This is a genomic window from Lachnoclostridium sp. An118 (genome assembly GCF_002160985.1).
GTDB lineage: Bacteria > Bacillota > Clostridia > Lachnospirales > Lachnospiraceae > Claveliimonas > Claveliimonas stercoravium.
The window spans coordinates 114,339-229,335 of record NZ_NFLQ01000002.1; the positions used below are offsets into that span (position 1 = coordinate 114,339).

Below are 114,997 nucleotides of genomic sequence, written 5' to 3' on the forward strand. Positions count from 1 at the left end.
AGAAGAGGGTCAGGGACAGGGAACAGACAAACAGGAGAAGGCAGTCGCTCAGTCGTTTCATCAGGGGCCTCCTTTCTTTTTGATGGATATAAAAAATGACAATTGTCATTCGGTCTACTGACAGGTGACACTATCATTATAGGACGGAAACTTTTATACTACAAGTGAAATCAAAAATAAGAGAGGGAGGTCAGTATGGAGGAGAAAACCATTGTCAGCATACACAATCTGGTGAAGAGATATGGGGATGTGCTGGCTCTTGACCATCTGGATCTGGAAATAAAGAGGGGGGAGATATACGGCCTTTTGGGGCCAAATGGGTCGGGAAAGACCACGGCCATCAACTGCCTTCTGGCTCTCCTTGGATATGACAAGGGGAGCATCCGGGTCTTCGGAGAAAATATGGAGCCGGACAGCTATGAGAGCAAGAGGAGGATCGGTGTGGTCATGCAGAATGTGGCCGTCTTCGAGGAGCTGACCGTGCGGGAGAACATCGACTATTTCTGCAGCCTGTATGTGAAGGACAAAAAGCGGCGCAGGCAGCTTGTGGAGGAGGCGGTCCGCTTTACCGGGCTGGAGGACCATCTGAAAAAATATCCCAAAAAGCTTTCCGGGGGACTTCTGCGCAGGCTGAACATCGCCTGTGGCATCGCGCACCGGCCGGAGCTGATCCTCATGGATGAGCCCACGGTGGCGGTAGACCCCCAGAGCCGCAATCACATCCTGGAGGGGATAAAAAAGCTCAATGAGCAGGGCTCCACCATCATCTACACATCCCATTACATGGAGGAGGTGGAGAAGATCTGCACCAGGATATCCATCATGGACCGGGGCCGCATTCTGGCCACAGGCACAAAGGAGGAGCTGAAGGCCATGATCGGCACCGGGGAGACCATCACGGTGGAGACAGGCGGAATGACAGGAGAGCAGGTGGAGGAGGTCAGGCTGCTCCCGGGCGTGGTGTCGGCAGACTGCCAGGAGGGAGTCCTGCGGGTGCAGTGCACCCAGGGGGCGGGCAACCTGACAGGGCTTCTGCACAGGCTGGAGGAGGCGGACATTCCCTTCGGGAGGGTCTGGTCCCAGCCCCCCACGCTGAACGACGTGTTCCTGGAGATCACGGGAAAGCGGCTCAGGGACAGAAAGGAAGAGGAGGAGGGATAAAATGGGAACCTATCTGAAATACAGATTTCTCACCCTTGTGCGGGAGAAGTCCTTTATGTTCTGGGCCCTTGCCTTTCCGCTGATCCTGGCGGTCCTCTTCTACGTGTCCTTCGGCAACCCGGCAGGGGATGGCATGGGAGAGAAGATGCAGTCTGTGCCGGCCGGCGTGGTGGTCACGGAGGAAAACCCTCCTTTCTCTGCCTTCCTCGAAGCCCTGGACGGGGACGTGATAGAAATAAAAGAGTATGAAGACAGCCAGGAGGCTTTCGCCGCGCTGCGGGAAGGAGATGTGACAGGCGTCTTCACCGTAAAGGAAGAGCCGGAGCTGACAGTGGACGGCTCCGGGCTTGCACAGAGCATCCTTGGGGAACTCATGGAGGGGTACGAGCAGCAGGCGTATCTCCTTGCCCGGGCAGCCAAAGACCACCCGGAGGGAGTGGAACGAGCTGCCGCGGCCGCGCTGGAAGCGTCCGAGGAGAGCGGGGTGCGGGAGGTGAGCCTTGGAGGAAGGACCACCAATACAGGGGTGCAGTATTTCTTTGCCCTCATCGCCTTCTCCTGCCTGTCCGGCGCCTATCTTGGCATCAAGACGTGCTGCGACGGGCAGGCCAACCTGTCTGCCCTGGGAGCCCGCCGGAGCGTCTCTCCCATGCACAAGCTGAAGGGGATCCTGGCGGATTTTGCCGTGCTGATCCTTCTCCACTATGCAAATGTGCTGGTGCTGACCGGATTTATATGGCTCGTGCTGGGAGTGGACCTTGGCAGCAGCCCGGGATGGGTCCTTCTTGTGGACCTTGCGGGGACCCTGATCGGGGTGGGCATTGGCATCCTGACAGGGAGCATCAGCCGTTTTTCCTTCTCCATCAAGATGGGGCTTTGCGTCTGTGCGACCCTGTTTCCCTCCTTCCTGGCAGGGCTTATGTTCGGGAACATGAAATATGTCATAGAGACCCGCTGCCCGGTCCTTAACCGGATCAACCCTGCGGCAGTGCTGAGCGACGCCTTCTACTGCCTGGCGGTGTACGAGGACTATGACAGACTGCTGGAGGATATGGCGATCCTGGGAGGCATGAGCATCCTCTGCATCCTCCTGGCCTTCGCCGCAGTGAGGAGGGAACAGTATGACAGTATTTAGAGGATTTATCAAGCTGGCGCTCCGTCAGCTCCACATGCTGCTCCTGTATGTGGCTGTCTTTGTGACTATAGCTGTTATTGTCCAGCTCTCCCTGAGAGAGGAGGGGACGGATACCTTTGAGATGACCTCTCTGCCTGTGGCCGTGGAGGACCGGGACGGGGGAGCGGCGGCAGAGGGGCTGAAGGAATACCTGGGACAGATCCACCGTGTGACGGAGTGGGAGGGGGACCTGACGGGTCTGCAGGAAAAAATGTTTTACAGGGACATCTACTATTTGGTGCGGATACCGGAGAACTTTGAGGCTGCCTGCCTTGCGGGGCAGGAGAAGCTGGAGGTGACCAAAATCCCGGGGACGACCAGCGCTTACTATGTGGACAGCCAGATCAGCGCCTGGCTTCGGGAGATGAAGGCCATGCTGGCAGCGGGATACGGGACCCAGGAGGCCTGCGCCCTTGTGTTGCAGGCCCAGAGCGGGGCCGGCTCTGTCCGGATGCTGGACGAGAGCGGGTACGGGGGAGAGCCGGCGCCCCACGCCTTTCTCTTTCAGTATCTGCCCTACATGGTCCTCTCGATCCTGTGCTACGGGGCGGCTTTTATCATGATCGCCTTCAGGAGGGAGGAGGTGAGGCGAAGGCTCCTTGTATCCCCTGTACCCAGGCTGCGTCAGAACCTGGGGCTGATGGCCGGATATCTGGTCCTGGGGGCGGTTGTGTGGGTGATCTCCCTGATCCTGCCGGTCACCCTCTACAGAGGTGACTTCCTGTCAGACGGAAATCTTCCCTATTATATGGCAAATGTGACCGCCCTGGTCCTGGTCAGTCTCTCCATCGCCTACGTGGTGAGTATGTGTGTGAAAAGAGCCGAGACAGTAAGCGGTGTAGTCAATGTGGTGACCCTGGGCATGTGCTTCCTCTGCGGTGTCTTTGTGTCTATGGACGTCATGGCTGCAGGGGTGAAGCGGGCGGCAGCATTCCTGCCCGTGTACTGGTATGAGGCGGTGAACGGCATCCTCTCAGAGCAGGCCTCCCTCACGGCCAGCCAGAGAACGGAGGTGCTGCAGGGGCTGGGACTGCAGCTTCTCTTTGCGGCGGCCATCTTCGGCGTGGGGATGGCGGTGAGCAGATACCGGGAGACCGATTGAATTTGAGGCCTCCTTATGTTACAATCTTTAGAGTACGATTGGAGCGTAAGGAGGTCTTGTTTTATGAAAAATTTTATGCAGTACGCACCCACGGAGATCGTGTTTGGGAAGGATGCGGAAAAGGAAGCCGGAAGGCTTGCCAAAAAGTGGGGCGGCGATAAAGTCCTCATTGTCTACGGGGGAGGAAGTGTGAAAAAGAGCGGTCTCCTGGACCGGGTAAAGGCGGAGCTTGCGGACGCAGGTGTGTCCTTCCAGGAGCTGGGCGGTGTGAAGCCAAACCCACGCCTGGGCCTTGTCCGGGAGGGCGTGAAGATGGCGGTGGATTTCGGGGCGGACCTGATCCTTGCTGTGGGCGGAGGCAGTGTTATTGACACGGCTAAGGCTGTGGCCATCGGTGCCGCGGATCCTTCTGTGGACGTGTGGAGTTACTGGGCCGGGGAGAGACAGGTGCAGGCGGCTCTGCCGGTGGGTGTCATCCTCACTATCTCCGCAGCGGGCAGCGAGACAAGTGACTCCGCTGTCATCACCAACGAGGAGACCGGCAAAAAGGCGGGAATCAACACGGATTTTAACAGACCGAAGTTTGCCATCATGAACCCGGAGCTTACATACACCCTGCCGAAATACCAGCTTACCTGCGGCATCGTGGATATCATGATGCATACGCTGGAGCGGTATTTCACGCCGGTGGACGGCAACATGCTGACCGATGAGATCGCAGAGGGACTCTTAAGGACCATGATCACCTGTGGGAAAAAGGCATATGAAGACCAGACGGACTACGATGCCATGAGCGAGATCATGTGGTGCGGCAGCATTTCCCACAACAATCTGACAGGTCTTGGACGGCCAAAGGATTTCCTCTGCCACAAGCTGGGACATGAGATCGGCGGTATGTTTGATGTGGCTCACGGTGCAACCTTGTCCGCTATCTGGGGAAGCTGGGCAAGGTACGTGTACAAGATCGATCCGGCAAGATTTGCCCGGTATGGAGAGAAAGTATGGGGCATTGTTGAAGATGATGAGGAGAAGGCGGCTGTGGCGGCTATTGAGGCGACAGAAGATTTCTTTCGGTCTCTCCATATGCCCGTCTGCATCGGGGAGCTGGAGATAGGCGTGCAGTCGGACGAGGTGCTGCGGAAGCTGGCGGACAGCGCCACAAAGGGGGATACCATCCTGCTGGGCTCATTCAAGAAGATAAATGCGGAGGACGCCTACCAGATTTACAGGGCGGCAAACCATGACTGAGAAAGATACGAGAGGTGAAACGATATGATTTTTTTAGGAAAAGAAGAAGTTGAGAAGCTGGTGGACCCAAATGAGATCATGGACCAGATCGAGGAGGCTTACCGGATCTTCGGGGCAGACGCCTACTATATGCCGCCTCGCCCGGTGATCGAGCACGAGAACAAGACGCTCATCTACATGCCATGCTTCACGGAAGACATCATCGGCACCAAGATGCTGACCATCTTCCCGGAGAACGCAAAGCTGGGGCTTCCCTCCCTGGACGGGCTTGTGATCCTGAACGACAGGACAACAGGCGCGCCGTTGGCCATCATGGATGGCCAGGCTGTGACGGCATGGAGGACAGGGGCTGTAGGCGGCGTGGGGATCCGCCATCTGTCCAGAAAGGATGCCCGCACAGTAGGTATTGTAGGCGCTGGAGCACAGGGCTTCCACCAGGCTGTGTACGCCTGCGCGGCCAGGAACATTGAGACCGTCTACATCTGGAACCACAGCGACCGTGATCTGACGGATTTCATGGCAAGACTGAAGAAGACTATTGCGGATCCGGCGGTGGAAGTAGTACAATGTAAGACAGTGGAAGAACTGGTGAAGGCCAGCGATATCATCTGCACCGCTACCCCTTCGGAGGAGCCGGTACTTCCCAATGACAGGGAGCTGCTGGAAGGAAAATGCATCATCGCCATTGGGTCCTATACTCCGCAGATGCGGGAGATACCGGATGTGATCTGGGATCTGGTGGACAACGTGTACATCGAGCTTCCCTATGCCTGTGAGGAGAGCGGCGATCTGAGTCAGCCGCTTGCCGAGGGAAGACTCACCATGGACAGAGTGGTTCTTATGGATAAGTTCCTGGCATCCGGGGCTGACGAAGATGAGATCGCAAAGAAAACCACATATTTTAAATCTGTGGGCATGGGTCTTTTTGACGTGTGTGTGGCACAGAAATTACTGGAGAAAGCAAAGGAGAGATAAGAAATGAAATTAGTAGCGACAGAGAAAGCACCAAAAGCACTTGGACCGTATTCACAGGGATACATTTACAACGGCGTGTTCTACGCGGCAGGACAGATCGCCATCAACCCGGCAACAGACGCAGTTGAGGCAGATACCATCGAGGGACAGACAGAGCAGGTGTGCAAGAACATCGGCGAGCTCCTGGCGGCAGCAGGCACAACCTACGACAAAGTCATCAAGACAACCTGCTTCCTGGCAGACATGGGAGACTTTGGTGCGTTTAACGAGGTGTATGCAAAATATTTCACATCCAAACCAGCCAGAAGCTGTGTGGCTGTAAAGACACTTCCAAAGAATGTGCTGTGTGAGATCGAAGTCATCGCGGCAGTGGAAGAGTAAGAACAAAAGCCCTGGAAGGCAGAAGAGTAAGAAAAGAGGTAGAGTGAAAAATGGCAGAGCAGCAAAACGGGTGCTCCCCCTCCGACTGTGCGGGGTGCGCCCATGCAGACTCCTGCGGCAGCAAGCCCCAGGATATGAGGGAACCGGCGAACCCGTTTTCCCATGTGAATAAAGTGATCGCCGTGGTCAGCGGAAAAGGCGGCGTGGGCAAGTCCATGGTGACGGCCTCCCTGGCAAGGATCATGCGGGAGCAGGGATTTTCCGTGGGGATCCTGGATGCGGATATTACAGGGCCGTCCATCCCGAAGATGTATGGTATACACGAGACGGCAAAGGGGAGCGACGAGGGAATCTTCCCCAGCGTGGCAAAGGACGGCACGAAGGTCATGTCCGTCAACCTGCTCCTGGAGCATGAGTCTGACCCGGTGATCTGGAGAGGTCCCATCATCGCGGGAGTGGTGAAGCAGTTCTGGACCGATGTTATGTGGGGGGAGCTGGATTATCTCTTTGTGGACATGCCTCCCGGAACCGGGGACGTGCCTCTCACGGTGTTCCAGTCCCTGCCGGTGGACGGTATCGTCATCGTCACCTCACCGCAGGACCTGGTGCAGATGATCGTGGACAAGGCCTGCAACATGGCCCGGCAGATGAACATCCCGGTGCTGGGCATTGTGGAAAATTACAGTTATCTCGTATGCCCGGACTGCGGAAAGAAGATTTCTGTGTTCGGCGAGAGCCACATCGAGGAGACAGCCCGGGAACTGGGCGTGCCGGTCCTCGGGAAAATGCCTATTGACCCGAAGCTGGCGGAGTCCGTGGAAGAAGAACGATTCTACGAGGCGGACAACCAGTACCTGGCGGACGTGGTGAATAAGTTATAACGTAAATGGGGACGTAACCCTTTTTAAAAGGGTTACGTCCCCATTTACGTTTGTTGGTGTGTAATTTTGTATCATCCCTTGCGGAAAAATGAACAAACTGGTGTGAAATTGTGTATCACATAAAATAAATAATGGCAGTAAGAGAGGACCGAAAGAAAAGGACAGTCATATTTATCGCCTCTTGACATGTAGAACGTACGTTTGTATACTGAAATAAGAACGTATGTTCTATATCGTTAAGAGGAGATGTATGATCGTGGAACTTCAGCAGTCTATATCCATAGCTGACAAACTGAAAATACTGACTGACGCGGCCAAATATGACGTGGCCTGCACGTCCAGCGGGACCCAGCGCACCAATGACGGCACTGGCATAGGGAGCTGCGCCCAGGCGGGGATATGCCACAGCTTCTCCGCGGACGGGAGATGCATTTCCCTGCTGAAGATCCTGTTTACAAATGAGTGCATCTATGACTGCAAATACTGCATCAACCGCAGGAGCAACGATGTGCCCAGGGCCTCCTTTACGCCGGACGAGATCTGTACGCTGACGATGGAGTTTTACCGGCGCAATTACATAGAAGGCCTGTTTCTGAGCTCTGGTGTGCTGAAAAGTCCGGATCATACAATGGAGCTTATCTATGCGGCACTCTATAAGCTGCGGACAACATACCGATTCCAGGGCTACATCCATGTGAAGGCTATTCCCGGCACCAGCCAGGAACTGCTGGAGAGGCTGGGATTTCTGGCGGACAGGATGAGCGTCAATCTGGAACTGCCTACAGCAGAGGGACTGCGCCTCCTTGCGCCCCACAAGACAAGAGAGAGGATCCTTGCGCCCATGCGGCTTGTGCAGAACAAAATGGAGGAAAACAGGCAGGAGATCCAGCTGTACCGGAATGTCCAGAGATTTGTGCCTGCCGGGCAGAGCACCCAGATGATCATAGGCGCCACGCCGGAGACGGATTTTCAGATCATCCATGTGGCAGAGGCTCTCTATAAGAAGTTCGGGTTAAAGCGGGTGTTCTATTCTGCTTTTGTACCCGTAAATGAGGACGCCTCCCTGCCGGCCAGAACAGGGGAGGGGCCGCCACTCCTTCGGGAACACCGGCTGTACCAGGCGGATTTCCTGCTCCGGTACTACCAGTTTCAGGCTGGGGAGCTCCTGACGGAGGAAGCCCCCAATTTTAATGTGTTCCTGGACCCGAAATGTAACTGGGCCCTGCGTCATCTGGAGGTTTTTCCAGTGGAGGTAAACACTGCGGGATATGAGCTCCTTCTCCGGGTGCCGGGCATCGGATACAGGTCGGCTGCCAGGATCGTGAAGGCCAGGCGTTACGGGAAGCTGGACTTTGGGGACCTGAAGAAAATGGGTGTGGTCCTCAAGCGGGCGCTGTACTTCCTGACCTGCGGCGGGAAGATGATGTATCCGGTAAAGCTCGAGGAGGATTATATTGCGCGCAATCTTTTGAATGTAAAGGAGAGACTGCCCGAGGGGGCGGATGGCATGACCTACAGACAACTCTCTCTTTTTGACGATGCGAGATTTGGCAGCATGTCGGAGAAAGGAGGCACCATATGAAAACCATTTACATCTGTACAGACAGCGTCACAGGGATTTTTTCTGCCGTGTACGAGGCGTGGAAGGAGCGCCGCCGGGAGGGTGCCAGTGGGATCGCCATCCGGGGCAGTGTGGATCCGCAGCTGTTCTGTGAGTACAGGGAGATTCCGGAAAATGAGAGCAGAGCGGAGGCTGTCGGGAAGATGATACTTACGAACCTGGGCAGGGATGTCTACCATCATATCTATTATGCGGCCCTCTCCCGGGATGGAGAAAAAGGGGAGGCGATCCTTGGGACGCTGCTGGCGGCCCGGAAGCTGAGACAGCCCCGGAAGATCATGGAGCATCTGGGGGATCCCGCTGTGGAAAAGGTGTTTGAGCTGAGCCGCAGCGTGGGAAATGAGGCCCATCTTCTGACAGGCTTTGTGCGCTTCCGGGAGCTGGAGAATGGGATACTCTTTGCAGATATCACACCGAAAAACCAGGTGCTTCCCTGTCTGGGGGCTCATTTTCAGGAGCGTTTTCCTCTGGAGAACTGGATGATCCGGGACAAAAACCGCAGTATGTTTGTGGTCCATGAGGCAGGAAAACGGTGGGTCCTTGTACAGGAGGAGGACCCGGAGGGGAGGATGGACGAGCAGCTGCTGCATCTCTCCGGCCAGGAGGAGAAAATGCAGGCGCTGTGGAGGGAGTTCTGTGACACTATTGCCATCAAGGAGAGGTTAAATCCCAAGCGCCAGAGGACTCACCTTCCGCTCCGTTACCGGCCTGATATGACAGAATTTGCAGGATAGTGCGAGGCAGACAATTTTGCAAAATAGTCAGATAATATTTCCGCGCCATACACAATACCCCGCCAGTTGGTTTTATTTCGGACGTAACATTATTGAAAAGTATTACGTCCCCACTTATAATATACCTATGGAAAAGCAACTGATTAAAATTTCGGTCCGGGCCCTGGTGGAGTTCATCCTCCAGAGCGGGGACCTTGACAATCGAACTGCCTCGGCGGACAAGGAGGCCATGCAGATGGGGGCCCGGCTCCACCGGAAGATCCAGCGGCAGACGGGGAGCATGTACACGCCGGAGGTGTCCATGAAATGCCAGGTGCCCTACGAGAAGTTCATCCTCCAGGTGGAGGGGCGGGCGGACGGCGTCATGGACACGGAGGAGGGGCTGGTCATCGACGAGATCAAGGGGATATTCCGGGATGTGAACGCCCTGGAGGAGCCGGTGCCGGTGCACCTGGCCCAGGCCAAATGCTACGCTTTTATCTACGGGGACCAGCATGAGCAGGAGAGGATGGGCGTGCAGATGACCTACTGTCATCTGGAGACAGAGGAGATACGCCGGTTCCGGCAGGAGTACACCACAGAGGAGCTGAGAGAGTGGTTTTACGGCATCACGGACGCCTACGAAAAGTGGGCTCTCTTCCAGGTGGAGTGGAAGGAGAAGCGGAACGCTTCCATAAAAAAGGTGGAATTTCCCTACCAGTACCGGGACGGGCAGAAGAAGCTGGCGGCCGCTGTCTACAGGACCATTGAGAGACAGAAAAAGCTGTTCATCCAGGCTCCCACAGGGGTGGGAAAAACTATGGCCACTGTCTTTCCGGCTGTGAAGGCAGTGGGGGAGGGACTGGTGGACAAGCTCTTCTACCTGACCGCCAAGACCATCACCAGGACTGTGGCCCAGCAGGCCTTTGACATACTGAAGCAGCCCGGCCCGGATGGGCCCGCCGCAGTGGGGCCCGCTGCAGTGGAGGAGGGGGATACGGCTCTCCGGTACAAGGTCATCACCCTGACGGCAAAGGAGAAGATATGCTTCTGCGAGAAGCCGGAGTGCAATCCGGACTACTGTCCTTACGCCAAGGGACATTTTGACCGTATCAACGATGCGGTCTATGACATGATCACCACCTCTGACGACATGAGCCGTCAGGCGGTGGAGGAGCAGGCGAAGAAATGGCAGGTGTGCCCCTTCGAGCTGGGTCTGGACCTGTCCCTGTGGGCGGACGCAGTCATCTGCGACTACAACTATGTCTTTGACCCCAACGCGAAGCTGAAGCGGTTTTTCGGCGAGGGGGTGAAGGGGGACTACATCTTCCTCATTGACGAGGCCCACAACCTGGTGGAGCGGGGACGGGAGATGTTCAGCGCCAGCCTCTGCAAGGAGGACGTGATGAAGGTCCGCCGCCTTGTGAAGACGAGGGACGTCCGGCTTGCCCGGCAGCTGGAGGACTGCAACCGCCAGATGCTGGCCCTGAAACGGGAGTGCGACGGCTGCCAGGTGCTGGAGAGCGCCGGGGGCATCTACCTGAAGCTTCTGTCTGTCATGGCTGAGATGGAGCGGTATCTGGAGGAGTGCAAGGAGGAGGACGTCCGGGAGGAGGTGCTGAGCCTCTACTTTGAAGTGCGGATGTTTGAGACCATCTATGAAAAGCTGGACGAGAACTACATGATCTATTCCGAAATTGACGGGGAGGGAAAATTCTTTGTCCGCCTGTTCTGCGTCAACCCGGCGGTCAATCTGAACGAAGCTCTGGAAAAAGGGGTGAGCACCATCTTTTTCTCCGCCACCCTCCTTCCCATCCGCTATTACAGACAGCTCCTCAGCACAAAGACGGACGACTACGCGGTCTACGCCCAGTCCACCTTTGCCAGGGAGAACCGGCTCCTTCTCCTTGGAAATGACGTGAGCACCCGGTACACTGCGAGAGGGGAGGCCACCTACCGGAAATACGCCTCCTATCTGCTGGAGATGGTGCAGGGGAAAAAGGGAAACTACATGGCCTTTTTTCCCTCCTACAAGTTCATGGAGGAGGTCTACGACCAGTTCCTCCTCCTGGCTGAAAAGGAGGATAGCAGCGCCCAGTGCATGATCCAGGCCCCCTACATGTCGGAGGAGGCAAGAGAGATCTTTCTGGAGGAATTCGAGGAGGAGCGGGAGGAGAGCCTCCTTGGCTTCTGCGTCATGGGGGGCATCTTCTCCGAGGGCATCGACCTGTCCAGAGACCGGCTCATCGGCGCCGCCGTGGTGGGCACCGGACTGCCCCAGGTGTGCCGGGAGAGAGAGCTCCTTAGGGAGTACTTTGACAAAAAGGGACTCCGGGGCTTTGACTACGCCTACGTCTACCCGGGCATGAACAAGGTCCTCCAGTCCGCGGGCCGGGTCATCCGCACGGAGGAGGACAGAGGCGTGATCCTCCTTCTGGACGACCGCTTCCGGGAGGGCAGATACAAAGAGACCTTCCCGCGGGAGTGGGAAGGTCTGGAAATCTGCAATGTGAAAAACGCCGGCGAAAAGATGCGGGCTTTCTGGGATCAGACCTCCTCGAAGTAGTCGAGGAAGGCGGCCGCAGCCCTGGAGAGGGGGATGCGGGTGCCCCGGACAGCCAGCAGCTCCCTCGGAGGCAGCTCTTCCTCTGTCTGTACGATGAAGAGATTGTCGTCCTCCCGGGGAATGCAGTAGTCCGGAAGAAAGGCGATGCCAAGGCCGATCCTGGCCAGGTCGATGAGCAGGTCGTTGCTGCTAAGCTCCACCTCCGGCACCAGGTCCAGGTGGTGCTGCTGGAACTGGCTGTGGAGAAACTCGCTTGTGGTGCTCTTCTTGTCCAGCATCAGGATGGGGTACTCCAAAAGCTCCGCAAAGGAGAGCCGGCGCCCCTTCAGGTCAGCGAAATCCCGGTTGGCCAGAAAGACGTCCTGGAACAGCTTGATCCGCTTTACAGTGGCGGCGCTTCCCAGGTAGGCGTTGGGGGAGTTGACCACGATAAAGTCCACCTGCCCTGATTTCAGGAGCTCCACGCTCTGGATGGAGGTGGCGTTGGTCACCTTGATGTGGGCCCCGGGAAATGCCTCGTGGAACCGCTTGATGTAGGGCACGAGAAAATACCGGCAGATGGTGTCGCTGGCGCCGATGCGTATCTGTCCCCCGGTAGAGGCGGACTCCATGAGCTGGGCCTCCCCCCGCTGTATCAGGTTCATGGCCGGCTCCACGTGGCGCAGCAGGATCTCTCCCTCCGGCGTCAGCTGGACCCTCTTTGTGCTCCGGATGAAGAGGACCTGGTCCAGCTTTCTCTCCAGCGTCTTGATGGACTGGCTCACCGCTGACTGGGAGATGAAGAGCTGCTTGGAGGCCTCGGAAAAGCTCAGGGTCGAGGCCACATAGTAAAACACCTTATATAATTCATAGTTAATATCCATGATAAGTCCTCCTAATAAAAATCATTTGTATTATAAGGGAAGATCAGGGAAATTACAATCACAAAAATGAGACAACAGAAAGAAGGATTGCTTTATGAAAAAACTGCATCATGTACTGGCCGTGGCAGCTATGCTCCTGCTTGTCCTGGCTCTTCTGCTCACCAGCTTCCAGCTGGCCATATACGGTGACCCGGACTACAGGTTTTACGAGAGGGAATATGCGAAGTACAATGTCACGGAAAGTCTCGATATGGAGATGGAGGACGTCATGGATGTGACGGAGAAAATGATGGATTACCTCATCGGGAGGAGGCCGGAGCTCTCTGTCATCACGGATGTGGACGGACAGACCCAGGATTTCTTTAACGAGCAGGACCGCCTCCACATGGCGGACGTAAAGAACCTGTTCCTGGGCGGGCTGACCCTGCGCTGGGTACTCCTTGCCGCCGCGGCTGTGCTCATCGCCCTGCTCGTACTCCTGAAGGGGGACTGGAGGCGCATCATCCCCAGGGCCTACTTTATCGCCCTTGGCATCTTCCTGGCGGTGACGGTCCTGCTTGGAGCTCTCTTTGCCTCGGATTTTACAAAATATTTCACCATCTTTCACGAAATCTTTTTCACCAACGACCTGTGGCTCTTTGACCCGGCTACAGACTACATGATCCGGATGCTGCCGGAGGGATTTTTCTACGACATGGTGATGCGCATCGGAGGATGTTTCCTCGGCTCCCTTGCGGTCCTTCTGGTCATCTTCCTTGTGTGGCGCCATTTTCTCGGCAAAGGACACAGGCAGACAAAAAATGAAAAATACAAATAAGAAATACTTATAAAAATATTTAATTTTATTAACTTTACTAATAAGAAACCCCATGTTATGATAAAACCAGCGTATCATAAAATCACATATAAAATGGAGGAAATTTTATGGGCAATGTAAAACGAGTGTATGTGGAGAAAAAACCGGAGTATGCGGTCCAGGCAAAGGACCTCTTCCACGAGATCAGGAGCTATCTGGGCATAAGCGCCCTCACAGGTGTGCGGGTGCTCATCCGCTACGATGTGGAGAACATCTCGGAGGAGACCTTTGAGAAGGCTTGCAGGGGCGTCTTCGCGGAGCCTCCGGTTGACGTTTTGTATAAAGAGACATTTCCGGCGGCAGAGGGGGCCAGGGTCTTTTCTGTGGAGTTCCTTCCCGGCCAGTTTGACCAGAGGGCGGACTCTGCCGTGCAGTGCGTGCAGTTTATAAAGGAGGACGAGAAGCCGGTCATCCGCACCGCCACCACCTACGTGATAGAGGGAGAGCTGACGGACGAGCAGTTTGAGGCTGTGAAGCACCACTGCATCAACCCTGTGGACTCAAGGGAGACAGGCATGGAGAAGCCGGAGACGCTGGTGACAAAGTTTGACGAGCCGGCGGACGTCATCATCTTCGACGGCTTTAAGGACCTGGAGGAGGAGAAGCTGCGGGAGCTCTACGACTCTCTCGGGCTTGCCATGACCTTCAAGGATTTCCAGCATATCCAGAATTATTTCAGGGGAGAGGAGGACAGGGACCCGTCCATGACGGAGATCCGGGTGCTGGACACCTACTGGTCCGACCACTGCCGCCACACCACCTTCTCCACAGAGCTGAAAGACATTACCTTTGGAGAGGGAGATTACAGAAAGCCCATCGAGGACACCTACTGCCAGTATGCGGCGGACCACAGGGAGATATTCAAGGGCAGGGACGACAAGTTCATCTGTCTGATGGACCTGGCTCTCATGGCCATGCGCAAGCTGAAGAAGGAAGGGAAGCTTGCGGACCAGGAGGAGTCCGACGAGATCAACGCCTGCAGCATCGTCGTGCCGGTGACCGTGGATGGCGTGGAGGAGGAGTGGCTCGTGAACTTCAAGAATGAGACTCACAACCACCCTACAGAGATCGAGCCCTTCGGAGGAGCTGCCACCTGTCTTGGCGGCGCTATCAGAGATCCCCTCTCAGGCCGTACCTACGTGTACCAGGCTATGCGCGTCACGGGAGCGGCGGACCCCACTGTCTCCGTGAAGGACACCATGAAAGGAAAGCTTCCCCAGAAGAAGCTTGTCCGTGAGGCGGCCCACGGCTACAGCTCCTACGGCAACCAGATCGGCCTTGCCACCGGTGCGGTAAAGGAGATCTACCACCCCGGCTACGTGGCCAAGAGAATGGAGATCGGGGCTGTCATGGGAGCGGCGCCCAGGCGCGCAGTGATCCGTGAGACCTCCGACCCGGGAGACATCATCATCCTCCTTGGCGGGCGCACCGGCCGTGACGGCTGCGGCGGCGCCACAGGCTCCTCCAAGGTGCACACAGAGGAGTCCATCGAGACCTGCGGCGCGGAGGTGCAGAAGGGAAATCCCCCCACAGAGAGGAAGATCCAGCGCCTCTTCCGCAGGGAGGAGGTGAGCCGTCTCATCAAGAAGTGCAACGACTTTGGCGCAGGCGGCGTGTCCGTGGCCATTGGAGAGCTGGCAGACGGACTCAGGGTGGACCTTGACAAGGTGCCCAAGAAATACGCGGGACTGGACGGGACAGAGATCGCCATCTCCGAGTCCCAGGAGCGCATGGCTGTGGTCCTTGACCCGGCCGATGTGGAGACCTTTATGGGCTACGCCAAAGAGGAGAACCTGGAGGCCGTGCAGGTGGCTGTGGTGACAGAGGAGCCGAGGCTTGTCCTTGTGTGGAGAGGTAAGGAGATCGTGAACATCTCCAGAGCTTTCCTTGACACAAACGGCGCCCACCAGGAGACAAGCGTGGCCGTGGACATCCCGGACCGCGCAGGCAAGGTGCTGACGGATAAAGTGGAAGTGACAGATGTGAAAGCGAAATGGCTGGAGACACTGGCAGACCTGAACGTATGCTCCCAGAAGGGGCTTGTGGAGATGTTTGACGGTTCCATCGGAGCAGGATCTGTGTTCATGCCTCACGGCGGAAAATATCAGATGACAGAGACCCAAGCCATGGTGGCGAAGCTCCCTGTGCTGAAAGGGAACTGCGACACAGTGACCATGATGAGCTACGGCTTTGATCCCTACCTGTCAAGCTGGAGCCCCTACCACGGAGCGGTCTACGCTGTGACAGAGTCTGTGGCCAAGATCGTGGCAGCAGGCGGCGACTACCGGAAGATCCGCTTTACTTTCCAGGAGTACTTCCGTCGCATGACGGAGGACCCCCACCGCTGGAGCCAGCCCTTTGCCGCTCTCCTTGGAGCCTATGCGGCCCAGCTTGGATTCGGTCTTCCTTCCATCGGAGGCAAAGACAGTATGTCCGGTACTTTCGAGGACATCGATGTGCCGCCTACTCTTGTTTCCTTTGCCGTGGATGTGGCAAAAGAAAAAGATATCATCACGCCGGAGCTGAAGAAAGCGGGAAGCAAGCTTGTGTGGCTGCGCATCCCGAAGGATGAGTACGATCTGCCGGTATATGAGAAAGTGATGGAGCAGTACGGAAAATTTGCGGAGGATATCAAGGCCGGAAGGATTATCTCCGCCTACGTGCCGGACCGCCACGGCGTCATCGCCGCTGTCAGCAAGATGGCCTTTGGAAACGGCATGGGCGTGAAGATCGAGCACAGCATGGATGAAAGAGAACTCTTTGCCCCCGCCTTCGGAGACCTGGTAGCTGAGGTGCCGGAGGGCAAAGTGGGAGAGCTGCAGATCACCTACACGGTCATCGGCGAGGTGACAGGCGACAAGGCTTTCTCCTACGGCGATGCAGTCATCGGACTTGACGAGGCGGAAGAGGCCTGGACAGGCACTCTGGAGAAAGTGTTCGCCACACGGTCCGGCGCCCAGGACGGCCCTACAAGCTGGTTCATCAGATCAGAGAAGAAAGAGGACGGAGAGCTTAAGGAAGATGGCTGCTTCCACGCATCAAAAGTCCACATCTGCAGCCACAAGATCGCCCAGCCCACGGTGTTCATTCCTGTGTTCCCGGGCACCAACTGCGAGTACGACAGTGCGAAGGCCTTTGAGAGAGCAGGGGCCAGGGTCATCACGAAGGTGTTCAGGAACATGGACGCGGCGGACATCGTGGACTCTGTGGACGTGTTTGAAAAAGCCATCAGCCAGTCCCAGATCATCATGTTCCCAGGCGGATTCAGCGCAGGCGATGAGCCCGACGGATCAGCCAAGTTCTTTGCCACTGCTTTCCAGAACGCGAAGCTGAAAGAGGCGGTGGAGAACCTCTTAAATGAGAGAGACGGCCTTGCACTTGGTATCTGCAACGGCTTCCAGGCCCTCATCAAGCTGGGTCTTGTGCCAAATGGAAAGATCACAGGGCAGACAGAGAATGCACCGACGCTGACCTACAACACCATCGGACGGCATATCTCCAAGATGGTGTACACAAAGGTGGTGACAGACAAGTCCCCATGGCTTGCAAAAGCCGATCTTGGCGGCGTCTATGTCACTCCTGCTTCACACGGAGAGGGACGTTTTGTGGCTCCTGCCGAGACCATTGCACAGCTCTTTGCAAACGGACAGGTGGCTACACGGTACTGTGACCCGGAAGGAAACATCTCAAATGACGAGGAGTGGAATGTGAACGGCTCCTACTTTGCCATCGAGGGCATCACGAGCCCGGATGGAAGGGTGCTGGGCAAGATGGCCCATGTGGAGCGCCGGGGGCGGAGCGTGGCCATGAACATCTACGGAGAGCAGGATCTGAAGATCTTTGAGTCCGGCGTGGAGTATTTTAAATAAAGCAGCTGGATAAAAATGCATTCTTGCATGTGCAATATTGCAAAGTTTCTGTAAAAATATACTAAACAGGGTGCGAAATGCAGGAATGAAAGTATAAAGTTGCAAAAAAATCATAAAAAATACAAAAAGTACTTGTGTTTTGCCCGGGAATATTTTATTCTGTTAAAGAGGCAAAGAGGTCTAGTTAAGAGCAGGCTTATGCCTGCTCTTTTTGCTGGCTTCCGCCTGATAAGAAGATCAAGGAGGAAGAAAACAATGTCATATGTAGATGAAGTGATTGAAAGAGTTGTGGCAAAGAACCCGGCAGAGCCGGAATTCCACCAGGCTGTAAAGGAAGTGCTGGAGTCCTTAAGACCTGTGATCGAGGCAAATGAGGAGAAGTACAGAAAAGAAGCTCTTCTTGAGAGACTGACAGAGCCTGAGAGACAGTTCAAGTTCCGCGTACCGTGGGTGGACGACAACGGACAGGTACAGGTAAATACAGGCTACCGCGTACAGTTTAACAGTGCGATCGGACCATACAAGGGCGGCCTTCGTCTTCATCCGTCTGTAAACCTTGGTATCATCAAATTCCTCGGATTTGAGCAGATTTTCAAGAACTCCCTTACAGGACTGCCCATCGGCGGCGGTAAAGGTGGTTCTGATTTCGATCCCAAGGGTAAATCAGACAGAGAAGTGATGGCATTCTGCCAGAGCTTCATGACAGAGTTATGCAAATATATCGGCGCTGACACAGACGTTCCGGCCGGTGACATCGGAACAGGCGCAAGAGAGATCGGATACATGTTCGGACAGTACAAGCGCATCCGCGGACTGTACGAAGGCGTCCTGACAGGAAAAGGCCTGACATACGGCGGATCCCTTGTAAGAACAGAGGCTACAGGATATGGTCTTCTGTACCTGACAGAGGAAATGCTGAAGATGAACGGTAAGGACATCGCAGGCAAGACCATCGCTGTGTCCGGTTCTGGAAATGTTGCCATCTATGCTACAGAGAAGGCACAGCAGATGGGTGCAAAAGTAGTGACCATGAGCGACTCCACAGGCTGGGTATATGACGCTGAGGGCATTGACCTTGCAGCTATTAAAGAGATCAAGGAAGTAAACAGAGCAAGACTTTCCGAGTACAAGAAATACCGTCCCAATGCTGAGTACCATGAAGGCAGAGGCGTATGGAGCGTGAAAGTGGACATCGCTCTTCCCTGTGCGACACAGAATGAGCTGCACCTTGAGGATGCAAAGGCTCTTGTTGCAAACGGATGCATCGCGGTGGCAGAGGGTGCCAACATGCCTACAACACTGGATGCTACCGAGTACCTGCAGGAGAACGGCGTGCTCTTCGCACCCGGAAAGGCTGCAAACGCCGGCGGTGTTGCTACATCTGCTCTTGAGATGTCCCAGAACAGTGAGCGCTTAAGCTGGTCCTTCGAGGAAGTGGACAGCAAGCTGAAAGGCATTATGGTCAATATCTGCCACAGCATGGCTGACGCTGCCGAGAGATACGGACACGCAGGAAACTATGTGATGGGTGCAAATATTGCCGGATTTGAGAAAGTCGTAAATGCCATGGAGGCACAGGGTATCGTCTAGGATTTTCCTGGAGATGCACAGCCCGGGCTTTGTCAGGGCATGTATATAAACAAAAAACGGCGCACTGCGCCGTTTTTTGCTGTACAGACAAAGCTTTCTCATTGCCCATGGAGAGTGAAGAAGGGAACGAAAGGAGACGGCTATGGGATTTTTCTTTCAGGGACTGTCCATAGGACTTGCCTACGTGGCGCCCATAGGGCTGCAAAATCTTTTTGTCATCAACGGGGCTCTGATCCACACGCGCCGCCGCGCCCTGGCGACAGCGCTTATTGTCATCTTCTTTGATGTGACGCTGGCGCTGGCCTGCTTTTTCGGCATCGGCGCGGTGATGCAGCGGTGGAGATGGCTGCAGATGGTCGTTCTGCTGGCGGGGAGCATTGTCGTCATTTTCATAGGGGCAGGCCTGCTGCGGGCAAAGACAGAGGATATAGACCGCTCCGGGGAGACTGTGTCCCTTAGGAAAACAGTCTATTCCGCCTGTGTTGTGACCTGGTTCAATCCCCAGGCCATCGTGGACGGGACCATGATGCTGGGAGCCTTCCGGGTGACGCTGCCTGCGTCCCAGTCCATCCCCTTTATCTGCGGTGTGGGGACGGCCTCCTGCCTGTGGTTTACAGGACTGACCCTTGTGATCTCCATGTTCAGCAGAAGGTTTAATGTCAGGGTGCTGCGGGTCATCAATGTCATCTGCGGCGTCATCATTCTCTTTTACGGGTGCAGGCTGCTCATCAGTTTCTTTCAGCTTATCTGACATATGGGTCGTCCTCGGTTGTTTTTTCTGCTATAATGGTCATATTATGAAAATTCGCGAGTGGAGGAACAGGATATGGACAGGGAAACAGCAGAGAAAATGCACGGGGGCGGGCTCTATCTGCCCACAGACGGGGACCTTCTGGAGGAGCAGGCGGTCTGCCTGGATCTTCTCTATGACTATAACCATCTGAAACCTTCCAGGGGAGAGGAGAAGAGGGCACTGCTGGAGAAAATGTTTGCAGAGATAGGGGAGGGGTGTTATATTGAAACACCGTTCTATGCCAACTGGGGCGGGAAGCACGTTCATTTTGGCAGCCACATCTATGCCAACTTCAATCTGACGATGGTGGACGACACACATATTTACGTGGGTGACCACACGATGATAGGGCCGAATGTCATCATTGCCACGGGAGGCCATCCTGTGCTCCCCTCCCTCAGGGAGCAGGAGTATCAGTTCAATATGCCGGTCCGTGTGGGAAGGAACTGCTGGATCGGCGCGGGGGCTATCCTCCTGCCCGGCGTGTCTGTTGGGGACAACACAGTGATAGGAGCCGGCAGCGTGGTGACAAAGGACATACCGGCGGACGTGGTGGCGGCCGGAAATCCCTGCCGGGTGATGCGGCCCATCGGAGAGAGAGACGGGGAATTTTATTTCCGGGACCGCCGGATCGACCCGGAGCTGCTCTGATGGAGGCCGGAAAATGCCGGGAAAACAGGCTTTGAGAGGCCTCTGAAAAAAATGAGAAAAAATGTAAAAAAAGTGTTGACATTTGCTCGAATTCAATAGTATAATAGCAAAGCGGGTTGCGGGAGAGCAGCCCGCAAGACCAGAAAATATGGGGTCTTAGCTCAGCTGGGAGAGCATCTGCCTTACAAGCAGAGGGTCATAGGTTCGAGCCCTATAGGCCCCATATCCTATGGCGGGATAGCTCAGTTGGCTAGAGCATACGGTTCATACCCGTAGTGTCGCTGGTTCGAATCCAGTTCCCGCTACTCCCGTAAGATACGGTATCGGAGATCATCCGGTGCCGTATTTTTTTGTCTGCCGGGGCCCCTCTCATTGACAACGCCCCGGTGAAAATTATATACTTGTACATATGAAAAAATGGAGGAGCGCATACTATGAATGGAAAGACAAGAGACTGGATCTGGATCATCGTGGGAGGATATCTCGCCTACACAGGCGTACAGCTCGTCATGGACGTCATGGACCAGAAGCCGGAGGGATATATAGGATTTGTGGTGGCAGGTGTGCTGTTTGCCGTGTTCGGCATCGGGCTGATCGTCTACGCCATCCGGAATATGACAAAGCCGGTGGAGGAAGAGCCGGAAGAGAATGAGCCGGAGGAGATTGAGACCTCTGCCGGGGAGGGTGAACAGCCGGAGACGAGCGCGCCCGACAATGCGGAGACCGAAGAGGACCAGGAGGAAAGCGGGGAATAGAAGATGAGGATCGGAACAGGCTACGACGTACACAGACTGACAGAGGACAGGAAGCTGATACTGGGAGGCGTGGAGATTCCCTACGAGAAGGGACTTCTGGGGCACTCTGACGCGGACGTGCTCCTCCACGCTATCATGGACGCCCTTCTGGGAGCCGCTGCCCTGGGAGATATCGGGCGGCATTTCCCCGACACGGACGAGGCCTATAAGGGCGCTTCCAGCATGAAGCTCCTTGAGCGGGTAGGAGAGCTGGTGGCCCGGGAGCTCTACGTCATCAGCAACATTGACGCCACTGTCATCGCCCAGCGCCCGAAGCTGGCTCCCTACATCGAAGAGATGCGGGACAATGTGGCAGGGGCCCTGGGCATCCGGAAGGACCAGGTCAATATCAAGGCCACCACAGAGGAGGGACTTGGCTTTACAGGCAGCGGCCAGGGGATCGCGGCCCAGGCGGCGGCCTGCCTGGAGACCATCGCCAACTACAGCTATGAGCCACGGCTTGAGCAGGAGAGAGAAAGCGGGGGGCCGGGCTGCGCCTCCTGCAGCGGCTGCCCCAGGCAGTCCGGACAGTAGGAGGACGGATACCAGATACAAATGCAGATACGGAAGGACATGTAGAGGACAGGTGAGGAAGGATGCAGATCAGAAAGCTGGAGGACGAAGAGAAGGGCAGGACCCGGAGACTGTATGAGGAGGTATTCTCTGAGGACAGCCCCTCCTTTGTGGATTATTACTATACAGAAAAGACAAAGGACAACACCATCTATGTAGTGGAGGAGGGCGGCCTGCGGGCCATGCTCCACCTCAACCCCTACACCCTGATGGTAAACGGAAAGGAGGAGCCCTCCCACTATATCGTGGCTGTGGCCACGGAGGAGGCCTGCCGGAAGAGGGGCTACATGGCGGCCCTCTTAAAGACGGCCCTCCGGGATATGTACCAGGCCGGGGAGCCCTTTGCCTTCCTCATGCCGGCGGCGGAGGCGATCTATCTGCCCCATGGCTTTTCCACAGTGTATGAGCAGGAGCAGAGATATTTCCGGGGAAAGGCGGACCTTCCTGACGGCTGGACCGCAAGAAAGGCCCGTCTGGAGGATGCGGCGGACATTGCGGATGCGGCTGAGAAGGCCCTGAAGGGACGCTGTAAGGTCTATGCAAGGCGGGATAAGGCCTACTATGAGCGGCTCATCCGGGAGTATGAAAGTGACGGGGGCTGTCTGATGGTCTGTGAGAGGGAGGGCCATATCGTGGACTGCCTGCCCGCGGTGGAGGAGATACCGGAGGAGAGGCCGAAGATCATGGTGCGCCCGGTGAATGTGAAAAGGCTGCTCCTCCTTCTGGAGCTGGACTATCTGACTGCCGTGTGCTTTCAGGTGACAGACCCCATCATCCCTGAGAACAACCAGGTGTTCATGCTGACAGGGACAGAGTTTTCCGGTGTCATGCTGATGGAGGGAAAGCCGGAGAACAGCGAGGGCACGCTGACTGTGGAGGCCCTCACAAAGCTTGTCTTTGGCAGGATCTCACCGGACGACATTGAGAAGGAAGAGGGAGTCACGGCGACGGAGAGGATGAAGGAGGAGCTGAAAAAGATCGTTCCTCTGTCTCCTGTTTATCTGAATGAGGTAGTGTGACCGGGAAAAGAGAAAAACTCTGCCCGGCGGAGGTTGACAAATCCCGGCTTTTCACATACTATAGTATCTATAGCGGAAAAAACGGAGAACGGAAAGAGTAATATGGAAGGGAGTCATCAGAGAGGAGCTGTCACCGGCTGAAAGCAGCTCCGGGCGAAATCCATGTGAAGTGCATCCGGGAGTTGATCCGGCGAAAGGAGGGCGGCCAGAGGAGGGCGCGCCGATTAGCCGGGTACGCGGTGGCGGGCGTTATCAGCCGGAAAGCGGGGAGCAGCTGCGTGTCTGAGGCAGGCAGGTGCTTTCAACAGGAGTGGAACCACGGATAAGAATTCGTCTCTTACATTTATTGTAAGAGACTTTTTATTTGACCTGGAAACTCCGTCCCTGTGAAATAAAAACGCTCCGCGGCATGACGGCCACCCTTGCGCGGGCAGACCAGGAAAGGAAGGAAAGCTATGGGACTTGTAAAATATATTCGGGAAGAGATACAGGTGATCCGGGAGAGAGACCCGGCCATCAAGTCCAACTGGGAAGTGTTTCTCTATCCCAGCTTTAAAGTGATATTGAGCTACCGGGTGGCCCACAGGCTGTACCGGAAGAAGCATTATTTTCTGGCCAGATGGGTGTCCCAGCGGGCAGCCAGGAAGACGGGCATTGAGATCCATCCCGGCGCCAGGATCGGCAGGGGACTCTTTATCGACCACGGGACCGGCGTTATCATCGGCGAGACCACCATCATAGGAAACAACGTGACCCTCTATCAGGGAGTGACCCTGGGAGGCACCGGCAAGGAGAAGGGGAAGAGACACCCCACCCTGAAGGACAATGTGATGGTCAGTGCCGGGGCCAAGATACTGGGATCCTTCACCATCGGGGAGAACTCCAAGATCGGCGCCGGGGCGGTGGTGCTCAAGGAGGTGCCGCCCAACTGTACGGTGGTGGGAGTTCCGGGCCGCATCGTGAAGATGGGAGACCAGAAGATCCCCAGGGAGGATATGGACCAGGTGCATCTGCCTGACCCGGTGAGCAACGACATCCGTGAGCTCCAGAAGGACAACATCCGCCTGAAGAAGGAGTTAAGAGAGCTGGAAAAGCACATGAAATGCATGAAAGACAATACCATAGAGATGGAAGATGACAAGGAGGAACAACATGAAGCTGTTTAACACAATGACAAGGAAGAAGGAAGAGTTCGTGCCCCTGGAGGAGGGCAAGGTCAGGATGTACGTCTGCGGCCCCACGGTGTACAATCTGATACACATCGGAAACGCCAGACCTATGATCGTGTTTGACACGGTCAGGAGATATTTTGAGTACAAGGGGTACGATGTGAATTTTGTGTCCAATTTCACGGACGTGGACGACAAGATCATCAAGAAGGCCATCGAGGAGGGCGTGTCCGCGGACGAGATTTCCAAGAGATACATCGCCGAGTGCAAAAAGGACATGGAGGGCATGAACATTGAGCCCGCCACAAAAAATCCTCTCGCCACAGAGGAAATCTGCGGCATGGTGGAGATGATCCAGCAGCTCATCGACAAGGGGTACGCCTATGAGAAGAACGGCACGGTCTATTTCCGCACAAGACAGTTCAAGGAATACGGCAAGCTGTCCCACAAAAACCTGGATGACCTGCGCTCCGGCAACAGGACCCTGCTGGTGAGCGGCGAGGACGAGAAGGAGGACCCGCTGGATTTCGTGCTCTGGAAGCCCAAGAAGGAGGGGGAGCCGGCCTGGGAGTCGCCCTGGAGCGACGGCCGCCCGGGATGGCACATTGAGTGCTCAGTCATGTCCAAGAAATACCTTGGAGAGCAGATTGACATCCACGCGGGAGGGGAGGACCTTGTGTTCCCCCACCACGAGAACGAGATCGCCCAGAGCGAGGCGGCAAACGGAAAGCCCTTCGCAAAATACTGGATGCACAATGCGTTCCTGAATATCGACAACCACAAGATGAGCAAGTCTCTTGGCAATTTCCGCACCGTCCGGGAGATCAGCGAGCAGTACGACCTGCAGGTGCTCCGGTTCTTCATGCTCAGCGCCCACTACAGGAGCCCGCTGAACTTCAGCGCGGACCTGATGGAGGCCTCCAGGAACGGCCTGGAGAGGATCGTGAACGCGGCAGAAAATCTGAAGTATCTGAGCGGGAACGCAAAGACTGCCGACATGTCCCGGGAGGAGACGGAGGCGCTGGCAAAGACAGAGGAGTATGTAAAGGCCTTTGAGGCTGCCATGGACGATGACTTCAACACGGCGGACGCCATCGCTTCGGTCTTTGACCTTGTAAAATACTGCAACACCACCGCCGGCGAGGACAGCTCCGCCGCCTACGCGAAAGGACTGCTGGAGGTGCTGGAGAGGCTCTGCAATGTGCTGGGGCTGATCGTGGTGAAGGAGACAGAGATGCTGGACGAGGACATCGAGGCCCTCATCGAGGAGAGACAGGCGGCGAGAAAGGCAAAGAATTTCGCCCGGGCGGACGAGATTCGGGATGAGCTGGCGGCCAGGGGCATTATCCTTGAGGACACACGTGAAGGAGTAAAATGGAAAAGAGCGTAGAACAGAAGATACAGTGGCAGTTTGAGGACTATATGCGGGAAATCTTCCAGATGGAGGAGGCGGATATCCGGGAGTATTCGCCGCTCACCCTGGCCTACATCGGCGACAGCATCTATGACCTTGTCATCAAGACGCTGGTGGTCAGCAGGGGGAACCGCCCCGTGAACCAGCTCCACAGGATGACCAGCTCCCTTGTGCAGGCCTCTGCCCAGTCCCGGATGATGCGTACCCTCCAGGGGCTCCTGACAGAGGAGGAGCACGGAGTCTATAAGAGGGGGAGGAACGCCAAGAGTGTGTCCCCCGCCAAGAACCAGTCTGTGACAGATTACAGGCGTGCCACCGGGTTTGAGGCCCTCATGGGGTATCTCTACCTGAAAAGGGACTGGGAGAGGATGCTCACCCTGATCCGCACCGGGCTTGACAGCCTGGAGGCCGGGGATACGGGGGAGGGAGCCGGCGAAGACGGGCCGGATGGAGGTAAAGCCTATGAAGAACGCAAAGAGGATAAAATATGAGTGAGAGAGAGACAGAAAAAAACAGTACGGTGATCGAGGGGCGCAACGCCGTCCTGGAGGCCTTCCGTTCCGGGAAGACCATTGACAAGCTGTTTGTCCAGGACGGCTGCAAGGACGGACCTGTGCAGACCATCCTGCGGGAGGCAAGAAAGCACGACACCATTGTCCAGTTCGTCTCAAAGGAGAGGCTGAGCCAGCTCTCCGGGACGGGACATCACCAGGGAGTGATCGCCCACGCCGCTGCCTGGGAGTACGCCAGTGTGGAGGATATGCTGGAGCTGGCCAGGAGCAGGGGGGAGGCGCCATTCCTCTTCCTCCTGGACAATGTGGAGGACCCTCACAACCTGGGGGCCATCATCCGGACAGCCAACCTGGCAGGAGCCCACGGGGTCATCATCCCGAAGCGCCGGGCGGTGGGTCTGACGGCCACGGTAGCCCGCACCTCCGCCGGTGCGCTGAGTTACACGCCGGTGGCCAGGGTCACCAACCTGGTCCGCACCATGGAGGAGCTGAAGGAGGAAGGACTCTGGTTCGTGTGCGCCGACATGGGTGGGGCGCTCATGTATGACCTGGACCTGAAGGGGCCCATCGGCCTTGTCATCGGAAACGAGGGGGAGGGCGTGGGACGCCTTGTGAAGGAGAAGTGCGATTTCACGGCAGCCATCCCCATGAAGGGGGATATCGACTCCCTGAACGCCTCGGTGGCGGCGGGAGTACTGGCCTACGAGATCGTGCGCCAGAGGATGAGCTAGGACCGGAGGCGCCCCGTGCTTTTGCGGGATTGGAAAGGAAGACAGTATGCCCCAGTATGAACAGATGACAGATGAGCAGCTGATATGCAGGCTCCGGGAGGGAGACCGGGCGATCACAGACTACCTGATGGAAAAATATAAGGGACTGGTCAAAAAGGAGGCCAAGGCCATGTATCTTCTGGGAGGAGAGAACGACGACCTCATCCAGGAGGGGATGATCGGCCTGTTCAAGGCGGTCCAGGATTATGACGCGGCCCAGGAGGCCTCCTTTTACAGCTTTGCCAGGCTCTGCGTCAGGAGGCAGCTCTACAGCGCCATAGAGGCGTCCAGGAGAAAGAAGCACAGTCCCCTGAATTCCTATATCTCCTTCTACGAGAAGGAGGACCCGGAGGAAGGGGAGGGAGCCAAGCTGATGGATACCATCCAGGCCGGCACGGAGAGCGACCCGGAGCAGGCCTTCCTCGGAAAGGACAACGCAAGGAGGATCGAGGAGGAGCTGGAGGGAGCCCTGAGCGATCTGGAGAGGAGGGTCCTCTATCTCCACCTTCTGGGGACAGACTACCGGACAATAGCAAGGCTGCTGGACAAAAGCCCCAAGACTGTGGACAATGCCATCCAGAGGATCAAGGCAAAGACGCAGAAGATCCTGCGCAGTGAGGAGGGGGAAGATTGACAGACGGCCGGAAGTGTGATATTTTATTTATCAATCCGGTATAAATCTGATAAATGCCGGGAGAATGCAGCAAAGAAAGGTGTGATTACATACATGGACGATGACAGTGACACTGAGAGCTGTACATGCTTTCAGATGACAGTGTGTGCGGCAGCATTGTGTGCACAGGTAGAGAATGATCCATGTGATATCATGAATAGATAAGGGTATGATCTGCAGGCGCGCGCCGGAACGGAGCGGGGCCTGCAGGTCATACCCTTTTGCGATATTACTGTATGATTTCAATGATCGATCGGGAGGATTAAGAAAGAAATGGTTGGACCATTAATATTGCAGGTTGTGCTGATAGCGCTCAACGCTATCTTCGCAAGCGCGGAGATCGCCGTGATCTCCATGAATGAGACAAAACTGAAAAAAATGGCGGAGGACGGGGACCGGCGGGCCCGCCATCTGTACACGCTGACAGAGCAGCCCGCCAAATTCCTGTCCACCATCCAGGTGGCCATCACCCTGGCCGGACAGCTGGGAAGCGCCTTCGCGGCGGACAGCTTTTCAGGCCCTCTCTCAGACTGGATCATCAGCATGGGAGTGGATGTGCCGGAGCGGGTGGTGAGGACGGTGGCCCTTGTTGTCATCACAGTCATACTGGCCTACTTCAGCCTTGTGTTCGGCGAGCTAGTGCCAAAGCGTATCGCCATGAAGAAGTCGGAGCAGCTCTCCCTCTTGCTGTCCGGTCTCCTGTACGGGGTGTCCAAGGCGTTCGCCCCCCTTGTGTTCCTGTTGACCAAATCCACCAACGGGGTGCTGCGTCTCCTGCACATCAACCCGGAGGAAGAGGAGGAGCAGGTGACGGAGGAGGAGATCCGCATGCTCCTTATGGAGGGCAACGCCCAGGGAAATATCGACAGCGAGGAGAGCGAGATGATCCGCAATGTATTCGAGTTTGATGATATTTCCGTGGAACAGATATGTACCCACAGGGTGGATATGGACTGCCTGTATCTGGACGAGGATATGAAGGAGTGGGAGACGCTCATCCACTCCACCAGACACACCCACTATCCGGTCTGCAACGAGAACCAGGAGGACATTGTGGGCGTGCTCGACACAAAGGACTATTTCCGCCTGGAGGACAAGGGCAGGGAGAAGGTCATGGCAAATGCAGTGGAGAAGGCCTGGTTTGTGCCGGAGACCATGAAGGCAAACAACCTGTTCCAGAATATGAAGAAGAAGCGCGTCTACTTCGCCGTGCTTGTGGATGAGTACGGCGGCGTCAGCGGCATCATCACCCTCCACGACCTGATGGAATCCCTTGTGGGAGACCTCTACGAGCCGGACGAGGAGGAGGAGCCGGAGGATATCGTGAAGATCGCCGACAGCCAGTGGCGCATCCAGGGCGGCGCAGACGTGGAGGACGTGTCGGAGGAGCTGAAGGTGGACCTTCCCGCCCAGGATTACGACACCTTTGGAGGCTATATCTGCGGCGTCATAGACCGGATCCCGGAGAACGGAGAGACCTTTGTGTGCAGCACGGACGACCTGGAGATACGGGTCCTGGCTGTGGAGAACCACCGGATCAAGGAAGCGGTCGTGTGGAAGAAGGAAAAAGCGGAGGAGGAGCCGGAGAAAAGATAAAAACAGGGGCAGGGGAGCAGATGCTGGACTGCGGATGCTCCCCCGGGCCTGAAGCAAAAGGAGCAGAAGGAGAGATTTTCAAAAAAGTCATTGACAAGTACGGCGTAATATTGTATATTGTTCATGTTGCTTACAGAATATATGCTGCCTTGGCTCAGTAGGTAGAGCGTCGCCTTGGTAAGGCGGAGGTCGGCGGTTCAAGTCCGCTAGGCAGCTTTTCCATCTATATGGAATTCATATTGTTGAATGGGGCATTAGCGCAGTTGGGAGCGCGCCACACTGGCAGTGTGGAGGTCACGGGTTCAAATCCCGTATGCTCCATTTTTTTTGTGCGAAAATTTAAGAATTTCTTTACATTTCTTAAGTATTCTTTGCTCCTCTTGTGGTTCCTGTCGGATCAGGCTATACTCTGTCGAAGATAAAGTAAAGTATGCTGGGGAGGATGAGCAGGGCCGATGAACAGAAAGAGGAGCAGCGTTGGGACAGGGGCGAAAAGGCGGATACATGGAAGCGAAAGAGAAAGAGGGCGGATACACAGGAGGAGACGGAGGAGTCTTGCGGTCAGGCTGCTGGTGGCCGCGGCCATCCTGTTCACCTGTGCCGGAGCCGCGGGTGCTGTCTTTGCCCTGTCCGGCTTCGGGCGGCGTGCCAGGATACAGATTTCGGCGTCGGACCGGGAGGTCTATGTGGGAGAGGGGCAGCCGCCCCTGCTCGCGGAGGTCACCTCGGACACGGAAAGGTACAATAAGAGGATACGCCTGGACAAAAAGAAGAAGCTCACGGCAGAGGAGCTGGTGCGCCGGCTGGAGAAAGGGGAGGGGATCTCCCTTGTGTGCGACGCGGACCTGTCCATGGAGGGGACCTATCCTGTGCGGATCGAGCTGGACAGAGAGCTGAAGGAAAAGCTGGGAAAGGACTGGAGAAAGAAAGTGCAGCTCCAGGTGCGGGAAGGCACGCTGACAGTCAAGAACCCGGTGGGCAGGTGGAAGGATGAAAGATTTCAGCGCTACGACGGTTCCTGGGTCACGGACGGATTTGTCACCTGGCAGAAAAAGAGCTACTATTTTGACTCCGCCGGGAAGAAAGCGGTTGGCTGGCGGGAAATTGCCGGGGCCAGGTACTTCTTTGACGACAGCGGCGCCATGGAGGCCGGCCAGTGGAAGGACGGGGAGGACGGCAGATATTACCTGGGAGCGGACGGCCGCGCGCTCACCGGCTGGCAGGAAATAGACGGGAACAGATATTACTTCGGACAGGATGGAAGGATGGCCGTGGGGGATGTCTCCATGGGCCTCTCCCTCTATTCCTTTGGCGGGGACGGGAAATTCCTCTCCGTGAAAGAGAGTCGGGTGGATCCCTCCCGGCCCATGGTGGCGCTCACCTTTGACGACGGTCCGGGAAAGCGGACGGGGGAGATACTGGATCAGCTGAAAAAGTACGGCGCCCACGCCACCTTTTTCATGCTTGGGGAGAAGGTCCCCTCCTATCCGGAGCTGGTAAAGCGGATGAAGGACACGGGGTGCGAGCTGGGGAACCACTCCTATGACCACGCGGACCTGACTAAGCTGGACGCGGGGGCCGTGTCCTCCCAGATCCAGAGGACGAACGACAGGATACGGGAGGCGGCCGGGACCTCCGCCACAGTCATGCGCCCGCCCTACGGGGCCATCAACAGCACCGTGTCCGGGAATGTGGGCATGCCCATGATCCTGTGGAACATCGACACGCTGGACTGGAAGACAAGGGATGCCAAAAAGACGGTGGACACGGTCATGAGCTCTGTGGACGACGGCGACATCATCCTCATGCACGATATACATACAGAGTCTGTGGATGCGGCCCTGGAGCTCATACCAAAGCTCCAGGAGGCGGGCTATCAGCTTGTGACGGTGTCAGAGCTGGCGGCGGCAAAGAGCGCTGCCCTCGTCAACGGAAAGAGCTATACGGACTTCTAGCGGGGGTGACGGCGGCCCGGCGCCTTTTCCCGGCAGACCTTCTGTCTTGTGCTTGTGGATTGACGGGAAGTATGGTAAGATATTCTTCATGACCAGAGCAATTATTGTTATCAGGAGGTTGACATGGGAGAAGAAGTGGTTTCTAAAAATTTTATTGAGCAGGAGATCGACAAAGATCTCAGAGAGGGAGTGTACGACAATGTGTGCACCCGATTCCCGCCGGAGCCGAACGGGTATCTCCACATCGGACATGCCAAGTCCATCCTTTTAAATTACGGGCTGGCGCAGAAGTACGGCGGAAAATTCCACCTGCGCTTTGACGACACAAACCCCATGAAAGAAGATATGGAGTTTGTGGAGTCCATCAAGGCAGATGTGCAGTGGCTGGGTGCAGAGTATGGGGAACATCTGTACTTTGCCTCTGATTATTTTGACATCATGTACGAGTGCGCGGTGAAGCTGATCAAAAAGGGGAAGGCCTATGTCTGTGACCTGAGCCCGGAGGAGATCAGGCAGTACAGAGGGACTCTCACAGAGCCCGGAAAGAACAGCCCCTACAGGGACCGCTCGGTGGAGGAGAACCTGGCCCTGTTTGAGGCTATGAAGAACGGGGAGTACAAAGATGGGGAGAAAGTGCTGCGCGCCAAGATCGACATGGCGTCGCCCAACATCAACATGCGCGACCCCATTATCTACCGAGTAGCCCATATGACCCACCACAATACGGGGGACAAGTGGTGCATCTACCCCATGTATGATTTCGCTCACCCGATCGAGGACGCAGTGGAGAAGATCACCCACTCTATCTGTACGCTGGAATTTGAGGATCACAGACCGCTCTACGACTGGGTGGTAAGAGAGTGTGAGTTTGACCCGGCGCCCCGCCAGATCGAGTTTGCCAAGCTCTACCTGACCAACGTGGTGACTGGCAAGCGCTACATCAAGAAGCTGGTGCAGGAGGGCATTGTGGACGGATGGGACGACCCCCGCCTTGTGTCGATCGCGGCGCTGCGAAGGAGAGGATTTACGCCGGAGTCCATCAAGATGTTCGTGGAGATGTGCGGTGTGTCCAAGAGCCAGAGTTCTGTGGACTATGCGATGCTGGAGTACTGCATCAGGGAGGACCTGAAGATGAAGCGGCCCCGCATGATGGCCGTGCTGGACCCCATCAGGCTGGTGATCGACAACTATCCGGAGGGAGAAAGAGAGTACCTGGATGTAGCCAATAACCTGGAGAACGAAGAACTGGGAATGCGCCAGCTTCCTTTTGAGCGGGAGCTGTACATCGAGCGGGAGGATTTCATGATCGAGCCTCCGAAAAAATATTTCCGCCTCTTCCCGGGCAATGAGGTGCGCCTGATGCACGCCTATTTCGTGAAGTGCGTGGGCTACGAGACCGACGAGGAGGGCAATGTGACTGTGGTCCATGCCACCTACGACCCGGAGACAAAGGCCGGATCCGGCTTTACGGGAAGAAAGGTCAAAGGCACCATTCACTGGGTACCGGCCTCCTGCGCGCAGAAGGCGGAAGTGCGTCTCTATGAAAACCTGATCGACGAGGAGAAGGGTGTGTACAACAAGGAGGATGGTTCCCTGAATCTGAATCCGCACTCCCTGGAAATCCGGAAAAACTGCTATGTGGAGCCCAGCTTCCAGGATGCGAAGGCCTACGACAGCTTCCAGTTTGTGAGAAACGGCTACTTCTGTATCGACGCCAGGGATTCAGAGCCGGATGCTCTCGTGTTCAACCGTATCGTATCCCTGAAGAGCTCCTTCAAGCTGCCTAAATAAGAATATGAACGAGCTTACGATCCATCTGCAGCCACACAGCGGCGTGCCGCTGTATGAGCAGATTTACAGCTATATAAAAGAAAATATACGGACAGGCAGGATCTCCTGCGGGGAGAAGCTGCCGTCCACCCGGGCCCTGTGCAGCCATCTGGAGGTCAGCAGGAGCACGGTGGAGATGGCCTACGAGCAGCTCCTGTCAGAGGGATATGTCGAGGCAGCCCCGTACAGGGGATATTTTGTGGCGGAGGTGGAGGACCTGTGGCATCTGGAGCAGGCTCCGGCCAGGGACGAGCAGGAGCGGGAGACTGAGAAAGTCTCCGGGTACCGCTTTGACTTTACGCCAAACGGAGTGGATCTGAACAGCTTTCCCTACAACGTCTGGCGGAAGCTGTCCAGGGAAGTGCTGATGGATGACCGGACAGAGCTCTTCCGGCTGGGAGAACCCCAGGGAGAGTACGAGTTCCGCAGAGCCATCTGCAGCTACCTTTACCAGGCCAGAGGGGTGAACTGCTCGCCGGGCCAGGTGATCGTGGGCGCCGGCAGCGACTATCTCCTCATGCTCCTGGCCTCGCTGCTCGGGCGGGACCATGTCATTGCCGTGGAGAATCCCACCTACATGCAGGCCTACCGGCTGTTTCGGAGCCAGTCCTACAGGGTCTGCCCTATCCGGATGGACAAGAGAGGGATGGACACCCGTCTTTTGGAGGAGTCGGGGGCGGACATCGCCTATGTGACTCCCTCACACCAGTATCCCACCGGGATCGTCATGCCCATCCGCCGGCGGATGGAGCTGCTGGCCTGGGCGGAGGCGGAGAGCGGCAGGTACATTGTGGAGGACGACTATGACAGTGAATTCCGGTACAAGGGTAAGCCCATCCCGGCACTGCAGGGATTTGACGCCAGGGAGAAGGTCATATACCTGGGAACCTTTTCCAAGTCCATCGCCCCGGCCATCCGTTTGAGCTACATGGTCCTTCCGGAGCCTCTGTGCAGGGAGTACGGGAGGAAGCTGGGGTTCATCAACTCCACTGTGTCCAAGGTGGACCAGCTCATCATGTGCCGTTTCCTGGAGGGCGGATACTATGAGCGCCATCTCAACAAGACCCGGGCCCTGTACCGGGGCAGGCACGACCAGCTCATAGCGGGGCTGAAGCCCCTGGCAGCGACCTGCCGGATATCCGGCGAGAACGCGGGGGTCCACCTCCTTCTCCACTTCGATGACGGGAGGACGGAAAAAGAGCTGATCGAGAAGGCTGCGGCCTGTGATATAAGGGTGTACGGCATGTCGGACTATATCGTGGGAGAGCCCGGCAGGGAGGCGGTCATCCTCCTTGGCTATGCGAACATGCCTGAGGGGCAGATCAGGGAGGCGTGCGGGATACTTTGCGGGATATGGAAAAAATAGCTGCGGGCAGAAATGAAGGGATAGAAAGGGAGCCCTCCCGGTGATCTGTGCAGATCATCCGGAAGGGCTCCCGGTCTGTGTGTCCTTTGCGCCTCTTATGCGTCCTCGTTATCCTCGCTGCCGGATTCCGCCCGGGGAGCCTCCTCCTTGCTGTCCTCCTCCGGCTCGCTGTCCATTTTTGCTTCTCCGCTCTCCTTTGCGGGAGTGTTGAGCGGAACGTACTCCCGGTCCCCGACGGGCTTCAGATCGTTGTCAAGGTCAAAATCCTCATCCTCAAACTCATCCATATCTTCCTCTTTGTTATCTGAAGAAGCTTTTTTCAGATAAAAATAAAGTCCGGCAGCGGCGCTTCCCACGGCGGCCAGACCAAGCACGCGTTTTATCCATTTAGACATACTCATGACTCCTTTCTGCAAACTGCGTGTATGTTATGATACATTGTAATACTTTTGAACAAAAAAAGAAAGGGGAAACATACAAATACTGGCGAAATTCCGGGCATGGGTCCGGTTGTGGCGGCCGGGAAAGTGTGTTACACTATATTCCGTCAGACAAGATAAGGAGGACTTTATGGGAAAGAACGAACCGGGAAAGGCAAAGTCAGGGCTTTCCAGGATCATATTCAGCCGTACAGGATTTATTCTTCTTCTGATCCTGATACAGCTTGGACTTTTTATAGTGACAACCAATCTGCTACAGTCATACGCACTGTTTATCAACGGTACGCTCAGGGTAGTAGGAGTCGTGGTGCTGATCTACATCATCAACGCAGAGGGCAACCCCGCGTTCAAGATGACGTGGATGCTCTGCGTCATGGCTTTTCCTGCAGTGGGCACATTGTTTTATATATATGTGAAGACTCAGGTGGGAGTCCGGTGGATGGGGAAGAGGCTGGCCACCCTGAAGATAGAGACAGATCCCTATATGATGCAGGACATGGACGTGGTGGACGCTCTGCGTGCCAGCAAGCCGGCCAATGCCAACCTGGCCTACTATCTGGCCCACCACATGGGATTTCCCACATACCGCAACACGGAGGTGACCTACTTTCCGCTGGGCGAGGACAAATTCGAGGCCCTTGTCCCGGAGCTGAAGAAGGCCAGGAAGTATATTTTTATGGAATACTTTATCGTGGAGAAGGGCTACATGTGGGACACTATCCTGAAGATCCTCGTGCAGAAGGCGAGGGAGGGGGTAGAGGTGCGCTTCATGTACGACGGTACCTGCGCCATCTCCAACCTGCCCTATGAATACCCGCAGGAGCTGGAGCGAAAGGGGATCCGCTGCAAGATGATGAACCCCATCAAGCCCTTCCTGTCCACGGTGCAGAACAACAGGGACCACCGCAAGATATGCGTCATTGACGGCCGGGTGGGCTTCACGGGAGGCATCAATCTGGGGGACGAGTACATCAACCGGAAGGAGAGGTTCGGCCACTGGAAGGACACGGCTGTCATGCTGAGGGGGGACGCGGTCCAGAGCCTGACCATGCTCTTCCTGCAGATGTGGAACGTGGACGAGAGGGAGGAGGAGCACTACGGGAGATACCTCACGCCCAGACGCCAGGGCCTCCGCAGGGAGCTGGGGTATGTGCTCCCCTACGGGGACAGCCCCTTTGACGATGAGAATGTGGGTGAGGAGGTGTACTTCCATATCCTGAACCATGCGAAGAAGTATGTGCACATCATGACCCCATACCTCATACTGGACAATGAGATGATCACCACCCTGACAAGGGCCGCCAAGAGCGGTATCGAGGTCATCATCATCATGCCCCACATTCCGGACAAATGGTATGCCTTTGTGGTGGCCAAGACCTACTACAGGGAGCTCATCCGGGCGGGAGTCCAGATCTACGAGTACAAGCCGGGATTTGTCCACGCCAAGGTGTTCGTGTCAGACGATGACACGGCCACGGTTGGGACCATCAACCTGGACTACAGGAGCCTCTACCTGCATTTTGAGTGCGGCGTGTTCATATACAACAATTCTGTGGTGGACCGGGTGGAGAGGGATTTCCAGGAGACTCTCATGAAATGCCACAAGGTGAGCCTTGTGGAGCTGCGGGGCCGGAGCCTGTTCTCCAAGATAGCGGGGCAGGTGCTCAGGCTGTTTGCTCCTCTCATGTAGAAGGCCCTTGCAGGAGGCTTCGGGAAATAAAGGTTGTACAACAGAGGGAAAATATAGTATAATGCTTATGGCTGTTTGTGAGCCACTAATGTAAATGATACACAGGAGGAATGGATAATGGTAAAAGCAGTAGTAGGTGCGAACTGGGGCGATGAAGGTAAGGGCAAGATTACCGACATGCTGGGGGAGAACGCGGATATAATCGTCCGTTTCCAGGGCGGCGCCAACGCAGGACACACCATCATAAATGATTACGGTAAATTTGCGCTCCACACACTGCCTTCCGGTGTGTTTTACAGTCACACCACAAGCATCATCGGCAACGGGGTCGCACTGGATATCCCCAGGCTTTTCGGAGAGATCCAGTCCATCATCGAGAAGGGAGTCCCCATGCCGAAGATCCTCGTGTCAGACAGAGCGCAGATCGTGATGTCCTACCACAAGGATTTTGACGCCTACGAGGAGGAGAGACTTGGAGGCAAGTCCTTCGGGTCCACGAAATCCGGTATCGCGCCCTTCTACTCAGACAAATACGCAAAGATCGGATTCCAGGTGAGCGAGCTCTTTGATGATGAGCTGCTCAAGGAGAAGACCGTCCGGGTGGCAGAGCAGAAGAACGTGCTGCTTGAGCATCTGTACCATAAACCATTGATCGATCCTGCTGACCTTTATAGAGAACTGAAAGAGTACAAAGAGATGGTCGAGCCCTATGTGTGCAATGTATCACTCTACCTTTACAACGCACTCAGGGAGGGAAAGGAAATCCTGCTGGAGGGACAGCTCGGCTCCCTGAAGGACCCGGACCACGGCATCTACCCCATGGTCACATCCTCCTCCACCCTGGCAGGCTACGGCGCCATCGGAGCCGGCATCCCGCCCTATGAGATCAAACAGATCATCACCGTGTGCAAGGCCTACTCCAGCGCTGTCGGCGCCGGCGCCTTCGTGAGTGAGATATTCGGCGAGGAGGCGGACGAGCTGAGACGCCGTGGAGGAGACGGCGGAGAGTTCGGAGCCACAACGGGACGCCCGAGGCGCATGGGCTGGTTCGACTGCGTGGCCTCCAAGTACGGCTGCAGGCTCCAGGGGACCACGGACGTGGCCTTCACGGTGCTGGACGTGCTGGGCTATCTGGATGAGATACCGGTCTGTGTTGGCTATGAGATCGACGGGGAAGTGACAACAGAGTTCCCCACCACTCATCTTTTGGAGAAGGCAAAGCCTGTCCTGAAAAAGCTTCCCGGATGGAAGTGCGATATCCGGGGCATCAAGAAGTATGAGGACCTGCCGGAGAACTGCAGGGGCTACATCGAGTTCATCGAGAAGGAGATCGGATACCCCATCACCATGATATCCAACGGACCGGGAAGAGGCGACATTATCTACAGAAACAGATAGCAGCACGGATCTGTTTATATGGTTGAAAAAATATTTTGCCCACACAGCTGACAGCCTGTGTGGGCTTTTTAAATGAGCGGCTTCATGCGTTTTGCTGTCAGACATTTTTGTGTTGACAGGACCGCCCGGGCTATGGTATTCTTTTAGAGAAATAATTTAGTGCTTTAAAGCGTTGCGGTTTAAAGTGCCGCAGACAAACAGAAGTGAAGCGAGGAGGAGACAAAATGATCATCAAGCTTGTGATCCTGCTGTTGTTTTTTATCGTCATGGTGGCAGTGGGGATCTGCGCCAGGAGACATGCGGGCAGTGTAGACGGATTTGTGCTGGGAGGGCGGTCGGTGGGGCCGTGGCTGACGGCATTCGCCTACGGGACCTCCTATTTCTCAGCGGTCGTGTTTGTGGGATACGCAGGCCAGTTCGGATGGAAATACGGTCTTGCCTCCACCTGGATCGGGATAGGGAACGCGGTCATCGGAAGCCTTCTCGCCTGGGTCATCCTGGGAAGGAGGACCCGCGTCATGAGCCAGCACCTGAGATCCAGGACCATGCCGGATTTCTTCGGAGAGAGGTACGGGAGCCGGCGGCTGAAGATAGCGGCCTCGGCCATCGTGTTCATCTTCCTCGTGCCCTACACGGCATCTATCTACAACGGCCTGTCCCGGCTCTTCGGGATGGCCTTCAGCATTCCCTACGAGTGGTGTGTTATCCTCATGGCGGTGATCACGGCCGTGTACGTGATCCTGGGGGGATACATGGCCACAGCCATCAATGACTTCATCCAGGGGATCATCATGCTGGCAGGCATCGTGGCGGTCATAGCGGCTGTGCTCTCCGGCCAGGGCGGCTTCATGGAGGCGGTGGGAAGGATGGCGCAGATCCCCAGCGATGTGGAGGCGACAATGGGCCAGCCTGGCGCCTTCACTTCCTTCTTTGGACCGGACCCCCTAAACCTGCTGGGAGTGATCGTGCTGACCTCCCTGGGGACCTGGGGACTTCCCCAGATGATCCACAAGTTTTACACCATCCGGGACGAGAAGTCGGTCCAGACAGGGACCATCATCTCCACGGTGTTTGCCATTGTGGTGTCCGGCGGATGCTACTTCCTGGGCGGCTTCGGACGTCTCTTTGACTCCCCGGATATCTACGGGGCGGACGGCTCTGTCGTGTACGACAGCATCATTCCCTTTATGCTGTCGGGACTGCCGGACATCCTGGTGGGCATTGTAGTGATCCTGGTGCTGTCGGCCTCCATGTCAACCCTGTCCTCCCTTGTCCTCACATCCAGCTCCACCCTGACCCTGGATTTCCTGAAGGATACGGTGATGAAAAAGATGGGAGAGAAAAAGCAGATCGTGGTCATGCAGCTTTTGATCGTGTTCTTTATCCTTCTGTCCGTTGTGCTGGCTCTGGACCCGCCGGCCTTCATCGCACAGCTCATGGGGATTTCCTGGGGCGCTCTGGCAGGTGCCTTCCTGGCTCCCTTCCTCTACGGCCTGTACTGGAAGAGGACCACAAAGGCAGCCGTGTGGGCCAGCTTTATCGCGGGCGTGGGGATCACCGTGTCCAATATGGTCATAGGATATATCGAGTCCCCCATCAACGCGGGAGCGCTGGCCATGGTGGCGGGCATGGTCATCGTGCCGGTCTTCAGCCTTCTGACGCCTGCGCCGGACAGGGAGCATGTTGAGAAGATATTTGCCTGTTACGATGAGACGGTGGTGATCAGGAAAAAGCATTCCCTGGAGGAAAAGTGACAATACTTTTTTAAGAAATTCCTTACTTTTATTTTAGGTTCTCTCCATACAGAAGACACATTTGTGAAGTATAGTACCAGCATAGAAAAAAAGTCATAAAAACACAATGCCGGCAATATAATAATAGAGCCGGGAAATCGGAGTATGGAGTATAGATAAGTAGAAGTGGAGGTATGCGTCATGAGAAACAGCGAGAGAAAAGACATCAGCCAGGAAGCGATTTCCATGGAAGAATACTTGAGCAAGAGACAGAAGATAAAGGAGGCACAGCAGAGAGGAAGAGGCCGCAAGAAAGAAACAAGCCCGGCCTGGATGTGGGCCGGACTTTACGTCTGATCCTGACCGGGGTCAGCTGCTTCTGCCTCTTTTCCCTCCTTTTTGGGGCGGTTCTCCTCATCGAGGGGAGGACGCCCGGACTGAAGGGTCCGGTACACCAGCGTGTAGGCGTACAGGAGAACGGGGATGACAAAGGTGCAGACGATGGAGGCCTTCAGAAGGCCCATGGTCTGTGAATGGTCGGTGACCGCGAAGAACAGGGTGCTGCCGTACATGACAACGAGGAGAACGGCCCCGCAGGCCGCCAGGATCCGTCTGATCTTTTCCATTGTGAAGGGCTCCTTTCTGAAACGATGCTGGGACAAAAACCGAGGCTGCGATGCCCGGGGATTGCTCCGTGCAGCGCACTCCCGCAATCCTGGCATCATTATATCGGGAAACCGTTAAAAAATCAAATCCATCCTCTTTGAAAATCGGGGAAAATAGTATATAATAGGGCTTGCACAGAAAAAAACCTGCTCGGGCAGGCGCACAAAGGAGTATAAAAATGAGTACATTACTGGAACAGTGGCGGGCTACCGCTTACAATGAGAAGGCAGACAGAGGCCAGCTTCAGAAGTTCTGGGCTTCCTATTTTCAGATCGAAAAGGAAATCTATGAGAAGCTGCTCTCCAACCCGGACGAGGAGGTACATGGCACAGTCAAGGAGCTGGCGGAGAGATTCGGCCACAGCGTCATGACCATGGTGGGCTTTCTGGATGGCATTGACGAGAGCCTGAAGGTGCCAAACCCCATTGAGACCATGGATGAAGACACGCAGGTGAACCTTGTGTATGACAAAGCCCTGTTATATAAGAACATGGTCGCCGCCAAGGCGGACTGGCTTTACGAGCTACCCCAGTGGGATGATATTTTCACGGAGGAGGAGAGAAGGGCACTCTACAAGGAGCAGAAGGAGTCGGGCACGGTCCGCAAGCCGAAGAAGATAGGGCGCAATGATCCCTGCCCCTGCGGAAGCGGAAAGAAATATAAGCACTGCTGCGGAAGATAAGATGATACTGACAGCGGCGGTTTTCTGTCTGGCATATTATCTGATCATCTGTAAGGCGATGGGAAAGTGGAATTCTACCTTTGCCGGGTTCTGGCCCGGGGCCGGGGCCGTGTGCCTTCTCGGGCACGGGGCCGTCCTTGCCGGCCCCCGCTGGCTGGCGCTGGCAGTGGAGAGTTCCTTTTCCATTGCCCTTTTTGTATTTGTGCTGGTGGAGCTGCGCATCCTTCTGGGGATGCGCCCGGACCGGGAGGCGGACTGCCCCTTCATCATCGTCCTGGGCGCCCAGATCCAGGGGACAAGGGTCACTCTCTCCCTGCGCCGGCGCCTGGACGCAGCTGTTTCCTACCTGGAGGAGCATCCGGATGCGGTGGCGGTCCTGTCCGGCGGACAGGGGAAGGGGGAGGCGGTCAGTGAGGCAGGAGCCATGGGAGAGTATATGCGGGCAAGAGGGATCAGCCCGGACAGGCTGCTCCTGGAAGAGAAGTCCACATCCACCAGGGAAAATTTCGCCTTTTCCCGTTCCCTCATACCGGACAGGTCAGCGCCGGTGGGAGTCGTGACAAACAATTTCCACATGTACAGGGCAAAGGAGTATGCCAGGAGGACAGGCTACGAAGATCCCCGGGCTATCCCGGCGCCCAGCAGTCCGGTGCTGTTTTTGAACTACGTGACAAGAGAATTTTTTGCGGTCTGGAAGATGTGGATCTGCAGATAAAGGAGAAGAATATGAAAAATATGTACGACTGCTACACTTTGAACAACGGAGTGGAGAATCCCTGTCTTGGCTACGGCACCTACAAGGCGGCGGACGGAAAGAGCGCGGATATCATAGAGATGGCTATTGAGGCCGGGTACCGGTATTTTGACACCGCCTCCTTCTACGGGACCGAGGAGTATCTGGCGGAGGCCATACGCAGGAGCGGCATCCCGAGGAAAGAGTTTTTTATCGCGTCCAAGGCCTGGAAGACCCAGATGGGGTACGAAAAGGTAAAGGAGGCCTTCCGGCAGTCACTGGAGGCTCTGGAGACCGATTACCTGGACCTCTACCTGATCCACTGGCCGCTGCCGGAGGAGGGATACAGGGACTGGAAACGGCTGGATAAAGAGACCTGGAGAGGGCTGGAGGAGCTGTACGAGGAGGGAAAAGTCAGGGCGATCGGCGTGAGCAACTTCCTCCCCCATCACATTGAGAACCTGCTGGAGGACTGCCGCGTCCGACCGGCGGTGGACCAGATCGAGTTCCACCCCGGCTACACCCAGGAGATGACGGTCCGGTACTGCCAGGAGAAGGGGATCCTGGTGCAGGCCTGGAGCCCCATTGGAAGGAGAGCCCTGCTGGACAATGAGATGCTGCAGGAGATGGCCGCACAGTACGGCGTCTCTGTGGCCCAGCTGTGTATCCGCTACGCCATCCAGAGAGGTGTTGTGCCCCTGCCCAAGTCCTCCGCCATGGAGCGGATGGAGCAGAACCAGGATGTGTTCGGGTTTGAGATCAAAGAGGAGGATATGTACAGACTGGGGACCATGCCCCAGACCGGCTGGTCGGGACAGCATCCGGACGCCGGTTCCATACGAGGGAGTGAGAGATAATGAGAGAGATACGGGAATACAGACATAAGGTGCAGTATTACGAGACGGACCAGATGAGAGTCGTCCATCATTCCAACTATATCCGCTGGTTCGAGGAGGCCAGGGTCGATCTTATGGAGCAGATGGGCATGGGCTACGACAGGATGGAGGAGCTGGGGATAGCCAGCCCGGTCCTGGGCGTGGAGGCGGATTATCTGCGGATGGTCCACTTTGGGGATACTGTGTCCATCCGGACCAGGATGAAGGAGTACAATGGCATCAAGCTGACCCTGGAGTACGAGGTGACAGATGAGGAGACCGGTATGGTCCACTGCCGGGGGCTGACAAAGCACTGCTTTTTAAATGAAAAGGGGCGCCCCGTGTCCCTGAAAAAGGATCACCCGGATATCCACGCTCTTTTTCTCGAGGTGGCAGGACAGGAAAAGTAAAAGACAGAATATTTTTCGAAAATAGTGCAGATACTAGCTCTGATAAACAGATAAAGGAGGTAGTATCAATGCCAGAATTAAAATGCACCGTGCAGACCTGCATGCACAATCAGGATTACTACTGCACCCTGGACAAGATCCAGGTGGGAGGAAATTCCGCCAAAAAGGCTGAGGAGACAAGCTGCGACAGCTTCCAGGAAAGAGGGGCATCCCGGATCGATTCCGCTGCCGGCTCCTACAGCAATTCCTACAGCGGCGCCGCCGGAACGGGGGCGGGAAAGAGTATGGGAAGCGCTTCAGCCTGCAGCTGTGTGGACTGTCAGGCAGTCCAGTGCAAGTACAATGACAGCTGCCAGTGCCATGCCGGAAAGATCAGCGTGGAGGGCGGAAACGCCAGTCAGAGCAGTCAGACAGCGTGCGCTACATTTGCCTGCTGAGACTAAAGCCTTCAGCAGGAGCGCGCTGGATAAACAGAGAAAGGGCAAGGGAAGGGCTTCGGCCCTTCCTTTCTTCGTTGCTTTTTCGGAGGCGGATCGCTATAATAATTTGTAAGTGCGGTATGAGAAAGAAGGGAATCCATGAGTAAGATGAAGAAGGAAACGGAAAAGAAAACTGCAGAGTCCAGAGTCCCGGGGACAGGGCCAGGTGGAGGCGGGACAGAGGAGAAGCGGGAAAGGGGCAGTGCCGGCGGACACTATGCGGACAGGCTGCGCATAGGGACCAGGGGCGCTTCCTGGCTCCGGCAGCAGTTCGGAAAGGGCATAACCTATTTCCTTGTCGTGGCGGCCAGCATCATATTCTACTTTGCCCTGCTCCGTGCCACCAACCTGACAGACGTCCTCTGGAGGATCGTGGATGTGCTCAAACCGGTCCTGTACGGACTGATCATCGCCTATCTTTTGGACCCCATCGTGGAGAAGGTGGACGAGCGCCTTGCCCCGGTGCTCAGAGCCAGGTTTGAGAGACCGGAAAAGGGAGAAAAGCTGTCGCGGTCCGTGGGCATCACTCTGGCAGTCATCTTTCTGGTCCTCATGGTGGCGGCCCTGTTTAATCTCCTTATACCGGAGCTGTATAAGAGCATCAGGGACCTGGTGATCGCCCTCCCCGGGCAGATGAATGACCTGGTATCCCACATGAACCGCCTGTACTCGCACGACTCCACTGTGGGCGAGGTGTTCAAGGCGGCGGTGCAGGAGGGGACATCCATGGTCCAGTCCTGGCTCCGCACGGACCTGCTGGGCCGTGTCAATGAGATCATGTATAGCCTGACGGAGGGTGTGATCAATGTAGTCAGTGAGCTGTTCAACATACTCGTGGGCGTGATCGTCTCTGTGTACATACTCTTCAGCAAGGAAAAATTCCTCCGGCAGGGTAAGAAGACCGTGTACGCCCTCCTGCCTGCCCACTATGCGAACAGCCTGCTCCATCTGGCGGGAAAGACGAATGAGATATTTGGAGCGTTCATCATAGGGAAGATCATCGATGCCGCGCTGGTGGGCGTGCTGTGCTTTGTCGGTATCTCCCTGCTGAACATTCCCTATGCGGTACTGGTGAGCGTGGTGGTGGGAGTGACGAACATCATTCCTTTCTTTGGCCCCTATATCGGCGGGGTCCCCAGCGCCGTGCTGATCCTGCTGGCCGACCCGGTGAAGGGGATCTCCTTCATTATATTCATTATCATACTGCAGCAGGTGGACGGCAATTTCATTGAGCCGAAGATCCTGGGGAACACTACGGGACTGTCGGCGTTCTGGGTGATCTTCGCTATCTTCCTTGGAGGCGGACTGTTTGGATTTGTGGGAATGCTGATCGGAGTGCCTCTCTTTGGAGTGGTCTACTACATCATACAGATGTTCATCAACAGCCGTCTGGAGAAGAAGCAGCTCCCCAGCCACTCGGATTACTATGACGAGATGAGCTATGTAGATGACAACGGAACCTATGTCCGCTCTCAGGAGCCCTCTCCGGGAAAGGAGAGCGGCAGGAGAGGGGAAGAAGGAAAGAAAACTGACAAAGGAGAGTAATATATGCCAATTCGAGTACAGAATGATCTTCCGGTAAAAGAGATACTGGAGCAGGAGAATATCTTTGTGATGGACGAGCACCGGGCTACCCACCAGGACATCCGGCCCATCCGCATCGGGCTTCTGAACCTGATGCCGCTGAAGGAGGACACGGAGCTCCAGATCCTGCGCTCTATGTCCAACACGCCCCTTCAGATAGATGTGGTGTTCATCAACGTGTCCAGCCACCAGTCCAAGAACACGTCCACCAGCCATCTGAACAAGTTCTATCTGCCTTTTCGGGATGTCAGGGACCAGAAGTTTGACGGTTTTATCATCACCGGGGCCCCGGTGGAGCAGATGCCCTTTGAGGAGGTGGACTACTGGGAGGAGCTGACGGAGATCATGGAGTGGACAAAGACCCATGTGACCTCCACCCTCCACCTGTGCTGGGGAGCCCAGGCGGCCCTCTACTACCACTACGGGATAGACAAGGTGCCCCTGGAGAAGAAGCTGTTCGGCGTCTTCAGACACAGGGTGCTGAACCGCAAGATCCCTCTCGTGAGGGGATTTGACGATGTGTTCCTCGCACCTCACTCCAGGCACACGGATGTGCCGGCGGACAGGATACGCGCGGACGGCAGGATCACCATCCTGGCTGAGTCGGAGAAGGCGGGAGCTTTCCTCTCCATGGCTCAGGACGGGCGCCAGATCTTTGTCATGGGCCACCCGGAGTACGACAGGGTCACCCTGGACGGGGAGTACAAGAGGGACCTGGCCAAGGGACTTCCCATTGAGATGCCGGAGAACTACTACCCGGATGACGATCCCCAGAACAAGCCCCTCCTGACCTGGCGAGCCCACGGCAACAACCTGTACACCAACTGGCTGAATTACTACGTGTACCAGGTGACGCCCTACAATATGATCGGGACGCCGTTTTAGAGCTCGTTCATGCAAGCAGCTCGGCCAGGCAAGCCATCAGCCGGTCGTTGTCCTCCGGCAGCATGACGCAGAAGCGGATGTACTCGCCCTCCAGGCTCTCAAAGGAGGAGCAGTCCCGTATCATCATGCCCCGCCGGATGGCTGCCTCGAAGACCTGGAAGGAGGAGAGCCCCTCCTTTAAGATACGCACCAGGATGAAGTTGGCGTAAGGGGTGTAGATCCGGGCGTGGCTAAAGCCGGAGAGGATGCCCGTGAGGCGCTCCCTCTCGGAGCCGATGAGCCGCCGGGTCTTCCCGATGTAGGGGGCGTCCCTCAGCATCAGCTCCCCCGCCAGGGCGGCGATGCTGCTGACGCTCCAGGGGTTCTGGTGGATCGCCAGGGACGCAAGGAAGGCCTTGTTCCCGGTGATCCCGTAGCCAAGGCGCAGGCCCGGGGCGGCGAAGAATTTGGACACGCCCCGTATCACCATCAGGTTGTCAAAGTCCCGGGTGAGAGGGACGGCGGTGATCAGGCCGGGATTGGGGGCGAACTCCACGTAGGTCTCATCCACCATGACGAAGATGCCCCGCGCCCGGCAGGCGCCCGCCAGGGCCCTGAGCCTCTCCTGGGTGACGGCGGAGGAGGTGGGATTGTTGGGGTTGCACAGGATGACCAGGTCCGCGTCCTCCGGGAGAAACGCAAGGAGGTCCGGGATGTCCAGCTCAAATCGGTCCTCCTCCTTCAGGTCATAGGCGGTGATCTGGCCACCGGTCAGCTCAAGCTCCCGCTGGTACTCCGAGTAGGTGGGGCCGATGACCACCGCGTGGCGGGCCCTGCGCTGGCTGATGAGGAGAGAGATGAGCTCCGTGGAGCCGTTTCCCACAGCAACAAACGAGGTGGGAATCTGGCAGTAGTCCGAGATAGCGGCCTTCAGGGAGGCGTAGCCCCGGTCGGGATAGCGGCTGATGACGTCCAGGTTTTCTGCCAGGGCTGCTTTTACAGAGGGGGACAGGCCCAGGGGATTGACATTTGCCCCGAAGCCGGTGATCTCCTCCTTTTTGATGTGGTAATATTTTTCAATCTGCTCCAGGTCGCTGCCGTGGAAGGCAGGGCGTTCTGTGTTTTTCATGTATATTCCTCCTGTTTTCTCCTGGATTTTTCTTTATTCCCTTATATTCTTCCAGATTTTCAGATTACAGCATTGCTATTATGAACACAGTAATGATATAATCTATTATAGTATGTCTAATAAAGGCGATGCAAGAAGAGGTGGAAGGCTTGAAGAATAAAATTAAGAAATTTTCAAAGGGTGACTTTCAGACAGCAGGCCCGGAGATCGTGTTCGATGAGACCTGTCTGATCCTTACCATCGGTGAGGGGGAAGTGTACCGTGGAAGTTTTACAATCAGAAGCCAGACAGACGGGTCGATCCGGGGGATCGTGTATCCGTCTTCTTTTCGTATGCGCTGTGTGGAACAGGGCTTTGAGGGGAATCCCGTCACGGTGAGGTTTGAGTACGATGGGAGGAATCTGCGCCCCGGACATGTGGAGCAGGGCAAATTCTCGGTTGTCTGCAACGGAGGGGAATACGAGGTGTCCTTCACCGCCATCATCGAGAAGCCCTACGTCATGACCGCCTACGGGAAGGTCCAGAGCACGGATGATTTCAAGAGGCTGGCTATCAAGGATTTCTCCGAGGCCCAGCGGCTGTTTCGGTCCCGGGAGTTCTACGAGGTGCTCAAGTACGAGAATCCCAGAATCTTCCATCTCTATGACAATATGCGCAAGTGGGCTCTGGACGAGCAGGCCATGGAGGAGTTCCTCGTGGGGATCAAGCAGAAGGAGTGTATCTTCCTCACCCTCCAGGGGGAGGGGATGCTCTTTGAGGACCTGAAGGAGGCCACCAAGGGCAGCTTTACCGTCATCAAGAACACCTGGGGCTTTATGCCTGTGCATATAAGGACAGAGGGGGGCTTTATCACCGTGCCCCGGCCGGAGATCACCACGGATGACTTCGTGGGAAATGTCTATGAGCTTGAGTTTGTGGTGAACACGGACCACCTCCACGCGGGCCGGAACTTCGGCAAGATCCACCTTGTCACCCCCTATGAGACCCTCACATACGATGTGGAGGTACTGCAGAACGGGGAGTACGACGAGAATCGCCGGGAGATCGAGTTCCTGGCAGCCCAGATACTGAAGGAGCACATTGCCTGCGAGGCGGGGCGGATCGACCTGAACACATGGACCAACAGCGCTGTGGAGAAGTCCAAGAGGATGCGCCAGTACGCGCCTCTGGATGACGGACTGCAGCTCTTCCAGGCGCATATATACATAAGAGGGGAGCGGATCGAGGAGGCCAAGTGGATACTGGAAAATTATAACTACAACCGGTTTGCCATCGGAAAGGACCCGGTCACCAACGCCTACTATCTGTACCTGACCGCCCTTATCAGAAAGAACGGGAACCATGCGGAGAGAGTGCTGGATGAGATCGGGAAGACCTACCTGCGGCACCAGGATTCCTGGGAGCTGCTCCTCATGCTGCTGACCCTGGACCCCCAGTACCGGGATCCCTACCGCAGGCTGCGGGTGCTGGAGCAGCAGTTCTACGGGTATGAGACCAACCAGGTGCTCTTCTACCAGATTGCCTACCAGTGCTTTATGGAGAGGACCAATCTCCTGAAGAAGCTGGGGAAATTTGAGCTCCATGTGCTGAATTTCGCGGTGAAATACCGGCTTTTGACAAAGGAGCTGGCCCTCTACGCGGCCAACCTGGCCAGTCAGCAGAAGAGCTATGACGACCTTCTGTTCCACATACTGGAGCAGATCTATGACATGTACAAGGAGCCTATGATCCTGAACACCATCTGCACACTCCTCATCAAGGGAAATAAGATGCAGCAGAGATATTTTGTCTGGTATCAGAGGGCGGTGGACGCTGAGCTGAAGATCGCCCAGCTCTACGAGTACTATATGGAGACCATCGAGGAGGACAAGGTGCGGGAGGCGCTGCCCAGGTCCATTTTCCTGTACTTTATGCACGGAAACAATCTGGACTACAAGAAGGCGGCCCTTCTCTACGCCAACCTGATCACCTACGAGCAGTACGCCAGCGACCTGTACATCAGCTACCGGGAGCAGATGGTGGAGTTTGCCTGGGACCAGCTCGTGAAGAGGCATATCAACGAGTCCCTGAAGATCATCTATAAGAGGTTCTGCACCGAGGAGGAGATGACCGGGGAGAGACTGGAGGCCATGCGGGATATCTGCTACGCCTACGAGGTGACCACAAAGGTCAGAGGCCTCAAGTGTGTGCTTGTCATCGAGAAGGACGGCTCCATCAAGCAGAGAGTGCCCTACCGGGAGGAGGGGGCTGTCGTTTACCTGTACGACAAGGAAGCCAGGATCATCTGGGAGGGGATGGACGGACGCCATTACACGGATTCCATTGCCTTCGAGACAAGGCGGATGTTCTACGAACCCAGATATCTGGAAATGTGCAAAAAGTACATGTCCCACATGAACAGCTGGGGCGGTGACGGCGCAAAAGAGGAAGTGACATTCGACAATCTTCATATAAAGGACATCGATGAATTCGATGAGAAGGAAGTGTTCCAGCTGTGCAGCAGGAGGATCCGGGAGGACAACTACGAGGAGGATGACTTCCTGCTCTACCTGTGTTTTGAGATGTTCAAGCGGCAGCAGTACGACAGGGTGACACTGACCTACCTGGCGGGCTTCTACTGCGGCGCCACAAAGGATATGAAGCAGCTGTGGAAGACGGCCAAAGAATATGGCGTCCAGACCGGGAAGCTGGGGGAGCGGATCATCACCCAGATGCTGTTCTCGGAGGATATGTTTGACGAAGAGGAGATCTTTATCGAGTACTATCTGGGAGGAAACGCTTACTTCCGGCTGAAGCAGGCTTATCTGGCCTACGTCTCCAGAGAGTACATGGTGAGAGGGCGCAGGACGGGCCATACCATTTTTGAGATCATCGTCAACGAGCGCCGCCAGGAGGAGGATCTGGCAGACATATGCAAGATTGCCCTGCTGCGGTACTACTCCGACAGGGAGTACGGCCGCGAGGTGGAGGGAGTGCTCCACAGTGTGCTTGGAGAGCTCTGCGAGAAGCAGATCATCTTCCCCTTCTACCTGAAGTATCCGGAGAGCTGGCTGCGGGAGGCCCAGCTCTACGACAGGACCATGGTGGAGTACCGTGCCTCCAGGGGAGGGAAGGTGCGCATTGTCTATAAGATGCGCCAGGGCGGTGTGGACGACCTGGGCTATCAGAGTGAGAGCCTGACTCCCATGTATGAAAATATCTATGTGAAGGATTTTATCCTCTACAAGGGAGACCTGGTACGCTACTATTTCCAGGAGTCCCAGGGGAAGAGGACCATCAGCCAGGAGGAGCACATCCTGGAGCAGACGAGGGATGTGCCTCCCATCGGCCGGTACGGGAGGCTGAACGCCATGTCATCCATGGGGCCGGAGGAGAGGAAGGCGGCCATGGAGGAGTATCAGCGGGAGATATATCTGGCTGAGCAGATCTTTGAGGAGTATTAAGGAGGAATTTTGCTGTGAGAGGCGGAAGCATATTAGGAATCGAACTGAATGACCAGTACTGCCAGATCAGCTTTTACGACGAGGAGAAGAATGAGCCGGAGACGCTGGAGACGGCAGTGGACAATTATCAGATCCCGCTGATCCTGGGCTACTACAGAGAACAGTGGGTGTACGGCAGAGAGGCGAAGCGGCTGGCCACGGTGAACGAGGGATGTACGGTGACGGACCTGTTTGAGCGGGCCAAGCGCCAGGAAAAGGTGCGGGTGGGAGCCAAGAACCACGATGCGGTGTGGCTGCTGGCCAAATTCTTCCAGCTGGCCCTGGCCCAGTTCCGGCATATCGAGTATCTGACCTTCTCCGTCCCCTACACGGATATAGACATCAGCAAGATGCTCAAGGGGGTGGGACAGTTCGTGGGCGTGCCCAAGGAGTCTGTCTACGTGCAGGACTACAAGGAGAGCTTCTGCCACTACATGTTCTACCAGCCCAAGGAGCTGTGGCAGTACGAGGCGGCCCTCTTTTACTGCGACAGGAATGAGATCCGGGCCTACATGCTGCGGCGCCTGCGGAAGCTGCGGGGCAGGGGAGACGAGCTCTTTGTGGCGGTGGACGAGGTGGCCAACGCCCATATGAAGGAGCTGGCGGCGGTCTACCCCGTGCTGAACGTGGACAAGGCGAAGGACGCGGACGAGAGGTTCAAGTCCTTTATCCAGAGCGTGTTTGACAAGAAGGTGGTCTCCTCTGTCTACCTGACAGGGGAAGGGTTTGAGAACAACTGGTACCCCGCCTCCCTGAAGGTGCTCTGCAATGGCCGCAGGGCTTTCCTTGGGAACAACCTGTACAGCCGGGGCGCCTGCTACACGGCCTACAGGAAATGCAGGGATTACGAGGACAGCCCCATCTATCTGGACAACACAAAGATGACAGACCAGATCTGCCTGCGCATGCGAGTGGGCGGGAAAGAAGGCTGGTATCCCATCGTCCAGTGGGGGTCCCACTGGTATGAGGCGGACGGACAGTGGGATGTGCTTCTGGAGGACACTTCTGATATCGAGATACATATCGAGTCCCTGGGGAGCGGCGAACTCCAGGCAGAGACGGTCTCTCTGGCCGGCCTTCCGGAGAGGAAGGACTATGCCCTGCGGCTCACCATAGAGGTCATGTTCCTGGACGAGTATACCTGCAGGATCAGCTTCAGGGACGCGGGCTTCGGGGAGTTTTTCCCGGCCACGGATTTCCACGTAGAAAAGACGATTCACTTAGGAGGAAGCAATGGGCAGTTTAATTCTCTGTCATAAGAAGAAGGCAAAGCATCCATACGAGATATCCAGGATCCATATGCGGATCTACACCATAGAGGAGCTGTGCTATTATTTCTGCAACAACCTTTATCTTGTGGATTACACCATCATCAACAGGCAGCTCTGTGATTGGCTGGAGGAGGAGCTGGAGCTCTACGACCTGGCGGACGAGCTGAGGGGCATCCTGGACCAGAACGGGCCGGTGGAGCAGTTCCTGCTGGCGGTGCTGAGCCACGCCTCCATCTACTCCTCCTCGGAGATCACCCGGATCCACAATGTGCTGGAGCACTTAAAGAACCAGAACGAGGTGGAGCGGGAGAAGTACAAGGCGGACAATCTTCTGAAGGCGGGGGAGGTAGCTTCGGCAATCCTTGTGTATCAGTCTATCGTGGGCAAGGAGTGGGATGACTCGGTGGGCAGGGAGTTCTACGGGCAGGTGTACGGATGCCTGGGGTCTGCCTACGGCAGGCTCCTCCTCTACGAGGAGGCGGCCGCCATGTACGAGAAGGGCTTTGGTGTGTGCCAGGACACAAAGATGCTGAAGGCCTACCTCTACTGCTGTTACAGGTATCTGCCCCAGGAGCAGTACGTGAAGATGCTCTCCAACGAGCCGGTCTACCTGAGCATCGGCTCCGTGCTGAAGGAGGAAATCCGCAAAGCAGCCGAGAATGTGAAGGTGGACGCCACAGATGAGCAGCTTGGCAGATGGAAAAAGGAATACCAGAGAGGAAATATCTGACAGACGGGACACTTATCCATGGTTGACAGGCTGTGGATAAGTGTGTTATTATAACTAGGCAATTTAGTGTGGTAGAGTAATCAATTGATAAATTGCTAATATAATAAAGCTGTATACGGGAGGAAATGAGAGATGAAGAAGAGATTGGCACTTATGATGGCACTGACGGTGACAGCGGCATCCCTGCTGGCTGGCTGCGGCGGCAGCTCTGACGGGTCCTCGGATGCGGGATCAGACAGCCAGGACACATCCACGGCAGAATTTACGGAAAAGGCAGAGGGAGATACGTTTACCGTCGGATTTGACCAGGATTTCCCGCCTATGGGATTTGTGGGCGAGGACGGAGAGTACACAGGGTTTGACCTGGAGCTTGCCCAGGCCGTCTGCGACAAGATGGGATGGGAGTTTGTCCCGGAACCGATCGCCTGGGACGCAAAGGACGCCATGCTTGAGTCCGGAGCCATCGACTGTATCTGGAATGGATTTACCATCAACGGCAGGGAGGATGACTACACATGGTCCGACCCCTATCTGGACAACAGCCAGGTGTTTGTCGTGAGAGCAGACTCCGGCATTGAGTCCGCGGAGGACCTGGCCGGGAAGACGGTGGACGTGCAGACAGACTCCTCCGCCCAGGCCGCGCTGGAGGACAACCAGGAGCTTTCCAGCACCTTCGGCAATCTCCAGGTGATCGCGGATTACAACACAGGATTCATGGAGCTTGAGTCCGGAGTCGTGGACGCTGTCGCCATGGATATCGTGGTGGCAAGCTACCAGATCGAGTCCAGGGATGCGGACTTTGTCATCCTGGACGATGTGATATCCACAGAGGAGTACGGTGTGGGCTTCGCAAAGGGCAACGAGGCGGTGAGAGACCAGGTGCAGACAGCCCTCGAGGAGCTGGCTGCGGACGGGACTATGGCTGAGATTTCCACAAAATGGTTCGGTGAGGACATCACGACCATAGGAAAGTAAAAATGTAAGAAATATGTACAAAAAGGGCTGTCCTTTTGGGCAGCCCGTTTTGCCGGACCGGCAGAGAGGAGTTTTGAAATGGAATTTTCGGTTATGCTGGAGCTTCTGATCCAAGGGACCGCGATGACGGTGGAGATCTTCTTCGTGACACTGGTGCTGTCGCTTCCTTTGGGAATGCTTGTGTGCTTTGGCAGGATGTCAAAGAATATCGTCGTCCGCTCGTTTTTTAAATTTTACATATCTGTCATGAGGGGAACCCCCCTGATGCTGCAGCTCATGGTCTTTTATTTTGGCCCCTTCTACCTGTTTGGGATGCAGATCACGGAAACCTGGAAGCAGCTGGCCTGGATACTTGGCTTTTCCCTGAACTATGCGGCCTACTTTGCGGAGATATACAGAGGCGGGATCGAGTCCATGCCCCAGGGGCAGTATGAGGCGGCCAAGATACTTGGGTACAGCAGGTCGCAGACCTTTATGAGGATCATCCTGCCCCAGGTCATCAAGCGGGTGATGCCCTCCATCACGAACGAGGCCATCACGCTTGTGAAGGACACTTCCCTTGCCTTCACCCTGTCTATCATGGAGCTGTTCAACCAGGCCAAGGCCCTTGCGGCCCGGGAGACCAACATGATCCCCTACGCCATAGCGGCCCTGATCTACTATGTGTTCTGCCTCCTGGTGGCCTTTGTCATGGAGCAGGCGGAGAAAAAGATGAATTATTACCGGTAGGAGAAGGAGGCAGTTATGAGTCTGTTGGAAATTAACAATTTAAAGAAGAGCTTTGACGGGCTGGAGGTGCTGAAGGATATATCCCTCCAGGTCAGGCAGGGGGAGGTGCTGGGCATCATCGGTCCCTCCGGGTCAGGAAAGTCCACTCTTTTGCGGTGCGCCACCGGCCTGGAGACGCCGGACGACGGCGAGATACACTACGAGGGGACCTTCGGGCTTGTCTTCCAGAACTTTAACCTCTTTCCCCACTATTCCGTTATAAAAAATATTACGGACGCTCCCATCAAGGTCCAGAAGAGGGATAAGGAGGAGGTCTTTGCGGAGGCCAGGGCCCTCCTTGCGAAGATGGGGCTCTCAGACAAGGAGAAAGCCTATCCCTACCAGCTCTCCGGCGGGCAGCAGCAGAGGATATCCATAGCCAGGGCCCTGGCCATGAACCCGGACATCCTCTTCTTTGACGAGCCCACATCGGCTCTGGACCCGGAGCTGACCGGGGAGATCCTGAAGGTTATCCGGGACCTGGCCGCGGAGCATATGACCATGGTCATTGTCACCCATGAGATGAATTTTGCCCGGAATGTGGCGGACCAGATCATTTTCATGGACAAGGGGGTCATTGCCGAGCAGGGCACTCCGGAGGAGGTTTTTGGTTCTTCTAACGAAAGGATGCAGGAATTCCTGGGAAAATTAGGGAAAAACTTATAAATCAGCCGATATTATTAAGAAATGCTAATAAATCGGGCGGGAAATAAATAATGAATGCCTGTCTTCTGCGGGCGGGGAGGAATGTTGCTTTTCTCCCCGCCTTGTATTATACTTTTATGGGTAAATCAGCGGGATTTCCCGGAAACCTGACAATGTAAAACAACAGGCAGCGCCCGCCTGCGGTGCATGGCGCTGTGAGGATAAGGAGCGAGAGAAACATACATGGATAACTTTGAAAAAGTGACAACAGGTCTTGGAGAAGAATGTGGTGTTTTCGGTGCTTATGATATGGATGGGGGCGATGTAGCCCCCACTGTCTATTATGGGCTTTTTGCACTGCAGCACAGAGGACAGGAGAGCTGCGGCATCGCAGTGACAGACACCTGCGGAGAGCGGAAGATGCGGTCAAAGAAAGGGCTGGGGCTTGTCAATGAAGTGTTTGACGAGGAAGCCCTCCATGCCCTCCACGGCAATCTGGGCGTGGGCCATGTCCGCTACTCCACAGCCGGGGGATCCAGGGCGGAGAACGCCATGCCTCTGGTCATCAACTATGTGAAGGGAGTCCTGGCCATCGCCCACAACGGCAACCTGACCAACGCGGTGGAGCTGCGGCACGAGCTGGAGCACACCGGGGCCATCTTCCAGACCACCATCGACTCGGAGGTGATCGCCTACCACATCGCCAGAGAAAGGCTGCAGGCGCCCGACGTGGAGGGGGCGGTGAAGAATGCCATGAAGAAGATAAAGGGGGCCTACGCGCTGGCGGTCATCTCGCCCAGAAAGATGATCGGGGCACGAGACCCCTTTGGCCTGAAGCCCCTGTGCATCGGAAAGAGGGACAACACCTATATCCTGGCTTCCGAGAGCTGCGCCCTGGCTGCCGTTGACGCGGAGTTTGTACGGGACGTGGAGCCGGGCGAGATCGTGTCCATCACAAAGGACGGCATCTCCTCCGACAAGAGTATGGCCATCGATCCGGCCAGGCACGCCAGATGCATTTTCGAATATATTTATTTTGCCAGAATGGACAGCACCCTGGACGGTGTGAACGTGTACCATGCCAGGATCACAGCCGGCAGGGCGCTGGCCCAGTCCTACCCGGTGGAGGCGGACCTTGTGGTGGGTGTCCCCGACTCGGGGCTTGTGGCCGCAAGGGGCTACTCAGAGCAGTCCGGTATTCCGGTGGGGATGGCCTTCCACAAGAACAGCTACGTGGGGCGGACTTTTATCAAGCCAAAACAGAGCGAGCGGGAGTCCAGCGTGCGCATCAAGCTGAACGTGATCCCGGAAGTAGTACGCGGGAAAAGGATCGTCATGGTGGACGACTCCATCGTCCGGGGCACCACCTGCGCCAACATCATCCGCATGCTGAAAAAGGCGGGGGCTACGGAGGTGCATGTGAGGATCAGCTCACCCCCCTTCCTGTATCCCTGTTACTTTGGAACGGATGTGCCCTCCAATGAACAGCTGATCGCGCACTCCCACACGACAGAGCAGATCCGGGAGATGATCGGAGCAGACTCCCTCGGCTACATGGAGATCGAAAAGCTGAAGGACATGGTGGGAGAGCTGGGATACTGTGATGCCTGCTTTACAGGAAATTATCCCATGGAAGTGCCCGGGCGGGATGTCTCCCTGGCATTTGAATAGAAGCTGTGCTAGAATGAGAGAAAGAGAACAGAAACTATTTTTATGAGCAGAGAAAGGAAAGAGAATCTATGAGTCACGACAGATATGTAAGCCCGCTCTCCGAGCGGTATGCCAGCAGGGAGATGCAGTACATTTTTTCTCCTGATATGAAATTCCGCACCTGGAGGCGCCTGTGGATCGCCCTGGCGGAGACGGAGAAGGAACTGGGACTTCCTATCACAGATGAGCAGATCGAGGAACTGAGGAGCCACGCGGACGATATCAATTACGATGTGGCAAAAGAGAGAGAAAAACTGGTGCGCCACGATGTTATGTCCCATGTCTATGCCTACGGCCAGCAGTGCCCCAAGGCAAAGGGCATCATCCACCTGGGAGCCACATCCTGCTACGTGGGGGACAACACGGACATCATCATCATGTCCGAGGCCCTGAAACTGGTCCGCACAAAGATCGTGAACGTGATAGCAGAGCTGGCTGATTTTGCTGAACAGTACAAAGATCTTCCCACTCTGGCCTTCACGCACTTCCAGCCGGCCCAGCCCACCACTGTAGGAAAGAGGGCAACGCTCTGGCTCCAGGAGTTCATGATGGATCTGGAGGATCTGGAGTACGTGCTGGGAAGCCTGAAGCTTCTGGGATCCAAGGGAACTACGGGAACACAGGCCAGCTTCCTGGAACTCTTTGACGGAGACCAGGAGACCATCGACAAGATCGATCCCATGATCGCAGAGAAGATGGGCTTTGAGGCCTGCTATCCGGTATCCGGCCAGACTTATTCACGGAAGGTGGACACAAGAGTGCTGAACGTGCTGGCGGGGATTGCTGCCAGCGCCCACAAGATGTCCAACGACATCCGGCTCCTGCAGCACTTAAAAGAAGTGGAAGAGCCCTTTGAGAAGAACCAGATCGGCTCCTCGGCCATGGCCTACAAGAGAAACCCCATGCGCAGCGAGCGGATCGCTTCCCTCTCCAGGTACGTCATGGTGGATGCCCTGAATCCGGCTGTCACGTCCGCCACCCAGTGGTTTGAGAGAACGCTGGACGACTCGGCCAACAAGCGTCTCAGCGTGCCGGAAGGCTTCCTGGCCATTGACGGTATCCTGGACCTGTGCCTGAACGTGGTGGACGGGCTTGTAGTCTACCCCAAGGTCATCGAGAAGCACCTTATGGCAGAGCTTCCGTTCATGGCCACAGAGAACATTATGATGGACGCTGTGAAGGCTGGAGGAGACCGCCAGGAGCTGCATGAGCGCATCCGGGAGCTCTCCATGGAAGCGGGAAAAAATGTGAAGGAGAAGGGACTGGAGAACAACCTCCTGGAGCTGATCGCGGCAGACCCGGCTTTCGGGCTTAGTCTGGATGAGCTGAAAAAGACCATGGATCCTGCAAAATATACAGGTCGTGCCTCTGTGCAGGTGGACAAGTACCTGGCAGATGTGGTCCGCCCCATGCTGGAGGAGAACCGTGAGCTCCTGGGCGTGAAAGCGGAGATCAATGTATAGAGGATAGGACAGGGAAAATGCGTGCGGACACGCAGGCAGATGCCTGGCAGAGAGGGCGGGGAGCAGAGGGCTTCCTGCCCTTTATACTCCCTGCCGCCAAAAAAGGGGAGTGATAAAAAACTGACAAAATTTAACGTGAAAAATTGTGAAATATATACAAAAATAATCTTCTTGTTTCTGTGGGTATTGCAAAAAAATCACAATTAGGGTAGTATGAATGTGTCATTGAAGAGAACTATAAAATATATGATTTATAGATAAGGTAAATGAGACAGACAAGTGGATACGGACGATCTCTTTCACGAGAGAGCTGACACCGAGCAGCCGCCGAAGAGGCAAGCCGGGGGACGATGAAGCTGGTCCTCAGGTGAAACTTTCAGGCAAAAGGATTGGAAGAGGGACAAATTCTGAATATGATGTGGGGATGGGCCAGGAAACGGAAGCCTATGCACAGACAGAAATAGACAGAGCGGGACGGCAGACATAATGAAGTGTCTGTGACGTCCTTTTTTTATTCCACGGGAAAGTCCTCCGGACAGGTGAAAGGAGACAGAAGGTGGACAGCTACATCATCTTGACTAACAATCCGCTTGCAGCCCGCAAACTGGAGGGGCGCAGGACGGTATGTTATATATCTGTTCCCTATGAGGAACTGCTCAGAGAGGCAGAAAAAAGGATCTGCCAGGGCCACAGGCTTTTGTCACACCCTCTCTCAGGGAGTGTAAAGCCAAAAGAGACACCATACAAATCGATCATGCTGAGCGGGAAGAAAGAGGAGGTGGACCCGCCATCCGTCAGGATGATCGAGGCGGCCATACAGACCTGTGAGAAATTCACGGACCGGCAGAAGAGCTACAGGCAGGAAGTGTATGAGGATTTTCAGCTCATTGACTGGACACTGCTGGAGAGCGCGATGGAGTCGGCGGACGTATGGTAGACCGTCATTGAGAGGCAGAAAGAAGCTGCAGAGAAACACAGCATAAAAAGGATCGCAAGGAGGTAATGAGACGTGAGATTAGAAATGGGCCACATTTACATCAAGGACATCCAGTTTGCCGATGAGAGCAAGATACAGGACGGTGTCCTTTATGTATCCAAGGAGGAGCTGGAGAAGAAAGCTCTTGAGGACGAGAAGATCAAGGGAGTGTCTTTTGACATTGCCCGTCCGGGCGAGTCTGTCCGCATCACACCTGTGAAGGACGTGATCGAGCCCAGAGTAAAGGTGGAAGGCAGAGGAGGCGTATTCCCGGGAGTGATCTCCAAGGTAGACACAGTGGGAAGCGGAAAGACATACGCTCTCAAAGGCATGGCTGTAGTGACAGCGGGACGCATCGTCGGCTTCCAGGAAGGCATTATCGACATGACAGGGCCGGGAGCACAGTACACACCCTTCTCCCAGACACTCAACCTGGTGATGGTGTGCGAGCCGGTTGATGATATCAAACAGCATGACTATGAGAAGGCAGTCAGATTTGCCGGATTCAGAGTTGCGGCTTACATTGGGGAACTTGCCCGCAGCCTGACACCGGATGAGACAAAAGTATATGAGACATGCACCATCAAGGAGGGACTGGAGAAATATCCGGAGCTTCCCAGGGTTGCCTATGTGCAGATGCTGCAGAGCCAGGGGCTTCTCCACGACACCTACGTGTACGGCGTGGATGCAAAGAAGATCGTTCCTACCATCTTAAGCCCCACAGAGATCATGGACGGCGCTATCGTGTCCGGAAACTGTGTGTCCGCATGCGACAAGAATCCTACCTATGTACATCAGAACAACCCGGTCGTTCACGACCTGTTTGAAGAGCACGGAAAGACCCTGAATTTTGTGTGCCAGATCATCACCAACGAGAACGTGTACCTGGCAGACAAGCAGCGCTCCTCCGACTGGACGGCTAAGCTGTGCAAGATGCTGGATCTGGACGGCGTCATCGTATCCCAGGAGGGATTCGGAAACCCGGATACAGACCTGATCATGAACTGCAAGAAGATCGAGGCAGAGGGCGTGAAGACAGTCATCATCACAGACGAGTACGCCGGACGGGACGGAAGGTCGCAGTCCCTGGCAGACGCGGACGCGGCTGCAGACGCCGTTGTCACAGGCGGAAACGCAAACCAGGTAGTGATCCTGCCCAAGCTTGACAAGGTGATCGGCACGCTGGACTATGTGACAAAGATCGCGGGAGCCAGCGAGGAGACGCTCCGGGAGGACGGCTCCCTTGAGGTGGAGCTCCAGGTCATCACAGGAGCTACCAACGAGACTGGATTTAACAAGCTGAGCGCAAGGTAGAAGGGAGGACATACAGGAAATGAGTAAGATCAAAGTTGTACATTATATCAATCAGTTCTTCGCTAATATCGGCGGAGAGGAGAAGGCGGACTACCCGGCAGAGATCCGCGTGGGTGAGGCCGTTGGCCCCGGACTTGCGTTCAATATGAACTTTAAGGACGAGGCGGAGATCATTGCCACGATAGTGTGCGGTGACTCCTATTTCAATGAGAACCTGGAGAAGGCAAAGGCAGACATCCTGGCCATGGTAAAGGAGCAGGCTCCGGATGTGTTCATCGCAGGGCCGGCCTTCAATGCGGGGCGCTACGGCGTGGCCTGCGGCACCATCGCGGCAGCTGTCCAGGAGGAGCTTGGCATTCCTGCTGTGACAGGTATGTATGTGGAAAATCCGGGAGCGGACATGTTTAAAGACAAGGTCTACATGATCTCCACAAAGAACAGTGCGGCCGGCATGAGAGCGGCCGTGGGCAAGATGGCTCCTCTGGCCCTGAAGCTGGCCAAAGGGGAAGCGATCGGCGCCTCCTGCGAGGAAGGGTATATGCCGAACGGCGTGAGGGTCAACTTCTTCGAGAAGGAGAGAGGTTCAAAGCGCGCTGTGAACATGCTCCTTAAGAAGCTGGCGGACAAGCCTTTCGAGACAGAGTATCCCATGCCCAGCTTTGACAAGGTGGCTCCCAATCCGGCAGTGAAGGATCTGGCCCACGCAAAGATCGCCCTTGTCACATCCGGCGGTATTGTTCCCAAGGGAAATCCGGACCACATTGAGAGTTCCAGCGCTTCCCACTACGGTGAGTACGATATAGCAGGCGTCATGGACCTGACAGCCGAGACGTACGAGACAGCTCACGGCGGATACGATCCGGTCTATGCCAATGAGGACGCAGACAGGGTGCTTCCTGTGGACGTGCTCAGAGACATGGAGAAGGAAGGAAAGATCGGCGAGCTTCATCATCTCTTCTATACAACAACAGGAAACGGTACAGCCGTTGCATCTGCCAAGGCTTTTGCGGACGAGTTTTCACAGAAACTGAAGGCGGACGGCGTGGACGCAGTTATCCTGACCTCCACATGAGGCACCTGTACTCGTTGCGGTGCAACGATGGTGAAAGAAATTGAGAGGGCTGGCATTCCGGTAGTACACATCTGTACAGTAACACCGATCTCCATGACCGTAGGAGCCAACAGGATCGTTCCGGCTATCGCGATCCCCCATCCCCTTGGAAATCCGGCCTTAAGCCACGAGGAGGAGAAAGAACTCCGCCGCCATATCGTGGAGAAAGCCCTGACAGCTCTCACAACAGAGGTGGACGGTCAGACCATTTTCGATTAAAATGAAAACAAAAAGAAAAGGAGATGTTACCGATGAGCAAAGTTTATGACGTGATCATCCTGGGCGCAGGCCCCGGTGGTCTGGCGGCAGGACTGTACGCAGGAAGAAGCCGCCTTTCCACACTGGTCATCGAGAAGGGCCAGGACGGAGGACAGATCGCCATCACGGATGACATTGAGAACTATCCCGGTCAGATGGTGGAAGGAGAGTCAGGACCTTCCCTGATCGCAAGAATGACACAGCAGGTGGAGAAGTTCGGCGCAGAGCGTGTTGCCGACACCATCAACGCGGTGGATTTCAGCGGTGAGATCAAGATCCTGAAGAGCGCAAAAAATGAGTACCAGGCAAAAAATGTGATCATTGCCACCGGCGCTTACGCACGCCCCATCGGATGCAAGGGCGAGGCTGAGTTCAGAGGAAAAGGCGTATCCTACTGCGCTACCTGCGATGCCAACTTCTTTGAGGATCTGGAAGTGTTTGTCGTAGGAGGAGGCGACTCCGCAGTGGAGGAGGCCATGTATCTGACAAAATTCGCCAGAAAGGTTACCATCATCCACAGAAGAGACGAGCTGCGCGCAGCCAAATCCATCCAGGAGAAGGCCTTTGCGAACCCGAAGATCGAGTTCTTCTGGGACAGCGTTGTGGAGGAGTTAGGAGGAGACGACATCCTCCAGTGGATGAAGGTGAAGAATGTCAAGACCGGCGAAGTGAGGACTGTGGAGGCGGACGAGGAAGACGGCATGTTCGGCGTGTTCGGCTTTATCGGGACCGTTCCCAACTCCAAGCTGTTTGAGGGCATCCTGGATATGGACGAGAGAGGCTATATCCGCACCGATGAGGACATGCACACAAATATCCCTAACGTCTATGCGGTAGGCGATGTCCGCATCAAGAGCCTCCGTCAGGTAGTGACGGCAGCTGCGGATGGAGCCATCGCTGCTGTACAGGTGGAGAGAAGCCTGTCCGATTATTTTTAGAGACCAGGAAAAACATCTGGAAAGAAAAGGAGAGCAGAGAACAATGATCGATGTAGATAAGACCACATTTGAAGAAGAAGTGCTGAAAGCTGACGGATATGTATTCGTTGATTTCTATGGAGACGGCTGTGTGCCCTGCCAGGCTCTTATGCCGAAGGTACATGAGTTTGCAGACACATACGGGGACAAGATCAAATTCACATCCCTGAACACCACAAAGGCGCGCCGCCTTGCCATTTCCCAGAAAGTTCTGGGACTTCCGGTAATGGCCATCTACAAGGATGGAGAGAAAGTCGAGGAGCTTGTAAAAGACGACTGCACACCGGAGAGCATTGAAGCGATGATTAAGAAATATCTTTAATCATAAAATTCTAAAGCAGCAAAAAACAACATAAGAAAGGAGAACGCATAATTATGGCTATTTTGGAAAACAAAAAAGTGATAGTTATCGGAGACCGTGACGGAATCCCGGGACCTGCCATCGCCGAGTGTGTAAAGACGGCCGGCGGGGAAGTGGTATTCGCGTCCACGGAATGCTTCGTCTGAACGAGCGCAGGCGCAATGGATCTGGAAAACCAGAAGAGAGTAAAGGAGTTCGCTGACGAGTACGGCCCGGAGAACCTTGTTGTAGTTCTCGGAGCCGCAGAGGGCGAGGCTGCAGGTCTTGCAGCTGAGACTGTTACAGCGGGAGATCCTACTTTCGCAGGTCCATTGACAGGAGTCCAGCTTGGACTTCAGGTTTATCACGTATGCGAGCCGGAGATGAAGGAAGAATTTGACGAGGCTGTCTATGATGAGCAGATCAGCATGATGGAGATGGTCCTCGATGTAGATGACATCATTTCCGAGATGACAGCTATCAGAGAGCAATATTGTAAATTCTAGGAGGGCGGGGCGGTGTCACCCCGCCGCCCTGCTTATTATGGATAAAAAAGAAGAAAGGGGAAAAACCCATGAACAGTGTGATCAAAGGGGCAAGCTATATTTTAGTACATACACCGGATATGGTTTTGTATAACGGAACAACACAGACGACAGAGCGCATCGTCAATCCTGAGTCGGAGTATCTGAAGGAAGTGCCGGAAAAACTCCGCTCATATGAGGAGGCGGTATCCTACTGGCCAAACCAGACCTATATCGGCAACGTCCATCCGGAGGAGCTGGCGGAAGTGGAATTCCCCTGGTACGACAAGAAGATGGAAGGGGCGGACCGCTACGGAAAATTTGGCGAGATCATGCCTGAGGAAGAGTTCCTCCTCCTTGTGCAGGCCAGCGACATGTTCGAGGTGGTAAGGCTGGAGAAGGGATTTGTCGCAGCCCATAAGGAAGCGCTGGCAAAAGATCCGGTGATCACAGAAGAGATCCTGGAAAGAGTGCACGAGGGTGTGGAGCTTTCCGAGATCGAGCAGTTTGTAAATGAAGAGCATGCAGAAGGACTGTATTTCGATGGAAAACTGGTGGGCTGTGTGAAGGCCGCCCACGACATTGACCAGAACCTGTCTGCCCACGTGATGCACGAGAACCTGATGAGCAAGGCGTCCAGCGTGCTGGCGCTCCTCTACGCGGTCCGCAACGCGGGCATCAAAAAGGAGGACGTGGAGTACGTCATCGACTGTGCGGAGGAGGCCTGCGGCGATATGAACCAGAGAGGCGGCGGCAACTTCGCAAAGGCGGCAGCAGAGGTGGCAGGACTTGTGAACGCCACAGGCTCTGACGCCAGAGGCTTCTGTGCGGCGCCTACCCATGCTGTCATTGAGGCGGCGGCTCTGGTGAAATCCGGCGCATACAAGACTGTTGTCGTGACCAGCGGCGGCTGCACGGCCAAGCTTGGCATGAACGGCAAGGACCATGTGAAAAAGGGCCTCCCCATCCTGGAGGACTGCCTGGGCGGATTTGCCGTTGTCATCACAGAGAACGACGGCGTAAGCCCGGAAATCGACCTGGATATGCTGGGACGCCACACAGTGGGAACAGGCTCTGCTCCCCAGGCTGTCATCGGCAGTCTTGTAGCTGACCCTCTGGACAGGGCGGGCATGAAGATACCGGATATCGACAAGTATTCACCGGAGATGCAGAACCCGGATATCACCAAGCCGGCGGGCGCAGGAGATGTGCCTCTGGCCAACTACAAGATGATTGGCGCTCTGGCTGTGAAGAGAGGAGAGCTGGACCGCAAGGAGCTGGCAGACTTTACAAAGAAGCACGGACTGACCGGCTGGGCGCCCACCCAGGGACATATCCCCTCCGGCGTGCCTTACATCGGCGTTGCCAGGGAGGATATCCTGGAAGGAAAGATAAAGAATGCCATGATCATCGGAAAGGGAAGCCTTTTCCTTGGCCGTATGACCAATCTTTTTGACGGTGTGTCTTTTGTCATCCACGGCAATACGGCAGACCAGGAGAAGAAAGAGAGCGGCGTCTCCGAAGAGGAAGTAAAAGGGCTGATCGCAAAAGCCATGAAAGAGTTCGCGGCAGCGCTTCTGGCAGAGTAAAGGAGGGTGGAACATGGCTGATCATATTGAGAAAATAATCGCCTCCACCTTTATGGAAATGGCAGAGGGACTGGAGAGCGGCCGGTTCGGGAAAAAGCCCAAGATCGCTCTCACCGGTATGGGAAGCGAACACGGCGAGGAGAACGCTATGGAGGCGGCTGTTGCGGCTGCCAGGGAAGGCATTGATGTGTATTACATTGGCACCCTTGAGGCGGAGGGCGTGACCACGGTGAAGGTGGCGGACGAGGATGAAGGACACAGGAAGATGGAGGAGCTCCTGAAGAACAAGGAAGTGGACGGGGCTGTCACCATGCATTTCCCGTTCCCCATCGGCGTCTCCACTGTGGGCCGGGCCGTCACCCCTGCCAGGGGAAGAGAGATGTTCGTGGCCACCACTACGGGTACCTCCAGCGCGGACCGCATTGAGGGCATGATAAAAAATGCCATTTACGGGATCATCGCCGCAAAAGCCTGCGGAAAGGAGCATCCCACAGTCGGGATCCTGAACGTGGACGGGGCGCGTCAGACAGAGATCGCCCTGAAGCAGTTGAAGGAGAACGGGTACGATATCACATTTGCCGAGTCCGCCAGGGCGGACGGAGGCTGTGTCATGAGAGGAAACGATGTGCTCCAGGGGTCGGCGGATATTATGGTATGTGATTCGCTGTCCGGGAATATCCTGATCAAGATGCTCTCCTCCTTCACGACAGGAGGAAGCTATGAGGCGTCAGGATTTGGCTACGGCCCTGGTATTGGGGAAAATTATGAGCAGCTGGTGCTGATCATTTCCAGGGCTTCCGGCGCGCCTCTCATCAAGGGGGCGCTGAGCTATGCGGCTGAGCTGTTGAGAGGTAAGGTGTTTGATATCGCGAAGGAGGAGTTCGCCGCAGCCAAGAAGGCGGGCCTGGCGGATATCCTGGCAGCGAGAAAGGCGTCTGCAAAGCCTGTGGAGCAGGAGGAAGTGAAGGCGCCGGCCAAGGAACCGGTGACATCACAGATCGCGGGGATCGAGATCATGGATCTGGAGGACGGCGTGCGGGCTCTCTGGAAGCTGGGGATTTATGCGGAGAGCGGCATGGGCTGTACAGGGCCTATCATCCTGGTGTCTGACGCCAACCTGGGCAGAGCCCAGGAGGAGCTGAAGAAGGCCGGATATATCAACTAAAAGTATAAGGAGAGGAGGCAGCGTCTGGTATGCCGGGACGCCGCCTCCTCTTTTGCTATTGTTTTTGTGTAAGAACAGTCCAAAATTCCTCTGTCATTTTTGAAAGGATGGTGTTATAATAGGCTGAACTTGTAAATGGAAACAGCGGATAGAGGGACGGAAAAAGGGATGGAAATTCAACAGGTTACACTGCAGAAGACTGCATTTCTCGATTTACTGATGCTGGCAGATCCCCAGGAGGACATGATAGAGAAGTATCTGGACTCCGGGGATATGTTTGCGTTATACGATGACCAGGGGCAGGTGCAGTCTGTCTGTGTTGTCTGTCAGATTGGGAAAAGAAAATGTGAGCTGAAGAACCTGGCCACCAGGGAGGAGGCTCAGGGCAGGGGGTATGGCACGGCCCTTGTCCACTATGTGTGCGAGAAATACAGCTATCAGTGCGACACCATGTATGTGGGGACCGGGAACACGGAGAAGACGATCCGCTTTTACCAGCACTGCGGCTTTGTCCACTCCCACATCGTGCCCGGTTTTTTTACGGCCAATTACAGGGAGCCCATCCGGGATGAGGGCGTGCTGCTGACGGACATGATCTACCTGAAAAAGGACCTGAAGACAGAGGCGGACCCAAAGAGGGTGCTGGACCTTGCCCTGGAGGCGGGGCGCATCCTTTTGAAGAACGGGGGCGAGATATTCCGCGTGGAGGAGACGATCAAGTACATATGCGGGCGCTTTCACGTGGAGGACGTGGATATATTTACTCTCAGCCACGCCATTATCGTCAGCATCAAGATCGGTGACGGGGATACGTACACCCGGGTAAAGCATATCCCGCTGTCCTCCTCCCACCTTGGGATCGTGGCGGAGGTGAATGCCCTCTCCAGGGAGATTTCCGCCGGCCTCGTGGGGATAGACGAGGCCTTTGAGCGCCTGAAGGAGATTGAAGAGATCCCGCCCACGAAGGGCTATCTGCAGATCCTTGCGGCAGGCATGGGAAGCGGATGCTTCGGGTTCCTTCTGGGGGCGGGCGTGATGGACAGCCTGGCTGCCTTTCTCATAGGCTGCTTCCTGTATGTGTGGGTCCTGGCCTCCAAAAGGCTCCGTATATCCAAGATCATCGTCAACATCGTGGGAGGCGTGCTCATCACCTTTCTGGCCCTCCTGTTCCGGCATTTCTTCCCGGCTGTCCTTCACCTGGACGGCATGATCATCAGCGGTATCATGCCTCTGGTGCCGGGAATGGCTTTTACCAATGCCATCCGGGACATTGCGGACAGCGACTTCCTGTCGGGGACTGTGCGTATGATAGACGCGCTCCTGGTCTTTGTCTATATTGCTATCGGCGTCGGCTTTACGCTGGGAGCCTACACGAACATCATGGGAGGAGTGGGTATATGATGAGTGCTGTTCAGGATATACTGCTGAATTTTTTCTGCGCCTTTTTCGGGACCATAGGGTTCGCCGTCATGTTCAATGTGCCGAAGCGCTTCTATATCAGCTGCGGGACGACGGGAGCCATGGGCTGGATCGTCTACTGCCTGGCCGTGGAACACGCCTCGGCGGCGGTGTCCTCCTTCTTCGGGGCGCTGGTAGTGGTGCTCATCTCGCGGATGCTGACTGTGCGGCTGAAATGCCCTATCACGATCTTCATGATCTCGGGTATTTTCCCCCTCGTGCCCGGGGCGGGCGTGTATTACACGGCCTACTACCTGGTGACAGGCCAGCTGGGAGAGGCGGCCCAGAGAGGGATCGGCGCGGTGAAGGTTGCCTTTGCCATCGTGCTCGGCATCGTGTTCATCGTGTCCATCCCCAGGGAATTTTTCCAGCCTCTGTACTGGAAAAAGAGGTGGAAACTCCGCAAAGCCTCCAAAGAGGCTTGATTGTCATAAATCAAGTGTGGTACAATAAAACTATATTAGGATCCTTTTGCGGTCCGGATACAGATATAGAAGGAGGCGGAGAACATGTCAGGTATTGCGGGAACGATTTACGAGATGCTGCGGGACAGCAGATACACAGTGGTGCTGAGCGGGCGGAGCATGCTGGAGGAGAGCGGCTATCCGGTGGTGAGGGACGGCGGAGAGTCCTATGCCATCGAGGAAAAGTACGGGTATTCCGCCGAGGAGATTTTTTCCAGCTCCTTTTTTTCTACCCGGAAGCAGCAGTTTTATGATTTTTACAGGAATGAGCTCCTTTCAGCGGTAGACATACCGCCCGGGAAGGGGTATTATGAGATGGCCAGGCTGGAGCAGGCCGGAATCTTTCAGACTATCATCACAAGAAGGCTGTTCCATCTCCCCGGAAGAGCGGGCTGCCGGAATGTCATTGAGCTCCACGGCAGCATTTTCAGGAACTACTGCCCTCACTGCGGCAGGGAATACCCGATAGAGTACATAAGGAACTCGGAGAAGATACCTCTGTGCGAGACCTGCGGGCAGGCGGTGCGGCCGGATGTCATCCTCTTCGGAGAGATGGTGGACAACCAGGTGATCACCAGGGCGGCCACCGAGATGCAGAAGGCGGATGTGCTCCTCGTTCTGGGGACGAACCTGAAATCCTTCCTGTGCAGCCAGCTTACCGGCTACTATGAGGGGAATAAGCTGATCGTCATAGACGGAGAAGACCACTTTTCCAATAAAGACGCGGACATCTTCTGGCAGAGCCGGGTGGATGACGCGCTGGGAGAAATAATCACAGAAATGGAGAAAGACAATGAGTAAAGTAAGAACAAGATTTGCACCGAGTCCCACAGGCAGGATGCATGTGGGCAACCTTAGGACCGCGCTGTACGCCTATCTGATCGCGAAGCATGCGGGAGGCGATTTCATCCTCCGCATCGAGGACACAGACCAGGAGCGGTTCATGGAGGGTGCTCTGGATATCATATACCGGACGCTCGAAAAGACCGGGCTTGTCCACGATGAAGGGCCGGACAAGGACGGGGGAGTGGGCCCCTATGTACAGAGCGAGAGAAATGAGACCGGCGTCTACCTAAAGTACGCAAAACAGCTCATCGAGCAGGGGGACGCCTACTACTGCTTCTGCGACAAGGAGAGACTGGAGTCCCTGCGCAGCAAGGTGTCTGAGACGGGAACAGAGATCGTGGTCTACGACAAGCACTGCCTCCATCTGAGCAAAGAGGAGGTCGAGGCAAATCTGGCGGCAGGCAAGCCCTACGTGATCCGCATCAACATGCCGACAGAGGGGACTACCACTTTCCACGATGAGATCTACGGGGATATCACCGTGCCCAACGAGGAGCTGGATGACATGATCCTGATCAAGTCCGACGGATATCCCACCTACAACTTTGCCAACGTGGTGGACGACCACCTGATGGGGATCACCCATGTGGTCAGGGGAAATGAGTATCTGTCCTCCGCCCCCAAATACAACCGCATTTACGAGGCCTTTGGCTGGGATGTGCCGGTGTACGTGCACTGTCCCCTTATCACGGACGAGAATCACAAGAAGCTGAGCAAAAGGTGCGGTCACTCCTCCTACGAGGATCTGCTGGACCAGGGCTTTGTGTCAGAGGCCATCGTCAACTATGTGGCTCTTCTTGGCTGGTGCCCGGAGGGGACGCAGGAGATCTTTTCCCTGGAGGAGCTGGTGGAGGCCTTTGACTACCGCCATATGAGCAAATCTCCGGCTGTATTCGACATTCAGAAGCTGAAATGGATGAACAGCGAGTACCTGAAGGCTATGGATTTTGACAGATTTTATGAGATGGCAGAGCCCTACATCAAAGAGGTCATCACAAAAGACATGGATCTTAAGAAGATTGCTTCTCTTGTGAAGACAAGGATCGAGATCTTCCCGGATATCAGGGAACACATTGATTTCTTTGAGGAGCTGCCGGAGTACGACACCTCCATGTACTGCCATAAGAAGATGAAGACCAATGAGGAGACATCTCTGGAAGTGCTGCGGGAGACGCTGCCGCTTCTTGAGAGCCAGGAGGATTACAGCAACGACGCGCTCTACAATACGCTGAAGTCCTACGTGGATGAGAAGGGCGTCAAGATCGGCTATGTGATGTGGCCGCTGCGGACAGCCGTGTCCGGCAAGCAGAGCACACCGGGAGGAGCCACGGAGATCATGGAAGTCCTGGGAAAAGAGGAGTCTCTGGCCCGCATCCGCAAAGGGATCGAAAAACTGGAAGAGAGGTAGGAGATGCAGCTTAACAAAGCGCAGCAGGAGGCCGCCTGCCATAAGGAGGGACCCTGTATGGTCCTGGCAGGGCCAGGCTCCGGCAAGACACTCACCATCGCGGCGAGGATCAGATATTTAATAGAGAAATGCAAAGTAAGGCCAGAAGAAATTCTGGTCATTACTTTTACCAGATATGCGGCCCGGCAGATGAAAGAGAGGTTCGAGGGACTCATGGGCGCAGGCCGGTCTCCCGTCACCTTTGGAACCTTTCACGGCATCTACTACGGCATCCTGAAGTGGGCCTACGGGCTCACCTCCGCCAATATCATGGCGGAGGAGGAAAAGAGGGAGCTGCTGCGGCAGATACTCTCTCTGCCGCAGATGAGCCCGGACATGGAGATAGAAGATGAGAAGGACTATCTGGAGCGGCTCCTGTCGGAGATGGGAAAGGTAAAAAACAGCGGGATCAGGCTCTCCCAGTACGAGTCCCAGGTCAGTCCCCGGCATTTCCAGGACATATGCAGGCTCTACGAGGAAAAAAAGAAGGAGATGAGGAAGATCGACTTTGACGATATGCTGCTCCTGTGCTGGAAGCTCTTTAAGACCCGGCCGGATGTGCTGGAGAGGTGGCAGAAAAAATTCCGCTATATCCTCGTGGATGAGTTCCAGGATGTGAACCGGGTCCAGTACGAGGTGCTCAGGATGCTGGCTCTTCCGGAGAACAACCTCTTTGTGGTGGGGGACGATGACCAGTCCATCTACCAGTTCCGGGGTGCCCGGCCGGGGATCATGCTGGGCTTCCCCAAGGATTATCCGAGGGCAAAGAAGGTGCTCCTGGATGTGAACTACCGGTGTACGCCCTATATCCTGAAGGGGGCGGTCCGCGTCATCGGACACAACAAAAAGCGGTACCCGAAGAAGCTGCGCACGGTCAAGGACAAAGGCGCCCTGGTCCATGTCCAGGAGGTGAAGGACCCCACGGAGGAGGCCGGGTATATCATCTCGGCCATACAGAAGCGCGCGGAGGAGGGGACGGCTCTGCAGGATATGGCGGTCCTCTTCCGGACGAACCTGGACGCGGGCATCCTGGCGGGCCAGATGATGGAGCGGCACATGCCCTTCTCCATGCGGGAGTATGTGCGCAACGTGTTCGAGCATTTTATCGGGAGGAATATACGCAGCTACATGGAGCTGGCCTGCGGCAGACGGGACAGGAAGTATTTCCTGGATATCGCCAACTGTCCCAAGCGGTATATCAGCCGGGAGAGCATGGAAAGGGGAGAGGTATCCTTTGAGGACCTGCGGAAATTCTACTGCGACAAGGACTGGATGCAGGACCGTATCGACCAGCTTGAGTGGGATATCAGGATGATGGAGCACAAGACCCCCTTCGCCGCCATCCAGTACATCCGAAAGAGGATCGGGTACGATGACTACCTGCGGGAGTGGGCCAGGGCCCGCCGCACAGGGGAGGAGGAGCTCTTTGAGATGCTGGAGCAGATCCAGGAGAGCGCGCAGGCGTTCCGGACTATGGAGGAGTGGTTCCGCTTCACAGATGAATACGGCAGAAATCTGCGGGAGCAGCAGAGGAGAAAAAGTGATGACAACAGGGAAGGCATCTGCCTCATGACCATGCACAGCGCCAAAGGGCTGGAATTTGACACAGTCTTTATCCTGGGCGCCAACGAGGGCGTGACGCCCTACAAGAAGGCAAAGCTGGAGGAGGAGATAGAGGAGGAGAGACGGATGTTCTATGTGGCCATGACAAGGGCAAAGGAGAAGCTGGTCATCACCTACGTGAAAACAAAAAACGGAAAGGACGCGGAGCCTTCCCGGTTCGTGGAAGAGCTTCTTCTCCGGGGGAAAAAGAAGAAGGACGCCTAGAAGGCGTCCAGATCTTCCTCGAATTCCTGCTCGTCCAGCCACTCGTCAAAGGCGTCGGCTGCGATCTCGTATTCCTCATCATCCTCGATATTCTCCAGGTCCGGATTTTCCGGGTCTGTCTCGATGTATCGGTAGATGTATACATCCCCCTCCTCTTCCCCGTTTTCATCCAGCGGAAGGAGAGCGATGTACTGACGGCCGCCTGCCTCGTAGATGGTGAGGACGGCACACTCGAGCACTTCGTCGTTATCCAGTGTCAGTGTTACCGTGATCTCTTCATTCTGCTGATCTTTCATTATCAATTTCTCCTTTTTCTGTCATGTTTTCAGAGATTTCCTCTGCCTTTACTGTACCAGAGAGCGGCCGCAAAAGCAAGACATATCCGGAGCCAGCCCCTCGCATGGATACAGGACTGGTCAAATGATACAAAATGTTGTAAAATACTAGATAAGTATGAGATAAAAGAGATGATATTAAGGAGGAGCATATATGAAAAACCGGAAGTTCATGGCTGTCCTTGCCATGGTCCTTGTCTGTATCCTGTCAGCGGCAGGATGTAAAAAGAACGTGGGAAGCCCGGAGGACAATCCTGTACAGGAGGAAGAAGAGGAGGGAGAAGAGGAGGGAGAAGAGGACGGCCAGGCTGATGAGGAGGGATATACATTCGGCTTCAGCGCCATTGATATGGAAAACCCCTACTTCATTACTCTGGAGAACTCTATCCGGGAGTCGCTGACAGAGAACGGGGACAGGCTGATCACCATGGACCCGGGAACAGACGAGGATGTACAGGCATCCCAGATCCAGCAGATGATAGATGAAGGCATAGACGCTATTTTCCTCAGCCCGGTCAACTGGGAGAGCATCACTCCGTCCCTGGAGACTCTGCGGGAGGCCGGGGTGAGGATCATCAATGTGGATACCCAGGTGAAGGAGATGGACTATGTGGACGCCTATGTCGGGTCAGACAATCTGGAGGCGGGACGGATCTGCGGACAGGCTCTGCTGGAGCGATGCCCCGAGGGAGGGAAGGTGCTGATACTGGAGTGCCCGACCCAGAATTCCATCAATGACAGGATCACGGGCTTTGAGGAGGCTATCTCCGATGCGGACCCGGGCTTTGAGGTCGTGGCCAGAGAGAACACAGACGGAAAGTTTGAGAAATCCCTGGAGGTGGCCCAGGCAGCGCTGGAAGCGTACCCGGATGTGACTGCCATCATGTGCGGAAACGACCAGATTGCCGTGGGAGCCCAGACCGCGGTCAACCTCCTGGGGATGGACAATGTGATCATCTACGGAGTGGACGGGTCACCGGACATCAAGAAGGAGCTTCTCAAATCCGACACGCAGATTGCCGGGACTGCGGCCCAGTCGCCCATCAATATGGGGAAAGAGGCTGTGTCCGTGGCTCTGGCGGTCCTGGACGGCGGAGAGTATGAGAAGGAGAACTATGTGGAGATCATTGACATGATCACAAAGGACAACGTGGAAATGTATGGAGCAGACGGCTGGCAGTAGAGGCAGCAGGAAGGAAGGACAATGACGAAAAAAGAGGGGAAACCGTGGCCGCTGGGTGCGGAGGTAAAGGAGAACAGAGTGAATTTCGCGGTAGAGGCACCGCCGGAGAAGACGTGTGAGCTTCTGCTCTACAAAAAGGGTGAAAAGGACCCGGAGCTGTGTATTGACATGCCCCGGAATGAGGAGACAGGGGCTGTGCGGTTCCTGTCCCTTGAAGATTTCCCGGCCCGGGAATACGAGTATAGCTATCGGGTCGGAGAGGAGATCTTTGTGGACCCCTATGCGGGAAAGCTGTCCGGGACTGAGAAGTTCCATGAGATAAAGACGGATGAGGAGCACCAGGTCAGGGGGGTGCTGTATGTGGACGATTACGACTGGGAGGGAGACAAAAGGCCCTGTATCCCCATGCACAGGGTAGTGGCCTACAGCCTCCATGTCAGAGGGTTTACGAAGCACAGTTCCTCCCGCGTGAAGAACAAGGGGACCTTTGCCGGTCTGGTGGAGAAGATCCCCTATATGGTGGAGCTGGGGATTAACCAGATACAGTGCATGCCTGTATATGAGTTTGAGCCCTCCTCCAAATACGTGAATTACTGGGGCTACGGGCCGGGCTACTACTTTGCGCCCAAGGCGGCCTACGCGGCGGGTGACCCGGTGACCGAGCTGAAGGATATGGTCAAGGCCTGCCACAGGGCAGGGATAGAGGTGGTCCTGGAGATGCCCTTTGAGGGGAATACGCCCAGGATCTATATGGAGGCCTGCCTGCGCCACTATATGCTGGAGTACCATGTGGACGGATTTATCCTGAATCCCGATGTGATGCCTGTGGAGGGAGTGTACAGTGACCCCATGCTGAGGGGGCTGAAGCTTCTGAAGCACCAGACCGGCTTCCAGAACGTGATGCGGCGTTTCCTGAAAGGCGATGAGGGGATGGTGGGAGATGTGATCTACTGGCTCCGCCGCCAGGCAGGCGCAGAGGGCTACTACAATTACATTGCCAACCAGAACGGCTTTACCCTGAACGACCTCGTCTCCTACGATGCCAAGCACAATGAGGCCAACGGCGAGAACAACCAGGATGGCCCGGACTACAACTACAGCTGGAACTGCGGGGCTGAGGGCCCCAGCAGAAAGAAGGCTGTTATGGCTCTCAGGGAAGGACAGAGGAGAAATGCCTTCTTCCTGGTGCTGCTGGCCCAGGGAACCCCCTGTATCCTGGCCGGGGATGAATTTGCCAACACTCAGAAGGGGAACAACAATGCCTACTGCCAGGACAACCCTACGGGATGGCTTGACTGGAGCCGTCTGGAGCGGGAAAAAAAGCTGTTTTCCTTTGTGAAGGCTTTGATCGCCCTGCGAAAAGCCCACCCGGTGCTTTCCCAGGAGAAAGAACTGCTCGGTATGGACCAGATCAGCTGCGGCGTGCCGGATGTGTCCTATCACGGCACCTGTGCGTGGCAGACTCCGGCGGAGGTGTCCAGCCGTCAGCTGGGAGTTTACTATTGCGGAAGGATGGCCGGGGATGAAGACTGCTTTGTGGCCTACAACATGCACTGGCTGGAACATGAGTTTGCTCTGCCTGCTCTTCCAAAAGGGAAAAAGTGGTATCTGGCTGCAGACACAAAGGAGGGCCTCCTGGATAAGGAGAAGCCCCTGGACTGCCAGAGGGAGGCGATCCTGAAGGACAGGACCATCGCTGTCTTCCTGGGACGGTAGGAGATGGAGGGGACAAAAGCCGGAGAGCTGCTCCGGAGAGCCTCTGTGTTTGACTCCTTCTCCCTGAAGAGTATAGCGATCCTGTGCATGGCGGCCGACCACACAGGGAGGGTACTCTTTCCCGGGGAGGAAAGCTGGATCTGCGTTGGGAGGCTGGCCTTTCCGATCTTTGCTTTCCTGCTGACGGAGGGCTTTTTCCACACAAGGGATATATACAGATATCTTGTCAGGCTGGGGATTTTTGCGGTTTTGTCGGAAATCCCCTTTGACCTGGCCTTTTTCCAGACATGCTGGTATCCGAAGCGGCAGAATGTTTTTTTTACCCTATTTATCAGCGTGGCCCTGATGGCTGTGCTGGAGCGCAGCCGGGAGTGGCCGGAGCGCATCCTGGAAATCTTTATCGCTATGTGGGCCGCGGAGGCGCTGGGGACGGATTATGGCTTTCGGGGAGTCCTTCTTGTCCTGGTCTTTTATGTGGGACGGATGCGGCCCTTTGCCGGGCTGGCCCTTGCCGGGCTGTGGAATTTCCTGTGGCAGTCATCCGTACAGCGCTTCGGGGCGCTGGCCGTGATCCCTATCGGCCTGTACAATGGGAAAAAGGGGCGGAGCCTGAAATATTTTTTCTATGTGTTTTATCCCGCGCACCTGCTCCTGCTCTGTATGCTGCGGGACCTGAGATGACCGGGGATGAGCCCGGGGAGGAAGCGCTCCTGAGGGGCTGCTGTTTTTGAGAAGGAAGTATTTTTGAGAAGGAAGTATAAGAAGATGAAGGCATGGAGACATTTGCGCACGATCACTCATCACAAGATCCTTGTCATGAAGGGATGCTTTAAGCTGGGGCTGTACAGACAGGGACTGCTCCACGACATGTCCAAGTACTCGCCCGCCGAGTTCCTGGTGGGCTGCAGGTACTATCAGGGGACGAGAAGCCCCAACAATGCGGAGAGGGAGGCGAAGGGCTATTCTTCCGCCTGGCTTCACCACAAGGGGCGGAACAAGCACCACTATGAATACTGGATCGATTACGGGATGAAAAAAGAGGACGGCATCATTGGCATGAAGATGCCGGCCCGGTATGTGGCGGAGATGTTCGTGGACCGGATATCGGCATCCAAGACCTATCAGGGGGACAAGTACGAGGACTGGCACCCGCTTCGGTATTATGAGCAGGGAGCGGCTATGCTGGGAAAGATGATACACCCTGAGACAGCGGAGCTCCTCCATGACCTTCTGAAGCGTCTGGCCCGGGACGGAGAGGAGAAAACCTATGCCTACATCCGAAACGTGGTGCTGAAGAAGGATTTCCCCTACAACAGAAGGTGGGAGCCGGAGGAGGGCGCGGGGGATAAAAAGCCCTCCCGCAAAGCGGAGAAGAGCTGGAACTGGTAGAAGGAAATAAGGGATATACAGAACAGAGGAAGAGGAGCCGTCAGAGCGGGCACCTCTTCCTTTATCGTTGGTGTCTGAGGCAGCGGACAGCCTACTTTGGGTAGACCAGCCTTTCTTCGGTGATCCCCTCCAGCACCTCTTTTAAATATCTTTTTGCCAGGTATTTTGCCATGGGAAGGTTCATGTCCAGATAATTTCCGCAGTCTTTCGGTGACGCGCCCGGTACCTCCCCCTCAAATCCCGCGATAAAGGAGAACATCTTTTTCATGAGCGGGACAATGTCCTTTGATCCATAGTCACCGGACAGCAGGAGGTAGAAGCCGGTGCGGCAGCCCATGGGGCCAAAATAGAGGACCCTGTCCTTGAAATCCGGGTCATTCCTGAGGAAGGTGGCGCCCAGATGTTCGATGGTGTGTACCTCCGCCGTGTTCATGACCGGCTCATCGTTGGGGCTTGTCATGCGCAGGTCAAAGGTAGTCACCACACAGTCGCCGGCCATGTCCTTTCTGGAAACATACACGCCCGGGACCAGTTTTATGTGGTCAATAGTGAAGCTTGTGATCTTTTCCATGATAAATCATCCTTTCCAAATCATGTTGTCCGAGAGGGCTGAAGGCAGCCCTACATCTTAGCCTACCACTTTTTCCGGCGATTTTGAATACATTCCTGAGAAACCTTTTAGATTTTCTTATGGAAAAACAACACAGGTGTGGTATAATGTGCAGGTAGGCACTGAGCCGTGCGAAAAGAAAAAATGGCAGGCCGGCTGCTTGCAGGCGAGACTGCCGCTTTTTCTTTTCATAGGGCGAAGCCCGGGACACTGAGGGGAGCGAAGCTCGCCGAAGTGTCTGCACGGCGAGGAAGCGGAAGGGCGAAGCCCGGGACACTGAGGGGAGCGAAGCTCGCCGAAGTGTCTGCACGGCGAGAGAGCGGTCGCCGGAGCCGGCAGGCACGGCGAGGAAGCGGAGGAGGCATGACAGATGAAATTATATATCGTCCGCCACGGAGAGACGGACTGGAATAAAGCGCGGAAGATACAGGGACAGTCAGACATTCCACTCAATGCGTTTGGGAGGCATCTTGCCAGGGAGACAGCCAAGGGCCTTGCGGATGTACACTTTGATCTATGCTTTACAAGCCCTCTTTCTAGAGCAAAGGAGACGGCTCGCATCATTCTGGAGGGAAGAGACGTTCCTATCATAGAGGACCCGCGGATCGAGGAGATGTCCTTTGGCGTGTACGAGGGGAAATGCTGCTCCAGTGAGGGCTGGGAGCTGCCGGAAGAGTTCCGGCGCTTTTTTGACGGCCCGGACAGGTACGAGGCGCCGGAGGGTGGAGAGGATTTTGCGCAGGTGAGGGAACGGACAGGCGGATTCCTGGAGGAGTTGGCCGGAAATCCCGCCTATGCGGACAAGCAGATCCTTGTCACCACACACGGAGCGGCCCTGGCAGGACTGCTCTGTTACATCAGAAGGGCCCCTCTTTCCCGGTACTGGGGCACGGGAGTCCACAAGAACTGTGCGGTCACGGAAGTGGCCTGTGAAGACGGGGAATATCACATTTTGTCTGAAAACAGGGTGTACTACACGGACAAGGTAGAGCCCTGGGCAAAATAGTAAAAATGGAAGGATACATGGGAGGATACAGAGATGATCAATGACAAGAAAGTATTATTCAGCGGGATGCAGGCAACAGGAAACCTGACCCTTGGAAACTATCTGGGAGCACTGAAAAACTGGGTCACACTGAGTGATGAGTACGAGTGCTTCTACAGCGTGGTGGACATGCACTCCATCACGGTGCGGCAGGACCCGGCGACCCTGCGCAGGAGGGCGAGAGCGCTCCTCATCCTCTACATCGCGGCAGGACTGGACCCGAAGAAGAACTGCATATACTACCAGTCCCATGTGTCGGGACATGCGGAGCTGGCCTGGATACTGAACTGCTTCACCTACATGGGCGAGCTGAACCGGATGACCCAGTTTAAAGACAAGGCGGCCAAGCACGCGGACAATATCAATGCCGGGCTGTTCACGTACCCGGTGCTGATGGCGGCGGATATCCTCCTCTATCAGGCGGATGTTGTGCCCGTGGGAGTGGACCAGAAGCAGCACCTTGAGATCACAAGAGACATAGCGGAGAGGTTCAACAATATTTACGGGGATGTGTTCACTATCCCGGAGGCCTATATAGGAAAGGTGGGGGCTAAGATCATGAGCCTCCAGGACCCTGCAAAGAAGATGTCCAAATCAGATGAAAACCCCAATGCCAGCATTTACCTCATGGATGACCCGGATACGATCATGCGCAAATGCAAGCGGGCTGTGACGGACTCAGAGGCCCAGATCCTTTACAGGGACGAGCAGCCGGGCGTCAAGAACCTCATCAATATCTACAGCGCCTGCACCGGAAGGACGCCGGAGGAAGTGGTGAAGGAGTTTGACGGCAGGGGCTACGGCGACTTTAAGATGGCTGTGGGCGAGTCTGTTGTTTCCGTCCTTAAGCCTCTGCAGGATGAGGCGGCAAGGCTTACAAAGGACAAGGCCTATATTGACGGTATTATCAAGGAAAATGCAGAGAAGGCCGGCTACTACGCCAATAAGACGCTGCGCAAGGTGCAGAAGAAGGTGGGATTTCCGGAGAGAGTACGCTAGAGCTGGATGAGACAGTACAGAAAAAAGAGATATGGAGGCTTACAGGATGGCAATACAGACTGCGGGGGAGCAGAAGTATTATGATTTTATAGAGGAGAGGGCCAGGAGCCTGCGGACAGGGATGATCATCTGGATCAGCCTTCTGGCTGCGGCCCTCATCGCTGTCTTCAACAGCCCGGTCATCGGGGCGGCTCTGGCTGCGGCCGGCGTCCTGCTGGCTGTGCTGAATGTGAGAAACCAGCGGGCCCTTCGCGCAAAGCTGTCGGGGATTGGAGACAGGGCGGATTTTTTTAATCAGCTGATCGCGCCTGACACGGTGGAGGTGCCGGCCTTCCGCCTGCTCGTGGCCAGAGAGTATGTCCTCTCCTTCCGAAATGACGTATTTATCTATCGCCTGGACGACATGGACAAGGTGGAGGTTGGACTTGGGCGAGGCGGCGAGAAGGCACTGTTCCTTACGGACAGGAGCGGGGAGAGGCACGAGATCGCGAGGAGCGGGGGCAAAGATGACCCGGAGTTTGACAGGGCCTACAGTGCGGTGCGTGAGCGGCTCGCGCCGGCAGGCAGATAGACAGACCGTGTGCGGCTGTGGAAAACAGTCCGGAAGAAAAGCTCCCGGGGCAGTGAACATGTGTTGTTCGCGGTCCCGGGAGCTTTTGGGCTTGTCCGTCTATTTTTTTGCATCCAGCTCTTTCTTATGTCTTTCGAGGAGAGCGTGTATCCTTTTGGTCGGGTCGAGGACAGCTCCGATGGAGATGTCGTGGTTCATAGAATCGATGATCAGCGCAATGAACTTGCTCATGTCCGCGACAGTGAAATAAGGCTTGTTCAGCGTCTCGGGCGGCAGATAAGTAAGGTTGGTAGTGATAAGGTGGTCGATATAGCCCTTGCTGTAGTAGTCGTCAAAGATTTCCATACCGTTGGTGAAAAGCCCGAAGGTGGTGCAGACGAAGACTCTCGCAGCTCCTCTGTCCTTCAGCTGCTTTGCAACATCCAGCATGCTCTCGCCGGATGAGATCATGTCGTCCACGACGATCAGGTCCTTGCCTTTGACATCAGAGCCCAGGAATTCGTGGGCCACGATAGGATTTTTGCCGTTCACGATGGTGGAGTAATCGCGGCGCTTGTAGAACATGCCCATCTCCACGCCGAGCACATTGGAAAAGTAGACCGCTCTGTGCATGGCGCCCTCGTCCGGGCTGACGATCATCAGGTGCTCCTTGTCCAGTATCAGGTCGGGCTCGGCCCGCAGGAGCGCCTTCATGAACTGGTAGGGTGGGTTGAAATTGTCAAAGCCGATGAGGGGGATGGCGTTCTGGACTCTCGGGTCATGGGCGTCGAAGGTCATGATGTTGGACACCCCCATGTCCACCAGCTCCCGCAGAGCCATGGCACAGTCAAGAGACTCCCGCTTCGTGCGCTTGTGCTGGCGGCTTTCATATAAGAAGGGCATCAGCACATTGACTCTGTGGGCCTTTCCGTTGGCTGCTGAGATGATGCGTTTCAGGTCCTGGTAGTGGTCGTCCGGAGACATGTGGTTTAAGTGGCCATTTACAGAGTAGGTCAGGCTGTAATTGCACACATCCACCATCACAAAGAGGTCTTTTCCCCGGACCGTCTCCTTGATGAGCCCCTTTGCCTCGCCGCTTCCGAAGCGGGGACAGTGGCACTCGATCAGGTAGTTGTCCATCTGGTAGGAAGAAAAGACAGGTGAGCTGAGAGCCTCCTTTGAAGTATCCTTCCGAAACTGTACGATATAGTCATTTACCTTTTTCCCAAGCTCCGTGCAGCTCTCCAGAGCCGCGATCTTTAAGGGAGCCACAGGCAGGGTCCGTTCCAGTACTTTTAAATCTGACATAGGTTCCTCCAGTCATATATTTTTTCACCTATTATTTATAGCACTTTTGTGGTAAAATGGTCAACTGATCGGTCAAAATATGTTATACTTTATTAGATAAGAAGCGATAGAGGTATTTTATATGGCACACAGACATATCATCAAGAGCATAGAGCCCGGCAGTATTGCAGAGGAGCTGGGCATAGAGAAGGGGGATGTCCTTTTATCCATCAATGACCAGGAGATAGAGGATGTCTTTGACTATCATTTTTACGTCAATGACGAGCAGCTTGTGCTTACTATAGAGAAGCCGGACGGGGAAGAGTGGGAGCTGGAGATCGAGAAGGACTATGAGGAGGACCTGGGGATCGAGTTTGAGCAGGGACTCATGGATGAGTACCGCTCCTGCAGAAATAAATGTATTTTCTGCTTTATCGACCAGATGCCGAAGGGGATGCGGGACACGCTCTACTTCAAAGACGACGACTCAAGACTCTCCTTTCTGCAGGGAAACTATGTGACGCTGACCAATATGAGCGACCATGACATTGACAGGATCATCCGGTATCACCTGGAGCCTATCAACATTTCCTTCCACACGACGAACCCGGAGCTGCGCTGTCAGATGCTCCACAACCGGTTTGCCGGGGAGGCGCTGAGGAAGGTGGACAGGCTCTATGAGGCGGGAATTGAGATGAACGGCCAGATCGTCCTCTGCCGGGGCATCAATGACGGGGAGGAGCTGGAGAGGAGTATCCGGGATCTGGCGGGGTATCTGCCCTATCTGCAGAGCGTCTCCGTGGTACCGGTGGGGCTGACGAGATACAGGGATGGCCTGTATCCGCTGGAGCCCTTCACCCCGGAGGATGCCCGAAAGGTGCTGGAGGTGGTCCGCCGCTGGCAGGATGAACTGTACGAAAAGTGGGGGACTCATTTTATCCATGCCGGGGATGAGTGGTATCTGCTGGCCGGGGAGGATATGCCGCCACAGGAGCGGTACGATGGGTATCTGCAGCTGGAGAACGGCGTGGGGATGATGCGGCTCCTGGAAGATGAGTTCAGGGAGGCGTTTGAGAAGCTCCCCGGCGATGAGATGCCCCGGGAGGTGTCCGTGGCAACCGGGAAGCTGGCCTACCCCCTCATATGCAGCATGGCGGAGAAGCTGAAGAGCCGGTATCCCGGGACAGTGATACACACCTACCAGATAGAGAACCGTTTTTTCGGGGAGAGGATCACCGTGGCGGGGCTTGTCACCGGACAGGACCTGAAGGAGCAGCTGTCCGGAAAGAAGCTGGGAAAGGCGCTGCTCCTTCCCTGCAACATGTTCCGCAGCCAGGAGGAGGTCTTCCTGGATGACATGACCCTCGATGAGCTGAAAGATGCTTTACAATCCGAGATAGATATTGTAAAATCAAGCGGGCAGGATTTTATTGATGCCGTTCTGAGACAACGATAGGAAAACCGGCTGTCTGACGGCCGGGGAACAGATAAGCAATAGAGTGAAAAGGAGACCAATATGAGCAAACCAGTGGTGGCCGTCGTGGGGCGGCCAAATGTGGGGAAATCCACTTTGTTTAACGTGCTGGCCGGTGAGAAGATCTCTATCGTAAAGGACACGCCGGGGGTGACCCGGGACCGCATTTACGCGGACGTGTCATGGCTGGACCGGGAGTTTACGCTGATAGATACGGGGGGGATCGAGCCGGAGAGCAGGGATATCATCCTCTCCCAGATGCGGGAGCAGGCACAGATCGCCATAGACACGGCGGATGTCATTCTCTTCCTGACAGATGTGCGGCAGGGGCTGCAGGATGCGGACGCCAAGGTGGCGGATATGCTGCGGCGTTCCGGGAAGCCGGTAGTCCTCGTGGTGAACAAGGTAGACAGCTTTGACAAATTTATGGCTGATGTGTATGAATTCTATAATCTGGGCATCGGGGACCCCATTCCCATCTCCGCCTCCTCCAGGCTGGGACTGGGAGATATGCTGGACGCTCTGATCGCTCATTTCCCGGAGCATGCAGGGGAAGAGGAGGAGGACGAGCGGCCCCGGGTGGCCATCGTAGGAAAGCCCAATGTGGGGAAATCCTCCATCATCAACAAGCTCCTTGGGGAGCAGAGGGTGATCGTGTCCGATATCGCAGGAACTACCAGGGATGCCATTGACACGGAGGTGGTCCACGATGGGAAAGAGTACGTGTTCATAGATACAGCGGGGCTCCGCCGGAAGAACAAGATAAAGGAGGAGCTGGAGCGGTACAGCATCATCCGCACAGTGACGGCTGTGGAGCGGGCGGACGTGGTCCTTGTGGTCATCGATGCCACGGAGGGAGTCACGGAGCAGGACGCCAAGATCGCGGGCATTGCCCACGAGAGGGGCAAGGGCATCATCATCGTGGTGAACAAGTGGGATGCCATCGAGAAGAACGACAAGACCATGCGGGAGTATGAGAGCAAGGTGCGCCAGGTCCTCTCCTTCATGCCCTACGCAGAGATCATGTATGTGTCAGCCAAGAGCGGCCAGAGGCTTCCCAAGCTGTTTGAAAAGATCGATATGGTCATCCAGAACCAGACCCTGCGGGTGCCGACAGGTGTCCTCAACGAGATCATGATGGAGGCTGTGGCCATGCAGCAGCCCCCCTCGGACAAGGGAAAGAGGCTGAAGCTCTTCTATATCACCCAGGTGGCAGTGAAGCCCCCCACCTTTGTCATCTTTGTCAATGACAAGGAGCTGATGCATTTTTCATACACCAGGTATCTGGAAAATAAAATCCGGGAGGCCTTTGGGTTTAAGGGGACATCTCTTAAATTCTTTATCCGCCAGCGGAAGGAGAAGGAGCAGTGATCATGATAGAACGAGTCATTTGTCTGGCCATCGGCTATGCCTTCGGGCTCATCCAGACCGGATATCTGTACGGAAAGACGCAGCATATTGATATACGGACAAAGGGAAGCGGAAATGCGGGGACCACCAACGCCCTGCGGACCATGGGCTGGAAGGCGGGTGTCATCACCCTCCTTGGGGACTGTCTTAAATGCGTGTTCGCTGTTCTGGTGGTGCGACTGATATTTGGCGGAGCGCACGGCGACATCATGCCGGTGCTGTCCCAGTACGCGGGCCTTGGGGCCATCCTGGGGCACAATTATCCCTTCTATATGAAGTTTAAGGGCGGCAAGGGTATTGCGGTCACGGCCGGCATCATCATCACCACATGGAATATCTGGATCATGCTGATCTGCCTGGCTGTGTTCCTTGGCAGCGTGGCGGCCACCAAGTACGTGTCCGTAGGCTCCCTTGTGGTCGTGGTTACATATTTTATCTGTGTGGTGGTGTACGGACAGATGGGAGGCTTTCATGTGGACGGCAGCCATCTCACTGAAATGTACGTGTTGGCGGCGCTTGTGGTCGTCTCGGCCTTTTACAAGCACAGGGCCAATATCGGGCGGCTGCTGCACGGCACGGAGAACAAGCTGAGCGTGGGGAAGAGTAAGTAGGAACGGCGATGCGAGCCGTTGATATAAAAAGAACATGCTATATAAGAACATACGGTCCTGCTGCGCCCGCGGCAGCGGGAAGGGCCGGGAAGGAGGAAGATCATGGCAAAAGTTGGGATCATGGGAGCCGGAAGCTGGGGGACAGCCCTGTCGCTGCTCCTACACAAGAACGGACACGAGGTGACCGTCTGGTCCATCAATGAGGAGGAAGTGGAGATGCTCTCCAGGGAGAGAGAGCACAAGAGCAAGCTGCCCGGTGTGAAGCTTCCGGAGGATATGGAGTTCACCACAGACATGGAGAAGACCGTAAGGGACAAGGATTTCGTCGTCCTGGCAGTGCCCTCTACTTTTACGAGAAGTACGGCCAGAAGCATGCGCCCTTTCATCAAAGAGGGACAGCTTCTGGTGAATGTGGCAAAGGGCATTGAGGAGTCCACACTGATGACTCTCTCCGAGCAGATCGAGGCGGAGATTCCTCAGGCAAACGTGGCTGTCCTGTCCGGACCCAGCCATGCGGAAGAAGTGGGACGGCAGATCCCCACAAGTGTGGTTGTGGGCGCAAAGACAAAGGAGACCGCAGAGTACCTCCAGGAGATGTTCATGAACGAGGTGTTCCGCGTCTATACAAGCCCGGATATCCTGGGCATTGAGCTGGGGGGGTCCCTGAAAAATGTCATCGCCTTGGCTGCGGGCATGGCGGACGGACTGGGCTACGGGGACAACACAAAGGCGGCCCTCATCACGAGAGGCATCCACGAGATCGCGCGCCTGGGTGTCAAGATGGGCGGAGCCCTGGAGAGCTTTATGGGACTTACTGGCATCGGCGACCTGATCGTGACCTGCGCCAGTGTCCACAGCCGGAACCGGAAGGCCGGCTACCTGATGGGGCAGGGCAAGACCATGCAGGAGGCCATGGACGAGGTGAAGATGGTGGTGGAGGGCGTTTACTCCACAAAAGCCGCTGTAGCCCTCGGAAAGAAATACGGTGTGGATCTTCCTATCATCGAGCAGGTCAATGCCATCCTCTTTGAGGGGAAGGATGCAAGGGAAGCAGTCTACGACCTGATGATGCGCGAGGGGAAGGCAGAGCACAATGCGAAGCCGTGGAGCTAAATGGGGACGTAATATTCTTCAAAAGTGTTACGTCCGGATTTAAACCAACTGGTGTGTAATTGTGTCAGATGAACCAATGCAGTGTTTGGTTTCGTTTGACGGATCATAAAGAAAAAGCGAGAGTTTCTCCCGTGTTTTACGGAAGAGGCTCTCGCTTTTTTGACAGATAAATCATCACTTTTTATGGGAAATGTGTAAAAAGATAGTTGTGGGTTTACACAATTACACACCAGTTAAAGTGATTCCGGACGTAATACTTTTTAAAAGGATTACGTCCCCTATTAAACAGTTGCGTGCCGCCTGACGAAGTCTTTGAAGTCGTTGATGGCGGGCGCCTGGTACACGTCCTTCAGGGTGCACATGTAGAACATCCGCTCCCAGGTGGGATTGACGATGCGGATGATCTGCACCGGCATGTAGGCAAGGAGAGCCATGTGGGGCACCACAGCGATGCCGAAGCCGGCGGACACAAGACCTGCCACAGCCTGGTCCTCCTCTACCTCGTAAGTATACTGGGGCTGGCCTTTGCACTCCTTGAACAGCCTGTCGATGATGGGGCGCAGACCGCTCCGCCGGGAAAAACCAATATGGGGATAGGGAAGCGTGTCGGCCAGGTCTATCTCATCCCGGGTGCACAGCGGATGGCCGTTGGGAACGATCAGGACCAGCTCCTGCTTGGCGACGGGAACGAACTCAATAGACGGCTCGTTTTCCATTTTTGAGCAGAAGGCGATATCGTACTTCCGGTTCTTCAGCCCCTCGATCATGTCCGGCGTAAGGCCGGTGGAGTTGTGAAAGCGGAAATCAATGTTCTGTTTTGGATGTTCCTTTAGATAGTCCCGCACCAGGCCGGGGACGAGCTGTGTGCTCAGCGTGCGCAGCATGGCGATGTCGATCTGCCCCTCGCCGCTGCCCGTCATCTGCAGCTTGTTTACACTGGAGTCCAGAATGCTCAGAGACTGCTCCACATCCTCGAGAAAGGCCTGCCCGCACTTGGTCAGGACGACATTGCGCCCCTCCTTTTCGAACAGCTTTACCCCAAGCTCGCTTTCCAGAGACGAGATGGCGTGGCTGAGGCTGGGCTGTGTGATAGACAGCAGCTCCGCTGCCCTTGTGTAGTGCTCCAGATGGGCGAGGGTCACAAAATACCGTAAATGATATAGGTTCATCGAGGTTCCTCCTGTGTATATATTGGATATATTTTATCACAAACTATAAATAGTTTCTATGAATTCGTGCTATATTATGAATTTGTTTTTATTTTAACAATAGAATATAATAAAGGCATAGTAAATATCACAAGATTGAACGAAGAAAAAGTGAGAGAAGTGTTCAATTTTAACAACGGAAGGAGAAAAAACTATGTCAAAGAAAAATCCAATCACAGTCAGCTCATGGACATTAGGCGACCAGTGCAAATTTGAGGATCGTGTAATCGCTGCAAAAGAAGCAGGATACGAGGGTATCGGCCTTCGCGCAGAGACATACGTGGATGCGCTGAACGAGGGACTCTATGATGAGGACATCCTGGCAATCCTTGACAAGCACGGCATGAAGGTGACAGAGGTTGAGTATATCGTGCAGTGGGCAGAGGACAACCGTTCCTACGAGCAGAAATACAAAGAGCAGATGTGCTTCCACATGTGCGATCTGTTCGGCGTGAACCACATCAACTGCGGACTGATGGAAAACTACTCTGTTGAGCACACAGCACAGAAATTAAAAGAGCTCTGCCACAGAGCCGGCAAGCGGATCATCGGCGTAGAGCCAATGCCCTACAGCGGAATCCCGGATCTGAAAAAAGCATGGGATGTAGTGAAAGCCTCCGGCGCTGAGAACGCATACATGATCCTGGATACATGGCACTGGGTAAGAGCAGATCAGCCATACGACATCCTGACAGAGGAGATGGCGAAGAAAGTCATCTCCATCCAGATCAACGATGCCTATGACAGACCGTATGCAAAATCCATCCTGAGAGATGAGTCCATGCATGACCGTCTCGCTCCCGGAACAGGCGCGAAAGACACAGCTGGTTTCGTGAAGATGATCAAGGATGCCGGAGTTGACCCGAAGGTTATCGGTGTGGAAGTCATCTCTGATGAGATCCTTTCAAGAGGACTGAAAGAGGCTGCTGCTTATACATATGAAAACACAGAAAAAGTGTTAAAAGAAGCATGGCCGGAAATGGTTGAGGACTAAGAAGAATAAAAGGAAACAGTAACGCAGACATTCGGACTTATCTTTTTGACTTGCGCGTCACGATTTCGAGGTTACGTATGATCGGAGAGATAAGTCCGATGTGCGCAGCCAAAGAGTGTTAAAAAAGTGACGGGAATGATAAAAACCTGTCAGAATAACCGTAAGTGAAAATATGAATAGTTGAGAGTGAGGAAAAAATTATGAAATTTAGGACAATGTTCTCCCCGATCCAGGTTGGACCTATGACAGTAAAAAACCGCTTTGTTGTTCCGCCCATGGGCAATAACTTTGCCAACACGGACGGAACATGGAGCGACCAGTCTGTTGCCTACTACGCAGAGAGGGCAAAAGGACAGTTCGGACTGATCACTATTGAGGCGACAGTGGTACACAACAACGCAAAAGGCGGACCGAGAAAGCCTTGTCTCTATGATGACAACAGCATTGAGAGCCTGAAGAAGATCACAGATGCCTGTCACGCTGAGGGGGCAAAGGTCTCCATCCAGCTGCAGAACGCAGGCCCGGAGGGAAATGCGGTGAACGCAGGCGCACCGATCGTGGCAGCTTCTGCCATCCCTTCTGTATATGGAAAGGACACACCGGTGGAGGTGCCGACAGAGACAGTATATGAGCTGGTAAAAGGCTACGGCGATGCCGCTGAGCGCGCCATGAAGGGCGGAGCCGACGCGGTGGAGATCCATATGGCTCACGGCTACCTTGTGAATTCTTTCATTTCCCCGAGAACCAACAAGCGTACCGATGAATTCGGCGGAAACTTTGAGAACAGGATGCGCTTCCCGCGCCTGATCGTGGAGGAAGTAAAGAGAAGAGTGGGCGGCAAAGTTGCCATCCTGGCCCGCATCAACAGCTCCGACGAAGTGGAAGGCGGGGATGACGTACATGACAGCGCAGCCATCGCAGCATACCTGGAAGACTGCGGCGTGGAGGGACTTCATGTATCCCGTGCCGTGCATATCAAAGACGAGTATATGTGGGCTCCAACAGCTGTACATGCAGGATTTTCCGCTGACCTTGTGACAGAGATCAAAAAGGCTGTGTCCATCCCGGTCATCACAGTGGGACGCTACACAGAGCCCTATTTCGCAGAGCTGATGGTAAGAGAAGGACGTGCGGACCTGGTGGCTTTCGGACGCCAGTCACTGGCAGATCCCCGCATGCCTGAGAAGGCCATGAACGATAAGCTGGAGGATATGTTCCCCTGTATCGCATGTCTCCAGGGATGTGTGGCAAACATGTACAAAGGCGAGCCGATCTGCTGTCTTGTAAACCCCTTCCTGGGCCATGAGGCAGAGGGCCTGAAAAAGGCTGAGAAATCCAAGAAAGTCATGGTCATCGGCGGCGGTGTGGCCGGCATGTGCGCAGCTTTTATCGCAGCGGAGAGAGGACATGATGTGTCTCTGTACGAGAGCACAGACAGACTGGGCGGAAATATGCGTCTGGCTGCTTACCCGCCCGGAAAAGGTGACATCACAAACATGATCCGCAGCTACATCGTAAGATGTGAGAAGGCCGGCGTGAAGATCCACAAAAACACAACCGTTGATCTGGACTTTGTGAAAGCAGAGAAACCGGATGCAGTGATCGTGTCAACTGGTTCCCGCACACTGATCCTTCCTATCGAGGGCATCGACAACCCGGCTATCATCCACGGCTCCGACCTGCTGGACGGCAAGAGAGCTGCCGGCAAGAAAGTCCTTGTCGTAGGCGGCGGTATGGTGGGCTGCGAGACAGCTGCCTTCTTAGGAGAGCAGGAGCATGATGTGACAGTCATCGAGTTCCGCGACACAGTGGGCGCTGACGTGATCCACGAGCACAGAGTATTCCTTATGGAAGACTTTAAGAATTATGATATCAAACAGATCACAAACGCAAAGGTATGCAAGTTCTATGAGGACGGCGTGGCATATGAGTCCCCGGACGGAACCATGCATGAAGTGAGAGGATTTGACTCTGTTGTCCTTTCCATGGGATTCAGAAACTACAATCCTTTTGCCGAGCAGCTGGAAGAGCTTGGACAGGAAGTCTATGTGATCGGTGACGCCACAAGGGCAAGAAGAGCTCTGGACGCCACAAAAGAAGCCTACGCAGCCGCGATCCAGATCTAAGCGGAGCAGGGCAGAGGCACAGTGCAAGAATGATTGAGGAGGAAAAGATCATGGAAAAAAGAATTTCTGGACATACAGGACTGATGGCATTATTTGGAAGCCCGGTGGGACATTCTGGTTCCCCGGCCATGTACAACTTCAGCTTCCAGCACGACGGACTGGACTACGCGTACCTGGCGTTCGACGTGACTGTGGAGCAGATGCCGAAAGTATTTGAGGCCATCCGCCTTTTCAAAATGCGGGGCGGAAACTTCACCATGCCCTGCAAGAACATTGCTGCAGAGCTGGTGGACAAGCTGTCACCGGCGGCAGAGATCATCGGTGCCTGCAACACCTTTGTCAATGATGAAGGTGTTATCACAGGACACATCACAGACGGTATCGGCTTTGTGAACAACCTGGCTCTCAACGGTTTTGACGTGAAGGGCAAAAAGGCAGTGATCCTGGGAGCAGGCGGCGCTGCCACAGCCATCCAGGTGCAGTTTGCCCTGGACGGAGCAAAAGAGGTGCACATCTTTAATATCAAAGACGAGTTCTATGCAAGAGCAGAGGGAACAAAAGAGAAGCTGGCGCAGAAATGCCCGGACTGCCTTGTCACAGTAGACGACCTGGACGACAAGGAGAAGCTGGCAGAGGCTGTAAAAGACTGCGACATCGTGATCAATGCCACCATCATGGGCATGAAGCCCTACGATGACGTGACGCTCATCGACAAGTCCCTTTTCCGCAAGGACCTTGTAGTAGCTGACACAGTCTACAATCCGGAGAAGACAAAGATGATCCTGGAGGCTGAAGAGGCAGGATGCAAGGCCATCGGCGGCGTGGGCATGCTCCAGCAGCAGGGCGTTGTCAACTACGAGCTCTTTGTAGGAAAGAAAATGCCTCTGGACGAGTACAACAAGTTCCAGGCAGAGCAGGCAAAATAATATAGTTTGAACGAGAAAAGGAGTAAGAGAAGTGAAGGCGAAAAAGTATATCTTATCACTGGCAATGGTATACATGGCGTACTTTACCCATGGTATCCAGGCGATCATCCTGTCACAGAACCAGGTAAACTTCTACACCCAGTGGGGGTACACGGACGCAGTGGAAGGTGCGGCGGCCGTGTCCCTGGCGATCACAGCGACAGGTTTCGGTAAAATGCTGACTGTATGGCTGGGCGGAGAATTCTCAGACCGCATCGGCCGTAAAAAGATGGCAGTTGCGGGCGGCGTGCTCTATATCATCTGCTTTGCGGGACTTCTGTTCACGGCAAGCTTCCCCATCGCATGTGTATGTGCATTCCTCTCAGGAGCAGCTACGTCCGGTTTCTGGGATGCATCCCTGTATCCGGCAGCTCAGGAGTCTGTAAAACCGAGATACGCAGGAAGTGCTCTGATCGGTATCAAATTCTTCGTGTCTCTGTCCGGCATCATTTATCCGCTGTTGGCTGTGCAGTTCTCAGCAGCAGGAAACTGGCACATCAACATCTGGATCCCGCTTGTTATGTCCATTGTTGCGGTTGTGCTGGCAGTGATCGCACCCTTTGCCTATGACGATCAGATGAAAGAGACCGTACAGACAGCAGACGGCAAGACAGAGAATGCGGCACAGGCTGAGATCGAGGCCGCAAGGGCAAGAATGCTTGTAAAACCAAGCGGACTGGTAAACTTCTTTACCATGTTCTACGGATTTGTATGTATGTTCATCATGTACGGCGCGCAGCAGTACACAAAGGCCTTCGGTATGAGCAACTGCGGTCTGACTGAGGCGCAGGCGGCGGGCATGACGTCCATCTACACAGTGGGCTCTGTCATCGCTGTTGTGTTCTGGGCGGTCATGATGGGTAAACTGCAGTGGAATCCGCTGAAGGTAGTCCTGATCGACTCCATCTTTACGGCAGTGGCCCTCGCCATTGTCCTCCTTGTGAGCAACGTGGCCGTGATCTATGTGGCCATCGCCCTGCTTGGCTTCTTCGCAGCAGGCGGAGCACTCCAGACAGGTCTTGGGATCCGTCAGGAGATGTGCCCCGGCCCGAAGGGAAGAAACACTGGTATCTACTATACATGGATGGGACTTGCAAGCTGCTTCCTGCCCTACATTGTATCAGCCATGACCACCTCTATCGGAGAGGCTGCAGCTGTATACACTATGATGGGACTTCTCCTTGCAGCAGCAGTCATTGCCATCCTGATGATGCTCTACCTTGTATCTCAGTATAAGAAGATCTTTGGTAAGAGCGCTCTGACGAAATAGTACATACTGTGCATAAACAGTACAGTAAGACTGAGTGAAAAGTGACCCGCTGGAATGGACACAATAACCATAGAATGTATCCTGACTAGCGGGCCATTTTATATACAAATCATAGATAAAAAGAATAGATAATGCTGTGAAAAGCTATAAAATAGGGAGGTTTCAACATGAAAGTACTCAGATGGCTGGACCAGTATCTGGAGGAAGCCCTTCTCCTCATCATGCTGTGCGCCATGACGCTGGTCATGGGCGTGCAGGTGGCGGCAAGGTATGTGCTGGGCTCATCGCTTTCCTGGTCTGAGGAGATCACAAGATTTCTCTTCATCGTTTCCGGATTTATCAGTGCCAGCTTCTGCATCAAAAAAGGCGCGTCGGTGAAGATCGACCAGCTGGTGGGCATGCTGCCGGGAAAGGGCGTGCATATTTTCCGGCTCATCAGCTACTCTGTACAGCTTGTATTTTTTGCGTACCTGATCCCCTTTGCCTGGAAATATGTCGCGGCGGGCATGGAGAGCGGGCAGCGCAGCCCTGCCTGCGGTATCCCCATGTACATCATCCAGTCTTTTACCGTGATCAGTTTCGTCCTCTGCGTGATCCGGCTCATCCAGAAATGGCTGTACCGGCTGCAGATCATCCTTGGAGTAAGAGATGGAAAGGAGGAGGAGTAAATGTCATCAGCAGTTGTTATGATCTTATTTTTTGTCTGCCTGCTCATAGCCATACCGATTTCGGTGTCTCTGGGCATCGTTTCTGTGCTGCCGGGAGTTTTTGACTCTTCCTTTACAGCCAGCGCCAGCTACGTGATCCGGTCTATGTTCGGCGGACTGGACAGTTTTCCGCTCCTTGCGGTCCCCATGTTCATCCTGTCGGGCATTATCATGGCGCGGGGAGGCATTTCCAAGAGGCTCTTTGACCTGTTTGCTTATTTTATAGGAAAGAGGACCGCGGGACTGCCCTGCGCGGCAGTGGTGACCTGCCTCTTTTACGGAGCCATCTCCGGGTCCGGCATTGCCACGGTGGCAGCCGTGGGGAGTATGACCATCCCCCTTCTTGTCCATCTGGGCTATGACAAAAAGTTCTGCACAGCTCTTGTGGCTGTGGCGGGGAGCCTGGGAGTCATCATTCCGCCAAGCATTCCCTTTATCATGTACGGTATGGCCTCGGGCGTGTCTGTCAGCGATATCTTTATTGCGGGCATCATCCCCGGCATCCTGATCGGTGTCCTTCTCATGGTCTATGCGGTGTACTACTGCAGGAAGAACGGGGAGGACAAGGAGAAGATCAACGAGGAGATCGGGAAACTCCGGGAAAAAGGCCTGTGGAGAGTGTTCAGGAGCAGCTTTTTTGCAGTCCTCTCGCCGGTGATCATCCTGGGATGCATCTACTCCGGCGTGGCGTCCCCCACGGAGGCGGCGGTCATCTCCGTGTTCTACTCCCTGATCATCAGCCTGTTTGTGTACAGGTCACTGCAGTGGAGAGAGCTGTACGCAGTCTTTTCCGAGGCGGTGAAGACCTATGCGCCCATCCTCTTCATCCTGGCAGCGTCCATCGCTTTTTCCAGGGTGCTGACCCTGATGCAGGTGCCTCAGACCATCAGCACGTGGATACTGGACAGCTTTGCGGGAAATAAAGTGCTGATCCTGATCGTGGTCAATATCTTCCTGCTGTTTGTGGGAATGGTCATGGACACCACACCGGCTATCCTGATACTGACTCCCATCCTCCTGCCCATCATGAACGGTGTGGGAGTGGACTCCATCCATTTCGGAGTCATGATGGTGGTGAACCTTGCCATCGGCTTTGTGACCCCGCCTATCGGCGTCAACCTGTTTGTGGCAAGCTCCCTCACAGATATTCCGGTGGTGCAGATCGCGAAGCGGGCCCTTCCCATGATCGGCTATTTCCTGATCGCACTGATCCTGATCACATTTATACCCCAGATCAGCCTTGCGCTGCTCTAGAAAAGGAGGATAAAGAAGATGAAGAAGATATGGAGTGCAGTGACGGTTGTCCTCCTTACGGCTGTCAGCGCGGGCGTCATAGTCTACGGCTCTTCTGTGTCTGACAGAAAAATAGATACGTCCGGGAAGCAGACCTACGCCTGGCCCCTGGCCACCTGCAGCACAGAGGACACCATCACCCATGTATTTGCGCAGACCTTTGCGGAGGAAGTGGAGCGCCTGAGCGGAGGAGAGATGGAGATCCAGGTGTACCCCCAGAGCACGCTGGGAGGGGACAGAGAGCTGATGGAGAGCTGCAAGGACGGGGATATCCCCTTTGTGGTCCAGTCCCCGGCGCCTCAGGTGAGCTTTATGCCGGAGCTGTGCGTCTTTGACACGCCCTGCGTGTTCGACGACATAGAGGAAGCCAGGGCGGCCATCGATGATCCGGAATTTTTTTCTGTCATACAGGGGATCTACGAGGACGCCGGCTACCAGATCCTGGGCATGGCGGACCAGTGCTTCCGCGTCATGACCAGCAGCGAGCCCTTCACAGGCATGGAGAGCTTTAAAGGACAGAAGATACGGACCATGGAGAACACCTATCACATCCAGTTCTGGAACGCGGTGGGCGCCAGCCCCACGCCCATGACTTTCAGCGAGGTCTACATCGGCCTGCAGCAGGGGACGATAGACGCCCAGGAAAACGCCTACGAACTCATTGTCAGCGCCAAGCTCTATGAGCAGCAGGAAGTGCTGGTACAGACCAACGCGGTCCCCGACTATATCACCCTCATTGTCAGCGACGACTTTTTCCGGGACCTGGACAAGGAACAGCAGCAGATCGTCCGGGAGGCAGCTGCTATCGCCCAGGAGAAGGCCCGGGAGTCCGCGGACGAGAGAAGAGAGCAGCGGGAAGAAGAGCTGGCGGCAGAGGGCATGGAGATCGTGGAGATCGACCAGCAGACCTGGGAGGAAATGCAGGAGGCATGCCAGCCGGTGTATGAGAATATAAGAAAACAGGCGGGAGATGAGCTTGTGGACCTCTACATGGGAGTGGAGTAAAACGTCCGCTGAGAGAGCCGTCCGGCTGACACATTTAGTGAGGATCTGTCTGCTTGACGGATCCTCTTTTGTCATGTAAGGTTAAGAGAAGAGAGAAATATGACAGCGGATGGAGGGAAGGACATGCGCATTTTGATAGCGGAGGATGAGAAAAATTTAAACAAGATACTGGTTTCCAGGCTGACAGCGGAGCACTACAGCGTGGACGCCTGCTTTGACGGGCAGGAGGCCCTGGACTACCTGGCGGGGGCGGAGTATGACGCGGTGGTGCTGGACATTATGATGCCGTTCATGGACGGGCTGACCGTGCTCCGGAAGATCCGGGCCAGGGACAAGTCCCTGCCGGTGCTCCTATTGACTGCCAGGGACAGCATTGAGGACCGGGTGGCAGGGCTGGACGCGGGTGCCAACGACTACCTCGTAAAGCCCTTTGCGGTGGAGGAACTGCTGGCCCGGATACGGGTCATGCTGCGAAAACCGGATCAGAGCGGAGAGGGGAACTGTCTGACGGTGGGGGACCTGACCCTGTGCACGGACACCCACAAGGTGACCCGGGCGGGGAAAGAGATCAGCCTGTCCGGGAAGGAGTACACGTTGCTGCGTTATATGATGCAGAACCAGGGCATCGTCCTCTCCCGGGACAAGCTGGAGCAGCACATATGGAACTACGATTTCGCAGGAGGGTCCAACGTCATCGACGTATATATCCGGTATCTGCGCAGGAAGATCGACGAGGGACATGAGAAGAAACTGATACACACAGTCCGGGGAGCCGGCTATGTACTGAGGGCGGAATGATGAAGAGATGGTCGATCAAACTGAAGCTGACGTGCCTGTACGGGGGATTTATGATCCTCCTCATTGTGGCGGCCCTGGCTATCCTGTTTTCTCTCAGCACCCAGGAGGTCCTCTCCTCCGTACAGTCAGATTTAAAAGAGCAGGTGCAGGGCAGTGTGGAGGAGCTGGAGGCAGGAGAGGGGGAGCTGGAGGTGGACTCAGACTTTTACACTATGGAGAACGGGGTCTATCTGTCGGTGTACGGTGTGGACGGCACGTTCCTGTACGGGCGGATCCCCACCGGCTTTGGCAGCCAGACGGATTTTGAGCATGACACCCTGCGCACGGTCCGGGAGGGACAGGAAACCTTCTATGTATTTGATATGAGCCAGGATATAGAGGGGTACGGCCCTGTCTATATCCGGGGCATCACCTCGGTCACAAGAGCGGAGAACAGCTTTACCGTGACGCTGCGGTTTGCCCTCATCCTCCTGCCCGGCCTGGCGGTGGTGCTGGTCCTCCTGTCCTATTTCTTTGTCAGGAGGGCCCTCCTGCCCGTGCGGCGTATCACGGATACTGTGAAGGAGATACGGGAGGAGGCGGACCTGTCCAGGAGAGTGGACCTGCCCGGCGGAAGGGACGAGATCTACCATCTGGCGGACACCTTTGACCATCTGCTCTCAGAGCTGGAGGAGGCGTTTGCCAGGGAGAGGCAGTTCACCTCCGACGTGTCCCACGAGCTGCGGACCCCGGCTGCAGTGATCCTGCTCCAGAGCGAGGAGCTGCTGTCAGACCCTTCCCTGTCTGAGCCGCAGAGAGAACAGCTGGAGGCCATCCGGAAAAAGGCCGGGGACATGTCTGCCATGATCTCCCAGCTCCTTCTTCTGTCCCGGGCGGACCAGGGGCGCCAGGTGCTCCAGAAGGAGCCTCTGGATATCAGCGAGCTGACCCTGATGACGGCGGAAGAACAGCAGCTGCTGGCAGATGAGAAGCACATCTCCATTGTGACGGACATTGAGCCGGGGATCGTGATGGAGGCGGACGAGAGCTTTTTCATCCGGCTTCTCGTGAACCTTATCTCCAACTCCATCTCCTACGGGCGGGAGGGGGGCACCACAAAGGTGTCCCTGCACCGGGAGGAGAAGGCGGCGGTCCTCTCCGTGGCAGATGACGGGCAGGGCATGGAGGAGAAGGACCTTCCCCGCATCTGGGACCGGTTCTACCGCGCGGACGCCTCCCGCAGCGATGCCGGCCACTCCGGGCTTGGCCTCTCCATTGTAAAATGGATCGCCGGGGAGCACGGCGGTGAGGTGGCCGTGGAGAGCGAGAAGGGGAAAGGCAGCGTCTTTACCTGCAGATTTCCCCTGTAAATAAAAAAAATCCGGATTTTTGAATGGAACGGGAGCGCTGGTTCGTATTCTTAGTGAAACAGTAAAAACAATTTCATTTAAAAAGATGGAGGGATCAGATATGAAGAGGATCACAGCGGCGATAACAGCAGCGGCGGCAGTGGCGGCAGCAGCCTGCCTCGTCCTCATCGCTCTCGCCTCGGGGGGCAGCTATGTCTTTTTCACCCCAACGGCCTACATCAGCATTGACATCAATCCATCCCTGGAGCTTGGCATCAACCGGTTTGACAGGATCGTGTCCGTGGAGGGATATAACGCGGAGGCGGAGGAGCTGCTGGATGAGCTGGACATCCGCTTCCTGCCCTACCAGGAGGGACTCCAGGAGCTGCTGGAGTCCTGCGGCGTGGACGCTGAGGGCATCCAGTCCGGGACAGAGGAGGAAGACGCAGGGGACGATACAGAGGAAGATGGAGGCAGCAGATACCGCCATCACGGGGAAAAGGAAGAGGAGAGCGGACACCGGCACGAGTGAGAGAAGGACTGTATTTAAATTTCCTGAACTGCAGGCCAGAGGGAGTATCCGGTATCAAAATGCTCTGCAAGATATTTTAAATGGGGTGTCAGCGTTTTCAAGTCCGGAATACAGGTTCAGGAAAAAATCACAAATTCTTCTTGTTTTAATGTTCTTTTAATCTTTTCTGGTTATAGTAAGTACAACAAAGGAAAACAGCTATAAAAAATCAAGAAAGGGACCGGTTCAGGCAGGGCCGGGAAAGGGAATGAAAAGATGAGAAGATATAAGAGATTGACAACAGCGCTTCTGGCCGCGGCAGTGGCGGCAGGTATTGTGACAGGCTGCGGAGCTTCCGGTCAGGATATCGGACAGGACGAGGCCAAGAGGATCGCCTTTGAGGATGCGGGCGTGAGCGAGTCCGACACATCCAGACTGAAGGTGGAAAAGGACAGGGACGACGGTGTGCTCCAGTATGACGTGCAGTTCAGCGTGGACGAAAAGGAGTACAACTATGACATCAACGGTGCCAACGGTGAGATACTGAGTGCGGATGTGGAGACAAAAGGGACAGCCGGCCAGAGCGCCGCAGCCTCCGGCCAGGATGACACAGCCGCCGGCGCAGGCGCAGGAAATACGGACAATACCGGGAACACGGGAAATACCGGAAGCACGGCGGGAGCGGCTGATGTGGCGGTCAGTGAGGCGGACGCCAGGGCCGCAGCCCTGGAGAGAGTGCCGGGAGCCACTGAGGCGGATATCCGCATGGAGCTGGACTTTGATGACGGATACTATATCTACGAGGGAGATATCATCTACGACCAGAAAGAGTACGAATTTGAGATTGACGCCCAGACAGGCAGCTTCCTGAAGTGGAGCGAGGAGAGACATTAGGTCTCACGGGAAATTCAAACACCACAGATACAAAAAGACAGGGCAGGCGCCGGACAAAAGAGAGAAAGTCCGGCGCCTGCCCTTGCAATGATTGTTTCTACAGCTGCCCAGAAGGGCGACAGCAGTCGTCTCATAGCCCTGATGAGCCTGTGTCCATCTTACTCGCCCAGCGCGTTGTGGACCGAGGTCAGGACCTGACGCAGCTCCCCGGCGCCGATCTGCCCCGGGGCGGAGGCCATGGAGCCTGAGCCGAAGGTGAGGCAGGAGCCGAAGACCTCGCAGGAGAGACGGCTGATGCTGCCAAGGCCTGCCATGGACATGGTGATGATGGGGCGGTCCGCATAGTCGGAGGCCATCTCCTCCGTGGCGGACAGGAGAGTCAGTACATCCCTTTTGCTCCTGGGCATGACGGCGATCTTGGGGATGTCCGCTCCCATATCCTGCATCTTGCGCAGCCGGTAGAGGATGTCAGACTTTGCCGGTGTCTTGTCAAAGTCGTGGTTGGAGGCAACCACCTTTGTGCCGGATGCGTGGATGGCGCTGATGAGGTCAGAGACAACCCCGTCTCCCGTGAAGATCTCCACGTCGATCAGGTCCGCCAGCCCCGTGGCGGCCACAGCCTTGTTGAGGGATACGTAGGCGGTGGTGTCCATCTCATGGACGCCGCCCTCCTTTTTTGTGCGGAAGGTGAAGAGGAGAGGAGTGTCCCCCAGCTTCTCTCTGACGCCGGACAGCACGTCCAGTACGGCCTGGGTGTCCTCCACACCCTCAAACCAGTCCACCCGCCACTCCATCAGGTCCATGGACATGGACCTGTACTGCTCTGTGAGGGAGAGGATCTCCTCCTTCGTCTTTCCTACATTGGGGATGCACACAGCCGGGATACCGCTCCCCAGCTCCAGATTTCTCACTTTTACTGTATTCATGGCTCCCTCCCTCCTAGTCTTCGTCATCGTCTGTGTAGACGTAGGAGATGCCGAGCTTCTCCTTCATGTACTCGCTGTCCACTCTCTGTCCCAGCATCAGCTCAATAGCCGCGATGGCCTGGAAGAGCATCATGCCCTGGCCGTTCATGGTCTTGCAGCCGGCTTTTCTGGCCATCTTCAGCATGGCTGTCTCGTGGGGAGAGTACACAACGTCTGTCACGATCAGGTCCGGGCGGAAGAAGGAGGCGTCCGGAATGTAGGTGATGCCCTCCAGAGGCTTCATGCCCACGCCGGTGGCGTTGGTGAACAGATAGCTGTCAGCCATCTCTGCTTTTAAGCGGTCCAGGTCCTCCAGAGGATAGAAGACAGCCTTGCAGTTTGTGTTCTCGTTGATCTTTTTTACTGTCTCAAGAGCATTGTCCTTGAACCTGTCATCCCTGGCGAAGATGGACATCTCGGCCACGCCGTCCAGGGCGGACTGGATCTGTACAGCTGTGGCAGCTCCGCCGGAGCCTGCGATGGTGACCTTCTTTCCTGTGGGGTCAATGCCGTTGTCCTTCAGGGACTGCACATAGCCGATGCCGTCTGTGTTGTGGCCGATCAGGTAGCCGTCCTTGTTCACGATAGTGTTGACTGCCCCGCAGAGCTGGGCCGCGGGGGACACCTCGTCCAGATATTTGTGTACAATGGTCTTGTTCGGCATGGAGATATTGGAACCACGCATTTTCAGGGCTCTCAGGCCTTTGATGGCGTCCTCCAGGTCGTCTGCGTCCACCTCAAAAGCAAGGTTGACAATATCCAGGCCCAGCTTTTCGTAGGCGGCATTGTGGGTGGCAGGTGACTGGGAATGGCGGATGGGGTATGCCATAAGTCCGATCAGCTCTGTGTGCCCGGTAATCTGGTGTCTTTCCATAATTCATCTCTCCTTTGATAAAAGCTTTTGTCTGTTTTTATTTTAACAAAACGGACATGGCCAAACCAATACTTAATATGCATGAAAATCATAGACGAAATCTATCGAATGAAAATTCTAAATGAAACAGGGGATGCATATATTCTAACAGCACATGTGGAAGGGGCGCGGACTATGGATCATTATGAGTTATACAAGGACATACAGGTCAGGACAAAGGGAGAAATATACATAGGCGTGGTGGGGCCGGTGCGGACCGGAAAATCCACCTTTATCAAGCGTTTTATGGATGTGCTGGTCCTTCCCCATCTGGAGGATGAAAATGTCAGGGCCAGGACTGTGGATGAGCTTCCCCAGTCTGCCTCCGGAAGGACCATCATGACCACGGAGCCCAAGTTTGTCCCAAAGGAGGCGGCAAACATCGACCTGACAGACGATGTGTCGGTGAGGATACGTCTCATCGACTGTGTGGGCTACATGGTGGAGGGGGCGTCGGGGCACGAGGAGGAGGGCCAGGAGCGGAAGGTGAAGACCCCCTGGTTTGACTATGAGATCCCCTTTACAAAGGCGGCGGCTGTGGGTACGGAGAAGGTCATCCACGAGCACTCCACCATCGGCATCGTGGTGACAACGGACGGCAGTATCGGGGAGATACCGAGGAGCAGCTACGAGGAGGCGGAGGGGAAGACCATCCGTGAGCTGCAGGGGATCGGGAAGCCCTTTGTGGTGCTGGTGAACAGCCGCCGCCCGGATGGCGAGGAGGCAAAGAAGACCGCCCGGCACGTCCGGGAGACATACCAGGTGCAGGCTCTGCCCGTGAACTGCGAGCAGCTGAAGGAGGAGGATATCCACCGGATCATGGAGGCGGTACTCTTTGAGTTCCCTGTGTCGGAGCTACAGTTCTTTATCCCCAGGTGGGCGGAAATACTGCCGCCGGACCACAGGATACGGCAGGACCTGGCGGCCTGCGCCCGGGAGCTGCTGGAAAAGATCAGCCAGATACGGGACGCCGCAGCAGGCGTGGAAACGCCGGAGAGCCCCTACATAGAGGAGGCGAGGCTGGAAAAGATCGAGATGGACACAGGCTGTGTGAAGATACGCATAGAGATTGGAGAGGAATTTTACTACGAGATGCTGAGCGAGATGACCGGGGCGCAGATACAGGGGCAGTGCGGGCTCCTCTGTGAGCTGAAAAGGCTGGCCGCCATGAAAAAGGAGTACGAGTGCGTCAAGGGGGCCTTTGACAGCGTCAGGATGAAGGGCTACGGGGTGGTGAAGCCGGGACGGGACGAGATTACACTGGATGAGCCGGAGATCATACGCCAGGGGAACAAGTACGGCGTGAAGATACGGTCCCTCGCCCCCTCCATCCACCTCATCAGGGCGAACATAGAGACGGAGATCGCGCCCATTGTGGGCAGCGAGCAGCAGGCGGAGGACCTGATACGCTATATCAAAGACAGGAAAGACACAGAGGGCGGCATCTGGGAGACCAATATTTTCGGGAAGACCATCGAGGAGCTGGTGATGGACGGCATGCAGAGCCGAATCTCCATGATCGGGGACGACAGTCAGGCAAAGCTGCAGGACACCATGCAGAAGGTGGTGAACGACATCAATGGGGGGATGGTCTGCATTATCCTGTAGAGGAGGAGTGTTTTCAAGGGTCGGCCTAAAGGGCTTCGCGGGCGCGGAGTCCTTTTTCTGTACGGGCTGCTGTTTCCGCCGCAGAGATGGGGAAAACAAAGTTTTTTATGGAAACTTTTGGAGATGTGTGCTAGTATAAACGTAAAGCAGTATATTTCCGGGAGTTTCTGAAGGCGCAGGCCGTATCTGATACGTCTTGATACGTCTGTCACAAGATGGAAGGATTATGTGGAGGCAAATGAGGATGAGTATACATGAGTGCGACCAGGAAAAACATATCAGGCAGGAGAGGGGATATGTGGGGGAGGATAAATACTACTTTACCATTGTGTCCACATAGACGGGGCTGTTGCATTCCATTTTTGTTGTTGACAGGAGTGTCTTTTGCACATATAATTGTATTACAATATTAATACAAAAATCATCGCAAAATGCGCAGGGGGAAGAGACCATGTTAGAGGTACAGGGACTCAGAAAAATGTACGGGAAAAATCTGGCGGTGGACCAGGTCAGCTTTTTTGTGCCGGACGGGAGAGTGGGGATCCTGCTCGGCCCCAACGGAGCGGGAAAATCTACCATCATCAAGAGTATAGCAGGGCTGCTGAGATATGAAGGGATGATACGGATACAGGGGATACCCTCCAGGGAGCTGGAGGCGAAGCGGATATTCGGCTATGTGCCGGAGATCCCCTCCATGTTCGAGGCACTTTCTGTCCGTGAGCACATCCAGTACATACGCATGGCCTACAAAAGTCCTGTCACGGACCAGGAGGTGGAGAGTCTGCTGGACAGATTCGAGATGACGGACAAGGCGGACAAGCTGGGGAATGAGCTGTCCAAGGGAATGATGCAGAAGGTGAGCATCCTCTGCGCCCTGGCGGTAAAGCCCCAGGTCATCCTCTTTGACGAACCCATGGTGGGGCTGGACCCTCAGGCCATCCGGGAGCTGAAGGAGGTCATCCTGGAGCTTAGGAGCCAGGGGGTGACGGTGCTCATCAGCACCCACATGCTGGAGATGGTGGAGGAGCTGTGGGACGTCATGTTTGTAATGGAAAAGGGGCATATCAAGGCCTCTTTCCGAAAGGAGGATGCAGGAGACAGGGACCTGGACGACCTGTTCTTTGAAGTGACAGGTGGTGAGAAGAGATGAGAGCACTTTTGTATCTGACGAAGAGAAGCTTTATCAACCGGGCCAAAAAGGCCGTGAGAAAGCCGGTGACCTACCTCTATATAGCTCTGGGCGTTTTTTATGTGGCAGGCATCCTGGCCGCCTTCGCCTCCCTGGCGGCTGCGGGGGGCATTGCCCATAAAGAGGGGATCGTCTATGTCATGACAGTGTGGCTCTACTTTATCTTCTGCAGCAATTTTTTGTCCTACGCCAAGCTGAAGGGCGTGATATTCAGGCCCAGCCACGCCCACTTTATCTTTACGGCGCCCATCAGCTCCAAGCTGGTGCTGCTCCACGGGGCGATCCTGAACTATACAGTCTCCTTTGTGGCTGACCTTTTGTTCTCCGTGGCAGCGGTGACGGTCTTTCACGTGGAGCCGGCAAGGGGCGTTTTGCTCTTTGTCTTCTGCTTTGTGTTTGAGACTGTGTTTGAGACGAGCCTGATGGTCTTTCTGTATTCCGGTGAGGAGCGGTTTAGAGGGCTGATACGCCTCCTGCGCCTCTTGATACTGGCTCTCGTGGTGGCGGTCGCCTCTGTTGCCGCCTGGTATCTCGTGGCAGGTGGCATCCGCGTCGAGACCGTCCTGTCCCTGCTCGACTCGCCGGCGCTGAAGCTCCTCCCGGTGGCGGGCTGGGAGGTGTCGGCGGTGAGCCTTCTCGTGACCGGGCCGGACCTCTGGAATGTCATCGGCACGGTGCTCTTCCTTCTGGCCTGTACGGGGATGTTTCTTGTGGCCTGGAAGATCCGCTGCACGGGAGCCTACTACGAGGACGCAGCCAAATTCGCGGACGACTACGCGGAGCTCAGAAAGAGGAACCAAAAGGGTGAGAGCGGCCTGGGCTTCGGGAAAAAGAAGCTGAAGAAGGCATCCCTCTCCGGGTGGGGGACGGGCGCCAGAGCTATCCTGAGCCGGCAGCTCCTGGAGTACAAAAAAGAGCGGTTCTTTATCTTCACAGGCTTTACCCTGGCCGCCCTCATAGGAGCGGTGGCCTGCATCTTCTTTGTAGGACGGCCTCAGGAAGACCTGCCGCCGGAGCTGGTGCTCATGGGTGTGGCAGTCTACATGGTCTTTGTGGGTACCGGGTACATGGGAAAATGGGGGAAGGAGCTGGAGCAGCCCTACATCTACCTGATCCCCGAGCCGGCTGCGAAGAAGCTCTGGTACGCCACCTGCACAGAGCACCTGAAGGCTCTTGTGGATGCGGTGCTGTTCTTCGTTCCCGTGGGCCTGGCCTGGGGACTTCCCATCTGGAAGACCGGGGCCATCATCCTCTCCTACGTGGTGCTGCAGGCCAACCGACTCTACATCAAGGTGCTTGGGGACAGCCTTTTGGGCGACACCCTGGGAACGACAGGAAAACAGTTCTTCCTTCTGGCGGTCCAGGGCGGCATACTGGGGATCGGCGCCCTTGTCAGCATCCCGGCGTCATACTTTATAAATACAAATTTACTCTTTTTAATCGTGCCGATTTATAGTATGATGATTACAGTGCTGATCGCTGCTCTTACCGTCCCAAGATTTGAGTGCATGGAGCAGTGGGATTAGGGAAAATAACGACAACATGCAAGGAGGGTCACGAAATGTTGGATGAAGAATTTGTCACACTTGAGATCGGGAAGACAAAGCACATCGCGCTGGTAGCCCACGATGGGAAAAAGCAGGAGCTGGTGGACTGGTGCGACAGGAATAAAGAGATACTGAAGGGCCATTTTCTCTGCGGGACAGGGACTACGGCCAAGCTCATAGCGGAGAAGACGGGACTGCCGGTGAAAGGGTTCTGCAGCGGACCTCTGGGAGGGGACCAGCAGATAGGAGCCAAGATCGTGGAAGGGCAGATCGATTTTATGATCTTTCTGTGGGACCCGCTGGAGGCGCAGCCCCATGACCCGGATGTGAAGGCGCTCCTGCGCATCGCCGTGGTCTATGATATCCCCATAGCCAATAACCTGGCCACTGCGGACTTTATGCTCAATTCCAGATACATGTCCGAGCCCTACGCGAGAAAGATCGAGAATTTCAACAGGACGATCCAGCAGCGCGTGGAGAGGATGAAATAGGTGGCTGAGGCATACGGCAGTTTTTCGGAGGTCTATGACACCTTCATGGACAATGTGCCCTACCGGGAGTGGGCCGGCTACATAGAGGAAAAGCTGAGACAGCAGGGGATAGAGGAGGGCCTTGTCCTGGACCTGGGATGCGGGACAGGCAGCATGACAGAGGAGCTGGCGGACGCCGGGTACGATATGATCGGAGTGGACAGCTCCCCGGAGATGCTGGAGCAGGCTTTTGAGAAGAAGGAAAAAAGCGGCCGCGACATCCTCTACCTCCTGCAGGACATGAGGGAGTTTGAGCTCTACGGCACCGTCAGGGCGGTGGTCAGCGCCTGCGACTGCCTCAACTATATCACGGACCCGGAGGAGCTGCTGGAGGTGTTCCGGCTGGTGAACAACTACCTGGATCCGGGAGGCATCTTCCTCTTTGACTTCAACACGGAGTACAAGTACAGGGAGGTGCTGGGAGAGCAGACCATCGCTGAGGACAGGGATGAGTGCAGCTTCATCTGGGACAACTATTACGATGAGGAGGAGCGGATCAACTCCTACGAGCTGACTCTTTTTATCCGGGAGGAGGGGGACCTCTACCGGAAATACAAGGAGCAGCATTTCCAGAGGGCCTACACCCTGGAGGAGATGAAGGAGCTGCTGGAAAGGGGCGGCCTGACTTTCCTGTCAGCCCGGGAAGGCTATACAGACAGGGAGGCAGGGCCTGGGAGCGAGAGGATAACCATCATGGCGAGGGAGTGCGGAAAATAATCCGCGCTCCCTTGTCAAGTATGGGAAAAAATATTAGAATGGTACATGAGTCAAAAAAAGAGAAAGGATCAAAAAGATAGATGACACAGAAGACAGACTATATTGTAAGGGCGACCGCCGCGGGAGGACAGATCAGAGCCTTTGCGGCCACTACAAGGGGGCTTGTGGAGGAGGCAAGGGGGCGCCATGGCACCAGTCCGGTGGCCACGGCGGCCTTAGGGCGCCTTCTGACAGCGGGCGTCATGATGGGGAGCATGATGAAGAACGACACCGACGTGCTGACTCTCCAGATAAGCGGGGACGGCCCCCTGGGAGGCATCACGGTGACGGCGGACAGCCAGGGGAATGTGAAGGGCTACGTGCAGGACCCGGATGTGATGCTCCCCCCGAAGAACGGGAAGCTGGATGTGGGAGGAGCCGTGGGGATCGGCCTTCTCACGGTCATCAAGGACATGGGCCTTAAAGAGCCCTACTCGGGACAGACCATCCTTGTGACAAGCGAGATTGCGGAGGACCTGACCTACTATTTTGCCAATTCAGAGCAGGTGCCATCCTCTGTGGGGCTGGGCGTGCTCATGGAAAAGGACAACACGGTAAAGTGTGCGGGCGGATTCATCGTGCAGCTCATGCCCTTTGCCGAGGAGCGGGTGATCAGCCGCCTGGAGGAGAATGTGGGAAAGATCACCTCTGTGACAAAGCTCCTGGAGGAGGGATACACGCCCCAGCGGCTCCTTGAGGAGCTCACAGAGGGGCTGGACCTGGAGATCACGGACACCATGCCCGCCCGGTTTTACTGCAACTGCTCCAAAGAGAGGGTGGAGCGGGCCGTGGCCAGCATCGGGGAGAAGGATATCCGGGAGATGATAGGCGAGGGAAAGGACATTGAAGTGAAGTGTCATTTCTGTAATACCGCCTATACCTATTCAGTGGAAGAGCTGAAGAGCATACTGGAGAGAAGCAGAAAATAGAGAGGAGTGTGGACCTTGAGACATGGTTTTGTAAAGGTGGCGGCAGCCACCCCCGACATCCGGGTGGCGGATGTGGCGTACAATAAAGAGCAGATATGCCGGCTCATCGAGGAGACGGCGTCGGAGGAAGCCAAGATCGTGGCGTTCCCCGAGCTTGCCCTCACCGGCTACACCTGCGGTGACCTCTTTACCCAGGATGTGCTCCTTGGTGAAGTAAGGAGGGCCATCTGCGAGGTGGCGGCAGCTACAAAGGAGAAGGACGCTCTTATCTTTGTGGGCATGCCCCTGGCGGTGGAGGGAGAGCTCTACAACGTGGCGGCGGCCCTGAACAGGGGGAAGATCCTGGGATTTACCACCAAGAGCTTCCTGCCCAACTACGGGGAATTCTACGAGATGCGCCAGTTCCGGGAGGGACCGGAGGACGTGCGGTACATCCCGTTTGAGGGGGAGAGGGTCCTCTTTGGGCCCCGGATCCTCTTTGAGGCGGACGCCATGCCGGACCTGGTGGTGTCCGCGGAAATCTGTGAGGACGTCTGGTCCCCTGTGCCGCCCAGCATCGACGCGGCCAGAGAGGGTGCCACGGTCATCGTCAACTGCTCTGCCAGCGATGAGACCATCGGCAAGGCGGCCTACAGGAAGAGCCTCATCGAAGGACAGTCGGCCCGGCTCCTTGCGGCCTACATTTATGCCAATGCGGGGGAGGGAGAGTCCACCACAGACCTTGTCTTTGGCGGCCACAACATCATCTCTGAGAACGGAACTACCCTGGCGGAGGGAGAGAGGTTCCAAAACGGTGTCATCTATGCCCAGGTCGATGTGAAGCGGCTGATAAGCGAGCGGAGGAAGAACACTACCTTCAAGACTGCCCGGGACCGCCGCCTCCCGAGGGTCCCCTTCCATGTGGAGCTGACCCGGACACGGCTTTCAAGGAAGTTTCCCTCCCGCCCCTTTGTGCCGGACGCCAAGGAGGAGAGGGACAGAAGATGTGAGGAGATACTCACCATCCAGGCCATGGGGCTGAAGAAACGGCTGGCCCACACCCGGGCAAAGACCGCGGTGGTGGGCATCTCCGGGGGCCTGGACTCCACTCTGGCCCTCCTTGTGACGGCCCGAGCCTTTGACATGCTGGGGATGGACCGGGGACAGATCATCGCGGTGACTATGCCCTGCTTTGGCACTACGGACCGGACCTACAATAATGCCTGCCAGATGGCGCTGAAGCTGGGGGCCCAGCTCCGTGAGGTGCGGATCGCCGACTCGGTTGCCAGCCATTTCCGGGATATCGGCCACGATATGGAGGACCACAGCGTCACCTACGAGAATGCCCAGGCCAGGGAGCGGACCCAGGTGCTCATGGACATCTCCAACCAGACAGGCGGGCTCGTGGTGGGTACAGGTGACATGTCCGAGCTGGCTCTCGGATGGGCCACCTACAACGGGGACCACATGTCCATGTACGGAGTCAACGCCTCTGTGCCGAAGACGCTGGTGCGGCATCTGGTGCGCTACTGCGCGGACACGGAGAAGGACCAGGAGCTGCAGGAGGTGCTCTATGACGTGCTGGACACGCCGGTGAGCCCGGAGCTCCTTCCTCCAAAGGACGGACAGATCGCCCAGAAGACGGAGGACCTGGTAGGCCCCTACGAGCTCCACGACTTTTACCTGTACTATTTCCTCCGCTTCGGGTACGAGCCCTCCAAGATCTACCGCATCGCAAAGGCGGCCTTTGCGGGCGAGTACGACGAGGAGACCATCTACAGATGGCTGCGCACCTTCTGCTGGCGGTTTTTTGGCCAGCAGTTCAAGAGATCCTGCCTTCCGGACGGCCCCAAGGTGGGGACGGTGGCGCTGTCGCCCAGAGGGGACTGGCGGATGCCAAGCGACGCCTGCGTGGACGTGTGGATACGTGACCTGGAAAAAGAGGCGAAAGGAGAAGTGGTATAATGACAGTAGAGCAAATGACAGCAGTGGACCAGAGGGAGGTTGACAGGAGAATACGGCGCTGCCGCCTCAGGCAGTGGCTGGGATGGACCGCCTACGCCCTGGTGGTCATCCATCTCCTCTATATGATATTCGGGGTGTTCCCCATGCAGGCCTGGATGCGGCCCTACGGGAGGGGCATGACCCAGCTGTGCGTGATCGTCCTTCACTTTGTGGTGCTCTTTGTCCTGGCCGTTGTGGCAAAGACCGGGAGCACCTGGGTCTACGGGGCGCTCCAGAAGGAGTGCGACCCCTTCCTCTTTGAGGCCTGCGTCTACCATATGGGCTTCATGGGAAATGAGAACCTGAAACGGCTGAACCTGGCCATTGCCCAGTATTACCAGGGAAATTTCCAGCAGGCCATGGACACCATCATGCACACGGACCCCTCATCCTTTAAGAAGACAAACCGGCTGAATTATTATGTCCTAAAGAGCGGCCTCTGCTTCCGCTTTGGCATGGGGGACAAGGTGAGAGAGCTGGAAAACGAGTTCCAGCGGAGGATAAGCGGCAAGCAGGACACAAAAAACATGCAGCTCCTCTGCGTTATGAACAATCTGAAGCGGGCCAGGGCGAACAAAGACTATGAATCCGCCTGGCGCTTCTATCATGAGTGGTTCCACCTGTCCGGAGCGGAAAGCCAGCAGCTCTGGTCAAAGGTAGGCAGGGCATGGCAGCAGGCGGTGCTGGAGCGGGACTGCGGGAATGAAGCAGGAGCCCGGGCGGCCTTTGCCTATGTGGAGAAGTACGGGAACCGCCTGATGTTTGTGGAGGATGCAGCCCGTTTCCTGCACCCGGAGCGGGCGGAGGAACATGCAAAACAGCCGGAGGAGACGGCGAAGACAGAAGGGGAAGGAGAAAGAGACAATGGAGGAGCTGAGGCTTAAGGAGAAAGCGGCTGAAAACTTTAATAAGATCTATAACTGCTGTCAGTCCGTGGCCTGTACAGTCTGTGAAAAATACGGGGTGAGCCAGGAGGACATGTTCCGCATGACAGAGGGGTTCGGGTCCGGCATAGGCGGGCTGAAGGACACCTGCGGGGCGGTCATGGGGATGTTCCTCATCATCAGCCTGGCAAACAGCGCCGGGGACATGGAGGACCCCACCCGGACCAAGCTGGATACATACGCCAAATTCCAGGAGGCGGCAGAGATATTCAAAGCGAGGAGAGGGTCCCTGTACTGCCGGGACCTGAAGACCCAGGACGGTCCCCAGCCTCTTCCCTGCTGCATGGCCTGCGTGGAGGACGCGGCCCAGATACTGGAAGAACTTTTGAAAAAATGGGAAATCCTGTCATAAAAGAGAAAACAGGCGCATATATATGATCACAGGAGGATGTTGGAGCATGAAAACAAAGAGAGAAGTGAAGGCTGTCGTCTGCCTGCACCATATTGCCACCTTCATGTCTGTGGCAGCGGGCGGATGGGCAGTCGTAAGAGGAACGGGAAGCAGAGTGAAGGATACGCTGGCAGGGGTCTTCCTGGCAGTCCAGCTCTTTGCCCTCCTCAAGGTCGTCCTGGAGACGGCCGGGAAGAGGAAGGATACGCTGGGAGACAGGGTCGGGCAGCTGCGGGAGCAGATCGGGAAGACCCGGGGCGGCCGGGCCGCCGCGGACGCCTGCACAGCAATGCTCCTGTTTTTGTCCCTTCTCTTTAAGATCGGTGTTCCTCTCTGCCTTCTGGAGAGGAAGAAATGATGAGAGAGCGTCTGGAAAGCCAGGCACGTATCGTCTGGAAAAGCTTCCTTGGCGCCCTCCCTGTGATCTGCTTTTACCTGTTTTTGTTCTGTACGGTCCCGGCTTTATTCGGGACACAGTACATCATGGTGGTGTCCCTTGTCACTGTGCTCTTCCAGACAAACTACAGGAAGAGAAAATCCTGGGCCAGCCTTGTCCGGGCGGCGGCAGCCCAGCTGGGCCTTGGCCTGCTGGCGTGGATCGCCACCTGGTCCTTTCCTCTTTCTGTGGGGCTGAACCTTATCGTGCCCTTTGCCCTTGTGTTCCTGAAGGCCACCCGGTTTAACAAGATGGGGTATTTTTCCGGGCTCATGACCTTTACCTTTCTTCAGCTCCTGCCGGTGGACCTGGCGGGTTTTTTTGTGCAGACAGGGGCTATGCTGTACTCCCTGGCCTGCTTTTTCCTGCTGGTGAAGCTGTACCAGCGCCGATATCCCCAGGAAAAGAGCTACAGAAGGGAGCAGGAGGGACTGGCTATCCTGGCGGACACGCCTTTCTGGGAAAAGGCGGCGAGGACAGCGCTTGAGGAGAGAGGAGATGAGCTCCTTGGGGAGGCGGGAGAAGGGGAGGACGAGCTCCATATCTCCGTCAGGAATTTTCTCCACCCATTCCTCATCCTTCTCAGGAAATTTGACGAGGGGGAGAGGGACGAGGCGGGGGCGTCCTGGCCCATGCCAAGGCACCAGCGGCCTTTGGGAAAGCTGCTGTACCAGATGCGGCCGGACGGCTTTGAGACTCGTTTTGCCCTGCGCATGAGCGCGGTGCTGACCATCAGCTTTCTCTTTGTACACATTAGCGGTGCTGACCACGCCTACTGGCTGCCCCTCAACGCGTTCCTGCTCCTGCGGCCCATGTACGAGGACAGCCGCTACCGGATGCTGACCCGGTTCCTGGGAACAGCGGGAGGCTGCATCATCATGAGCCTGCTCTTTCCCGTACTGCCCGGGATGCAGGGGCATTTCGGCCTGGCGGCGCTCATGGTCATCTGCATGTACACTGCCACGCCGGGGACCTGCGTGCACGCGGTCCGTGTGACCTGCTTTGCCCTGTCCATGGTGACCCTGGCCATGGGGGAGGAGACGGCCATTGAGCTCAGGATGGTCTATGTGATGGGCGCTGTCTTCCTCGTCCTTGTGATCAACCGCTTTTTCTTCCCCACGAGCATGGGACAGCAGTTCCGGTACAATCTCACCGTGGTCTTCCACATCGTGCAAATGGGCATTGTAGCGCATCCACTCCGGAAGACAGGACCGGCGGGTAAGGGCTTCGTATACATCCGCGAAACAGTCCGCGTCCTTTTCCCGGTTTTCCTGCAATGCGATTTCCGGCATGTGTGTTTATGCCCTTATGATGGCAGAGCGGGTTTTACAGGACAATAGAGCTGTCGTTAAACTGCCGACTGAAAAAATGAACCGGAAGTTAAAAGACAAATGTTTTTTCAGACGGAAGGAGGGCGCCGCCCATCAGATTTCGCGATGGGGCAGCGCCCTCCTTGTTATCCTTTACAGGACAGGATTTTTACAGCTTGATGTTCTTGAACAGGTCGCCCAGGCTTGTGCCGATGTTCTCGGACTTGGGGATCTCCACCTTGATGTCTTCCTCCTCGTCCCTCTCCTCCAGGGCCTTCATGCTGAGGCTGATCTTGCCGTCCTTGAGGCCGATGATCTTTACCGTCACCTCATCGCCAACGGAGAGAACATCCTTGGGGGATTTCACACGCTTCCTGCTGATCTGGGACACGTGTACAAGGCCGGAGAGGCCGTCCTCCAGACGGACGAAAGCGCCGTATGTCTGCAGGCTCTCCACTTTTCCCTTCACAACGCTGCCCACCTTCACTCTGGCGATCTTTTCCTCCATGGCCTTTTTCTCCTTCTCCCGGAGGATCTCCCTTGCGGACAGGACAAGGCGGTTCTCAGCCTGGTTGACTTCGATGACCCGGACCTCGATGTCCTTTAAGAGATATGTTTCCAGATCCTCGATATAGGATAAGGATAACCTGGATGCAGGGATGAATCCGCGCAGGCCCTCCACCATGGCGATGGCGCCTCCGTTCACGATCCCCTCTACCTTCACCGGAAGTGTGGTCTTGTTCTCCATGCAGCGCTGTACCACGTTCCACGGATTGGCATCGTCGAAATGCTCCTCGTAGTCTGCCATTGTCTCTTCCGGTCTGTTTTCCTCTTGTAATAATTCTTCGCTCATTTTGTTAGTCCTTTCTCATAACCGTATTTATGTGTTTCCACATACTAGTAACAGTATATCATGAAAAGGGGAGATTGTTCAAAGAAAAAAGCAAAGTATGCAGGAATTTTTAGTTGACTGGGCGTGGAAAAAATGGCAATCTTATTTTACAGAGCGATCATTTGGCAAAAGATAGAAACAGGGAGTTGATGATATGAGAAAAGTTTACGTTGTAGGGCATAAAAATCCGGATACGGATTCCATCTGCTCTGCCATAGCATACGCCGGGCTGAAGCGGGAGATCACCGGAAAGGAGTTTGTGGCAAAGAGGGCCGGCCAGATAAACGAGGAGACCCAGTATGTGCTGCGCAGGTTCAAGGTGGATGCCCCCAGGCTCCTCCAGGACGTAAAGCTCCAGGTGAAAGACCTGGACATCCACAAGATCACAGGGGTAGACCCCGGCGTGTCCATCAAGGAGGCGTGGGAGCTGATGAAATCCCAGTCTGTCAAGACCCTTCCGGTGCTGAAGGACGGGGAGCTGGTGGGGCTTATCTCCACCGGCGACATCGCGAAATCCTACATGGACGTGTACGACAACACCATCCTGGCAAAGGCCAGGACCCAGTACAGGAACATCGTGCACACCCTGGACGGCGAGATCGTCACGGGCAACGAGCACGGCTGTTTTGTGAAGGGCAAGGTTGCCGTGGGGGCGTCCACCACGGACATGATGGCGGAGTTCATCGAGAAGGATGACCTGGTCATCCTGGGGAACCGGTACGAGTCCCAGGCCTGCGCCGTGGACATCAACGCAAGCTGTCTGGTCGTCTGCCACGGTGCGGAGATTTCAGACGAGCTGGTCCAGAAGGCGGAGGAGCAGAGCATCGTGGTCATCAGGACGCCCCACGACACCTTTACCACGGCGAGGCTCATCAACCAGAGCATACCGGTAAAATACTTCATGAGCAAGGGCCCTCTGACCGTGTTCCACATGGATGACTATGTGGACAACATCAAGGAGGAGATGACGAAGAAGAAATTCCGGGACTTTCCTATCCTGGACCGGCACGGAAACTTCCGGGGCTTTATCTCCAGACGGCGCTTCCTGGACGCCAGGAAAAAGCAGGTCATCCTGGTGGACCACAATGAGAAGTCCCAGGCTGTGGACGGCATCGAGGAGGCGGACATCCTGGAGATCATCGACCACCACAGGATAGGGAGCATTGAGACCATGGGGCCTGTGTTCTTCCGCAACCAGCCTGTGGGCTGCACGGCCACCATCGTCACCCAGATGTACGAGGAGAACGGGGTGGAGATACCGCCGGTGACGGCGGGCCTCCTCTGCGCGGCCATCATCTCGGACACCCTGCTTTTCCGCTCCCCCACCTGCACGGAGATGGATAAAAGGACAGCGGAAAAGCTGGCAGGGATTGCGGGCATCGTCCTGGAGGACCTGGCCGCGGAGATGTTCAACGCGGGCAGCAACCTGAAGGGCAAGAGTGCGAAGGAAATCTGCTTCCAGGATTTCAAGCAGTTCACAGTGGGGGATACGGTGTTCGGCGTAGGGCAGATCAACTCCATGAGCAGCGACGAGCTGGAGGACATCAAAAAGAAGCTGCTGCCCTACCTGGACCAGGCCAGGGAGGAGCACAAGCTGAACATGGTCTACTTCATGCTCACCCACATCCTCCACGAGTCCACGGAG

General features: G+C 55.6%; 106 protein-coding genes, 4 tRNA genes, 1 riboswitch and 1 other annotated feature (2 of these 112 only partly in view). Of the genes, 98 read left to right on the forward strand and 12 right to left on the reverse strand.

Annotated elements, in window-relative coordinates:
• A protein-coding gene (locus tag B5E62_RS02255; RefSeq protein WP_162610245.1) for a sensor histidine kinase crosses the window boundary here: on the reverse strand, positions 1 to 61 show its start. The gene continues 1,034 nt to the left of window position 1, outside the view; 61 of the gene's 1,095 nt are visible here — the first part of the coding sequence; it begins with the start codon at positions 59 to 61; its stop codon lies off the left edge, out of view.
• A 149-nt stretch (positions 62 to 210) separates the two neighbouring features.
• Here B5E62_RS02255 and B5E62_RS02260 point away from each other — a divergent pair, with 149 nt between their 5' ends.
• The 10 genes from B5E62_RS02260 (at position 211) to B5E62_RS02305 (ending at position 11,822) form a co-directional block, all read left to right on the forward strand.
• Positions 211 to 1,161: an ABC transporter ATP-binding protein gene (locus B5E62_RS02260; protein ID WP_087173256.1), complete on the forward strand. Its 951-nt coding sequence runs from the start codon at positions 211 to 213 to the stop codon at positions 1,159 to 1,161.
• A 1-nt stretch (position 1,162) separates the two neighbouring features.
• Positions 1,163 to 2,296 (forward strand): ABC transporter permease, encoded by a 1,134-nt coding sequence (locus B5E62_RS02265; RefSeq protein ID WP_087173136.1) that lies wholly within the window; start codon positions 1,163 to 1,165, stop codon positions 2,294 to 2,296.
• A complete protein-coding gene (locus B5E62_RS02270; RefSeq protein WP_087173137.1) occupies positions 2,283 to 3,437 on the forward strand; it encodes an ABC transporter permease in 1,155 nt (384 codons plus the stop codon). Before B5E62_RS02265 ends, B5E62_RS02270 begins: the two co-directional genes overlap by 14 nt.
• A 63-nt stretch (positions 3,438 to 3,500) precedes the next feature.
• The gene (locus B5E62_RS02275) at positions 3,501 to 4,685 is read left to right on the forward strand and encodes an iron-containing alcohol dehydrogenase (RefSeq protein ID WP_087173138.1); all 1,185 of its coding nucleotides are present in this window, start codon (positions 3,501 to 3,503) and stop codon (positions 4,683 to 4,685) included.
• Between the two features lie 24 nt (positions 4,686 to 4,709).
• Complete coding sequence (locus B5E62_RS02280) at positions 4,710 to 5,660, forward strand: ornithine cyclodeaminase family protein (RefSeq protein ID WP_076777175.1); 951 nt, start codon at positions 4,710 to 4,712, stop codon at positions 5,658 to 5,660.
• 3 nt (positions 5,661 to 5,663) lie between these two features.
• Positions 5,664 to 6,041, forward strand: a complete 378-nt coding sequence (locus B5E62_RS02285) for a Rid family detoxifying hydrolase (RefSeq protein ID WP_076777176.1) — start codon at positions 5,664 to 5,666, stop codon at positions 6,039 to 6,041.
• A 50-nt stretch (positions 6,042 to 6,091) separates the two neighbouring features.
• Positions 6,092 to 6,922, forward strand: coding sequence for an Mrp/NBP35 family ATP-binding protein (locus B5E62_RS02290; protein WP_076777177.1), 831 nt, complete (start codon positions 6,092 to 6,094; stop codon positions 6,920 to 6,922).
• 250 nt (positions 6,923 to 7,172) lie between these two features.
• Positions 7,173 to 8,504 (forward strand): putative DNA modification/repair radical SAM protein, encoded by a 1,332-nt coding sequence (locus tag B5E62_RS02295; protein ID WP_087173139.1) that lies wholly within the window; start codon positions 7,173 to 7,175, stop codon positions 8,502 to 8,504.
• Positions 8,501 to 9,277: a TIGR03915 family putative DNA repair protein gene (locus B5E62_RS02300; protein WP_087173140.1), complete on the forward strand. Its 777-nt coding sequence runs from the start codon at positions 8,501 to 8,503 to the stop codon at positions 9,275 to 9,277. Before B5E62_RS02295 ends, B5E62_RS02300 begins: the two co-directional genes overlap by 4 nt.
• Before the next feature lie 127 nt (positions 9,278 to 9,404).
• Positions 9,405 to 11,822 carry an ATP-dependent DNA helicase gene (locus B5E62_RS02305; protein WP_087173141.1) on the forward strand — a complete coding sequence of 806 codons (2,418 nt, stop codon included), beginning with the start codon at positions 9,405 to 9,407 and terminating at the stop codon, positions 11,820 to 11,822.
• On the opposite strand, the gene B5E62_RS02310 is transcribed toward B5E62_RS02305, so the two are convergent.
• Positions 11,804 to 12,685, reverse strand: a complete 882-nt coding sequence (locus B5E62_RS02310; RefSeq protein WP_087173142.1) for a LysR family transcriptional regulator — start codon at positions 12,683 to 12,685, stop codon at positions 11,804 to 11,806. The genes B5E62_RS02305 and B5E62_RS02310 overlap by 19 nt on opposite strands.
• A 94-nt stretch (positions 12,686 to 12,779) precedes the next feature.
• Here B5E62_RS02310 and B5E62_RS02315 point away from each other — a divergent pair, with 94 nt between their 5' ends.
• From B5E62_RS02315 to pdxR, 22 genes are all read left to right on the forward strand, one after another.
• Positions 12,780 to 13,502 carry a TIGR01906 family membrane protein gene (locus B5E62_RS02315; RefSeq protein ID WP_087173143.1) on the forward strand — a complete coding sequence of 241 codons (723 nt, stop codon included), beginning with the start codon at positions 12,780 to 12,782 and terminating at the stop codon, positions 13,500 to 13,502.
• A 107-nt stretch (positions 13,503 to 13,609) separates the two neighbouring features.
• Positions 13,610 to 17,410: a phosphoribosylformylglycinamidine synthase gene (locus B5E62_RS02320; protein ID WP_087173144.1), complete on the forward strand. Its 3,801-nt coding sequence runs from the start codon at positions 13,610 to 13,612 to the stop codon at positions 17,408 to 17,410.
• Positions 17,411 to 17,665: 255 nt separating this feature from the next.
• Entirely contained in the window at positions 17,666 to 19,000 is a 1,335-nt protein-coding gene (gene gdhA, locus B5E62_RS02325) for an NADP-specific glutamate dehydrogenase (protein WP_087173145.1), read from the forward strand.
• A gap of 142 nt (positions 19,001 to 19,142) precedes the next feature.
• Positions 19,143 to 19,751: a LysE/ArgO family amino acid transporter gene (locus tag B5E62_RS02330; protein WP_087173146.1), complete on the forward strand. Its 609-nt coding sequence runs from the start codon at positions 19,143 to 19,145 to the stop codon at positions 19,749 to 19,751.
• Between the two features lie 75 nt (positions 19,752 to 19,826).
• The gene (locus B5E62_RS02335; RefSeq protein WP_087173147.1) at positions 19,827 to 20,444 is read left to right on the forward strand and encodes a sugar O-acetyltransferase; all 618 of its coding nucleotides are present in this window, start codon (positions 19,827 to 19,829) and stop codon (positions 20,442 to 20,444) included.
• Positions 20,445 to 20,594: 150 nt separating this feature from the next.
• Positions 20,595 to 20,667, forward strand: a tRNA-Val gene (locus B5E62_RS02340).
• An 8-nt stretch (positions 20,668 to 20,675) separates the two neighbouring features.
• Positions 20,676 to 20,749, forward strand: a tRNA-Met gene (locus B5E62_RS02345).
• Between the two features lie 129 nt (positions 20,750 to 20,878).
• Complete coding sequence (locus B5E62_RS02350) at positions 20,879 to 21,199, forward strand: hypothetical protein (RefSeq protein WP_087173148.1); 321 nt, start codon at positions 20,879 to 20,881, stop codon at positions 21,197 to 21,199.
• Positions 21,200 to 21,202: 3 nt separating this feature from the next.
• A complete protein-coding gene (gene ispF, locus B5E62_RS02355; RefSeq protein WP_087173149.1) occupies positions 21,203 to 21,772 on the forward strand; it encodes a 2-C-methyl-D-erythritol 2,4-cyclodiphosphate synthase in 570 nt (189 codons plus the stop codon).
• Positions 21,773 to 21,834: 62 nt separating this feature from the next.
• Entirely contained in the window at positions 21,835 to 22,830 is a 996-nt protein-coding gene (locus B5E62_RS02360) for a GNAT family N-acetyltransferase (RefSeq protein ID WP_087173150.1), read from the forward strand.
• 75 nt (positions 22,831 to 22,905) lie between these two features.
• Positions 22,906 to 23,171: a binding site (T-box leader), on the forward strand.
• 114 nt (positions 23,172 to 23,285) lie between these two features.
• A complete protein-coding gene (gene epsC, locus B5E62_RS02365; protein WP_087173151.1) occupies positions 23,286 to 23,996 on the forward strand; it encodes a serine O-acetyltransferase EpsC in 711 nt (236 codons plus the stop codon).
• Positions 23,983 to 25,389: a cysteine--tRNA ligase gene (gene cysS, locus B5E62_RS02370; RefSeq protein ID WP_087173152.1), complete on the forward strand. Its 1,407-nt coding sequence runs from the start codon at positions 23,983 to 23,985 to the stop codon at positions 25,387 to 25,389. The genes epsC and cysS overlap by 14 nt, the downstream gene beginning before the upstream one ends.
• Positions 25,374 to 25,904, forward strand: coding sequence for a Mini-ribonuclease 3 (locus B5E62_RS02375; RefSeq protein WP_087173153.1), 531 nt, complete (start codon positions 25,374 to 25,376; stop codon positions 25,902 to 25,904). The genes cysS and B5E62_RS02375 overlap by 16 nt, the downstream gene beginning before the upstream one ends.
• Positions 25,901 to 26,656 carry a 23S rRNA (guanosine(2251)-2'-O)-methyltransferase RlmB gene (gene rlmB, locus B5E62_RS02380; protein WP_087173154.1) on the forward strand — a complete coding sequence of 252 codons (756 nt, stop codon included), beginning with the start codon at positions 25,901 to 25,903 and terminating at the stop codon, positions 26,654 to 26,656. Before B5E62_RS02375 ends, rlmB begins: the two co-directional genes overlap by 4 nt.
• A gap of 46 nt (positions 26,657 to 26,702) precedes the next feature.
• The gene (locus tag B5E62_RS02385; protein ID WP_087173155.1) at positions 26,703 to 27,329 is read left to right on the forward strand and encodes a sigma-70 family RNA polymerase sigma factor; all 627 of its coding nucleotides are present in this window, start codon (positions 26,703 to 26,705) and stop codon (positions 27,327 to 27,329) included.
• 312 nt (positions 27,330 to 27,641) lie between these two features.
• Positions 27,642 to 28,964 carry a hemolysin family protein gene (locus tag B5E62_RS02390; RefSeq protein WP_087173156.1) on the forward strand — a complete coding sequence of 441 codons (1,323 nt, stop codon included), beginning with the start codon at positions 27,642 to 27,644 and terminating at the stop codon, positions 28,962 to 28,964.
• The gene (locus B5E62_RS02395; protein WP_087173157.1) at positions 28,922 to 29,125 is read left to right on the forward strand and encodes a hypothetical protein; all 204 of its coding nucleotides are present in this window, start codon (positions 28,922 to 28,924) and stop codon (positions 29,123 to 29,125) included. Before B5E62_RS02390 ends, B5E62_RS02395 begins: the two co-directional genes overlap by 43 nt.
• Positions 29,108 to 29,180 (forward strand) — tRNA-Thr (locus B5E62_RS02400). Before B5E62_RS02395 ends, B5E62_RS02400 begins: the two co-directional genes overlap by 18 nt.
• A gap of 32 nt (positions 29,181 to 29,212) precedes the next feature.
• Positions 29,213 to 29,285 (forward strand) — tRNA-Ala (locus tag B5E62_RS02405).
• 134 nt (positions 29,286 to 29,419) lie between these two features.
• A complete protein-coding gene (locus B5E62_RS02410; RefSeq protein WP_087173158.1) occupies positions 29,420 to 30,919 on the forward strand; it encodes a polysaccharide deacetylase family protein in 1,500 nt (499 codons plus the stop codon).
• A 123-nt stretch (positions 30,920 to 31,042) separates the two neighbouring features.
• The gene (locus B5E62_RS02415; protein ID WP_087173159.1) at positions 31,043 to 32,710 is read left to right on the forward strand and encodes a glutamine--tRNA ligase/YqeY domain fusion protein; all 1,668 of its coding nucleotides are present in this window, start codon (positions 31,043 to 31,045) and stop codon (positions 32,708 to 32,710) included.
• Between the two features lie 4 nt (positions 32,711 to 32,714).
• Entirely contained in the window at positions 32,715 to 34,115 is a 1,401-nt protein-coding gene (pdxR, locus tag B5E62_RS02420) for a MocR-like pyridoxine biosynthesis transcription factor PdxR (protein ID WP_087173160.1), read from the forward strand.
• Between the two features lie 95 nt (positions 34,116 to 34,210).
• Here the strand turns inward: pdxR and B5E62_RS02425 are convergent, their stop codons facing one another.
• Positions 34,211 to 34,510: a hypothetical protein gene (locus B5E62_RS02425; RefSeq protein ID WP_087173161.1), complete on the reverse strand. Its 300-nt coding sequence runs from the start codon at positions 34,508 to 34,510 to the stop codon at positions 34,211 to 34,213.
• Positions 34,511 to 34,685: 175 nt separating this feature from the next.
• On the opposite strand from B5E62_RS02425, the gene cls reads away from it, so the two are divergent.
• The 4 genes from cls to B5E62_RS17015 all read left to right on the forward strand — a co-directional run bounded on the left by cls (position 34,686) and on the right by B5E62_RS17015 (position 39,733).
• The gene (gene cls / locus B5E62_RS02430) at positions 34,686 to 36,245 is read left to right on the forward strand and encodes a cardiolipin synthase (RefSeq protein ID WP_087173162.1); all 1,560 of its coding nucleotides are present in this window, start codon (positions 34,686 to 34,688) and stop codon (positions 36,243 to 36,245) included.
• Between the two features lie 117 nt (positions 36,246 to 36,362).
• Entirely contained in the window at positions 36,363 to 37,643 is a 1,281-nt protein-coding gene (locus B5E62_RS02435; protein ID WP_087173163.1) for an adenylosuccinate synthase, read from the forward strand.
• 224 nt (positions 37,644 to 37,867) lie between these two features.
• Positions 37,868 to 39,397 carry a sodium:solute symporter family protein gene (locus B5E62_RS02440; RefSeq protein WP_087173164.1) on the forward strand — a complete coding sequence of 510 codons (1,530 nt, stop codon included), beginning with the start codon at positions 37,868 to 37,870 and terminating at the stop codon, positions 39,395 to 39,397.
• A gap of 180 nt (positions 39,398 to 39,577) precedes the next feature.
• On the forward strand, positions 39,578 to 39,733 hold the full coding sequence (locus B5E62_RS17015; protein ID WP_164488597.1) for a hypothetical protein: 156 nt from the start codon (positions 39,578 to 39,580) through the stop codon (positions 39,731 to 39,733).
• Here B5E62_RS17015 and B5E62_RS02445 read toward each other — a convergent pair.
• A complete protein-coding gene (locus tag B5E62_RS02445) occupies positions 39,724 to 40,002 on the reverse strand; it encodes a hypothetical protein (RefSeq protein WP_087173165.1) in 279 nt (92 codons plus the stop codon). The two genes, B5E62_RS17015 and B5E62_RS02445, sit on opposite strands and share 10 nt — an antisense overlap.
• Positions 40,003 to 40,220: 218 nt before the next feature.
• On the opposite strand from B5E62_RS02445, the gene B5E62_RS02450 reads away from it, so the two are divergent.
• The 7 genes from B5E62_RS02450 to metA all read left to right on the forward strand — a co-directional run bounded on the left by B5E62_RS02450 (position 40,221) and on the right by metA (position 45,690).
• Positions 40,221 to 40,724 carry an SEC-C metal-binding domain-containing protein gene (locus tag B5E62_RS02450; protein WP_087173166.1) on the forward strand — a complete coding sequence of 168 codons (504 nt, stop codon included), beginning with the start codon at positions 40,221 to 40,223 and terminating at the stop codon, positions 40,722 to 40,724.
• 1 nt (position 40,725) lies between these two features.
• Positions 40,726 to 41,439, forward strand: coding sequence for a YdcF family protein (locus B5E62_RS02455; RefSeq protein ID WP_162610246.1), 714 nt, complete (start codon positions 40,726 to 40,728; stop codon positions 41,437 to 41,439).
• Positions 41,440 to 41,450: 11 nt separating this feature from the next.
• The gene (locus tag B5E62_RS02460; protein ID WP_087173257.1) at positions 41,451 to 42,314 is read left to right on the forward strand and encodes an aldo/keto reductase; all 864 of its coding nucleotides are present in this window, start codon (positions 41,451 to 41,453) and stop codon (positions 42,312 to 42,314) included.
• Entirely contained in the window at positions 42,314 to 42,742 is a 429-nt protein-coding gene (locus tag B5E62_RS02465; RefSeq protein ID WP_087173168.1) for an acyl-CoA thioesterase, read from the forward strand. The genes B5E62_RS02460 and B5E62_RS02465 overlap by 1 nt, the downstream gene beginning before the upstream one ends.
• A 68-nt stretch (positions 42,743 to 42,810) precedes the next feature.
• Entirely contained in the window at positions 42,811 to 43,179 is a 369-nt protein-coding gene (locus B5E62_RS02470) for a DUF1540 domain-containing protein (protein WP_087173169.1), read from the forward strand.
• Between the two features lie 141 nt (positions 43,180 to 43,320).
• Entirely contained in the window at positions 43,321 to 44,766 is a 1,446-nt protein-coding gene (locus B5E62_RS02475; protein WP_242957689.1) for an AI-2E family transporter, read from the forward strand.
• Positions 44,767 to 44,769: 3 nt separating this feature from the next.
• Entirely contained in the window at positions 44,770 to 45,690 is a 921-nt protein-coding gene (gene metA / locus B5E62_RS02480) for a homoserine O-acetyltransferase MetA (RefSeq protein WP_087173170.1), read from the forward strand.
• A 7-nt stretch (positions 45,691 to 45,697) separates the two neighbouring features.
• Here the strand turns inward: metA and B5E62_RS02485 are convergent, their stop codons facing one another.
• Entirely contained in the window at positions 45,698 to 46,798 is a 1,101-nt protein-coding gene (locus tag B5E62_RS02485) for a pyridoxal phosphate-dependent aminotransferase (protein WP_087173171.1), read from the reverse strand.
• Positions 46,799 to 46,947: 149 nt separating this feature from the next.
• On the opposite strand from B5E62_RS02485, the gene B5E62_RS02490 reads away from it, so the two are divergent.
• The 21 genes from B5E62_RS02490 (at position 46,948) to B5E62_RS02590 (ending at position 72,138) form a co-directional block, all read left to right on the forward strand.
• Positions 46,948 to 50,241, forward strand: a complete 3,294-nt coding sequence (locus B5E62_RS02490) for a DUF5717 family protein (protein WP_087173172.1) — start codon at positions 46,948 to 46,950, stop codon at positions 50,239 to 50,241.
• 14 nt (positions 50,242 to 50,255) lie between these two features.
• Complete coding sequence (locus tag B5E62_RS02495; RefSeq protein ID WP_087173173.1) at positions 50,256 to 51,539, forward strand: DUF5716 family protein; 1,284 nt, start codon at positions 50,256 to 50,258, stop codon at positions 51,537 to 51,539.
• Complete coding sequence (locus tag B5E62_RS02500; RefSeq protein ID WP_087173174.1) at positions 51,514 to 52,281, forward strand: hypothetical protein; 768 nt, start codon at positions 51,514 to 51,516, stop codon at positions 52,279 to 52,281. Before B5E62_RS02495 ends, B5E62_RS02500 begins: the two co-directional genes overlap by 26 nt.
• A gap of 132 nt (positions 52,282 to 52,413) precedes the next feature.
• Positions 52,414 to 53,256, forward strand: coding sequence for an amino acid ABC transporter substrate-binding protein (locus tag B5E62_RS02505; RefSeq protein WP_087173175.1), 843 nt, complete (start codon positions 52,414 to 52,416; stop codon positions 53,254 to 53,256).
• A 78-nt stretch (positions 53,257 to 53,334) separates the two neighbouring features.
• The gene (locus tag B5E62_RS02510; protein WP_087173176.1) at positions 53,335 to 53,985 is read left to right on the forward strand and encodes an amino acid ABC transporter permease; all 651 of its coding nucleotides are present in this window, start codon (positions 53,335 to 53,337) and stop codon (positions 53,983 to 53,985) included.
• A gap of 15 nt (positions 53,986 to 54,000) precedes the next feature.
• Complete coding sequence (locus tag B5E62_RS02515; protein WP_087173177.1) at positions 54,001 to 54,690, forward strand: amino acid ABC transporter ATP-binding protein; 690 nt, start codon at positions 54,001 to 54,003, stop codon at positions 54,688 to 54,690.
• Positions 54,691 to 54,912: 222 nt separating this feature from the next.
• Complete coding sequence (gene purF, locus B5E62_RS02520) at positions 54,913 to 56,340, forward strand: amidophosphoribosyltransferase (protein ID WP_087173178.1); 1,428 nt, start codon at positions 54,913 to 54,915, stop codon at positions 56,338 to 56,340.
• 68 nt (positions 56,341 to 56,408) lie between these two features.
• Complete coding sequence (gene purB, locus B5E62_RS02525; protein WP_087173179.1) at positions 56,409 to 57,842, forward strand: adenylosuccinate lyase; 1,434 nt, start codon at positions 56,409 to 56,411, stop codon at positions 57,840 to 57,842.
• A gap of 290 nt (positions 57,843 to 58,132) precedes the next feature.
• Positions 58,133 to 58,244: riboswitch (glycine riboswitch) on the forward strand.
• Between the two features lie 154 nt (positions 58,245 to 58,398).
• Positions 58,399 to 58,779 carry a GrdX family protein gene (locus B5E62_RS02530; RefSeq protein WP_087173180.1) on the forward strand — a complete coding sequence of 127 codons (381 nt, stop codon included), beginning with the start codon at positions 58,399 to 58,401 and terminating at the stop codon, positions 58,777 to 58,779.
• Positions 58,780 to 58,851: 72 nt separating this feature from the next.
• On the forward strand, positions 58,852 to 60,132 hold the full coding sequence (locus tag B5E62_RS02535; protein WP_242957690.1) for a glycine/sarcosine/betaine reductase component B subunit: 1,281 nt from the start codon (positions 58,852 to 58,854) through the stop codon (positions 60,130 to 60,132).
• 19 nt (positions 60,133 to 60,151) lie between these two features.
• Positions 60,152 to 61,462 carry a glycine reductase complex selenoprotein B gene (grdB, locus tag B5E62_RS02540; RefSeq protein ID WP_087173182.1) on the forward strand — a complete coding sequence of 437 codons (1,311 nt, stop codon included), beginning with the start codon at positions 60,152 to 60,154 and terminating at the stop codon, positions 61,460 to 61,462.
• Positions 61,463 to 61,494: 32 nt separating this feature from the next.
• Positions 61,495 to 62,439, forward strand: a complete 945-nt coding sequence (gene trxB / locus B5E62_RS02545) for a thioredoxin-disulfide reductase (RefSeq protein ID WP_033124534.1) — start codon at positions 61,495 to 61,497, stop codon at positions 62,437 to 62,439.
• A gap of 43 nt (positions 62,440 to 62,482) precedes the next feature.
• Entirely contained in the window at positions 62,483 to 62,800 is a 318-nt protein-coding gene (gene trxA, locus B5E62_RS02550) for a thioredoxin TrxA (RefSeq protein WP_033124535.1), read from the forward strand.
• Positions 62,801 to 62,853: 53 nt separating this feature from the next.
• Complete coding sequence (grdA, locus tag B5E62_RS02555) at positions 62,854 to 63,324, forward strand: glycine/sarcosine/betaine reductase complex selenoprotein A (RefSeq protein WP_081957934.1); 471 nt, start codon at positions 62,854 to 62,856, stop codon at positions 63,322 to 63,324.
• 68 nt (positions 63,325 to 63,392) lie between these two features.
• The gene (gene grdC / locus B5E62_RS02560) at positions 63,393 to 64,931 is read left to right on the forward strand and encodes a glycine/sarcosine/betaine reductase complex component C subunit beta (protein WP_087173183.1); all 1,539 of its coding nucleotides are present in this window, start codon (positions 63,393 to 63,395) and stop codon (positions 64,929 to 64,931) included.
• Between the two features lie 13 nt (positions 64,932 to 64,944).
• Entirely contained in the window at positions 64,945 to 66,096 is a 1,152-nt protein-coding gene (gene grdD, locus B5E62_RS02565) for a glycine/sarcosine/betaine reductase complex component C subunit alpha (protein ID WP_087173184.1), read from the forward strand.
• 168 nt (positions 66,097 to 66,264) lie between these two features.
• Positions 66,265 to 67,497 carry a GNAT family N-acetyltransferase gene (locus B5E62_RS02570; protein ID WP_087173185.1) on the forward strand — a complete coding sequence of 411 codons (1,233 nt, stop codon included), beginning with the start codon at positions 66,265 to 66,267 and terminating at the stop codon, positions 67,495 to 67,497.
• Positions 67,494 to 67,979 (forward strand): threonine/serine exporter family protein, encoded by a 486-nt coding sequence (locus B5E62_RS02575; protein ID WP_242957691.1) that lies wholly within the window; start codon positions 67,494 to 67,496, stop codon positions 67,977 to 67,979. The genes B5E62_RS02570 and B5E62_RS02575 overlap by 4 nt, the downstream gene beginning before the upstream one ends.
• 84 nt (positions 67,980 to 68,063) lie before the next feature.
• Complete coding sequence (locus B5E62_RS02580; protein WP_242957692.1) at positions 68,064 to 68,819, forward strand: SIR2 family NAD-dependent protein deacylase; 756 nt, start codon at positions 68,064 to 68,066, stop codon at positions 68,817 to 68,819.
• Positions 68,812 to 70,272, forward strand: coding sequence for a glutamate--tRNA ligase (gene gltX / locus B5E62_RS02585; protein ID WP_087173186.1), 1,461 nt, complete (start codon positions 68,812 to 68,814; stop codon positions 70,270 to 70,272). The genes B5E62_RS02580 and gltX overlap by 8 nt, the downstream gene beginning before the upstream one ends.
• 3 nt (positions 70,273 to 70,275) lie before the next feature.
• Positions 70,276 to 72,138 carry an ATP-dependent helicase gene (locus B5E62_RS02590; protein WP_087173187.1) on the forward strand — a complete coding sequence of 621 codons (1,863 nt, stop codon included), beginning with the start codon at positions 70,276 to 70,278 and terminating at the stop codon, positions 72,136 to 72,138.
• On the opposite strand, the gene B5E62_RS02595 is transcribed toward B5E62_RS02590, so the two are convergent.
• Complete coding sequence (locus B5E62_RS02595; RefSeq protein ID WP_087173188.1) at positions 72,135 to 72,434, reverse strand: DUF1292 domain-containing protein; 300 nt, start codon at positions 72,432 to 72,434, stop codon at positions 72,135 to 72,137. The two genes, B5E62_RS02590 and B5E62_RS02595, sit on opposite strands and share 4 nt — an antisense overlap.
• 193 nt (positions 72,435 to 72,627) lie before the next feature.
• On the opposite strand from B5E62_RS02595, the gene B5E62_RS02600 reads away from it, so the two are divergent.
• From B5E62_RS02600 to B5E62_RS02615, 4 genes are all read left to right on the forward strand, one after another.
• Positions 72,628 to 73,656 carry a sugar ABC transporter substrate-binding protein gene (locus B5E62_RS02600; protein ID WP_087173189.1) on the forward strand — a complete coding sequence of 343 codons (1,029 nt, stop codon included), beginning with the start codon at positions 72,628 to 72,630 and terminating at the stop codon, positions 73,654 to 73,656.
• Between the two features lie 21 nt (positions 73,657 to 73,677).
• Positions 73,678 to 75,372: an alpha-amylase family glycosyl hydrolase gene (locus B5E62_RS02605; RefSeq protein ID WP_087173190.1), complete on the forward strand. Its 1,695-nt coding sequence runs from the start codon at positions 73,678 to 73,680 to the stop codon at positions 75,370 to 75,372.
• 3 nt (positions 75,373 to 75,375) lie between these two features.
• Positions 75,376 to 76,053 carry a TraX family protein gene (locus tag B5E62_RS02610; protein WP_087173191.1) on the forward strand — a complete coding sequence of 226 codons (678 nt, stop codon included), beginning with the start codon at positions 75,376 to 75,378 and terminating at the stop codon, positions 76,051 to 76,053.
• Positions 76,054 to 76,137: 84 nt separating this feature from the next.
• Positions 76,138 to 76,761, forward strand: coding sequence for a DUF5662 family protein (locus B5E62_RS02615; RefSeq protein WP_242957693.1), 624 nt, complete (start codon positions 76,138 to 76,140; stop codon positions 76,759 to 76,761).
• Positions 76,762 to 76,852: 91 nt separating this feature from the next.
• Here the strand turns inward: B5E62_RS02615 and B5E62_RS02620 are convergent, their stop codons facing one another.
• A complete protein-coding gene (locus tag B5E62_RS02620; RefSeq protein ID WP_087173192.1) occupies positions 76,853 to 77,332 on the reverse strand; it encodes an S-ribosylhomocysteine lyase in 480 nt (159 codons plus the stop codon).
• Between the two features lie 409 nt (positions 77,333 to 77,741).
• Here B5E62_RS02620 and B5E62_RS02625 point away from each other — a divergent pair, with 409 nt between their 5' ends.
• From B5E62_RS02625 to B5E62_RS02635, 3 genes are read left to right on the forward strand one after another with little or no spacing between them, the layout of a single operon-like run.
• On the forward strand, positions 77,742 to 78,377 hold the full coding sequence (locus B5E62_RS02625; protein ID WP_087173193.1) for a histidine phosphatase family protein: 636 nt from the start codon (positions 77,742 to 77,744) through the stop codon (positions 78,375 to 78,377).
• A 33-nt stretch (positions 78,378 to 78,410) separates the two neighbouring features.
• The gene (gene trpS, locus B5E62_RS02630) at positions 78,411 to 79,415 is read left to right on the forward strand and encodes a tryptophan--tRNA ligase (protein WP_087173194.1); all 1,005 of its coding nucleotides are present in this window, start codon (positions 78,411 to 78,413) and stop codon (positions 79,413 to 79,415) included.
• Between the two features lie 46 nt (positions 79,416 to 79,461).
• Complete coding sequence (locus tag B5E62_RS02635; RefSeq protein ID WP_087173261.1) at positions 79,462 to 79,986, forward strand: hypothetical protein; 525 nt, start codon at positions 79,462 to 79,464, stop codon at positions 79,984 to 79,986.
• 99 nt (positions 79,987 to 80,085) lie between these two features.
• On the opposite strand, the gene B5E62_RS02640 is transcribed toward B5E62_RS02635, so the two are convergent.
• Positions 80,086 to 81,273: a ribose-phosphate pyrophosphokinase gene (locus B5E62_RS02640; protein ID WP_087173195.1), complete on the reverse strand. Its 1,188-nt coding sequence runs from the start codon at positions 81,271 to 81,273 to the stop codon at positions 80,086 to 80,088.
• A gap of 121 nt (positions 81,274 to 81,394) precedes the next feature.
• On the opposite strand from B5E62_RS02640, the gene B5E62_RS02645 reads away from it, so the two are divergent.
• The 4 genes from B5E62_RS02645 (at position 81,395) to B5E62_RS02660 (ending at position 85,860) form a co-directional block, all read left to right on the forward strand.
• Positions 81,395 to 82,708, forward strand: coding sequence for a DUF512 domain-containing protein (locus B5E62_RS02645; protein WP_087173196.1), 1,314 nt, complete (start codon positions 81,395 to 81,397; stop codon positions 82,706 to 82,708).
• Positions 82,709 to 82,768: 60 nt separating this feature from the next.
• Positions 82,769 to 84,097, forward strand: coding sequence for a ribosome biogenesis GTPase Der (gene der / locus B5E62_RS02650; RefSeq protein ID WP_087173197.1), 1,329 nt, complete (start codon positions 82,769 to 82,771; stop codon positions 84,095 to 84,097).
• A gap of 5 nt (positions 84,098 to 84,102) precedes the next feature.
• Positions 84,103 to 84,747: a glycerol-3-phosphate 1-O-acyltransferase PlsY gene (plsY, locus tag B5E62_RS02655; protein WP_087173262.1), complete on the forward strand. Its 645-nt coding sequence runs from the start codon at positions 84,103 to 84,105 to the stop codon at positions 84,745 to 84,747.
• A gap of 102 nt (positions 84,748 to 84,849) precedes the next feature.
• Positions 84,850 to 85,860 carry an NAD(P)H-dependent glycerol-3-phosphate dehydrogenase gene (locus tag B5E62_RS02660; protein WP_087173198.1) on the forward strand — a complete coding sequence of 337 codons (1,011 nt, stop codon included), beginning with the start codon at positions 84,850 to 84,852 and terminating at the stop codon, positions 85,858 to 85,860.
• Positions 85,861 to 86,141: 281 nt separating this feature from the next.
• Here the strand turns inward: B5E62_RS02660 and B5E62_RS02665 are convergent, their stop codons facing one another.
• Complete coding sequence (locus tag B5E62_RS02665; protein WP_087173199.1) at positions 86,142 to 87,029, reverse strand: LysR family transcriptional regulator; 888 nt, start codon at positions 87,027 to 87,029, stop codon at positions 86,142 to 86,144.
• Between the two features lie 193 nt (positions 87,030 to 87,222).
• Here B5E62_RS02665 and B5E62_RS02670 point away from each other — a divergent pair, with 193 nt between their 5' ends.
• The 11 genes from B5E62_RS02670 to B5E62_RS02720 all read left to right on the forward strand — a co-directional run bounded on the left by B5E62_RS02670 (position 87,223) and on the right by B5E62_RS02720 (position 98,959).
• A complete protein-coding gene (locus B5E62_RS02670; protein ID WP_076777249.1) occupies positions 87,223 to 88,062 on the forward strand; it encodes a sugar phosphate isomerase/epimerase family protein in 840 nt (279 codons plus the stop codon).
• A gap of 200 nt (positions 88,063 to 88,262) precedes the next feature.
• Positions 88,263 to 90,188 (forward strand): oxidoreductase, encoded by a 1,926-nt coding sequence (locus B5E62_RS02675; protein WP_076777250.1) that lies wholly within the window; start codon positions 88,263 to 88,265, stop codon positions 90,186 to 90,188.
• A 50-nt stretch (positions 90,189 to 90,238) separates the two neighbouring features.
• Positions 90,239 to 91,114 carry a shikimate dehydrogenase gene (locus B5E62_RS02680; RefSeq protein ID WP_087173263.1) on the forward strand — a complete coding sequence of 292 codons (876 nt, stop codon included), beginning with the start codon at positions 90,239 to 90,241 and terminating at the stop codon, positions 91,112 to 91,114.
• 31 nt (positions 91,115 to 91,145) lie between these two features.
• A complete protein-coding gene (locus tag B5E62_RS02685) occupies positions 91,146 to 92,423 on the forward strand; it encodes an MFS transporter (protein WP_076777251.1) in 1,278 nt (425 codons plus the stop codon).
• Positions 92,424 to 92,590: 167 nt separating this feature from the next.
• Positions 92,591 to 93,091, forward strand: coding sequence for a TRAP transporter small permease (locus tag B5E62_RS02690; protein ID WP_076777252.1), 501 nt, complete (start codon positions 92,591 to 92,593; stop codon positions 93,089 to 93,091).
• A complete protein-coding gene (locus tag B5E62_RS02695) occupies positions 93,092 to 94,384 on the forward strand; it encodes a TRAP transporter large permease (RefSeq protein WP_076777253.1) in 1,293 nt (430 codons plus the stop codon).
• An 18-nt stretch (positions 94,385 to 94,402) separates the two neighbouring features.
• Positions 94,403 to 95,428: a TRAP transporter substrate-binding protein gene (locus tag B5E62_RS02700; RefSeq protein WP_087173200.1), complete on the forward strand. Its 1,026-nt coding sequence runs from the start codon at positions 94,403 to 94,405 to the stop codon at positions 95,426 to 95,428.
• Between the two features lie 123 nt (positions 95,429 to 95,551).
• The gene (locus B5E62_RS02705; protein WP_087173264.1) at positions 95,552 to 96,226 is read left to right on the forward strand and encodes a response regulator transcription factor; all 675 of its coding nucleotides are present in this window, start codon (positions 95,552 to 95,554) and stop codon (positions 96,224 to 96,226) included.
• Positions 96,223 to 97,575, forward strand: coding sequence for a sensor histidine kinase (locus tag B5E62_RS02710; protein WP_330397980.1), 1,353 nt, complete (start codon positions 96,223 to 96,225; stop codon positions 97,573 to 97,575). The genes B5E62_RS02705 and B5E62_RS02710 overlap by 4 nt, the downstream gene beginning before the upstream one ends.
• A gap of 100 nt (positions 97,576 to 97,675) precedes the next feature.
• Positions 97,676 to 98,086 carry an anti-sigma-I factor RsgI family protein gene (locus B5E62_RS02715; RefSeq protein ID WP_087173202.1) on the forward strand — a complete coding sequence of 137 codons (411 nt, stop codon included), beginning with the start codon at positions 97,676 to 97,678 and terminating at the stop codon, positions 98,084 to 98,086.
• A 255-nt stretch (positions 98,087 to 98,341) separates the two neighbouring features.
• Positions 98,342 to 98,959 (forward strand): PepSY domain-containing protein, encoded by a 618-nt coding sequence (locus tag B5E62_RS02720; protein WP_087173203.1) that lies wholly within the window; start codon positions 98,342 to 98,344, stop codon positions 98,957 to 98,959.
• A 158-nt stretch (positions 98,960 to 99,117) separates the two neighbouring features.
• Here the strand turns inward: B5E62_RS02720 and aroD are convergent, their stop codons facing one another.
• On the reverse strand, positions 99,118 to 99,885 hold the full coding sequence (gene aroD, locus B5E62_RS02725; RefSeq protein WP_087173204.1) for a type I 3-dehydroquinate dehydratase: 768 nt from the start codon (positions 99,883 to 99,885) through the stop codon (positions 99,118 to 99,120).
• A 13-nt stretch (positions 99,886 to 99,898) separates the two neighbouring features.
• On the reverse strand, positions 99,899 to 100,798 hold the full coding sequence (locus B5E62_RS02730; protein ID WP_087173205.1) for a shikimate dehydrogenase: 900 nt from the start codon (positions 100,796 to 100,798) through the stop codon (positions 99,899 to 99,901).
• 174 nt (positions 100,799 to 100,972) lie between these two features.
• Here B5E62_RS02730 and spoIVA point away from each other — a divergent pair, with 174 nt between their 5' ends.
• From spoIVA to B5E62_RS02785, 11 genes are all read left to right on the forward strand, one after another.
• The gene (gene spoIVA, locus B5E62_RS02735; RefSeq protein WP_087173206.1) at positions 100,973 to 102,445 is read left to right on the forward strand and encodes a stage IV sporulation protein A; all 1,473 of its coding nucleotides are present in this window, start codon (positions 100,973 to 100,975) and stop codon (positions 102,443 to 102,445) included.
• A 451-nt stretch (positions 102,446 to 102,896) separates the two neighbouring features.
• Entirely contained in the window at positions 102,897 to 103,595 is a 699-nt protein-coding gene (locus B5E62_RS02740; protein ID WP_087173207.1) for an ABC transporter ATP-binding protein, read from the forward strand.
• Positions 103,592 to 105,160, forward strand: coding sequence for a putative ABC exporter domain-containing protein (locus tag B5E62_RS02745; protein WP_087173208.1), 1,569 nt, complete (start codon positions 103,592 to 103,594; stop codon positions 105,158 to 105,160). Before B5E62_RS02740 ends, B5E62_RS02745 begins: the two co-directional genes overlap by 4 nt.
• A 35-nt stretch (positions 105,161 to 105,195) precedes the next feature.
• Complete coding sequence (locus B5E62_RS02750) at positions 105,196 to 105,672, forward strand: methylglyoxal synthase (RefSeq protein WP_087173209.1); 477 nt, start codon at positions 105,196 to 105,198, stop codon at positions 105,670 to 105,672.
• A 45-nt stretch (positions 105,673 to 105,717) separates the two neighbouring features.
• Positions 105,718 to 106,428, forward strand: coding sequence for a class I SAM-dependent DNA methyltransferase (locus B5E62_RS02755; RefSeq protein WP_087173265.1), 711 nt, complete (start codon positions 105,718 to 105,720; stop codon positions 106,426 to 106,428).
• 80 nt (positions 106,429 to 106,508) lie between these two features.
• A complete protein-coding gene (hslO, locus tag B5E62_RS02760) occupies positions 106,509 to 107,396 on the forward strand; it encodes an Hsp33 family molecular chaperone HslO (RefSeq protein ID WP_087173210.1) in 888 nt (295 codons plus the stop codon).
• Positions 107,397 to 107,411: 15 nt separating this feature from the next.
• Entirely contained in the window at positions 107,412 to 109,340 is a 1,929-nt protein-coding gene (locus B5E62_RS02765; RefSeq protein ID WP_087173211.1) for an NAD(+) synthase, read from the forward strand.
• Positions 109,340 to 110,263, forward strand: coding sequence for a hypothetical protein (locus tag B5E62_RS02770; protein WP_087173212.1), 924 nt, complete (start codon positions 109,340 to 109,342; stop codon positions 110,261 to 110,263). Before B5E62_RS02765 ends, B5E62_RS02770 begins: the two co-directional genes overlap by 1 nt.
• Positions 110,244 to 110,675, forward strand: a complete 432-nt coding sequence (locus B5E62_RS02775; protein ID WP_087173213.1) for a C-GCAxxG-C-C family protein — start codon at positions 110,244 to 110,246, stop codon at positions 110,673 to 110,675. Before B5E62_RS02770 ends, B5E62_RS02775 begins: the two co-directional genes overlap by 20 nt.
• A gap of 46 nt (positions 110,676 to 110,721) precedes the next feature.
• Positions 110,722 to 111,072: a hypothetical protein gene (locus tag B5E62_RS02780; protein ID WP_087173214.1), complete on the forward strand. Its 351-nt coding sequence runs from the start codon at positions 110,722 to 110,724 to the stop codon at positions 111,070 to 111,072.
• Entirely contained in the window at positions 111,069 to 112,490 is a 1,422-nt protein-coding gene (locus B5E62_RS02785) for an FUSC family protein (RefSeq protein ID WP_087173215.1), read from the forward strand. The genes B5E62_RS02780 and B5E62_RS02785 overlap by 4 nt, the downstream gene beginning before the upstream one ends.
• A 139-nt stretch (positions 112,491 to 112,629) precedes the next feature.
• Here the strand turns inward: B5E62_RS02785 and B5E62_RS02790 are convergent, their stop codons facing one another.
• Entirely contained in the window at positions 112,630 to 113,313 is a 684-nt protein-coding gene (locus B5E62_RS02790) for a S1 RNA-binding domain-containing protein (protein ID WP_087173216.1), read from the reverse strand.
• Between the two features lie 193 nt (positions 113,314 to 113,506).
• Here B5E62_RS02790 and B5E62_RS02795 point away from each other — a divergent pair, with 193 nt between their 5' ends.
• On the forward strand, positions 113,507 to 114,997 hold the 5' portion of the coding sequence (locus B5E62_RS02795; RefSeq protein ID WP_087173217.1) for a putative manganese-dependent inorganic diphosphatase. It continues 144 nt past the right edge of the window; only the first 1,491 of its 1,635 coding nucleotides appear in the window; it begins with the start codon at positions 113,507 to 113,509; the stop codon falls past the right edge of the window.

What these genes read in the sequence shown, in the direction of transcription:
- B5E62_RS02360 (WP_087173150.1), top strand. Translation starts at nt 21,835, where the DNA reads ATGCAGATCAGAAAGCTGGAGGACGAAGAGAAGGGCAGGACCCGGAGA.
- B5E62_RS02375 (WP_087173153.1), top strand. Translation starts at nt 25,374, where the DNA reads ATGGAAAAGAGCGTAGAACAGAAGATACAGTGGCAGTTTGAGGACTAT.
- B5E62_RS02295 (WP_087173139.1), top strand. Translation starts at nt 7,173, where the DNA reads ATGATCGTGGAACTTCAGCAGTCTATATCCATAGCTGACAAACTGAAA.
- B5E62_RS02275 (WP_087173138.1), top strand. Translation starts at nt 3,501, where the DNA reads ATGAAAAATTTTATGCAGTACGCACCCACGGAGATCGTGTTTGGGAAG.
- cls (WP_087173162.1), top strand. Translation starts at nt 34,686, where the DNA reads ATGGGAAAGAACGAACCGGGAAAGGCAAAGTCAGGGCTTTCCAGGATC.
- B5E62_RS02715 (WP_087173202.1), top strand. Translation starts at nt 97,676, where the DNA reads ATGAAGAGGATCACAGCGGCGATAACAGCAGCGGCGGCAGTGGCGGCA.
- B5E62_RS02770 (WP_087173212.1), top strand. Translation starts at nt 109,340, where the DNA reads ATGACAGTAGAGCAAATGACAGCAGTGGACCAGAGGGAGGTTGACAGG.
- B5E62_RS02265 (WP_087173136.1), top strand. Translation starts at nt 1,163, where the DNA reads ATGGGAACCTATCTGAAATACAGATTTCTCACCCTTGTGCGGGAGAAG.
- B5E62_RS02620 (WP_087173192.1), bottom strand. Translation starts at nt 77,332, where the DNA reads ATGGAAAAGATCACAAGCTTCACTATTGACCACATAAAACTGGTCCCG.
- B5E62_RS02440 (WP_087173164.1), top strand. Translation starts at nt 37,868, where the DNA reads ATGATCATCAAGCTTGTGATCCTGCTGTTGTTTTTTATCGTCATGGTG.
- B5E62_RS02435 (WP_087173163.1), top strand. Translation starts at nt 36,363, where the DNA reads ATGGTAAAAGCAGTAGTAGGTGCGAACTGGGGCGATGAAGGTAAGGGC.
- B5E62_RS02280 (WP_076777175.1), top strand. Translation starts at nt 4,710, where the DNA reads ATGATTTTTTTAGGAAAAGAAGAAGTTGAGAAGCTGGTGGACCCAAAT.
- B5E62_RS02515 (WP_087173177.1), top strand. Translation starts at nt 54,001, where the DNA reads ATGAGTCTGTTGGAAATTAACAATTTAAAGAAGAGCTTTGACGGGCTG.
- purF (WP_087173178.1), top strand. Translation starts at nt 54,913, where the DNA reads ATGGATAACTTTGAAAAAGTGACAACAGGTCTTGGAGAAGAATGTGGT.
- B5E62_RS02740 (WP_087173207.1), top strand. Translation starts at nt 102,897, where the DNA reads ATGTTAGAGGTACAGGGACTCAGAAAAATGTACGGGAAAAATCTGGCG.
- B5E62_RS02665 (WP_087173199.1), bottom strand. Translation starts at nt 87,029, where the DNA reads ATGAACCTATATCATTTACGGTATTTTGTGACCCTCGCCCATCTGGAG.
- B5E62_RS02730 (WP_087173205.1), bottom strand. Translation starts at nt 100,798, where the DNA reads ATGGAAAGACACCAGATTACCGGGCACACAGAGCTGATCGGACTTATG.
- der (WP_087173197.1), top strand. Translation starts at nt 82,769, where the DNA reads ATGAGCAAACCAGTGGTGGCCGTCGTGGGGCGGCCAAATGTGGGGAAA.
- B5E62_RS02290 (WP_076777177.1), top strand. Translation starts at nt 6,092, where the DNA reads ATGGCAGAGCAGCAAAACGGGTGCTCCCCCTCCGACTGTGCGGGGTGC.
- B5E62_RS02470 (WP_087173169.1), top strand. Translation starts at nt 42,811, where the DNA reads ATGCCAGAATTAAAATGCACCGTGCAGACCTGCATGCACAATCAGGAT.
- B5E62_RS02590 (WP_087173187.1), top strand. Translation starts at nt 70,276, where the DNA reads ATGCAGCTTAACAAAGCGCAGCAGGAGGCCGCCTGCCATAAGGAGGGA.
- B5E62_RS02315 (WP_087173143.1), top strand. Translation starts at nt 12,780, where the DNA reads ATGAAAAAACTGCATCATGTACTGGCCGTGGCAGCTATGCTCCTGCTT.
- B5E62_RS02305 (WP_087173141.1), top strand. Translation starts at nt 9,405, where the DNA reads ATGGAAAAGCAACTGATTAAAATTTCGGTCCGGGCCCTGGTGGAGTTC.
- B5E62_RS02475 (WP_242957689.1), top strand. Translation starts at nt 43,321, where the DNA reads ATGAGTAAGATGAAGAAGGAAACGGAAAAGAAAACTGCAGAGTCCAGA.
- aroD (WP_087173204.1), bottom strand. Translation starts at nt 99,885, where the DNA reads ATGAATACAGTAAAAGTGAGAAATCTGGAGCTGGGGAGCGGTATCCCG.
- B5E62_RS02680 (WP_087173263.1), top strand. Translation starts at nt 90,239, where the DNA reads ATGGAAAAAAGAATTTCTGGACATACAGGACTGATGGCATTATTTGGA.
- B5E62_RS02465 (WP_087173168.1), top strand. Translation starts at nt 42,314, where the DNA reads ATGAGAGAGATACGGGAATACAGACATAAGGTGCAGTATTACGAGACG.
- B5E62_RS02310 (WP_087173142.1), bottom strand. Translation starts at nt 12,685, where the DNA reads ATGGATATTAACTATGAATTATATAAGGTGTTTTACTATGTGGCCTCG.
- B5E62_RS02610 (WP_087173191.1), top strand. Translation starts at nt 75,376, where the DNA reads ATGGAGGGGACAAAAGCCGGAGAGCTGCTCCGGAGAGCCTCTGTGTTT.
- B5E62_RS02270 (WP_087173137.1), top strand. Translation starts at nt 2,283, where the DNA reads ATGACAGTATTTAGAGGATTTATCAAGCTGGCGCTCCGTCAGCTCCAC.
- B5E62_RS02700 (WP_087173200.1), top strand. Translation starts at nt 94,403, where the DNA reads ATGAAGAAGATATGGAGTGCAGTGACGGTTGTCCTCCTTACGGCTGTC.
- B5E62_RS02605 (WP_087173190.1), top strand. Translation starts at nt 73,678, where the DNA reads ATGACGAAAAAAGAGGGGAAACCGTGGCCGCTGGGTGCGGAGGTAAAG.
- B5E62_RS02460 (WP_087173257.1), top strand. Translation starts at nt 41,451, where the DNA reads ATGAAAAATATGTACGACTGCTACACTTTGAACAACGGAGTGGAGAAT.
- B5E62_RS02635 (WP_087173261.1), top strand. Translation starts at nt 79,462, where the DNA reads ATGGCAATACAGACTGCGGGGGAGCAGAAGTATTATGATTTTATAGAG.
- B5E62_RS02575 (WP_242957691.1), top strand. Translation starts at nt 67,494, where the DNA reads ATGATGAGTGCTGTTCAGGATATACTGCTGAATTTTTTCTGCGCCTTT.
- B5E62_RS02385 (WP_087173155.1), top strand. Translation starts at nt 26,703, where the DNA reads ATGCCCCAGTATGAACAGATGACAGATGAGCAGCTGATATGCAGGCTC.
- B5E62_RS02780 (WP_087173214.1), top strand. Translation starts at nt 110,722, where the DNA reads ATGAAAACAAAGAGAGAAGTGAAGGCTGTCGTCTGCCTGCACCATATT.
- B5E62_RS17015 (WP_164488597.1), top strand. Translation starts at nt 39,578, where the DNA reads ATGAGAAACAGCGAGAGAAAAGACATCAGCCAGGAAGCGATTTCCATG.
- hslO (WP_087173210.1), top strand. Translation starts at nt 106,509, where the DNA reads ATGACACAGAAGACAGACTATATTGTAAGGGCGACCGCCGCGGGAGGA.
- B5E62_RS02410 (WP_087173158.1), top strand. Translation starts at nt 29,420, where the DNA reads ATGAACAGAAAGAGGAGCAGCGTTGGGACAGGGGCGAAAAGGCGGATA.
- B5E62_RS02330 (WP_087173146.1), top strand. Translation starts at nt 19,143, where the DNA reads ATGGGATTTTTCTTTCAGGGACTGTCCATAGGACTTGCCTACGTGGCG.
- B5E62_RS02705 (WP_087173264.1), top strand. Translation starts at nt 95,552, where the DNA reads ATGCGCATTTTGATAGCGGAGGATGAGAAAAATTTAAACAAGATACTG.
- B5E62_RS02720 (WP_087173203.1), top strand. Translation starts at nt 98,342, where the DNA reads ATGAGAAGATATAAGAGATTGACAACAGCGCTTCTGGCCGCGGCAGTG.
- B5E62_RS02640 (WP_087173195.1), bottom strand. Translation starts at nt 81,273, where the DNA reads ATGTCAGATTTAAAAGTACTGGAACGGACCCTGCCTGTGGCTCCCTTA.
- B5E62_RS02615 (WP_242957693.1), top strand. Translation starts at nt 76,138, where the DNA reads ATGAAGGCATGGAGACATTTGCGCACGATCACTCATCACAAGATCCTT.
- pdxR (WP_087173160.1), top strand. Translation starts at nt 32,715, where the DNA reads ATGAACGAGCTTACGATCCATCTGCAGCCACACAGCGGCGTGCCGCTG.
- trxB (WP_033124534.1), top strand. Translation starts at nt 61,495, where the DNA reads ATGAGCAAAGTTTATGACGTGATCATCCTGGGCGCAGGCCCCGGTGGT.
- cysS (WP_087173152.1), top strand. Translation starts at nt 23,983, where the DNA reads ATGAAGCTGTTTAACACAATGACAAGGAAGAAGGAAGAGTTCGTGCCC.
- B5E62_RS02500 (WP_087173174.1), top strand. Translation starts at nt 51,514, where the DNA reads ATGGGCAGTTTAATTCTCTGTCATAAGAAGAAGGCAAAGCATCCATAC.
- B5E62_RS02745 (WP_087173208.1), top strand. Translation starts at nt 103,592, where the DNA reads ATGAGAGCACTTTTGTATCTGACGAAGAGAAGCTTTATCAACCGGGCC.
- B5E62_RS02790 (WP_087173216.1), bottom strand. Translation starts at nt 113,313, where the DNA reads ATGAGCGAAGAATTATTACAAGAGGAAAACAGACCGGAAGAGACAATG.
- B5E62_RS02785 (WP_087173215.1), top strand. Translation starts at nt 111,069, where the DNA reads ATGATGAGAGAGCGTCTGGAAAGCCAGGCACGTATCGTCTGGAAAAGC.
- B5E62_RS02625 (WP_087173193.1), top strand. Translation starts at nt 77,742, where the DNA reads ATGAAATTATATATCGTCCGCCACGGAGAGACGGACTGGAATAAAGCG.
- B5E62_RS02445 (WP_087173165.1), bottom strand. Translation starts at nt 40,002, where the DNA reads ATGGAAAAGATCAGACGGATCCTGGCGGCCTGCGGGGCCGTTCTCCTC.
- B5E62_RS02320 (WP_087173144.1), top strand. Translation starts at nt 13,610, where the DNA reads ATGGGCAATGTAAAACGAGTGTATGTGGAGAAAAAACCGGAGTATGCG.
- B5E62_RS02675 (WP_076777250.1), top strand. Translation starts at nt 88,263, where the DNA reads ATGAAATTTAGGACAATGTTCTCCCCGATCCAGGTTGGACCTATGACA.
- B5E62_RS02350 (WP_087173148.1), top strand. Translation starts at nt 20,879, where the DNA reads ATGAATGGAAAGACAAGAGACTGGATCTGGATCATCGTGGGAGGATAT.
- B5E62_RS02425 (WP_087173161.1), bottom strand. Translation starts at nt 34,510, where the DNA reads ATGTCTAAATGGATAAAACGCGTGCTTGGTCTGGCCGCCGTGGGAAGC.
- B5E62_RS02415 (WP_087173159.1), top strand. Translation starts at nt 31,043, where the DNA reads ATGGGAGAAGAAGTGGTTTCTAAAAATTTTATTGAGCAGGAGATCGAC.
- B5E62_RS02390 (WP_087173156.1), top strand. Translation starts at nt 27,642, where the DNA reads ATGGTTGGACCATTAATATTGCAGGTTGTGCTGATAGCGCTCAACGCT.
- B5E62_RS02710 (WP_330397980.1), top strand. Translation starts at nt 96,223, where the DNA reads ATGATGAAGAGATGGTCGATCAAACTGAAGCTGACGTGCCTGTACGGG.
- B5E62_RS02300 (WP_087173140.1), top strand. Translation starts at nt 8,501, where the DNA reads ATGAAAACCATTTACATCTGTACAGACAGCGTCACAGGGATTTTTTCT.
- B5E62_RS02510 (WP_087173176.1), top strand. Translation starts at nt 53,335, where the DNA reads ATGGAATTTTCGGTTATGCTGGAGCTTCTGATCCAAGGGACCGCGATG.
- B5E62_RS02580 (WP_242957692.1), top strand. Translation starts at nt 68,064, where the DNA reads ATGTCAGGTATTGCGGGAACGATTTACGAGATGCTGCGGGACAGCAGA.
- B5E62_RS02485 (WP_087173171.1), bottom strand. Translation starts at nt 46,798, where the DNA reads ATGAAAAACACAGAACGCCCTGCCTTCCACGGCAGCGACCTGGAGCAG.
- B5E62_RS02755 (WP_087173265.1), top strand. Translation starts at nt 105,718, where the DNA reads ATGGACAATGTGCCCTACCGGGAGTGGGCCGGCTACATAGAGGAAAAG.
- B5E62_RS02455 (WP_162610246.1), top strand. Translation starts at nt 40,726, where the DNA reads ATGATACTGACAGCGGCGGTTTTCTGTCTGGCATATTATCTGATCATC.
- grdC (WP_087173183.1), top strand. Translation starts at nt 63,393, where the DNA reads ATGAACAGTGTGATCAAAGGGGCAAGCTATATTTTAGTACATACACCG.
- ispF (WP_087173149.1), top strand. Translation starts at nt 21,203, where the DNA reads ATGAGGATCGGAACAGGCTACGACGTACACAGACTGACAGAGGACAGG.
- gltX (WP_087173186.1), top strand. Translation starts at nt 68,812, where the DNA reads ATGAGTAAAGTAAGAACAAGATTTGCACCGAGTCCCACAGGCAGGATG.
- B5E62_RS02335 (WP_087173147.1), top strand. Translation starts at nt 19,827, where the DNA reads ATGGACAGGGAAACAGCAGAGAAAATGCACGGGGGCGGGCTCTATCTG.
- metA (WP_087173170.1), top strand. Translation starts at nt 44,770, where the DNA reads ATGCCAATTCGAGTACAGAATGATCTTCCGGTAAAAGAGATACTGGAG.
- B5E62_RS02695 (WP_076777253.1), top strand. Translation starts at nt 93,092, where the DNA reads ATGTCATCAGCAGTTGTTATGATCTTATTTTTTGTCTGCCTGCTCATA.
- spoIVA (WP_087173206.1), top strand. Translation starts at nt 100,973, where the DNA reads ATGGATCATTATGAGTTATACAAGGACATACAGGTCAGGACAAAGGGA.
- B5E62_RS02505 (WP_087173175.1), top strand. Translation starts at nt 52,414, where the DNA reads ATGAAGAAGAGATTGGCACTTATGATGGCACTGACGGTGACAGCGGCA.
- grdD (WP_087173184.1), top strand. Translation starts at nt 64,945, where the DNA reads ATGGCTGATCATATTGAGAAAATAATCGCCTCCACCTTTATGGAAATG.
- B5E62_RS02775 (WP_087173213.1), top strand. Translation starts at nt 110,244, where the DNA reads ATGGAGGAGCTGAGGCTTAAGGAGAAAGCGGCTGAAAACTTTAATAAG.
- B5E62_RS02600 (WP_087173189.1), top strand. Translation starts at nt 72,628, where the DNA reads ATGAAAAACCGGAAGTTCATGGCTGTCCTTGCCATGGTCCTTGTCTGT.
- B5E62_RS02645 (WP_087173196.1), top strand. Translation starts at nt 81,395, where the DNA reads ATGGCACACAGACATATCATCAAGAGCATAGAGCCCGGCAGTATTGCA.
- trpS (WP_087173194.1), top strand. Translation starts at nt 78,411, where the DNA reads ATGATCAATGACAAGAAAGTATTATTCAGCGGGATGCAGGCAACAGGA.
- gdhA (WP_087173145.1), top strand. Translation starts at nt 17,666, where the DNA reads ATGTCATATGTAGATGAAGTGATTGAAAGAGTTGTGGCAAAGAACCCG.
- B5E62_RS02285 (WP_076777176.1), top strand. Translation starts at nt 5,664, where the DNA reads ATGAAATTAGTAGCGACAGAGAAAGCACCAAAAGCACTTGGACCGTAT.
- B5E62_RS02660 (WP_087173198.1), top strand. Translation starts at nt 84,850, where the DNA reads ATGGCAAAAGTTGGGATCATGGGAGCCGGAAGCTGGGGGACAGCCCTG.
- B5E62_RS02595 (WP_087173188.1), bottom strand. Translation starts at nt 72,434, where the DNA reads ATGAAAGATCAGCAGAATGAAGAGATCACGGTAACACTGACACTGGAT.
- B5E62_RS02750 (WP_087173209.1), top strand. Translation starts at nt 105,196, where the DNA reads ATGTTGGATGAAGAATTTGTCACACTTGAGATCGGGAAGACAAAGCAC.
- purB (WP_087173179.1), top strand. Translation starts at nt 56,409, where the DNA reads ATGAGTCACGACAGATATGTAAGCCCGCTCTCCGAGCGGTATGCCAGC.
- rlmB (WP_087173154.1), top strand. Translation starts at nt 25,901, where the DNA reads ATGAGTGAGAGAGAGACAGAAAAAAACAGTACGGTGATCGAGGGGCGC.
- B5E62_RS02570 (WP_087173185.1), top strand. Translation starts at nt 66,265, where the DNA reads ATGGAAATTCAACAGGTTACACTGCAGAAGACTGCATTTCTCGATTTA.
- B5E62_RS02690 (WP_076777252.1), top strand. Translation starts at nt 92,591, where the DNA reads ATGAAAGTACTCAGATGGCTGGACCAGTATCTGGAGGAAGCCCTTCTC.
- B5E62_RS02450 (WP_087173166.1), top strand. Translation starts at nt 40,221, where the DNA reads ATGAGTACATTACTGGAACAGTGGCGGGCTACCGCTTACAATGAGAAG.
- epsC (WP_087173151.1), top strand. Translation starts at nt 23,286, where the DNA reads ATGGGACTTGTAAAATATATTCGGGAAGAGATACAGGTGATCCGGGAG.
- B5E62_RS02670 (WP_076777249.1), top strand. Translation starts at nt 87,223, where the DNA reads ATGTCAAAGAAAAATCCAATCACAGTCAGCTCATGGACATTAGGCGAC.
- trxA (WP_033124535.1), top strand. Translation starts at nt 62,483, where the DNA reads ATGATCGATGTAGATAAGACCACATTTGAAGAAGAAGTGCTGAAAGCT.